Raw genomic sequence first — 115,343 nt, 5'->3', positions numbered from 1 at the left:
TCCAGAACACCAAGTTCGTGCTTGCCGAATGCTCCACCGAGGTCGAGGCGATCCGGCAGTTCGTCGACCGGGCCATGGAACTGCACAACGCCGGGGATCTCTCGGTGCCCGACGCGGCACGAGTGAAATTGTTCGCCACCGAGACCGCCGGCCGGGTCATCGACAAATGTCTGCAACTGCACGGCGGGTACGGCTACATCCTGGAATACCCGATCGCCCGCCTCTACGCCGACACCCGAGTGTCGCGAATCTACGGCGGCACCAACGAGGTGATGAAGACGATCATCGCCAAGGACCTGGGGCTGTAGCGGACTCGGTCATGGTGGCACCGCCGACGCGAGGACCGACGTGGGACCGGGCGGCCCTCGGATAGGCTCGCAGTGTGTCTGTCTATGACCACGGATTCGCCCGGGTGACCGGAGCGGTCCCACTCGTCGCCCTCGCCGACCCGGCCACCAATGCCAAACGCATCATCGAACAGGTGCGCGCATCCGCCGACGATGGCACGGCTCTCGTGGTGTTCCCGGAGTTGGGATTGTGCGGTTACAGCATCGACGACTTGTTTCACCAGGACGCGATCATCGACGCCTGTCTGGCAGGTCTGGCGACGATCGTCGAGGCGACGACGGGGCTGCGGCCGGTGGTGGCAGTGGGGTTGCCGCTGCAGGTCGGCGACGGCCTCTACAACTGCGCCGCAGTGATCCACGACGGCGAGGTGCTGGGCGTGGTGCCGAAGTCGTATCTGCCCAATTACCGGGAGTTCTACGAACAGCGCTTCTTCGCGGCCGCCCGCGACGCACCGGTCACCACCGTGACCGTGCTCGGCCGCGACGTGCCGTTCGGGGCGGATCTGATCTTCGAGGCGACCGACCTCGAGGGTTTTCGGGTTCACGTGGAGATCTGCGAGGACGGTTGGGTGCCCATCCCGCCGAGCACCTGGGCAGCGCTGGGCGGTGCGACAGTGCTGGCCAACCTCTCCGGCAGCCCGGTCACCGTGGGCAAAGAGGGCTATCGAAAGTCCTTGTGCACCAGCCACTCCGCTCGGTGCGTTGCCGCCCACATCTATGTGGCGGCCGGGTTCGGGGAATCGACCACCGATCTGGCGTGGGACGGCGACGCCTTGATCACCGAAAACGGCACCCTGCTGGCACGCTCCGAGCTGTTCGCGATGGAGGCACAGACCATCACCGCCGACATCGACCTGGATCGGCTGCGTCAGGAACGGATGCGGATGATCAGTCTGCGCGACCAGGTCGGCGATTTCGCCGACGGCCTCAAGCCGTTGCGCCGGATCCGATTCACCCTGGGCGAGACTGCCTCGGCAGACGACAGCCTGCGCCGCGCGGTCCCTCGATTCCCGTTCGTGCCCGCGGATTCCGCCGACCGCGATGCGCGTTGCCGCGAGGTCGGCAACATCCAGGTCCAAGGACTCGCCGCGCGGCTGCGCGCCACCGGCATGGACAAGATCGTCATCGGCGTGTCCGGCGGTCTCGACTCCACTCTGGCGCTGCTGGTCGCGGTGGACACCTTTGACCGACTCGGGCTGCCGCGCGAGAACATCCTCGCCTATACGATGCCCGGTTTCGCGACCGGATCGGCAACGCTGCGGCGGGCACACATCCTGATGGACAGCCTCGGTGTGAGCGGCACCGAGATCGACATCCGTCCGTCCTGCGAGCAGATGCTCGCCGACCTGGGCCATCCGTACGCGCGTGGCGAGCAACTCTACGACGTCACCTTCGAAAACGTACAGGCCGGCGAGCGGACCTCGCATCTGTTCCGGCTGGCCAACCACCACGGCGCGTTCGTGTTGGGCACCGGAGATCTCTCCGAGCTGGCACTGGGTTGGTGCACCTACGGGGTGGGCGACCAGATGTCGCACTACAACGTGAACTCGTCGGTGCCCAAAACGCTGATCCAACACCTGATCCGGTGGATGATCGCCACCGGCGCCTATTCCGACGAGACGGCCGACGTTCTGGCCGAGATCCTCGACGACGTCATCTCACCGGAGCTGGTGCCGGCCGACGACGACGGTCGCATCCAGAGCACCGAGGACACCGTCGGCCCCTACGAGCTGCACGACTTCTTCCTGTATCACCTCACCCGGTTCGGTTACCGTCCCGAGAAAATCGCCTACCTGGCGGGCCAGGCGTGGGGCGACCGGGACCGCGGCGCGTGGTCGGAGTTGCTGACCGCTGATCGGCGCAACGAATACGATGCGGCCACCATCGACAGTTGGCTCCGGGTGTTCTTGACGCGGTTCATGAACAGTCAATTCAAGCGCAGCGCGATGCCCAACGGACCGAAGGTCGGTTCCGGTGGTTCACTGTCCCCGCGCGGGGATTGGCGGGCCCCCAGCGACTCGGGTGCCCGCGCGTGGCTCGACAGCTTCTGACCGACCGCCCGCCGTGACCGGAGTCAGTCGCAGGCCTCGAGCAGCTGCTTGAGTTCCTCGTCGAAGGCGTGCGCGATCGACCAGACGTCGGGTGTCTGGTCGGTGCAGGCGACCACGCCGACGTTGATGTGACCGTCGGCGGAGAACACGGTGATGTTGAGCCCGAGGCCGTGAAAGATCGGCCCGAGCGGATACACCGACGTCACCCGCGCACCGAGGAAGTAGAGCGGGAAATCGGGGCCGGGGACATTGGATACCAGCACGTTGAAGATCGGCGGATGACTTGTCGCGAGGTGGCGATCGCCATAGAACTTCATCAGCGTCGACATCGTGGTTCCCGGCGCGAACTGGGCCCAGCCGCGCAACATGTTCGCGTCGATCTCTGCGTGATGCTCCTTGGAGGTCCGGGTGAGGTCGGCGGCGCGCTCCACCCGCGCGACCGAGTCGCCGAGATCCGACGGCAACCGCGTGAACATGCCGGTCACCTTGTTGGTGCCGGTGGTGACCAGTGAGCTCTCATCAGACCCGTGTACCGACACCGGCACCATCGCGATCAGCGGCTGTTCGGGTAGCTCGTCGTGTTCGAGCAGGTAGCTACGCAACGCTCCGCCGGTGATGGCGAGCACGACGTCGTTGATCGTGACGCCGAACCGGTTCTTGACCCTCTTCACGTCGTCAAGGGACAGCTGGGTGAGCGCGATCGACCGATGCGGGGTGATCGGCCCGTTGAAGCGGGTCCGCGGCGCCTGGAACGGCGCAGGCATGGCCGACTTGGAGCGGCTGCGGCGAAACCATCCGATCGGGACGCCGACAGTACCGGGCACCAACTTCGCCATCGCGATCGGTCGCTGCACGAAGAAATTGACCGCCCCACCGACGGCCATCGAGGTCCGCGACGACGGGCCGGCCGTCTCCTGCATCTTCGCGGTGTCGAGATCCGGGGATTCGGGTGTGAGCGTGCACAGTTGGGCGAGCATCTCGGCGCTGGTCACCCCGTCGGTGCCGGCGTGGTGCATCCGTAGCATCGCGGCGATCCGGCCGTCGGCCATCCCTTCGATGATCCACAACTCCCACAACGGCTTTCCACGGTCGAGGGTCTGCCCGGCAAGATGTCCGCACAGTTCGGCGACCTCGAGTTCGCCACCGGGTGCGGGCACCGCCACGCGATGCACGTGTCGCTCGATGTCGAACCGTTCGTCCTCGATCCACACCGGGTGATCGATGTTGAGCATCGAATTGTCCAGTTTGCGTCGAAAAGCCGGCATGGCCGCGATGCGGCGTTCGAGTTCGTCGCGCATCTTCTCGAAGCTGTAACCACCGGGCACGGTCGTCGGGTCGATCTCCATCAACCCGATCACCTGCATCAGCTGAGATCGGGTCTCCAAGTACAGGAATGACGCGTCGAGTCCGCTCAACCGTTGCATACGATCACCATCTGCTCCCACCGATCTCACTGCCGAGCCACCCCGGGTGATGCCCGCCGTTTGCGAACCGTCCTCATCATGCCTGAGGCCCGCGCCGCGACGGGCCGGTTCAGCTCAGGTGACCGGCTGCGGCGAAGCCACCCGAATGAGAACACGTTCAGGGTAGGGTCACCTCCCGATGAGCACATACAGCCACGCCGAGCTCGACGACGCCTTTCGCGTCTTCCAGAAGACGGTCGCCGAGATCGCGGTGACCCGTGACTGGGATCGTTTCGCCGAGATGTTCACCACCGACGCCCGCTACATCGAGCACGCGCTGGGCACCATGGCCGGGCGCGAGGAGATCCGCACCTGGATCTGGAAGACCATGACCACGTTCCCCGGCAGCCACATGACCGGCTTTCCAGCCCTGTGGCACGTGGTGGACGCACCGACGGGGCGGGTGATCTGCGAGGTCGACAACCCCATGCGCGACCCCGGCGACGGCACCCACATCACGGCCACCAACCTGACGATCCTCACCTACGCCGGGGACGGTCTGTGGTCGTGCGAAGAAGATGTGTACAACCCCTTGGAGTTCGGACAGGCCGCGGCGCGTTGGTGTGAGAAGGCCGAGCAACTCGGCACCCTTGACGCCGAGGCCCTCCGGTGGCGGGAGACCGTCGGTGCGATGTTCGCCCGGCGCCGGTAGCACCCGACGATCACGCGCCGGGCATTCGGCGCATGCCCGGCGATGTTGGATGTGATCCCCCGGCCGGTGGTGAATCCGCCTGTTTTGCTGTGAATTCACTGCGAGCGGTACCGATGATCGGCCGGTATCGGGCACCATCGACAGGCAACGAGCACGAGGTCGAGGCAGGTGACCGAGGACACGCGAGCCGCACGTAACGAAGCGGGGCCGCGGTTACGATTGCGTAGGTATGGACTTGGGTCGACCGGCCCGGTGACGTACCCTGGACGACTGATCACCGTGTCAGTCGGGCGCCGAGACCACCAGACACGACATGCGGACAACACCGTTCGGAGGAAAGTATGGCACGCGAGCTGACTCAGCTTGAACTGCTCAAGGAGCTGTCACCGGTCGCCGAGGACAACGTCAACCGGCACCTGAAGATCGCCAAGGACTGGAACCCGCACGACTACGTCCCGTGGGACGAGGGCCGCAACTTCGCCGCTCTCGGCGGCGTCGACTACGACCCCGAGCAGTCTCAGCTCGACGAAGTCGCCAAGGCCGCGATGGTCACCAACCTGCTCACCGAGGACAACCTCCCCTCCTACCACCGAGTGATCGCCGAGAACTTCTCGATGGACTCGGCCTGGGGCCACTGGGTAGGCCGCTGGACCGCCGAGGAGAACCGGCACGGCATCGTCATGCGCGACTACCTCGTGGTGACCCGCGGCGTCGACCCGGTCGCCCTCGAAGAGGCCCGGATGATCCACATGACCAACGGCTACGATCCGTTGCTGGCCGCAGCCGACCGTGCCGAGGAGATGAAGGAAAAGGGCGAGGAGGTCGGCCTGCTGCATTCGGTTGCCTACGTCACCTTCCAGGAGCTCGCCACTCGTGTCAGCCACCGCAACACGGGCAAGGCCTGCGCGGACCCCATCGCCGACAAGATGCTGCAGCGCATCGCCGCCGATGAGAACCTGCACATGATCTTCTACCGCAACATCTGCGGCGCCGGCATGGACATCTCGCCCGACCAGACGCTGCGCGCGGTCACCGACATCGTGACGAACTTCCAGATGCCCGGCGCGGGGATGCCGAACTTCCGCCGCAACGGCGTGCTGATGGCCAAGCACGGCATCTACGACCTGCGCCAGCACCTCGAAGAGGTCATCATGCCCGTTCTGCGAAAGTGGAAGGTCTTCGAACGCGAAGACTTCTCCGCGGAGGGCGAGAAGACCCGCGAGGAGCTCGGCAACTTCCTCGAACAACTCGAAAAGGACACCATCCGCTTCGAGGAGATGCGCGACCGCTCACTCGCCCGCGAGGCCAAGAAGCGGGAACGGGAGCAGCAGGCATCCTGACCACGACCATCAACCGCCCGGCGCCTTCGGACATCGAAGGCGCCGGTTCGGCGTCTCCAGAAGCCGGAGCCGCAGCTCTGCGGATCGGTTCCATCGAACTGGCCAGCCCCGTCGTGCTGGCCCCGATGGCCGGGGTCACCAACGTCGCCTTCCGCACCCTGTGCCGCGAACTCGAACTGGCCCGCACCGGCACGGTGTCGGGTCTGTATGTGTGTGAGATGGTCACCGCCCGCGCACTCGTTGAGCGACATCCGGTCACCATGCACATGACGACCTTCGGTCCGGACGAGAATCCGCGATCGATGCAGCTCTACACCGTAGACCCCGAGAACACCTACGCCGCGGCCAAGATGATCGTCGACGAGAACCTCGCCGACCACATCGACATGAACTTCGGTTGCCCGGTCCCCAAGGTGACCCGCAAGGGCGGCGGATCGGCAATTCCTTACAAGCGCAAGCTTTTCCAGCGAATCGTCGCAGCCGCGGTGAAGGCCACCGAAGGCACCTCGATCCCGGTGACCGTGAAGTTCCGGATCGGCATCGACGACGAGCACCACACGCACCTCGACGCGGGCCGCATCGCCGCCGGCGAAGGCGCACAGGCCGTGGCCCTGCACGCGCGCACCGCTTCTCAACGATATTCGGGCACCGCGGACTGGGACGAGATCGCCCGCCTCAAAGACCACGTCACCGAGGTGCCGGTCCTGGGCAACGGCGACATCTTCGAGCCCGCCGACGCGGTCGCGATGATGCGTCACACCGGGTGCGACGGGGTCGTGATCGGCCGCGGTTGCCTCGGCCGACCGTGGCTCTTCGCCGAACTCGCCGCCGAACTGAACGGGCTCGAGGCGCCTGCTGCGCCAAATCTCGGCGAGGTGTCGAAGATCATCGTGCGCCACGGTGAACTGCTCGCTGCCCACCACGGTGAGAACAAGGGCATGCGCGAGATCCGCAAACACGTCGCCTGGTACCTGCGCGGCTTTCCGGCCGGCTCGGACCTGCGTAACCGACTCGCTCTCGTCGGCACCCTCGAGGAGCTGCGCGAACTGGTCGCGACGCTGCCCGACGACGCACCGTTTCCCGACGACGGTCACGGACCCCGCGGTCGGCAGGGCTCCCCGGCCAAGGTGGCGTTGCCGGAGGGATGGCTAGACGACCCGTACGAGGACGTCGTGCCCGAAGGCGCCGAGGTGATGCACTCGGGTGGATGACCTGCCCATTGCGCTTGTCCGCATGGTGGCTGAGAGATCTTCTCAGGTGCAATCAGTACTATGACGCGGAGGTTCCGCGTGCGCGGAGCCATGTCATGGTGCGCCAGAGCTGGTGCGCGAGAGCCGACAACCCGGTGCGCCACTGCGTCGGGGTCGAGGGGAATCAGAGTTGAGTCGTAGGGGATCGGGACCGGACGAACCGGCCGACGAGGGCAGTACGCCCCGCCGGGGCCGGCGCGCGGGCCGCTCCGGAGCCGCCAACGACTTCTCCGAGATGTTCGGTCAGGCCCCCACCAACGATGCCCCGGCGCACGGGGCGCTCCATGAGCCGCGCGCCACCGACCGCTATGTGCGCGGCCGCACCCGACTCACGGTGCGCGAGCTCATGGAGCAGATGAACGCGGGCGGTGAGGCCGGCCCGGCCGAGCCCAGCAGAGTTCGCCGACAACCGCCGGCCGACGAGGCACCGACCGAGGTGCACCGGTTCGAAGACCTCGAACGGTTTCCCAACGAGAACGACGTCACCACGCAGATCCCGACGATCCGGCCGCCGGCGACCGTGCCCGACACCGACGTCGATCTCTCCGACGACGCCACCCGCGAGCGAGTCACCGCCGAGTCACGCGGTCAGGGCAGTCGCGTGCGACCGTTGCAGCCCACTCCGGATCTGTCCGACACCATTCCGCCGAGATCGCGACCTCGGCGTCATCCCGGCACCCGCGCAGACCGTCGCAACCTCGGTCACAACGTCACCGTCACCGGCCGCATCCTCGTCGCGGTCGCCTGCGTGATGGCGCTGGTGGGCACCGGTTTCGTCTGGGGTTATCTGCAGTCGTGGAATGGCAACTGGAAGACCATCAACGCGGTCAACCCCGAAGACGCCAACATCCGCAACAAGGATGCCCAGTACGGCGACGAGAACTACCTCATCGTCGGCACCGACACCCGGGCCGGCCAGAACGCGAAGGTGGGCGCGGGAACCACCGACGACGCAGCCGGCGCCCGCTCCGACACCATCATCCTGGTCAACATCCCGGCCAACCGCAGTCGCGTCGTCGCCGTATCGTTCCCGCGTGACCTGCAGGTGGACCGGCCCGCCTGCCAGCAGTGGGACAACGCCACCGGCACCTACGGCGAAGAACTGCCCGCCGCTTACGGCGTCAAGCTCAACGGGGTCTATGCCGACGGCGGTCCGAAGTGCCTGGTCAGCGTGATCACGCAGATGAGCGGCCTCAACATCAACCGGTTCATCGCCATGGACTTCTTCGGCTTCGAAAAGGTCGTGCGCGCGGTCGGCGGCGTCGAGGTGTGCTCCCCCACCCCGCTCTACGACTACGAACTCGGTCAGGTGCTGCGCAAGCCGGGTACCCAGAAGCTGACCGGCAGACGCGCGCTCAACTACGTGCGAGCCCGCAACATCGCGTCGGAGGGCAACGGCGACTACGGACGCATCAAACGCCAGCAACTGTTCATGTCGTCACTGCTGCGGGCGACCCTATCCGGCAATGTCCTGTCGAGTCCCAACAAGCTCAACAGCATCGTCAACACATTCATCGAATACAGCTTCGTCGACGGGGTCGACACCCAGTCGCTGCTGAACCTGGCCGAATCGATGCAAGGTATCGAGGCCGGGCGCGTGACCTTCCTGACCATCCCGACGTCGGGCACCACGACCGACGGGCTGAACAACGAGATCCCGCGCACCGACGACATCAACGCCATCTTCAACGCGATCATCGACGACGCCCCCCTGCCCGGCGAACAGGCCAAGCAGCAGGCGGCATCGTCGTCGAGCAGTTCGTCGACGTCGGCGACGTCACGCAGTACCACCTCCGAGTCGGCGCCGACGCAGGTGTCGGCGACCGCACAGAACCCCGGCAACGTTGGAGTCCGTGTACTCAACGGCAGTGGGCGCACCGGCGCCGCCGGCGACACCTCCGATCAACTGGTGTCGATGGGCTTCGACGTCCGCGGGGTGGCCGATGCCTCGGAGAACCGCGAGGACACCGTCATCCGGTACGGCGGCGGTGAAGAGGACTCTGCCGCCACCCTGGCCACTATGTTCCCGGGATCGTCGATCCAGCTCGACCGCACGGTGAAATCGGGCGTCGAGGTTATCCTCGGGTCGGAGTACGACGGTTCGATGGGCTCTCCGGCCGCCGTCGGGAGCACGATCTCGGTGTCGCAGCTGCCGCCGGCCTCCAACACGTCCAACCTGCCCAACGACCTCGCGGTGACCAACGCAGGCGACACTACCTGCAGCTGACCTGCGCGAACACGCCAAACGCGCAGTATGCACCGGGCGTTCACGGCTCGTTCATCCGCAGGGTCCACAAGCCCACCGGTGTGCCAAGTATTGTGGACTACATGCGTACCGCCTACCATGAGCAGCTCGACGCGCTCAACACCATCCTCGGCGAGATGTGCGAACTCGCCGGCTCGTCGATGGCCCGCGCCACCCAGGCCCTGCTCCAGGCCGATCTGGCCATCGCCGAAGAGGTCCTTTCCGAGACCGAGAGAATGAATCAGCTGTCGGCCCGCGCCGAGGAACAGGCGTTCGCGCTGCTCGCCCTGCAGGCGCCGGTGGCCGGTGATCTGCGTGGGATCGTCAGCGGTTTCCAGATCGTCGCCGACGTGGACCGGATGGGTGCGCTGGCGCTGCATGTGGCCAAGGTCGCGCGTCGCCGTCACCCCGCCAAGGCACTGCCCGAGGAGGTCAACGGCTACTTCGCCGAGATGGGCCGCCTCGCCGTGCAGCTGGCCACCACCGCCCGCGAGGTGCTCAACACGCAGAATCCGCAAGATGCCATCCGCCTGCAGGAGGATGACGACGCGATGGACGACCTGCATCGGCATCTGTTCACGGTCCTGATGGACCGGGAGTGGAGCCACGGCGTGGCCGCTGCCGTCGATGTCACGCTGCTGGGCCGATACTACGAGCGCTTCGCCGATCACGCGGTCCTCATCGGGCGCCGGGTGGTCTTCCAGGCGACCGGCCAGACACCCGAGCAATTCCTCGAGGTGTCCTGACCACCGGAGATCTCGATTCGTACCGCACCGCCGGACTCGCCCGCCGAGACCGGCGGTGCGCTCGTCTGCGGGTCGCGTCGCCCCTGCCGCCCGATGCGAGGCACATCCCGACCGCACACCAGGTGAGACTGCGCTCACCAAGTCGGACTTGGGATTTCGTCCTCGGACCGGCGGCACGCTATGGTGACCGACATGGATCGGCACCATCGTGTGGAACCCGACTTCAACGCCGTCGACGACGACGGGCACGCTGCGGCTGCCCACCGACGACAGATCCTCACCTACAGCGGATTCACGCTGTCGCTGATCGCGTTGTTGGTCATCCTGGTCGTCAGTATGTGACCCTCCCTCGGTCACACACTAAACCCTCCCCCCACCGAAACGACTCGCGCCGCAGACCTTGTCGGTCCGCGGCGCGAGTCGTCGATCGTGTGGCTGTCGGATTTCAGCCGAAGCGGCCGGAGATGTAGTCCTCGGTTTCCCGCTTGGTCGGCGCCGAGAACATCGTCTCGGTGTCGTTGATCTCGATCAGCTGACCGGGCTGGCCGACGCCTTCGAGGTTGAAGAACGCGGTCTGGTCACTCACACGGGCAGCCTGCTGCATGTTGTGGGTGACGATGACGATCGTGTAGTCCTTTTTCAGCTCACCCATCAGATCCTCGATGGCGAGCGTAGAGATCGGGTCGAGCGCCGAGCACGGCTCGTCCATCAGCAACACGTCCGGCGACACTGCGATCGCACGGGCGATGCACAGACGCTGCTGCTGTCCGCCCGACAGGCCGCCGCCCGGCTTGTCGAGGCGATCCTTGACCTCTTCCCACAGGTTGGCGCCGCGCAGGCTGCGCTCGCACACCTCGTTGAGCTGACTCTTGTTGCGGACGCCCTGCAGCTTCAGCCCGGCCACCACGTTGTCACGGATCGACATGGTGGGAAACGGGTTCGGCCGCTGGAACACCATGCCGATGGTGGTGCGCACCGCGGTCGGGTTGATGTCCTTGGCGTAGATGTCCTCACCGTCGAGCAGCACGCTGCCCACCGCGTAGGCGCCCGGAATCTCCTCGTGCATGCGATTGAGCGTGCGCAACACGGTGGACTTGCCACACCCCGACGGCCCGATGAAAGCCGTGATGCTGCGGGGCGGCACCGAGAGAGTCACGTCCTTGACGGCGTGGAACTTGCTGTAATAGACGTTGAGATCTTTGATGTCGAGGCGCTTGGCCATGATGATGCCTTTGCTGTGTGGCGGCGGTCGAGGACCGTTTTACTTGGTCTTGGGGGCGAGGAACTTGGCGGTCATGGCGGCGACGAGATTGAGCGCCGCGATGATGATGATCAGCGTGAGCGCCGCACCCCAGTAATAGAAGTCCGATGCCGGCTGCGCGGAGGCCCACATGTCCTTGATGAACAGCGGCAACGAATTCATCCCGCCCTCGAACGGGTTGGTCTGCACCTGCGAGCTCGCCGGGCCGGCCAGGATGAGCACCGGGGCGGTCTCCCCCATGATGCGGGCGATGGCGAGGAAGACGCCGGACAGCATGCCCGACAGGGCAGTGGGCAGCACGACCTTCATGATGGTCCGCCACTTGGAGATACCGAGAGCGTACGACGCCTCGCGCAGTTCGTCAGGGACCAGTTTCAGCATCTCTTCGGTGGACCGCACCACGATGGGGATCATCAGCAGGATCAGCGCCAGGCTCACCATCAGCGCGCTCTGGCCCATCCCGAGTCCGATCACGAAGACGGTGAAGATGAACAGGGTGGCGACGATCGACGGGACACCGGCCAGGATGTCGACCATGAAGCTCACCGGCTTGACCAAAGGGCTGGTCGGATACTCGACCAGCATGATGCCGGTCATCACCGCGATCGGCACCGAGATCACGGTGGCGATCAATGCCTGGATCAGGGTGCCGATGATCGCCTGAGAGATACCGGCGCCGTACTGCGTGGTGGTGTCCACGCCGTAGGCATTGCCGAACCACCAGTTCGGGTCGGCAAGCGCGGGCGCACCGTTGGAGATCACGGTCCACAGCAACCACACCAGTGGGATGACGCCCAACACGAAGCAGAGCGCGAACGTGCCGCGGGCGACCTCGTTGCGCATCTTGCGACTGGCCGACACCTCTCGGAAAGCGGTGGCCGAGGACTTGACCGGCCCACCGGGTGTCGTATCGACGGTCACGGTCATCCGTTCACCTTTCCACCGGCGATCACACGGGCGATCGCGTTGACGACGAATGTCAGGACGAAGAGGACGAGGCCGGCCGCGATGTAGGCACCGGCGGATGACTCACTGCCGACGAACTCGCCGACGTCGCGGGCGATCTTCGAGGCGAAGGTGTCACCGCCTTCGAACAGCGACCAGTTGAGTCGGCCGACGGCCGCACTCAGGATGATCATCAGCGCGATCGTCTCGCCGAGGGCGCGACCGAGCGCCAGCATCGACGCCGCGATCATCCCGGATCGGCTGTACGGGAAGGCGGTCATGCGGATGACTTCCCATTTGGTGGCACCGAGCGCCTGCGCGGCCTCTTTGTGTCCACTGGGCGTCTGCCGCAGCACCTCGCGGGTGATGGAGGTGATGATGGGCAGCATCATGATCGCGAGCACGATGCCGGCGGTGAAGATCGTGCCGCCGCCGGTGATCGACGTCTTCCCGCTCGAGAACAGGAAGAACCACCCGAAGGTGTCGTTGAGCCACACGGCGAACGGAGCGATCACCGGCGCGAGGACGTAGATACCCCACAGACCGAAGATGATCGACGGCACCGCCGCCAACAGGTCGATGACCGCGCCGAGCGGTCGCGAGACCTGCCTCGGAGCGTATTCGACCAGGAAGACGGCGATGCCGATGGCGATCGGGGTCGCCAGGAACAGCGCGAAGAACGAGGTCAAGACCGTGGCCCGGAACAGTTCCCAGACACCGAAGGATGCGGTCCCATCGGCGAAGGCAGCTCCGCTCGTGTTCCAGTCCGAGGAGAAGAGAAAATTCGCGTTGTTGTCGAGAAGCGCCGGAATGGCATCGATCAACAACGAGATCCCGATCCCGGCGATCAGGATGATGACCAGCAGACCGGTTCCCTGCGCCAGGTACGAGAAGACCCGGTCGCCCACCTGACCGCGACTGCTACGCAGACCCGGGTGTAGCTGTTCTTCTAGATCGTCGCCGGGGGTGAGGTTCGGATCCTGATCGGGCGTCTGGGTCGGCACCGAGCCGGACGAGTGCTTACCCGTCCGGCCTCGGCCGACACCGGTGGTGTCATCCACTGACATGATGGTGAATCGCTCTTCTCTCGGTTGAGTTCGAGCCGCAGTTACTGAATGGCCTCAATCGAACCCTGCAGCTTGGTCTGGAACTCCTGCGGCAGCGGGATGTAGCCCGCGTTCTGCAGATCCTGTCCCTGGTTCTGCGGTGCAGAGGCAACGCTCAGGAACGTCTTGACACCCTGTGCGGTGGCGTCGTCCGCGTAATCGGAGCACACCATCTCATAGGTTGCCAACACGATCGGGTAGGCACCCGACTCGGTCGGCTTGTAGAACGAGGAGGTGTCGATCACCATGTTGTGGCTCTCGTCGCCATTGGCCAGCGTGGCACCATCGATGGTCTTTCCACCGGACTCTGCGGTCAGGGCGACGCCCTCGGGGTCCTGGTCGGTGATGATCTTGGCCATCGACAGGTTGTTGGACTGTGCATAGGCCCACTCGACATAGCCGATCGATCCGGCGGTCGGGCCGATCGCCGAGCCGACGCCCGGGTTACCCTGCTTGCCCTCGCCGACACCGCCGTTAAAGGTCTTGCCGTCACCCTTGTCCCAGCCGCCGGCGGCAGTCAGGTACTTCTGGAAGTTGTCGGTGGTACCCGACTCCTCGGCGCGGTAGATCACGCTGATGGGCAGATCCGGCAACTCGACGCCCTCGTTCTCGGCGGCGATGGCCGGGTCGTTCCAGTTGGTGATCTCGCCGCCGAAGATCTTCGACAGCGTCGGGCCGGAGAGCGCGAGGTCATCGACGCCCTCGACGTTGTAGGCCACCGCGATCGGGCCGAAGACCAGCGGCAGGTTCCACGCCTCGGAGCTGCATCGCTGCTGGGCGGCGGCGGCGTCGTCGCCTTCCAGCGGCGAGTCGGAGCCGCCGAAGTCGGTCAGGTTCTGGGTGAAGTCAGAGACGCCCTGGCCGGAACCGCCACCCCCGTAGGCGAGTTCGAAGCCGGGGCAGGTCTGGGCGAACGACGTGGAGAAGATGGTCATCGCATTTGCCTGCGCGGTCGAGCCACTGGCCTGCAGATCCTGTTTGCCCTCGCACTGGATGTCCGCCACCGCCGACGCGGGTGCGGCGCTGCTGTCCCCCCTCTCCGAGTTGTCACTGCACGCACTCAGGATGAGCGCGGAGGTGGCCGCCAAGGAGGCCACCGCAACACCGGAACGACTCAATTTCACAGGATTCCTCCAGCATCAGAACATGGTGCACCGCAGTCACGGCATCACCCGGTCGCTGGAGACATTAGGATTCGCTGGTGGACACTCCGCGCCCCGAGGGTTAACGGAAGATGAATTACCATCGCTATACCTTCGCCGAATGTGATCCAACACTCAACGCGCCCGAGTGCGCATCCGGCAGAACAAACAGCCGATCCGCGATAGTCGCAAAACATCCTGTCCCAGAATAGCGCTCGGCCCCGAGCGGCTACGCAAAACACAGAGAACGGGTGAACACGAGGTGAACCGCAAGGACCGCCGCCCGCCGGTGTCCGGCGGCACCCGAGTGGCGCTGATCGACCTGCTGCACGCACAGCGCCGTTGCGCCTCGGTTTTCGGCCCGATGCCCGTGCCGACGGTCGACGAGGCCCGCGACCGCCTGTACGCGATGGCCGCCGCCGGCCCCGCGCTGCGACTCGGTTTACGTCCATCGGCGCACCACATCCACTGGCAGCCCGCGCCGACGGCCACCGCGGTGTCGATCGCCCCCCAGTGGATTTCCCCCGGGCGGATTCCCCCCGCGTGGATTCCCCCCGCGTGGATTTCCCCGGAATCGGTTGCCACGGAGTCGGATGCCCAATCGGCCTGCACGCAGTCGATCGCCGACAGGGGTCGGATCGAGCCCGAAGGAGATCCGCTGGCCCTGCTCGAATCGGTGCGGGCACTGCCCGACGCCGGTCTGCGCGTGGTGTGCGCGGGAGATCTGGTCGCCGTCGATTTCAACCACGGACTCGGCGATGTCGCGTTCACCCAGGCCGTGGTCGATGCGATGATCGGCGGGCTGACGATGTCCGATGCGCACTGGGACCGATACCGAGGCACCACCCGTCCGCTACTCGCGGCCGCCATCCACACCTTCGGCCGCCACCCCGGACGGCTGGCGAGCCTCGGGCACTCCCGTCGGCACCGACTCCCCACCGATGACGCCGACACACAACGCGCGGCTCCACCGGAGCCCGGACCGGGCGCACCTATTCCCGCCGGCGCCGGCAGACCCCCGAGCGCCGCCACCGTGCGCATCCCCGTCATCGAGATGCGCCTGCTGCGCGATGCGCGGGACCGCGATCTGCCCGGGGTGAGCATGTTCGCAGTGCTCACCTGCGCCCTGGTCCGGGCGCTACTCGACGCGGGCATCGACCTCGACCCCGCGGTCACCATCCCGTTCGACCTCCGCCCGTACCTCCCGGCCGGCACCGATACCCTCGCCCCGCTCTCGGCCGGCCTGACCTTCCCAGTCACGGCGGACACCGCGGCCCGGACACTGACGCAGATGCTGGACGTGGCAAGCCGCTCCGGTCGGCCGGTGGCGACCATGACGATCGGCACGATGGGGGAATGGACGAGTCGACTCGCCCGTCGACACCCGCCGGCGCCGGACTCGTCGTTGCCACGCGCCCAGCTGCTCCATTCATCGGTGGGTCGCCTGCCACAGACCGCGCATACCCGGTTCACCGATCCGGCGCGCGCGGTCAACTACACCGTCAGCGATCCCGCGACACCGACGGGCATAACCGTGACGTCGTCGACGGTCGGCGGCGCGCTGTGCGTGACCGCCGCGTTCTATCCTGAGTATTCCGACGCCACGGCCGTCAGAGCCGCCCTCGCGGCGCTCCCCGGCCATGTGGCGACCACCCTCCACCACAAGTGACATAGACCACAAAAGAAGCTGAGAATTAGGCAAGGGTTACCTAAACAAATAGGGTCTCATGCACCGACAGTTGCGTGGTGACGGGCGCTCGAAGCGGTTCCGCCACATGCGCGTACTCGATGACGAAGGGGCGCTGTGACCGGCACACGAGTAGACAAGACCACTCCGCGAGTAACCGTGGTGATCCCCATGCGCAATGAGGCCCTGAACCTTCCATACGTGGCCGAACGGATGCCCTACGTCGACGAGATCGTCGTGGTCGACGGCGCATCGGTCGACGACACCGTCGCGGTGGCTCGTCGGCTCTGGCCGGACGCCGTGATCGTGCAACAGACGCGCACCGGAAAAGGCAACGCACTGGCCTGCGGGTTCGCCGCGGCCACCGGCGACATCATCGTCATGATCGACGCCGACGGCTCGACAGACCCCGCCGAGATCCCGGCCTTTGTGCGCGCCCTGACCGAAGGTGCGGATCTCGCCAAGGGCAGTCGCTTCTCACTGGGCGGCCACAGCGACGACATCACCGCACTGCGCCGCCTCGGCAACAAGGGACTCAACGGCCTGGTGAACCGGATCTTCCACACCGGGTTCGCCGACCTCTGCTACGGATACAACGCGTTTTGGCGCCGGCATCTCCCCATCATCGACCTGCCCTCGACCGACACCACCGAGGCGCAGTGGGGAGACGGCTTCGAGGTGGAGACGATCATCAATGTGCGGATGGCCCGTGCGGGCCTGACGATCACCGAGGTCGGTAGCCACGAAAGTCGACGAATCCACGGACGCAGCAACCTCAACGCGGTGAGTGACGGACTGCGGGTGCTGCGCACGATCGATCGCGAGCGACGCTCGCGCAGGGCCGGGCAGCGGGGCGCGCACAGTGAATCGGACGCCGCCGAACCCAATGACGTCGCCGCCGATACCGCCGTCGCCGAAACCGGTGGCGCCGAAACCGGTGTCCCTGAAGCCGAAGTCGTCGAAGCCGACACCACCCCGGCCGCGGTTGCGCGCTGACGAGCACTACCGATCGAGAAGTATGACCCACGAGATCAGAACACAGGTCGCCATCATCGGCGCCGGCCCCGCCGGGCTCACCCTGGCGCAGATGCTTCACCTGCAGGGCATCGACACCGTCGTGATCGAGCGGCAGTCGCAGGCACATGTGCGCGCCCGGATCCGGGCCGGTGTCATCGAACAGACCACCGTCGACCTGCTCCATGAGATCGGCCTGGCCGACCGACTCCGACGTGAAGCTCTGGTGCACAACGGTTTCTATATCCGTTTCGATCGCACCACACATCACCTCGACTTCCACCGCCACCTCGATAGGCACGCATTCGTCTACGGGCAGAGCGAACTCGTCGCCGACCTGATCGATGCGCGCCACGCCACGGGTCGTCCGCTGCACTTCGAGGCGACCGACGTCAGCGTGCATGACATCGGCACCGACGCCCCGTTCGTCGAGTTCGTCGTCGACGGACGGGCCCACCGGATTCGCGCCGACTTCGTGGCGGGATGCGATGGCTTCCACGGCATCTGTCGACAGGCTCTCGATCCCGACCGGACCACCGTTGCGAACCGGACCTACCCGTTCGCCTGGCTCGGCATCCTCGCACGCACCACCCCGGTCACCGACGAGGGCATGTATTGCGCGCACCCCGATGGGTTGTCGGTGCACAGCATGCGCGGCCCGCACCTGACCCGCCAGTATCTGCAGGTGCCGGCACACACCGACCTCGGCACGTGGTCAGACGAGCAGATCTGGCGGGAACTGCGTCGACGCAGCGCAGCTGACGACCATCCCGAACTCGAGACCGGCGAGATCATCGAGCGATCCCTGGCGCCGCTGCGCAGTGTGGTCACCGACCCGATGCAGCAGGGTGCGCTGTTCTTGCTCGGGGACGCGGCCCACATCGTGCCGCCCACCGGAGCCAAGGGCCTCAACCTCGCGATCTCCGACGCCTGCGTCCTGTCCCACGGCCTCGGACATTATTACGCCACCGGGGACCACACCGCGCTGGACCGGTACAGCGAGACGGCGCTGCCGCGAGTCTGGCAGGCACAAGCGTTCTCGTGGAATCTGACCACCACGCTGCATCGCCTCGGCGACGATGGGTTCGACTGGCACCTACGCCATGCCCGGCTGACGAGATGGACGAGCTCGGTCCACGAGGAACGCGCGCTCGGCGAGGTCTACCTCGGCCTGCCCTTCCCGACACCGTGGCGCCCCCGCGATTGCCGCATGTTATAGGCGAGGCTAACCTTACTGAACGAGTGTCGTCGCTCCGCGCCTCGCGGAACGACGACAACCGCACGCTCACCGATCGGAGAACAGTGTGATCGACAATCCCGACGCCCGCAGGCACCTGCCATCGGGCAAGCAGATCCGGTTGTCCCGGATCTTCGGTGCCGTCAATCGCCGCGCCCTGGTGGTGCCGCTCGATCATTCGGTGACCATCGGCCCGCTCGGCGCCGCCGGACATGCCGATCACACCGCCGCGATCCTGGAACGTGCGGGCGCCGATGCCCTCATCGTGCACAAGGGCCGAGCACGCACCATCGCACCGACCCGATTCGGCGCCATGGGTCTGATCGTCCACCTGTCGGCCGGCACCAACCTCGCTGTGGACCAGACCCGCAAGGTGCTCGTCGGGTCCGTCGAGGAGTGCTTGGCTCTCGGCGCCGACGCGGTAAGCGTGCACGTGAACGTGGGGGCGCCCACCGAAGCGCAACAGTTGACCGACCTCGGAGTCGTGGCAGCGGAATGCGACCGCCTCGGTGTGCCTCTGCTGGCGATGATGTATGCGCGCGGCGGAGTCGCCGACACCGCGCCGACGTCGGTGTCGACACTCGCCCATCTCGGTGCCATCGCCACCGATCTGGGCGCGGACATCGTGAAACTCGACTATGCCGGTGCACCCCAGCAGATGGACGAGGTCGTCGACACCTGCCCGCTGCCCATCCTGGTCGCCGGTGGTCCGGCCACCGCCACCGACGACGACGCCATCGACTTCGGCATGCGGGTCGCCGAGTCCCGGGTGGCCGGCCTCAGTTTCGGCCGCCTCATCTTCGGCGCCGACCATCCCCACCGCGTGGCGAGGGCGTTGGCGGAGCGTCTGCACCGCGGATCGGACCCGAGTCGACCACTGGCCGCCGCCCTCGAACTCGCCTGATCGGTTTACCGACCCCGAGCCTCCATCCCCCGAGCCCAGCCCAGCCGAACAGAAAGACCACCGTGAACTCCTCCACCGATATCGTCACCGACGACATCACCCCACTGACCGCGGTCCCCGCTGCCGACAACGGCCCCGGGCCGGACGGCACGGCCCGTGCCCACTTCGCCTGGATCGACATCCGGGGCACCGTCGGCGACGTCCGCGCCGCACTGGTACAGGCGGCCATCCACCACCGCATCGACGGCATCGTGAGCGACGACGCCGACACGTTGTCCGATCTCCCCCCCACGATCCGCCGGGTCCTGGCTGTTGCTTCGCCGGAGGTCGACGTCGAGGCTGCCAGTCAGGCAGACATCGTGCTCGCCGCGCACACGGGCCGTGATGTCAACCCGATCGTGGACGCGGGCCCGTCCGCCGAGGCGGGGGTACACGTGGTGGTCTCCGATGCAGACACCCTGCGGCACGCCTGCGAGACGGTGCGCCGGGCGCCGTGGACACTGCTGACCTTCACCGATCCCACCAAGATCCCGCTGGAGATCGTGATAGCGGCGGCGGAGAACTCCGGCGGTCGAACGGTGACGGTGGTCAACGACATCGAGGACGCGGGGATCGTCAAGTTGGTTCTCGAGCACGGCTCGGACGGCTTGTTGCTGGCCCCGCGCAGCGCCGATGACGTCGCGACGCTCGCCGACGTGATCCGGCCCAGCGCCGATCGCATCGAACTCGGTGAACTCACCGTCACCAAGGTTGAACACATCGGCATGGGTGAGCGGGCCTGCATCGACACCTGCTCCTTGCTGGAGAAGGACGAAGGCTGCCTGATCGGTTCCTTCTCCACCGGTATGTTTCTGTCCTGCAGCGAAACCCACCCGCTGCCCTACATGCCGACCCGACCCTTCCGCTGGAACGCCGGTGCGGTGCACTCCTATGTCCTCGTGCCCGACAACCGGACCCGGTATGTCAGCGAACTGCAGGCGGGCCAGCCGATCCTGGCCATCCGCAGCACCGGCGAGGTCCGCGAGGTGCGGATCGGCCGGGTGAAGATCGAACGGCGACCGCTGATCTCGGTGACCGCGACCACCGATGACGGTCGGGTGGTCAACGTCATCGCACAGGACGACTGGCATGTGCGACTGCTGGGACCGGGCGGGTCGGTGAACAACGTGACCGACCTGACGCCCGGCGACAAGCTGCTCGGCTATGCCCCGCCGGAGTCCCGACACGTCGGCCTGCCCATCACGGAATTCTGCGACGAGCGCTAGGTCATGAGCATCGCCGAACTCGGGACCGGCGTCGGCATCAAACCGGGGGGCGCCGGGCCGCAAGTCCTCTGGTACATCAATCCGACCGACGGCGAGGTTCCGTGGGAACCGTCCGAACGGGTGGCACCCACGTTCGATGTGATCCGCCACCAGGCTCGGACGCTTGATCGGCTCGGCTACTACGGCGCGCTGACCACCGCGCGCGAGGCGATCTCGCTGGTGGCCGACACCGAACGACTACGCTTCCTGATCCCCGAATACCCGGGAGTCAAACCTCCGGTGCTGCTCGCCGAGGAAGCTCAGGTCTTCGATCAGTATTCCGGTGGTCGACTGATCTACAACCAGGTCAATGGCGCCGACCCCGTGCTGCACCGGTACGGCCGCTTCGGCTCCAAGGCCGAACGCTACCGCGTCTCGGCTGAGTTCTGGACGCAGGTCAAACGTCTCTACCTCGACGACGCTGAACCGTTCGAGGGTGAGTTCTTCTCCTACGGACCGCGGTACAAGCCCGCGATACCGGGTCCGCGCCAGCCTGGCGGCATCGAGGTGTGGGGCACGGGTGCATCGCCGGAGGGCATCGCACACGCCGCGGAGGTGCTCGACGTCTATCTGTCGTTCATGTCCGAACCCACTGCGCTGACGGGCCTGTTCGACCGGGTCCGCGCCGCCGCCGCCGAGCGCGGCCGACGTCTCCGGTTCGGGGTGCTGGCCAGTGTCATAGTGCGCGACACCGACGAACAGGCGTGGGAGCGCTTCGAATGGCAAGTGAACCGCACCCGCCCGGAGACCGTGCTGGCCACCGCCGATCGTAATCTCCGCAGCTTCGGCTACCCCGGCCTCGATGAACTCAGCAGTCGCGATCCGCAGGTACAGAATCGGATCGACGCGTTGCGCGCCGGCCGCCTGCCGGACCGCGCAGATCTGGAGTTCGCTCCGAACATGGCAGCGGGACTGACCACCTGGACCGCGGCCGAACCACCCTTCGATATCGCGGGCAAGGGCACCGGCACCTATTTCGTGGGCAGCCCGGAGAATGTCGCCGCCGCGATGTCGGCGGTGGCCGAGCAGGCCGGTGTCGACATCTGGATTCTGTCTGGCTGGCCGTTGGCGGCTGAAGCCGAGATCACCGCCGAACTTCTTCTACCGCTGTTGAATCCGTCTCACGCAAGCACACCGCCGCAGACCTGACGCCAGGTCGCCGACACGAGTCGGCAGATCACACGCGCACCGTGACGATCACCCCGTGATGATCCGACCCGGGAATATCAATGCGCCGCAACGATGTCGGGACGGGTCCATTGCGGGTGAGCACACGATCGAGCGCCAGGAGCGGCGGGTAGCGGCGATCGGCGGGATAGGTTGCCACGATCCCGGACCCGAGATGCTCGGCGGCATCGACGAGTTGGGGCGAGCCGTCGACGTCGGAACCGGTGAGCAAGTCGCGAAACGGCCGGTGATCATAGGTGGAGTTCACGTCGGCCCCGATGATCAGCGGCTGCGTGTCGGCGGCCAAGATCGCCTGCAGGCGTCGCAGCTCAGCATCCCAACGCCAAGACGCCTCCGGGTAGGGCGGCAACGGATGCAGCGCGTACACCGATACGCCGCCACGTCCCGGAACATCCAGCCGAGCATGGAGATTGGCGAGCCGGAATCCGTGCAGCGCGGCTCCACCGTCGAGCGGTGTTCGAGCATAGATCCCGGCGCCACCGCCGCCGTCGCGCGGGACCTCGAAGGCGTAGGGCAGTTCTCGCCGCAGACCTGCCGAGTCGAGCGCGGTGGCCGCCGCTCCGGTCAGTTCGATGACGGTCAGCACGTCCACCCGCGCATCGCGGACCTGCGCAACAAGGGCGGCCGGGTCCGCGGTGCCCAACTTGATGTTGGCCTGCATCACGGCCAGATCAGTGGTCGAGACCTGTTCGGTCACACCGCGATACAGCGGTGCCTGGGAAGCGACACCGGCGGCCGCGACCACCACGGCGATGCCGGCGAACACCCACGACCGGCAGATCAGCAACAGGACCGCCCCGAGGATTCCCACGGCGATGAGCACCGGCGCGAACGACGCGACCCGGGTGACGGTGTTGCTGACCAGTCCGGAGAAGTGGGCGCCGATCCCGCACGCAGCCAAGGCGACGCACAGGATTCCGATCACACGGACGACACGCAGCATGACATTGATCTTGTCATGTTCGCCCACAACGATTGTGATGCACCGGCACCGACCGACGCGCGCGGCCGTCGTCAGCCGTAGGCTACGTCGATGGCGTAGCGGGTGAATCCGAGACGTTCGTACGTGCGCAACGCGGCGGCGTTGTCGCCCTCCACGTACAGTTCGACCTCTGTCATGCCACGCTCGGCGAGATGATGCAGTCCGGCAAGCGTCAACAACCGCCCCAACCCGCGGCCCTGAGCCGCCGGATCGACCCCGACGATATAGACCTCACCAAGATCGGCGTCGTGCCGCTTGGTCCAGTGAAAACCCAACAACTGCGCGGGATTGGCGGCGTCGAAGGCCAAAAAGAGGCCGGCCGCATCGAACCAGGAGCTGTGCACCCGATCGGAGATCTGGTCGGCCGTCCACCCACCCTGCTCCGGATGCCAGTCGAACGACGCATTGTTGACCCGCAGGATCTCGGCGTCGTCGGCGGAGCCGGCATAGGTCCGCAACACGATGTCGTCGCCCACCTCGAGCGGGGGCAGCGCGTCGGCGGCGCCACCCACGGGGCGGCGCAGCTGCAGGAGCTCACGCCGCCGGGTCAGGCCCAACGCCGCCGCCGTGGCCACCGCAGCAGGCAGATCCCCGTGTGCCCACACACGCGGCGCCGGTTCGGCGACCATCTCGCGGGCGACGTCAAAAGCCTTCAGTAGCAACTCACGGCCGTGGCCGCGTCCGCGCGAACCGGGGTCCACCACCGCCTCGATCATCGCCGGCTCATCGTCGCGGCCGACGCTGACGTTGGCATAGCCGGTGTCGGAAAGAATGTGGCGCACACCCGGATCGTCGGCATCGCCGATAGCCTTTTCCGCTTGCTCCGACAGCGGCGCAACGCCGTCGACCGCCCGTGCCGCGGTGACCATCGCCCGTGCCCGAGCAGCCTGCTCCGGCGTCAGCCGATCCATCACCATCGGATCTGCGGCAGACCCCTCAGTTCCCTGCACTCGCACTGAACTCCTCGTACGGACCGCCCAGATCGTCCGTGTCGATGTCGTCTTCGCCGATGTCGTCACCGGCGGTGTCGTCGCCCATCACGTCGAGTGAGTCCGCCGCACCGCTGCCCCGACCGCGGTTGGGGCGCACCGCCTTGTAGCCGACGTTACGCACCGTACCGATCAGCGACTCGTGCTCGCTGCCCAGCTTGGCGCGCAACCGTCGAACGTGCACGTCCACGGTCCGGGTACCGCCGAAGAAGTCGTATCCCCAGACCTCTTGCAGCAGTTGCGCCCGGGTGAACACCCGGCCCGCGTTCTGCGCGAGGTACTTGAGTAGCTCGAACTCCTTGTAGGTGAGATCGAGCGGGCGCCCGCGCAACCGCGCGGTGTAGGTGCCCTCATCGATGACGAGCTCCCCCAGCGTGACCTTGCCGCTCGCCTCCTCGGTGGTCATGCCCCGAGTACGAACCACCAACAACCGCAGTCGCGCGTCGAGTTCGGCCGGCCCCGTACCCGGTAGCAGGAACTCATCGAGCCCCCAGTCCGCGTTGACCGCCACCAATCCACCTTCGGTGAGCACTGCGGCCACCGGCACCGACGACCCGGTGCTGCCGAGTAACCGACACAGACCGCGTGCAGCCGCCAGGTCGGAGCGCGCATCGACGATCGCGACGTCGGCATTGCCCGCCTCCATCAACGACGACACCTCGGTCGGCGCGGTCCGCACGGTATGTGCCAGCAGCGACAACGACGGCAACACTGCTTCCGGGTTCGGATCGGCTGTCAACAGCAAGAGATCCATGAACCACTCCGATCTCGTCGTTCCCCAAACCCTCGGTCACGCTCTCCCGAGCGCCCCTGTGAGCCCGGTGCGACGTCGGCATGGACCGCCGGCGATTGTTTACGCCGCCTTACCAACGTGTGCGCGATAGATGACAGAATAGCGCCAATGGGGCGTTTCGCTGTTAACAAGGCGACCGGGGAGGGTCGGCGACAGCGCGCAGAGCACCCGCGCCGCGCACTGCGGCGAGGCATCGGGATCGGCATCGTCGCGATCGTCGTACTCGGGGCCGCGGCGCTGCTCGCCGACACCCTCGTCGCGATGCGGGCCGAACACTCGCTGTCGAAGGCACTGCTCGATTCGCCACGCCTGAGCTACGACCCCGAGGTCACGATCAGCGGTTTTCCGTTCACGAGCCACGCGCGCGCCGGCGAGTTCGGCGGCGCGGTGATCACCGCGCGCGGCGTCTCGGTCGATTGTCCAGAACTCACGGACTGCCACGCGGAGATGGGCGCGACCCTGGGGGCGATCTCGGTGCCCGACGGCTTCGAATTTCAGCCAAGTGACTTGATACACACCTCGTCGGCGCAGGCCTACACGCGGCTCGATTCGGTCAATCTCGGGCGCATGCTCGGCATCATCGACCTGACCGTGAACACCCCGGCCCCCGCCGACCGAGCGGGTGGCGGCGGACCCGCGGACGGACTGTTGCGGCGGACGAGCGGTGTGCTGCTGACGGGCACCGTCGCGCTCCCCCCGGTCAATCGGGCCACCGATGTGCCGCCGTCGGCGTCGATGTATCCCGGCCCGACCGTACGGGTGAGTGTCGCGGCCGACCTGTCGGTCGACGACGGTCGGCTGCGAATCACCGCGACCGATTTCTATCGCGGACCCGAAGAACACGTCGAGTCCGATATCGCCGACGACCTGCACGCCTACGTTCTGTCCCGCTTCAGCACTCTCCTCGGCCCGGTACCGATGCCGTGGGCCATCACCCCCACCGAGGCCACCAGCGAAGGTAGCGATGTCCTGCTCATCGGCGACACCGGGGCCCGCGACCTCCGGCCCGACGAGTTCTGAGCACCCAGCCGTTTGGGAGGGCCGATGCGTCCCTGTATGGTGAGGCGCATGCAGCTGCGCCGTGAGTTCATGCTCACTCGCCGTCGTGCGATCGACTTCTGTCGTGTCGCCGACTGTTGCTGTCGTTAGACGGTGGACGTGGCGTCGGGAGATCGACGCGTTCACCTTCTCGATGGCGGCCGGGCAGTCTTGCACACCTCATCTATTGTGTCCGATCCGGACTCCTCCGTCGGTGACGACATCTGCCACGACGGTTCGGCCTTCATCACCCGCTCCACATCGCACACAACCTCCGATAGTTCGGGAAGGATCAACCATGGCACGCAGCGACGTCCTGGTCAGCGCCGATTGGGCTGAGCAGAACCTCAACGCCGACAAGACCGTCTTCGTCGAGGTCGACGAGGACACCAGCGCGTACGACGGTGGCCACATCGCCGGCGCCGTGAAGCTCGACTGGAAGACCGATCTGCAGGACCCGGTCCGTCGCGACTTCGTCGACGCCGACCAGTTCTCCAAGCTCCTGTCCGAGCGCGGCATCGCCAACGACGACACCGTCGTCCTCTACGGTGGCAACAACAACTGGTTCGCCGCCTACGCGTACTGGTACTTCAAGCTCTACGGCCACAACGATGTCAAGCTGCTCGACGGTGGCCGCAAGAAGTGGGAGCTCGACGGCCGTCCGCTGTCGACCGACGCAGTGAACCGCCCGGCCACCAGCTACAAGGCCGCCGAGCCGGACACCTCCATCCGCGCGTTCCGCGACGAGGTCGTCGACGCGATCGGCGCCAAGAACCTGGTCGACGTGCGCAGCCCCGACGAATTCACCGGCAAGATCCTCGCCCCGGCTCACCTGCCGCAGGAGCAGAGCCAGCGTCCCGGTCACATCCCGGGCGCGATCAACGTGCCGTGGAGCAAGGCCGCCAACGAGGACGGCACCTTCAAGAGCGACGAGGATCTCGCCGAGCTCTACTCCGAAGCGGGCCTCGACGGCGAGAAGGAGACCATCGCCTACTGCCGTATCGGCGAGCGGTCGAGCCACACCTGGTTCGTGCTCAAGGAGCTGCTCGGCCACCAGAACGTGAAGAACTACGACGGCAGCTGGACCGAGTACGGTTCGCTGGTCGGTGTCCCGGTCGAGCTGGGAGAAGGAAAGTAATCATGTGTGCTGCACCCAAACAGGGCCAGAAGCTTCCCGCCGGCGTGGACGTCGAGAAGGAGACCGTGCTGACCGGCGCCGTCAACGATGAGTCGGGCACCCCGGTGGCCGGCGCGTTCGTCCGGCTGCTCGACTCCACCGGCGAGTTCACCGCCGAGGTCGTGGCCAGCCCGACCGGCGACTTCCGATTCTTCGCCGCTCCCGGCAAGTGGACGTTGCGTGCGCTGTCGTCGTCGGGCAACGGCGACGTGACCGTGTCCCCGGAGGGACCCGGCGTGCACGAGCACGACATCGTCGTGAGCAAATAGGTCGTCAGCGAGTATGTGGTGAGCAAGTAGCACGCCACTGGACCACCGAGGCCCCCGGGTACCACCCGGGGGCCTCGCCGTGTTCGGGCCGCTCATGGTGACCGAGCAGCGACCGCCGCGCAGGACCCGAAAGCCGGGCGGTAGACTCCTCGCGTGGTCATCTTCTTCGAGATTCTGCTGATTCTGGCATCGATCCTGATCGCCTGGTTCGGTGTGTACGTCCTCTACCGTCTGATCACCGACGAGTCGTGACCTCCGCAGACGCGGACGGCGCCGACGACCAGCCGACCCCGGCCGGCCGCCGGTCCGGCGACGAAGCAATCACCCAGGCGGCCGAACGCGCGCGGGAGACCGCCGAACGGAACCTGCCCGAGTGGGGCGATCTGCCGCTGCCGCACGACACCGCCAACCTGCGCCACGGCGCGGATCTGCATTCCGGTCTGCTCGCCCTGCTACCGATGGTGGGGATCTGGCAGGGCGAGGGTGAGGCGAACGACCCCGAGACCGGCGAGGACTATCACTTCGCGCAACAGATCGTGGTGAGCCACGACGGCCAGAACTTCCTCAACTGGCAGGCACGCTCCTGGGTGATCGACGAGGATGCGCACTTCGTCCGTCCGGACCTGCGCGAGACGGGCTTCTGGCGGATCGGTGACGACGACAGCATCGAACTGCTTCTCGCCCATGCCGAGGGGTCGATCGAACTCTTCTACGGTGCACCGCTGACCCAAACGTCCTGGGAGCTCGCCACCGATGTGGTGATCAAGGCCGACTCCGGCCGCCGCACCGGTGGGGCCAAGCGGCTCTACGGACTTGTCGAGGACGGTGACCTGGCCTACGTCGAGGAACGCGTGGACGCCGACGGTGACCTCATCCCGCGTCTGTCGGCCAAACTGCGCCGCGTCGCCGGCTGACCGCCACCGTCGAGCACTCAGTGCTGCGACCGACGATGCCGACGGTGACGGCGATCTGACCAGGGACGATCTGACCAGGCGAGATACAGATTCTTCTTCGGGATGGCGCTGTAGACCACGGTCCCGAGCATGACCACCACCGACCCGTAGTTGGTGGGGGTGCCGGGCCGCCCGGATGCGCCCGGGACGAACCCACCCGCGGAATCCACACTCGCCGCACGCCCGGCGGTTCCACCCCGTCGCGTACCCACCACCGAGAACACCTGCCCGGTGTCGGCATCCGACCGCACCGGGAACACCCGTCTGCCGCGCGGCGCGATCTCGGCGACTGCCCGATCCGATCCGAGGTTGTAGATCACCGCGATCGACTCGTCGCCGGTATTGCGGATGGTCAACGTCTCGGCGCCCGTTCGATACTGGTAGGTCACCCCGTCGGCCTCGGCGTCGAGGTGGTCCTGCTGGTTGTAGCCACACTCCCAATCGGCACTCCACGGCGTCAGGAAGTTGCGGGCCAGGTGATCACGACGATCGGGGACGGGCAGCGCACTGGGCATCAGTACACCACCGGCCAACCACATCACGCCCAGAATCGTCGGGCTCCCGTCGGTCCGCGGCGCCTGCACGTAGCAGACCTGGTCGCCGGGTGGCACCGGCACCGACTCGCCCGGCTCGGCGACCAGGAGGTCCAGCGGCCCGTCGGCGCCCACGGTCAACACCGCGACGGGCCCGTCGGAACGGTTGTGAATGGTCACCTCGGAATCGATCCGGGTGTGATGAACCCCGTGCGTCAGCGGGTCGACGAAGACGAATGACGGCGACGTGGGGACCCCGAAATCGACGTCGCCGGGTCGCCAGAAGATGCCGTCGGGATCGCGCTGATCCCAATCGACCTCGCCGACTTCCGGGCCGTCGAGAATCATCTGCGGTTCACCGGTATGTGCGTCGCGGCCTTCGAGGATCTGCCCGACAAGCACCGGACGTCGGTCGATGCGCGCCGATTGCAGTACGTGGGAGTCGGCGGAAGGCAGAGCCACGGAGCTGCCGGCGGGCAGGTGGGTGAAGACATTGTCGGAGGTACCAGGCCGCTCGGGGACCGACAGCACGCCGAGCTCGGAATCGCCGCGATTGTGCAGGACCAGGTGGTCGGCGCCGGGTGCGTGCGAATACGCCAACCCGCTGACGTGACCGGCAACCCAGTTCGCGGCGCCGTCGTTGGTCCAGTCCGCATCATCGGGGGTGAGAAACCGCGCTCGGACGTGCTCGTCGACGCGGCCGTCGAGCTCTGCCGCCGACGCGCGCGGACCCTGCGCGATCGGCTCGTCCAGGACGGACACCACGTGTGCATGCGTCGTGGTCATGGCGGTCTCCCTTGCGAGTATTCGTTCATCTGTGGTTCGCGCCCCGGCCCGGTGCGGATGGGTCGGTGTGATCTGTGCTGATCGACGCCTGTGCCTAGTTCACGTCACGATCAGGTCGCGAACACGAGTAGTCGACTACTTGAATTACGCATCGACCCTGCGGTGATCTGCGTTACTTCCGGCGCATCGCGTCGAATGCCTGGTGCCGCGGACGCAGACGGCCCCCGTACCGCCCGTGAACGGGCCTGAGCCGATCGGACAAGGATCGGGGTACGGGGGCCGGGTGACCACCTGGGATTCGCCGACGCGGACCGGTGCGACGTCACCGATCCCTCTCGGCATCGGCCGCGCACTCCGCGGAGGTGAACACCTCGGTCCGCGCTAGCGGATGGTCACCTCACGTGTCCAACAGTCATACAACTTCGAACCACCTCCTTCCTCGTGTACCGACGAAGATACGCTCGGACCCGGCGCGCGGCAACAGGTTTTCAGCCGGTTGGCGACGGCAGCACCTCGAGCACCCGGCATCGCGGATTCTCCGACGAAATCTGTTGTGCTGCAGGATCATGCGTGATCACCACCACGATCCGCGCCGAATCGAACAGGCCGCGGGTACGCCCGAGAAGTCGGTGCAGCAGCACCGCCGAGTCGGCAGCGTCGAGGTGCTCGGTCGGCTCGTCGAGCACCACCACCGGCGCCGGGTGCACCACAGCCCGCGCGAGCAGCAGACGTCTGCGCTGCCCACCACTGACGGCCGCCGACCCCCCGACGAGCTCGGTGTCGAGTCCGTCGGCCAGACCCGCCAGCCAGGTCCGCAGACCCACGGACTCGAGGGCGGCGACCAGCTCGTCGTCGCTCGCGTCCCCGCGGGCGACCCGCAGATTCTCCCGCAGCGTGGTGGAGAACAGGTGGCCTTCCTCGGCGAAATAGCAGCTCGCCGAGCGGACGTCCACTGTCGCGCCGTGGTCGTCGCGGGTGTCGATGCGGCCCGCGTGCGGTGCCAACAGCCCGGTCACGGTGAGGCCGAGGGTGCTCTTGCCCGCGCCGCTCGGACCGACGATCACCAAGCGGTCGCCCGGTGACAAGTGCAGATCGAGTCCGTCGGCCGATCCCAGGCAATCGCCGGCAGGCCATCCCCACCGCAGGCCGGTGGTGTCCAGGGTGACCGGGCCGGAGTGAATGGCGCGATCGGGTCCGTCGCCCTCGGGTTCTCCTGCGGCGCCGTCCACACCGGCACCGTCCACCAGGGCCATCACCCGTCGGGCGCTCTGACGACTGCGCTCGAGTTGGATACCCGCCTCGGTGAGCGGACCCGTCGATTCGAACGCCGACAACGGCAACAGGATCAGGACTCCGAGCACCATCGGTGTCAGCCCCTCCCCCGATGCCACGTCGGCCAGCGATCCGGGGATCTGCGAGGCCAGGTGCACCCCGATGAGGCATGCCGCGAGCAGTGATGCCCCCATCGACAGCGGTGTGGCGGCACTCGCCGCCGCCTCGTAGCGCAGGCCGCGGTCGGCTGCGGCCAGGGCGTCGGCCTCGGTGCGCCGCGCGATGGCCAACACCTCGGAGCGTCGACGGGCCACGGTCAGTTCCGGCGCATGCCACAGCGCGGTGACCGCGGCATCGGCCGACCGGTCATGTGCGGCGGAGGAGTCCGCGATGGTCCGCGCCGCTCCCCGCGCGGCCAGCGCCGGTGCGAGCAGTCCGCTGACGATCATTGCGACCGCGAGCACCCCGGCGGCCCACCAGGAGACGGAAGCCATGATGGCGACGGCCGCCACGCTGGTCACCGCGCCCACGGCGATCGGGATGACGCCGCGGATCAGGGCGTTGCCGATCTCGTCGATGTCGTCACCGGTTCGGCCGAGCAAGTCCGAGCGCCGCAGGCTGACCGAGTAGGCGGGCGAGCCCGCGGCCAGAGTCCGGTACACCCGCTCGCGTGCAGTGGCCATCGCGCCGAGCGCCAGATCATGGGTGGCCAGACGCTCGAGATAGCGAAAGACACCGCGAGAGATGCCGAGGGCGCGCACCGCGGTGATCGCGACCGACAGGTAGAGCACGGGCGGCATCTGCCAGGCGCGGGTGATCAGCCAGGCCGACAGCGCGGCGAGTCCCAGTGCCGAGAGGGCTCCGCCGACACCGAGGAGGATCGACTTGACCAGCGGGCGCCCACGCAGCCCGAGGAAAGCGAAGGCCCGGCGCAGCGCGGCGTCCGATGACACCGGGGGCGCCGTGCCGATATCCCGGCCGGGTCGGGTCGTCATGCCGACTCCTGTCCGACTACGAGAACACGATCGGCGAACGCGCGTGCCACCGACTGATGGGCCACCACCACCACGGTGTCCCCCGCCGCCGCCCGGGCGGACAGGACCTCGAATACGGCACGCACCGATGCGTCGTCGAGATGCGCCGCCGGTTCGTCGAGCAAAAGCAGAGGCGCCGGGGACGCCAGTGTCCGGGTGAGCGCGAGACGCTGACGCTGGCCGGCCGACAGCCCCGAGCCGTCCGCACCGATCGGGGTGTCGACGCCGTCGGGCAGGGCCGCGAGCACCCTGTCGAACCCGGTGGCAGCCGCGGCACGGGCCGACGCAGCCGATTCGAGCCGGCCGAACAGCGCGAGGTTCTCGCTCACCGTGCCGGGCACCATCACGGGTTGCTGCGGCAGCCACGCGATCTGTTCGTGCAGGAGGCTCGGTTCGAGTTCGGCGACGGGAATCGAGCCGATCAGCACCGACCCGCTGTCGGGAGCCACCAGCCCCATCACCGCCAGCAGGGCGGTGGACTTCCCGGCCCCGTTCGCCCCGGTCACCATGGTGAGCCGGCCGGGTTCGAACACGGCGTCGAGGTGCTCGGGTGCCCAGCCGTCCCGGCCGTGCACACCGACATCGAGCAGTCGGACCGGCTGCCCGGCCACCGAACAGCCCCGGCGGCCCGGCGCGATCACCGCGTCGTCGGGTGCCGACTCGATCAGGTCGAGGACCTCGCCGGCGGCGGCGACGCCGTCGGCGGAGTTGTGGAACTGGGCGCCCACCTGCCGCAACGGGTGATAGGCCTCAGGAGCCAGGATGAGCGCCAGCACACCGGCATACAGGCTCATGTCGCCGTGGACCAGCCGTAGACCGATGCCGACCGCGACCACCGCCACACTCAAGGTGGCCAGCAGTTCCAGCACCGCCCCCGACAGGAAGGCCACCCGCAACGCCGACATCGTGCTGCGTCGCTGCGCCCGACCAAGTTCGGCCACCCTCGCCGCCGGACCACGAGCGCGGTTGAGCGCACGCAGAGTCGGTAGTCCGGCGATCAGGTCGAGCAGTTGCGCCGCCAGGCGACTGGTCGCCGCCAGTTTGCGATCGGTCCGTTCCCGGGTCATCAGACCGATGAGGATCATGAACAGCGGGATCAGCGGCAAAGTGATGAGGATGGCCACAGCCGACGGCCAATCGGTGAACCCGATCACCACCACGACCGTCGGCGTGACCGTCATCGTGACGATCAGTGCGGGAAGGTAACCCGACAGGTATGGTCCCAACGCGTCGAGTCCCCGCAACACCACCGTCGCGGCGTGTTCGCGACGGGCCACCAGGGCACGCACCGAGGTCTGCGTCGGGTCCGTGAGGACGTCGAGCGCCCGGCCGCGCAGCTGGGCGATGACCCGCGCGGCCCCACGGTGGGCGTAACGGTCGTGCAAGTAGGTCAGCATTCCGCGCGCGACGAGAGCCCCGGCCAACACCGCCAGATGCAGTTGTTGGGCACCCAACGATCGCCGGCTCGGGTCGACGATGAGTTCGGAGACGATCGAAGCCGCCATCGCCGCTGTCACGATGGTCATCGCCACACCGGCGAAGGCGAACATCGCCGTGGCGACAACGTAGCCGCGGGCAACCGTGGAGTGCCGCAGCAGTCGCGGATCGACCGGCCCTGACCGTCCCGCGGTGGCCGGCCCGGGATTCGGCGAACCGTCCTCGGTCGTGGCCTCGGCCGTGGCCGTGGTAACCGGGGCGCGGAGGGGTCGGGTCACTGCGAACGCATACGCAATGACGGCAACCCGGTGGGCGCCGGGATCTGCTCCACGGACAGCCGCTTGCGGAAGACCCAGTAGGTCCATGCCTGGTAGGCCATGACAACGGGGGTGATCAGCACCGCGGCCCACGTCATGATGGTCAGCGTGTAGTTGCTCGACGAGGTGTTGGCGATGGTGAGGTTGTAGGCCTCACTCGTGCTCGACGGCAGTACGTTCGGGTAGAGCACGGCGAACAATGTTGCCACCGTGCCGCCGATGGCGACGAAGGTCGCGGCGAAGGCGATGCCCTCTCGGCGGATCTGCGTGGCGACCACCATCACCACCGCGGCAACCGCGCCGATCAGCACCGGTATCCAGGTCCATCCGTTGCCGTAGGCGAACTGCGTCCAGAGCAGGAAGACCGCGGCCACCACGAGCGTCGGGATCGCGAGCCGTGCGGCGTAGGTCATTGCGTCCTGTTTCAGCACACCGGAGGTCTTGAGCGCGAGGAAGACCGCGCCGTGGGTCAAGAAGGCGAGCAGCGTGGTGAGTCCGCCGAGCAGGGCGTACGGGTTGAGCAGGTTGAAGAAGCCTGCGGTGTATTGATATTCGGCGTCGATGGGAATGCCACGGACCACATTCGCGAACGCCACTCCCCAGAGGATCGCCGGAATCCACGAGCCCAGGCCGATACCCACGTCGGCGGCCTTGCGCCACTTCGGATCGTCGATCTTGCCGCGCCATTCGATGGCGCAGACCCGGGTGATCAGCCCGATCAGGATGAGGAACAGCGGGAGATAGAAAGCGCTGAACATCGTTGCGTACCAGCCGCCGAACGCCGCGAACAGCGCGGCGCCGGCGGTGATCACCCATACCTCGTTGCCGTCCCACACCGGTCCGATGGTGTTGAGAATGGTTCGACGCCGAGCATCGGGATCGGCGAGCTCCTCGGTGGGTGACACCGATTCGTCACCGCCGGTGTGACTGCGGCCGAGGAACGGCATCAGCATGCCGACGCCGAAATCGAAGCCTTCCAACACGAAGTAGCCGACGAACAGAAACGCGATGATCAGGAACCAGAGTTCGGGCAGACCCATCGTCGACCTCCTCAGTACGCGAACGAGAGTTGTTTGGGCTCATCAGTATCCGACGGTTCGTCGGGCGGTACCGCGTCATAGGTGGCCGGACCCTCGATGATGTATCGGCGTTGCAGCATGAACCAGACCACGCCGAGCGCACCGTAGAGCAGGGTGAATCCGATCAGCGTGACCCACACTGTCGCCGCCACATGGTCGGACACACCGTCCTGCACCAGCATGTGGATGCGCAGTGGATCGAGGTCATCTTCCCAGTTCGGCACCACCACCCACGGCTGGCGGCCCATCTCGGTGAAGATCCAGCCGGAACTGTTGGCCAGGAACGGGGTCGGAATCATCCACAGCGCGAACAACCCGAATCTGCGGGATTCCACCACCCGCTTCTTGCGGGTGAGCCACAGCGCGCCCAGCGCGAGCAGGGCCGACCCGAGCGCCCAGGTGATCATGGCGCGGAAACCCCAGTAGGTGACGAACAGATTCGGCGCGAAGCTCTGGCCCGGCATGCCGAATTGTTCCTGATACTGCACCTGCAACTCGTTGACACCCTGCACAGTGCTGTTGATGTCCCGGTTGGCCAGGAAGGACAGCATGTTCGGGATCTCGATGACCTGGGTGATGTTGTCGCAGTTGTTCTGCCGTCCGATGGCGAGCACCGAGAACGGCGCGCCGGTGGTGGTTTCGCACAGCGACTCCGCCGAGGCCATCTTCATCGGCTGCTGTTTGAACATGATCTCGGCCTGGATGTCGCCGGTGATGAACAGCGCGACACCGGAGACCATCACGACCCACAGTGCCAATCTGGTCACCGGGCGCCAGAGACGACGGGCGTCGTGCTCCAGATCTTCCGGCGTGGCGTCGACCTGGCTCGGCGAGGTGGTGGGCGGCAGATCGGCGGTCTCGCCGGCTTCAGACGCCGCGCGCAGTTTCTTCGCCCGCCACATGTTGCGAGCCATCCACCAGCAACCGATCGCCGCGACAAAAGTGCCTGCGGTCAGGAAAGCGCCGGCGATCACATGGGGGAAGGCGGCCAACGTGGTGTTGTTGGTGAGCACCGCCCAGAAGTCATTCATCGCCGGTCGGTCACGTGAGTCGTCCCAGGCGACACCGACCGGATGCTGCATCCAGGAGTTGGCGGCGATGATGAAGTAGGCGGACGCATTGACCCCGATTGCGGCAAGCCAGATGCAGGCGAGGTGTACCCGACGCGGCAGCCGGCCCCAACCGAAGATCCACAGTCCGATGAACGTGGACTCCAGGAAGAATGCGACCAGACCCTCGAACGCCAGCGGCGCACCGAAGACGTCGGCGACGAACCGGCTGTACTCGCTCCAGTTCATGCCGAACTGGAATTCCTGCACGATGCCGGTGGCGACGCCGAGGGCGAAGTTGATCAGGAACAGCTTGCCGAAGAACTTGGTGGCGCGCAGCCACTGCTCGTTGCCGGTCACATGCCAGACCGTCTGCATCACCGCGATCATCGGCGCCAGGCCGATGGTCAGGGGGACGAGAATGAAGTGATAGACGGTGGTGATCCCGAATTGCCATCGGGAGACATCAAGAGCGTCCATGTCGCCTCAATCAGAGTCGGTGCATCGGGCTGCGATGCACGGGCCGGTCCGGCTGTGCGAACTCCTGACCACCGAACCACACCTACTACTACAAGACGTCGTAGTAGGTGTGTGGCCCACGCTACGCTGCGCAGAACGTCCGGCTCAAGCCCTTCGCAGTCAGATCGCACCCGGATTCAATTGTGGGATGCATCGCGTCGTTCGGCGCGCCAGAGCTCGGTCACCGCCGAAGGACCCCGATGACGACATCATTCTCGATCAACACAAATGGCACGGTCCACCAAATCGACGAAATCGTGGTGGTTCGGTGACACCGGCATGATGTAGCGATTGAGCGAGGTGACCCGCGCGGCCAGCGCGACACTGCTGATCAGCCAGACCGAGTCCGCCGCGATGAGGTCGGCGCGGCCGAGCGCGTCGGTGCGGGTGGTCCACCCTTCGGACGCCGCGGTTTCGAACACCGCTCGTTGAGTGGTGCCCGGCAGGATTCCGGCCTCCGACGGCGGGGTGGTCAGGGTGGTTCCGGTCACGGTGACGACTGTCGAGCGCGGCCCCTCGAGGACCGAGCCCTCACTACTCAGGTAAATCACGTCATCGAACCCGTTCGCAGCCGCGTAGCGCAGCGCAGCCATGTTGGTCGCATAGCTCAAGGTCTTGGCGCCCAACAGCTGCCACGGGGCGCGGTCGGCGAGGTCGGTGGAGAACCCGCGGTCCAGCGTCACCACCGAAACGCCCTCGGACCGGGCCGCGGCGACCCGGTCGGCAACCGGCCCGGCCATCAGGTAGGCCGTCGGTCCAGCGTCCGGGACACTCTCCCGGCCGCGCGAGTAGACCAGGCGCAGCCATGCCTCGGCATCAGGGTTTGCGCGGGACCACTGCTTCTCGACGACCTCGATGGCACCGCGCCACTGCGCACGGTCGGGCGCGGGCAGCTCCATCATCGCTGCACTGCGCTCGAGCCGATCGAGGTGCGCGCCCACCTTGCGGGTACGCCCGGAACGGATGAGCAGCGTCTCGAACACCCCGTCCCCGCGCAGCGCGGCGAGGTCGTCGGCGTGCAGGAACGGGACGTCGGGGTCATGCACCGTGCCGTCGAGGGTCACCAGGATCTGCGCAACAGCCATGGCACGAGGCTAGCTACCCACACCGAGGATTCGCGGGATCCCGTAGGCAGTGCGCCTTTCGGGCCGCCAAGATGCGAACGCGTCGACCCGTAGGATGGACGTTGTGGCCGCGTCACCAATTTTGACCAGGTACTCCGACCAGGGCGCCGTGCCCGGTCCCGATTCCGCCGACGACCTGCTCCATGTCGCCTGGCACTATGGAGATCCTCTCGGGGAGCAGCGGGCAGCGCAACGCACCGCGGTGATCGTCGACAGGTCCGATCGGGCCGTCATCGAGATCCCGGGCGCCGATCGTTTGTCCTGGCTGCACACCATCTCCAGCCAGCACGTCGCGTCGCTCGCCGACCGGCACAGCGCCGAGAACCTCTCTCTCGACCTGAACGGGCGTGTCGAGGAGCATTTCGTGCTCACCGACATCGACGGGATCACCTGGATCGACTGCGAGGGCAGCCGGGGCGCCCCGTTCACGGACTTCCTCACCAAGATGGTGTTCTGGGCCAAGGCCGAACCGGCCGCGCGCCCCGACATGGCGGTGTTGACGCTGATCGGTCCCGACATCGTCGGTGGACCCATCGCCGAGCTGCTCGAACTGACGCCCGATGCCGAGGTGTACACCGCCGGCAGCCTCCCCGAACTGCACCACGAGGACGAGCCGATCGGCTTCTGGCGGGTCATGCCCGGCCTCGGTGACGGCGGACGAGTGCCGGTGGTCGACCTCGTGGTGCCCGACCATGCGGTGCAGTCGTGGTGGGCGCAGCTCACCGAACTCGGCGTCCGGATGGCCGGCACCTGGGCTTACGACGCGATGCGCGTCGCGGCGCTGCGACCGCGGCTGGGTGTCGACACCGATGAACGCACCATCCCGCACGAGGTCGACTGGATCGGGGGTCCGGAGGTTCACGGTGCGGTCCACCTCGACAAGGGGTGCTACCGCGGCCAGGAGACGGTCGCTCGGGTACACAACCTCGGCAAGTCGCCGCGACGCCTCGTCCTGCTTCACCTCGACGGCAGTGGGGACGAGCGGCCGGCCACCGGCGACCCGGTGACTGCGGGCGGTCGGACCGTCGGCCGGGTCGGGACGGTGGTGGATCACTTCGAATGGGGCCCGATCGCCCTCGCGCTGGTGAAGCGGTCGGTGGGACCCGACGTCGACCTCCTCGTCAACGGCGAACATCCGGTGTCCGCCCGGATCGATCCCGATTCGGTGCGCTCCGACGACCACGTGCAGGCCGGACGCGCAGCGGTCGAGCGGCTCCGCCGCGGCGGACAGAACTCGTGAACGACGCGCCACCGAGCGGCACCGTGCTGACCGTCTGTGCCGCAGGCCACGATGTGATCCTGGACAACGTCGGCGCCAGCGGAATAGACAAACGCCCGCAAACAGGCCGGATTCAGGTCACCGAACTAGGCCTGGTGACCGACCACGTCGTCGATACCAAGCACCACGGCGGGATCGACCAGGCGCTGTACGCCTACAGCGAACGCGAGGCGCAGCGGTGGGCCGAGGAACTCGACCGCGACCTCCCGCACGGGTGGTTCGGGGAGAACCTTCGCATCGACGGGCTCGAGACCACCGACGCGGTGGTCGGTGAGCGGTGGGAGATCGGCGACGACGGTCTGGTGGTGGAGACGACGATCCCGCGCACCCCGTGCCGGACCTTCGCCTCCTGGGCTGGTGAACCGAAGTGGGTGAAGCGATTCATGGCACGTGCCGACACCGGCACCTACCTGCGCATCGTGCGGCCCGGCAGTGTCGCCGCAGGGGACGTCGTGCGGGTGACATACCGACCCTCGCACGGCGTTCTGGTGCGCCACCTACTCGCCGGCACCGAGGCCGATGCCGAGGCTCTGTCGGTGTTGCTCTCCCACGACAGTCTCGCACCCAAGGTGCACCGCGAGGCCTCCCGCAAGCTCGCCCGGACCTGAATTTTTGACGCTCTGCGCAGCACATTCTGCGTCGGCGTCGGCGTGTACGGCAGGGCGATCCGCATTATCGAGACGAGCGCGCTAAACTGGGTCCCACGACAGATTCATTACCTAGAGAACGGGGCCGCCAAGTGTTTGGCCGCCCCGTCATTGTGCGAGGGGGTCCCACATGGGCCGCGGCCGGGCAAAAGCAAAGCAGACGAAGGTTGCTCGTCAGCTGAAGTACTCCACTCCCCACACCGACTTCGACAGCTTGCAGCGCGAGCTGTCCGGGTCGGACGACTCGGCGGATCGCCGGGATCCAGTGGATGAGTGGGCCGATGAGGACGAGTGGCGTAGAGCCTGACTCTCGTTCGACGTCGGCATGACCCTCATGCCTCTGCATCGTTGTCGGTGCGCATCACACGAAACCACACCTGATCGGCAAACTCTGGGCATTGTTGCCCGTCTTCGCCCCGGGTGTGGTTTCGTGCTGGGTCTCTGACGTGCGACCGAACCATCGCCGGACCACCTGCGGGCGGTCGGTCACGTCGCGTCCGAATACCACCAACGCCCTGTGCGCGGGACCGGTCGGCCAGGTCGCCATTGCGGCGTCTCGTCGCGTGCCCGAAATCATGTGCCGACAGATGCTGCTGCGTTCGCTGACTGGCGCCATGCGCCACCACAGCGCGTGGACCTGATGTCCCGCGCCGTTCCCTTCACAGAACAGGCGGCGCCTCCGGTCGTTTTCCGGGCACCCCGCAGGTAGCGCCCCGCCATTCAGCTCAGAACCGGGGATGCTCCCCGGACAGCGCCACACGAGGAAGGTCGGGGTTCTTCGGTTCGGCGGCGCGCTTGATGGAGCCGAGAACCCAGTTGTCCACGTGCCGAGCCGTCAGCACCGCCTGAGCCCGCTCGGTGTCCTCTGGCGCGACCACGGCGACCATGCCCACACCCATGTTGAAGGTGCGTTCCATCTCTTCCCGCGCAACCCGTCCGCGTTGAGCGATGAGCGCGAACACCGGCGCCGGGGTCCAGGTCTCCCGTTCGATCTCCGCGACGAGGCCGGCTGGGATCACCCGGGCCAGATTCTCAGCGAGCCCACCACCGGTGACATGGGCGAATGTACGGACATCTGCCTCCGCGGCGACGGCCAGACAATCCCGGGCGTAGATCCTGGTCGGTTCCAGGAGTTCCTCGCCGAGCGAGCGGCCGAACTCCTCGACGTGGCCGGCGAGATCCATGTGCCCCCACTCCAGGAGCACCTTGCGGGCCAGCGAGTAACCGTTGGAATGCAGGCCCGACGACCCCATCGCGATCACGACGTCTCCAGGCCGCACACGCTCGGGCGAGAGGATCGAATCCGCCTCGACCACACCGACGGCGGTGGCCGACAGGTCGTAGTGATCCTCGTCCATCAGACCGGGATGCTCGGCCGTCTCGCCACCGAGCAGAGCGCAACCGGCATCGACGCAACCGTCGGCGATCCCGGCGACGATCTGCGCAACGGTCTCCGGTACGACCTTGCCCACAGCCACATAGTCCTGCAAGAACAACGGCTCGGCGCCGCACACGACGAGGTCGTCGACGCACATGGCGACGAGGTCGCGCCCGACGGTGTCGTGTTTGTTCATCGCCTGAGCGATGGCCAGTTTGGTGCCCACACCGTCGCTTGCGGCGGCCAGCACCGGCTCGCGGTAATTGCCCTTCAATGCGAAGAGACCGGAGAACCCGCCGAGACCGCCCATCACCTCCGGGCGAGAGGCCCGCTTGGCGTGCGGGGCAAAGAGTTCGACCGCGCGCTCACCGGCGTCGATGTCGACGCCCGCGGCGGCGTAGGAAAGACCATCACCACGGTCGTTGGCCGTTGCGTCGGCAGCCGAATCCCGATCGGTCATCTAGCTGAGCACCCCTTGTCGAAATCCAGGTGGTCGGATCTCCGGGCGTCGGAGCCTCCGTCGTCGTACGGTCGGCTCGCGCCTGAGGTCACCCACGAGTCCCGACGCCGAATACGCTACCCGACCCTGCGATGGCCGCGGGCAGGGTGTCGCGCCCTGATCCGAACCCGGTCAGGGCCGCATCACCGCGCTGACATTGTCGTTCGAAGCGGTCAACGGGTCGCGGCCATCGCCGGCCGCACTGGCCAGCATCTGTTCCAGAACGGCTTTGCCCATCGAGGTCTCCTCGGGCAGTTCGATCGGATAGTCACCGTCGAAACACGCGGCACACAGGTTCTCCGCCGGCTGTTCGGTGGCGGCGATCATCTCGTCGATACCGATATAGCCGAGCGAGTCGGCGCCGATCGCCTGCCGGACACCTTCGACCATGCCTTCTTCGGACTCCATGCCATTCGCAATGAGCTCTGCGGGCGAAGCGAAGTCGATCCCGTAGAAGCACGGCCAGCGCACTGGGCTCGAGGCGATACGGACGTGGATCTCGGCCGCACCGGCCTCGCGCAACATCCGGATCAGCGCTCGCTGGGTGTTACCGCGCACGATCGAGTCGTCGACGACGACGAGGCGCTTGCCCCGGATGACTTCCTTCAAAGGGTTGAGTTTGAGGCGGATACCGAGCTGGCGGATCGTCTGCGACGGCTGGATGAACGTGCGCCCGACGTAGGCGTTCTTCATCAGCCCCTGTCCGTAGGGGATACCAGATTCCTGGGCGTATCCGACTGCGGCGGGAGTGCCCGACTCCGGGACGGGGATCACCAGATCACCCTCGGCCGGGAACTCACGGGCGAGCCGCCGACCGATCTCCACCCGGGTGGAGTGCACCGAACGCCCATGGATGACGCTGTCCGGCCGGGCGAGGTAGACGTACTCGAAGACGCAGCCGCGCGGCGTCGGCTCGGCGAACCGCGAGCTGCGCACCCCGTCGGCGTCGATCGCGAGCAGTTCGCCGGGCTCGATGTCGCGCACGTAGGAGGCACCGACGATGTCGAGCGCCGCGGTCTCCGACGCGACCACCCAGCCGCGATCGAGGCGTCCCAGACACAGCGGTCGCACGCCGTGCGGATCACGCGCCGCATACAGCGTGTGCTCGTCCATGAAGGTGAGACAGAACGCACCCTTGAGATGCGGCAGCAGTTCCATCGCCGCCTGCTCCACACTGCTGTCGGCGGCACCATGCGCGAGCAGGGCGCCGACCAGGTCGGAGTCCGACGTCGCGTCCGTGCTCATCACGCCCAGCCCGCGGGCGCGGCTCGCCAGGTCGGCGGTGTTGACCAGGTTTCCGTTGTGTCCCAGCGCGACGCCGGTGCCGGCGGCGGTGGTGCGGAAGATCGGTTGCGAGTTCTCCCAGGTCGTGGAGCCGGTGGTGGAATATCGGCAATGCCCGATCGCCACGTGCCCCACCATCGCGCCGAGAGTCTGCTCGTCGAAGACCTGACTGACCAGCCCGAGGTCCTTGAAGACCAGCACCTGAGAGCCGTCGCCGACGGCGATTCCGGCGGCCTCCTGACCACGATGTTGCAACGCGTACAGGCCGTAATACGAGAGCTTGGCGACATCCTCACCCGGCGCCCACACCCCGAACACGCCACACTCTTCACGCGGCTCGTTCTCGGGCTCCTCGGAGATCTGGGGCGCACCGCAGGTACGCACCGGCGCGAGCAGGTTCTTGCTGGTGATCGACAAGTCGGTCATTCGAGGTGCGCTCCCTGGGGCTCTACAGATCACGGCGGTACAACACGTTGACGGGGCGAGACGTCGACGGATTGGGAGATACCGCGAGTTTACCGGTCGGTAGTCGGCCCGTGCGAATCAAGCAGCGGTGCGCCGCGGCGGGAAATTCCGCGGTGTGAGGCATCGCACTGTCTCCGGACACTAGACCTGACGGTCGAGCGGGACGATGGGCAACAGGTCCACGATGGCCGGCGCCCGGTGACCCGACGCGCTGAGCCGCCCCGCGCCGACGGCATCGTCGTAGCCGGCGAGCCCGGTCGCCAGCAACAGCCAGGTCCGGGCATCCGTCTCGACCACGTTGGGCGGTGTCCCCCGGGTGTGGCGGGGACCTTCGATGCATTGCACGGCGACAAACGGCGGCACCCGGACCTCGACGGAGTTGCCCGGAGCGAGCTGGGCCAGTGTACGGACGCTGAGGCGCACTGCAGCAGCCAGTTCGCTGCGTGTCGGTTCGGGGGCGGCGTCGTCGAGCAACCAGGGCGCCACGGCCAGCACCGCCGCACGCACGGCGACCGGATCGATCGGTTTGCGCGCTGCCACGCCGACCATCATGCACCATTGACCCATGGGCACCGATGTGGCCGAACGCGAGTTCACCGGCGACGACCGGGTGCGGTTCCGCAGGCAGGTCAGCCGCGGAACCGAGGCCATCGCCCGCATGCTCGCCGACGGCCTGTTCACCGATCAGGGCCGTCCGCCCGAGCCTCTGCTCGGCATGGAGGTGGAGCTCAACCTGGTCGATGAGGACATGAACCCGGCGATGGCCAATGCGACGGTGCTCGACGCGATCGCCGATCCCGACTATCAGACCGAGCTCGGCCAGTTCAACATCGAGATCAACGTCTCCCCCCGCCCATTCGTCACCGACGACACGATCTCGCTCGAGCAGGCGCTGCGCACGTCGCTCAACCGCGCCGAGGAGCGCGCGTCGCGCACCGACAACCACCTCGTCATGATCGGCATGCTGCCGACGCTGACGCACGAGCACTTCGCGCATCAGTGGATCTCGGCGAACCCGCGTTACGACCTGCTCAACCGGCAGATCTTCGCAGCCCGCGGTGAGGACATCGAGATCGACATCGCGGGCGTGCCGCTGAGTGAACGGCACGCAGGCGAACGGCTGCGCACCACCACCGACTCGATCCTGCCCGAGGCCGCGTGCACGTCACTGCAATTGCATCTGCGGGTGGCACCGGAGGACTTCGCCGCCTATTGGAACGCCGCACAATCGATCGCCGGTGTGCAGGTGGCGCTGGCGGGCAACGCCCCCTTCCTCGCCGGGACCGCGTTATGGCACGAGAGTCGTATCCCGGTTTTCGAACAGGCCACGGACACCCGTCCGCTGGAGTTGAAGAATCAGGGCGTGCGCCCACGAGTGTGGTTCGGTGAACGATGGATCAACACCATCTTCGATCTGTTCGAGGAGAACACTCGCTACTTCCCCGCCCTGCTGCCGGTGTGCAGCGACGTCGATCCCATCGATGAGATCGACGCCGGCCGCATCCCCGCACTCGACGAACTACGCTTGCACAACGGCACCGTGTACCGCTGGAACCGGCCCGTCTACGACGTCGTCGACGACCGCGCACACCTGCGCGTGGAGAACCGGGTGCTGCCCGCGGGCCCGACCGTCGTCGACACCATGGCCAATGCTGCGTTCTACTACGGACTCGTGCGTGGCCTCGTCGAATCGGACCGGCCACTGTGGTCACAGATGTCGTTCAACGCGGCTGCGGAGAACCTGCAGTTGGGTGCTCGCGGAGGTATGGAGGCACAACTGTATTGGCCGAACGTCGGGTGGGTTCGCCCCGACGAACTGACGCTGCGACGCTTGATCGACGTCGCCGACACCGGATTACGTGCCTACGGCGTATCGGGCAAGGCCCGTTCGCGGTACCTGTCGGTGATCGAGGGCCGCGCCATCACCCATCAGACCGGTTCGGCATGGCAACGCAGGGCGGTCCTGGCACGCGAGGATGCCGGCGAGGACCGAGCGCAAGCACTGCGGGGGATGTTGCGGGACTACGTCACCCAGATGCACGAAGGGGAACCGGTGCACACCTGGTCGGTGTAGGAGCGAGTGCACGCACAGTTCTACTCGGCGCTCACCTCCCCGCCACGAGCCCCCGACCACTCACCGGCGGAAGGTCCAGCGCGGTCACCAGCCCGGGCTTCGCATCCACAACCGCAGCAACCGAATTGACCAGCCGCATTGCCGTGACGATCATGCCGGACACGTTGTGGTCGCCGTTCTCGCCGTGGTGGGTGAACTCGACCTGCATCTGCGGTTCACCCGAGATCAGGATGCGGTAGCAGCCGTCGCCCTGAGCCGGGGTGGGCCAATCCGGACATTGCTCTGGATGGGTGCGCGTGAAATGTTCGAGAACCACCCGGTCGACGCCGTTCACCTGTCCGACGACCTCGAAATGCAGTGCCGCCATGGCCCCCTCGGGAATGTCGACCGACACCGTGGAGTAGTCGCGGTCGGCTGCGACCCGGTCGAATCGCTCCACGAGCGGTTCGTCGAGTGTCAGGTCGAGGCCGGCGGCGATCTGGCGCACCACGCTGCCCCACCCCATCGCGAGCACCCCCGGGTAGAGCAGCATCGGCGTCTCGTCCATCGACTGGCCGAACCCGAAGATGGTCTTCATGACCACGGGTTGGTAGTAGGTGGAGTAGTCGGCGATCTCCAGGCAGCGCACCTCGTCGATCCGCTGGGACAGGCTCGTCATCGACAGCGGCAGCATGTCGTTGGCGAAACCCGGGTCGATGCCGTTGACGTGCAGACTCGCGTTGCCACTGCGCCCGGCCGCCGCGATCCGATCGATCAGGTCCTGATCGAGGATGCCCTGCGGGAATTGCAGGAGAACCGGTCCGCTGGACACGACATTGATACCGGACTCGATGAAGAAGATGAGGTCGTCGATCGCCTCGAAGATGCGGTCGTCGGTCATCGCGGTGTGCACGATGCAGTCGGGCTTCAGCGCGATGAGCGCATCCCGATCGTTGGTCGCGGCGACGCCCAGCTCGCGTCCGAGGCCGGCGAGGTCCCCGGCGTCGCGACCGACCTTGGCCGGATCGGACACCCACACGCCGATCAGTTCCAGGTCCGGCCGGGCGTCGATCCCGGCGATGGCGTGCCTGCCCACGGTTCCGGTCGACCACTCGACCACGCGAAGAGTCATACACTCAAACTAGAACACGTTTCACTTTTCGGTGGCGGGTTCGGCGAAACGGCGGCCCGGCGGCGTAGCCACCAGCCGGTGATGGTCGCGACGATGAGCGCCATGCACATACCCGCCCCGGCGAAGGAAGTCACCAGAACTACTGTCGATGTGTCCTCGTCGACAAACGGGCCGGGCACGAAGGTCGCCACCAGGCCGACCGACCAGGCAGCCACATTCACCGGTATCCACCCCACCGCGTGCGGCATCACCTCGCGGAGCACCAGGAATTGCGCCGTCGGAATGCTCAGCAGGAGCAGGACCGCGCCCACCCCGAATGCGACCCACACGGCCGGATTCGACATGTCGGCGAGCACTCCCGCATCGTTCAGGATCGACGGCAACATCCCCAGCATCCACGCGAACGCCGCCGCAGCTGACGTCACCGCCACCCACTTCAACACCGGCACAGCCACTTCCGTGCCGTACAACGCTTCGGCCTGACCCAACCCGAGCAGGGCACCCTCGCCGGCTCCGAAGATCGCGACAGTCAGCCAGGTCGCCCAGGGCGACCACTCCGCCGCCGCACAGATCGCCATGCCCGCCACCGGAATCAGGAAGCCCACCGATTCCGCAACCGTCACGAAACCGATCCATCGTCCTAAACTGAACCGCATCGATGCCTTCCGTTCATCCGGGCGGCGTAGCGTCTCGCCGATGCACACCGACCCGGTCTTCACGCCTTCCACGCTGCCACCGGTGGAAGTGATCCACGAGGGCCATAGGACCTGCATCAAGTGGCATCGTGCGCGCCGACGTCCCACCGATCCGCCATTCACCGCGCGTCGGATCGTCGAGGGTATGACGGCGGGGGCGAGCGTCGAGATCGATCTGGTGATCCACGGCGAACGCGGTTTCGCCGTCCTGCACGACCTGGAACTCGGGCACACCACCACCGGGCGTGGCCGGGTGACCGCGGCCTCGGTCGCGCAGTTGCGCACCGTGCACCTCCGGGACAACGACGGGGTGCCCGTCGATCAACCGGTCCTGCTGCTGGAAGATCTTCCGGACCTGTTCGCGCATAGTCGGATTCATCCGGCCGCGAGGTTGCAGCTGGACTTCAAACAGGACGCTTCGGCACTCGACGACACCGTGATCGGCCACTTCGCGGACGCGACCGCCGACATGGCACCCAACATGATCCTGTCCTGCGGTGACGCCGAGGCCGTCCGACTCCTGACCGACGCCGTGCCCGGTATCCGGATCGGCTACGACCCTTGTCATCACGGCGCCCTGCGGCGCGTCCTGCGTTCCGAGGATTTCCACGGCTTCGTCCGACGAGCGATCGCCGCATCACCGCACGCCGAGATGGTCTATCTGGAACGCCGCCTGGTTCTGGAGGCCGACCGGCGTGGCTTCGACATGGTCGGCGCTTTCCACAGCCAAGGGCGCACCGTCGATGCGTACACAATCACCGGGGTCGACGATGACTCGGTGCGGCAAGCGCGGCGCCTGATCGAACTGCGCGTCGATCAGATCACCACCGACGATGCCGAGGGGCTCGTCGCCGCGGTGTGAACGGTAGTGAGCGTGCTCCTCAGCGCGGGCTCCTCAGCGCGCCGCGTTTTTGATGAACTCCTCAACACCCGCAGCAGGTTTGGTGCCCCCGAAGTAGCCACCACGCACATGTCTGCGCCGCGAGTCGTCGTCGGTCGCGCGGGCAGCGGAGTGCCACAGGTAGCAGTCATGCAGCAGGATGTCGCCGCGCTCGGCGTACACGGCGACCTCGCCGGGCACCTTCTCGAACCGCAATGGCATGTCGAAGGGCGGCGGCCGATCCGTGCGGCCGCCGGCCGGGCGCGCCGTCGCGGGCACCTCGACGCCGTTGACGTTCCGGTAGGGTGCCGGCGTCGCCCACAGGTGCGAGCCGGGGACGACGCGCAGGAAACCGTTGGCAGGGCTGGTCCCGTCGATGTGGATGGTGAACGCCGTCGACGGCCAGACGTCGAGGCTCGGGCCCGCCTGCCAGTCCGAATGCCAGCCGATCCGGGTGTAGCCGGACTCCCGGCCGGGTCGGGCATCCTGGTAGACCACGCCGAACTGTTCATGCGCACGCAGCCAGGCGCGTTCTCCGAGCAGCCGAGCCATTGCGTCGGCGAGTACCGGGTGGGTGACGGCCGCTCGCACCGCCGGCGAGATCTCGCTGACGTACTCGACGTAGTTGGCGAACCGCTGGGCCTTGGCCTCCTCGTCGAGGAACACCGTCGAGCCGTGGCGGATGTCGAGTTCACCGGCGATCACCGCCTGCTGCGCCGCGGTGCATTCACGTTCGACCGCCGCGACATCGGATTCGGTCAGCAGTCCACGCAGCGTCGCGTAGCCGTGCATGTCGTAGAACCACACCAGCGCGCCGAGCTCGTGTGGTCCGAACACGCCCGGCTCGGAGGACATCAGCCGAACAGCTTCGGCAGAGTTCCCTCGTGGGTCGCGCGGAGGTCGGCGAGGGTGACCTCGAACTGGTCCTGCACGGTCACCGAGTCGCTACCCTGGTCCACCACCCCGATCCGCGTCCACGGCATGCCGCGCGCGTCGAGCATCGAGCACAACCGCGACTCCTCGGTGCGCGGCACCGCGACCACGGCGCGGCCGGCGGACTCGGAGAACAGCCATACGAAGGGGTCTGCACCGTCGGGAAGCAGGATGCGGCAACCGGTCTCGCCGGCCAGCGCCGATTCGACGACCGCCTGGAACAGGCCGCCCTCGGACAGGTCGTGGGCCGCCGAGACCAGCCCGTCGCGCGACGCGGCGACCATGATCTCGGCGAGCAGCCGTTCGTGCGCGAGGTCGACCCGCGGCGGCACCCCACCGAGGTGATCGTGAGCAACCTGCGACCAGATGGAGCCGTCGAACTCGTCGCGGGTCTCGCCGAGCAGGATCAAGGTCTCCCCCGGCTCGGTGCCGAACCCGGTCGGCACCCGCCGATGTACGTCGTCGATGATGCCGAGCACGCCGACCACTGGCGTCGGCAGAATCGCGGTCGACCCGGTCTGGTTGTAGAAGCTGACGTTGCCGCCGGTCACCGGGATACCGAGTTCGGCGCAACCGTCGGCGAGGCCGCGCACGGCCTGCTGGAATTGCCACATCACCGCCGGGTCCTCGGGCGATCCGAAGTTGAGGCAGTTGGTGACAGCCTTCGGCGACGCACCCGACACCGCCACGTTGCGGTAGGCCTCGGCCAGCGCGAGCTGCGCACCCCGATACGGATCGAGGTAGGTGTAGCGACCCGATGCGTCGGTGGCCAACGCGATGCCTCGGCCGGATGCCTCGTCGATGCGGACCATGCCGGAGTCGGCGGCCTCGGCGAGCACGGTGTTGCCACGTACGTAGCGGTCGTACTGCTCGGTGATGAACTTACGGCTGCACAGGGCCGGCGAGGCGAGCAGCTCGAGTGCCGTGGCCCGCAGCTCGTCGGACGTCTCGGGCCGTTTCAGTGACGCGGTGGTCGACGAGGTGACGCCGTCCTGCCAGTCCGGCCGGGCGACCGGGCGCTCGTAGACGGGGCCCTCGTGGGCGACGGTGCGCGGTGGGACGTCGACGACGGTCTCGCCGTCCCAAGTGATGACGAGATGATCGCCGTCGGTGACCTCACCGATCACGGTCGCCAGCACATCCCACTTCTTGCACACGGCCAGGAACGCGTCGACATTGTCCGGCGTCACCACCGCGCACATGCGTTCCTGCGACTCGCTGGAGAGCACCTCGGCCGGGGTCATGCCCTCGGCGCGCATCGGCACCTTTTCCAGGTCGATGTGCATGCCGCCGTCTCCGGCGGCGGCGAGCTCCGAGGTGGCGCAGGAGAGCCCGGCGCCGCCGAGATCCTGGATACCGACGACGAGGCCCGCGTGATAGAGCTCGAGGCAGCACTCGATGAGCACCTTCTCGGTGAACGGGTCACCGACCTGCACACTCGGTAGCTTCTTACGGTTCGGCCCGGAGTTCCCGTCGGAGTCGTCGAACGTCTCCGACGCCAGCACCGACACGCCGCCGATGCCGTCCAGACCGGTCCGCGCGCCGAACAGGATGATCTTGTTGCCGGCTCCCGACGCGAAGGCCAGGTGCAGGTCCTCGGTGCGCAGCACACCCGCGCACAGCGCGTTGACCAGAGGATTACCCGCATAGCTGGCGTCGAAGACGGTCTCACCACCGACGTTGGGCAGGCCGAGGGAGTTGCCGTAGCCGCCGACGCCGCGGACCACACCGTCGACGACCCGGCGGGTGTCGGAAGCATCTGCCGGACCGAAGCGCAGCTGATCCATCACCGCGATCGGTCGTGCTCCCATTGCCATGATGTCGCGGACGATGCCGCCGACGCCGGTGGCCGCCCCCTGGTAGGGCTCGACGTAGCTGGGGTGATTGTGCGACTCCACCTTGAAGGTGACCGCCCACCCGTCGCCGATGTCGACAACACCGGCGTTCTCGCCGATGCCGGCGAGCATGCTCGCGCGCATCTCGTCGGTGGTGGTCTCACCGAAGTAGCGCAGATGCACCTTCGACGACTTGTAACTGCAATGCTCCGACCACATGACCGAGTACATCGCGAGTTCCGCGTCGGTCGGACGGCGGCCGAGGATCTCCTTGATCCGGGCGTACTCGTCGTCCTTGAGTCCGAGCTCACGGAAAGGCTGCGGTTGGTCGGGGCTGCCTGCTGCGGCTGAAACGGTATCCACCTGCGCACTCACTCTGACGAGTCTATGTCAGGCTCGGCCGCGGCCGCGTGTGGGAGTGGACAGGCGCCCCGCTACGCTGGGCACCTGACACGGACAGGTCACCACACCGTGGGTGACCTGCACGAGCACGGACTGGGGGACCCGATGGCTGACGTCCGCAAAGCGAGGCAATTGTTCGAACTCGGAGTGCTCTCGCTCGGCATCGCCGTCGAGGGCCAGGAACCGATCAACAATGCCGCCCAGGCCGCCAAGGCGTTCACGCGGGCCAGTGAATGGGACCCGTCGATGGCCGACGCGTGGCTGGGACGACTCGTCTGCGGCGAGGACACCGACGAGGTGTTGCTCGCCCTGTACCGAACCCGCAGCACAATCGGCCACGAGCAACGGCGACTCGGATTGCCGCAGCGAACGCTGGTCGGCCGGTGGACGGTGGGTCACATCACCTATCCGATGACCGATGCCACCGAGGCGGCGGCCGCCTATGCCGGTTCACTGACGCGTGGTCAGGATTTCGCCGGAGCCCAGGACGTCCTCGACGACGTACCCGCAGCCCATCGGACGCCGATCGTGGAGTTCGTGCAGGCGTTTCTGTACCTGTCGGCGAAACGCTGGCCCGACGTACTCACCGCCCTACGACGCTCGGAGCGGTGGAACGACAGCTTCCTGCAAGCGGCCGCTGACAACATGGTCGGCGCGGCGTGCGTGCAGATGGGCATGTTCGGGGAGGGCATCCGAAGGCTGCAGAACGTCGTCGACGGTCCGATTCCGGCCCTCGCCACCGAGGCGATGTACCTCCACGGCCTCGCGCTGCGTGAACAGGGCCATGAGGACAAGGCGCGGGCGATGTTCGAGCAGGCCTACGCCCGGGACCCGAACTCACCGGCCGGGCAGGCGCTGAAGTCGCCGAATTTCCGATTGGTCATCACCTCCCCCGACGCCATCGCCGAGCGGAGCGACCCGTGGGACCCCGACTCGGTGCCCGATCTCGCCGACTCGCTGGTCTCCGACACCGCCGAACGTCCCGAGATGGCGGACATGGTGACCGAGGCCCAACGTGAATTGTCCGACCAGATCGGCCTCGACTCGGTCAAGGAGCAGGTCGCCAAACTCCAGTCGGCCGCCACGCTGGCCAAGGTCCGCGCCGACCGTGGCCTCAACACCGCCGCGCGCAGTCTGCACCTCGCCTTCACCGGTCCGCCCGGTACCGGCAAGACGACCGTGGCCCGGATCGTCGCGAAAATCTACTGCGGCCTCGGGTTCATCAAGACCGACAAGGTGATCGAGGCGACCCGCCGCGACCTCGTCGGCGAACACCTCGGCTCCACGGCGCCCAAGACGTCGGCCGTCATCGATTCGGCCATGGACGGTGTGCTGTTCATCGACGAGGCCTACACCCTCATCCAAGAGGGGCTCTCCGGTGGGGATGCGTTCGGTAAAGAGGCCGTCGACACACTCCTGGCCCGGATGGAGGACGACCGGGACCGTCTGGTTGTGATCATCGCCGGATACGACTCCGAGATCGACCGCCTGTTGTCGTCCAACGACGGCCTCGCGTCCCGGTTCGCCCGTCGCGTGCGGTTCGAGTCCTACACACCCGATGAACTCGCCCGGATCGGCGACTTCATCGCTCGTCGGCGCGATTCACTGCTCACCCACGAATCCGTCATCGAACTCGAACAAGCCTGCACACCTCTGTATCACGATGTGCGGCAGAGCCCCTCGGGGATACGGCGAGCCAGCGACGTGGCCGGCAATGGGCGTTTCATCCGCAACATCGTCGAGGCCGCGGAGGAGGAGCGCGAATACCGGCTCTCGGCGTCCGACGATCTCGCATCGCTGTCCCAGGACGACCTGATGCGCATCGAGGTGGGCGACATCCGCACCGCCCTCCGCAATGTCCTTGCCGGACTCCAGCGCTGACCCTGATCGTTCCTCCGCTGATCGAGTAGCCCGAAGCGCCAGCGGAGAGCGCACCGCGATCATCTTCCGCTGATCGAGTAGCCCGGAGCGCCAGCGGAGGGCGTATCGAGATCCACCACACCAGGTTTCGATACACGCTGCGCTCGCAAGCTCACGCACCGCTACTCAACCAGCATGACCCACTCAACGAGACCACCCGACAGCTGATCGAGTAGCCCGGAGCGCCAGCGGAGGGCGTATCGAGATCCAGTACGGCCCACTACGACGACGCGGTCACCGCGAGAATCGCGTCGCGCAACTCGGGACGACAGATGACCAGGTCGGGCAGGTAGGTGTCGTCCTGGTTGTAGACGAGGGCACTTCCGTCGATGCGGCCACACCACAGCCCCTTGGCCTGCGCGACCGCGACCGGAGCCGCCGAATCCCACTCGTACTGGCCACCGGCGTGCACGTAGGCATCGGCCTCCCCGCGCACCACGGCCATCGCTTTCGCACCCGCGGAGCCCATCGGTAGCAACTCGCCGCCGATCGCCTCGACCACCGCCCGCGAGAAGGCCGGTGCGCGCGAAGCACTCACCACCACCCGCGGTCGCTCGCCAAGCGCAGACGATGCCAAGCCCGTTGTCGCCGCGACCGGTTCGCCACTGTCGACGTAGGTGACATCCAATGCGGGTAGCGCCACAGCACCGGCGATCAGGCCACTCTCGGCCGACCACAACGCCACGTGCACCGCCCAGTCGGTATGCCCGTCAGTACCGTATTCCCGTGTGCCGTCGACAGGGTCGACGATCCACACCCGCTCCGCATGCAGTCGACTCTTGTCGTCGGCCGATTCCTCCGACAACACCTTGTCATCGGGACGTGCGGCCGCCAACCGCTCCAGCAAGAGATCATTCGACCGCCGATCCCCTTCGGCACCGAGTTCCTTTCCGCGCAGATCACTCTCGGCGCGGATCTGCAGGAGCAACTGTCCGGCGGCGGTGGCGAGCTCGCCGGCGAGAACACGATCCTCTGACACGCTGTCTCCTACAGTCCCAGGTTGCGGATGATCGATTCGGCCACCTCGGCGGGCGAGCCATCCGATGGTGTCACGAGGACGTCGGGATCGGCGGGACGTTCGTACGGCGAGTCGATGCCGGTGAATTGGCTGATCTCGCCGCGACGGGCCTTGGCATAGAGCCCCTTGGGATCCCGCTGCTCACAGACCTCGAGCGGGGTGTCGACAAAGATCTCGTAGAACGGCAGGCGCCGCTCGGCGTGGATCTCCCGCGCACGCCGGCGTTCATCGGCGAACGGGCTGATCAGCGACACGATGGAAATTGCGCCCGCATCGGCGAACAACGCGGCCACCTCACTGGTCCGGCGGATGTTCTCACGCCGGTCGTCGTCGGAGAAGCCGAGGTCGGCGTTCAGGCCGTGCCGGAGGTTGTCGCCGTCCATGAGGTAGGCGAATCGACTTTCGGCCACCATCCGCCGCTCTAGTTCCACCGCGAGCGAGGACTTCCCCGACCCCGACAACCCGGTCAGCCAGATGGTCGCCCCCTGGTGGGTGCGCTGCTCGCGGGTGACCTTCGTGGTCTGCCACACGACGTGGCTGTCCTTGCTGACCGGCGCGGTGATCATGCCCGCTCCGACAGTCTTGTTGGTCGCCTCGTCGATCAGGATGAAGCTGCCCGTTTCCCGGTTCTTGCGGTATGCGTCGAACAACAGGGGTTGCTGGGCGTGCACCGAGATGCGTGCGATCTCGTTGAGCTGTAACGTCTTGGCTTCTTCATCTCGGTGCAGGGTGTTGACATCGAGCCGGTAGTTCAGCCCGCTGATCTGCGCGCGCGTGGTACGGGTCCCGCACATCATCACGTACCGGTTGCCCGGCCGCAGTTCGGTGTCGTCGGAGAACCAGCACACCATCGCGTCGATGTCGCGGCCCACGTAGGGACGATTGTTCGGCCGTGCCAGCATGTCACCGCGGACGATGTCGATCTCGTCGGCGAGTTCCATCGACACCGCCATCGACGCGAACGCTTCGTCGACCCGCTCGCCGCCGGGTCCCCAGATGCCGGTGATGGTGGTGCTGAATCCGCTGGGCAGCACCACCACTTCGTCGCCCCGCGAGAAGACACCACCGGCAACGGTTCCCGCGTACGCGCGGTGATCGGCGCCGTCGCTGCGCTGCGGGCGGATCACGTACTGGACCGGCATGCGTGCATCGATCAGGTTGCGATCCGACGCGATGTAGACGTTCTCGAGGTGGTTGAGCAGCGGCCGCCCCTCGTACCAGGGCATGTTGACCGATTGGTCCACCACATTGTCGCCCTGGAGCGCCGACAGCGGGATGAAGGTGAGGTCGGTGACATTCAGTTTTGCCGCGAAAGCGATGAAGTCGTCGCAGATCTCGTCGAACCGCTCCTGCGACCAGTCGACGAGATCCATTTTGTTCACACAGATCGTGAGGTGCGGAATCCCCAGCAGCGATGACAGGAACGCGTGCCGCCGCGTCTGTTCGAGAATGCCTTTGCGGGCGTCGACGAGAATGATCGCGAGATCGGCGGTCGACGCCCCGGTCACCATGTTCCGGGTGTACTGCACGTGCCCGGGTGTGTCGGCGATGATGAACTTCCGCTTGGGCGTGGAGAAATAGCGGTAGGCGACGTCAATGGTGATGCCCTGCTCGCGCTCGGCGCGCAGTCCGTCGGTGAGCAGCGCCAGATTCGCGTACTCGTCGCCGCGTTCGGCGCTGGTGCGTTCGATCGATTCGAGTTGGTCGGTGAAGATCGTCTTCGAATCGAAGAGGAGTCGACCGATCAAGGTCGATTTTCCGTCGTCGACCGAACCCGCAGTCGCCAACCGCAACAGTTCCTTGGGCATCAGAAGTAGCCCTCCTTCTTGCGATCCTCCATGCCGGCTTCCGAGATGCGGTCGTCGGCGCGTGTCGCACCACGCTCGGTGACGCGGGTGATGGCGATCTCGTCGATCACCTTCTCGACGGTGTCGGCGGTGCTGAGCACACAACCGGTGCAGGTGGCGTCGCCGACGGTGCGGAATCGCACGGTCTCGATCTGGGTCTGCTCACCCGGATACGGCTGCAGGAAGCGGGTTTTCGCCAGATACATGCCGTCGCGCGGTATCACCTCGCGCTGGTGGGCGTAGTAGATGGGCGGCAGTTCGATGTTCTCGGCCGCGATGTACTGCCAGATGTCGAGTTCGGTCCAGTTGCTCAGCGGGAACACCCGGATGTGCTCACCCTTGTGATGGCGGCCGTTGTAGAGCTGCCACAGTTCGGGTCGCTGAGCCCGCGGGTCCCATGCCCCGAATTCGTCGCGGAAGCTGAACACTCGTTCCTTCGCACGCGCCTTCTCCTCATCGCGCCGCGCACCACCGAACACTGCGTCGAACCGGTTCTCCTGGATGCCGCGCAGCAACGCCGTGGTTTGCAGCCGGTTGCGACTCGCCCCCGGGCCCGTGTCCTCGACGACCCGACCCGCGTCGATGTCGTCTTGTACCGAACTCACCACCAGGCGCACGCCCGTGTCCGCGACCACCCGGTCGCGATACTCGATGACCTCATCGAAGTTGTGGCCCGTGTCGACATGCATCAGCGGGAACGGGACGGGCGCCGGCCAGAACGCCTTCTGCGCGAGGTGAAACATCACCACGGAGTCCTTGCCACCCGAAAAGAGCAACCCGGGGCGTTCGAAGGTCGCCGCCACCTCGCGCATGATGTGCACCGACTCGGCTTCGAGCGCGGCGAGATGGGTCAACTCGTAGCCGTGATGCGCGTGTCCGACTTTCGCATCCGCTGCGCTCGCAACCATTCGCTCTCCTTGACATGTCGAATACTCGACACTAAGCATTGACTATGTGACACAGACGGTAGGTGAGGCGGCCGATGCGCGTCAACAAGTGACGCGCGCTTCGGGCCCGCCACAGGACCGGTCCTCACATTCTCCCCCGACGAACCGCGTCATCCGCATCATCGAACTCCTGGCGAGCCCCCAGCAACCACCCCTGTCCCTTGCCGAGATCGTCCGGCGCACGGGCCTGTCCCGGGCCACCGCCCACGCGATCGTCGGTGAACTGATCGAGCACGGCTGGGTGCTGCGCGACTCGAAGACCGGCGCTTTCACCGTCGGACCGGCGTTCGCGGCGCTGGCGCGTGCGACCGGTTCGGCCGACAACGTCGCGCGATGGGCGAGCACATGTGCCCATGAGTTGAGCGACCGGTTCGATCTGGCCGCGTTCGTCGCACAACGGATCGCGCCCGATCTGATCACGGTGACCGACCACGTCGTCCCGGCACGATCCCGCGATCGGGAGGAATCTCCGTGGTTTCGGCACGGGCGCCAGGTCCGTCTCCGGCCGCCCATTTGCCGGGAGTTCATCGCCTATGAGTCCGCCGAGTCCCAGGCCGCGTGGATCGCGCAAGCCCCGGACTCGATCCGCTCTCGACTGCGGCAGGTGCTGCAGACCGTTGCCGAACGCGGGTACTCCATCGAGCGGATGACCGATGACCACGTCGCGATGATCGAGGCACTCGGCACGCTCGACAGCGTTTCGGATCGACTCCGCGCACGGGTGGGCGACCTGCTGACGGAGTTGTCGGCGATCGATTACCTGCCTGCCGAGCTCGATGGCGAGGTGGCGGCCGTGACCGTCGGCGCCCCGATCATCGACTCGTCGGGGCTGGTCGTCGCATCGATCGTGGTATGCCCGAACACCACATTGCCGGCCGCAGACCTGCGGACGTTGGCCGAGGCGGTGCACGCGGCCGCGAGTTCGATCTCGGCGCGACTGCGGTGACACGCGGCTGACCCGGGCCCCCAGACCGGCCGTACACACGACCACCCGTCTACCAACCAAGCACTTGCTAGGTTAAGCTCGGGTCATGAGTGATGCCGTCATCCCGCCCGCACTCGGCCCAGACGATCTGGGTCCGGATTCGTCGCCGGTCGCCTACGAGGTGGGTGGTCCCGAGAGCGCCGTCGCCTACGTGACGCTCAACCGTCCCGAGTACCGCAACGCCCAGAACTCGGTGATGACGTACTCGCTTGACGCCGCGTTCCGCAAGGCGGTCGACGACGCAGCGGTCAAGGTGATCGTGCTACGCGCCAACGGCAAACACTTCTCGGCCGGGCACGACATCGGCACTCCCGAACGTGACTTCGACACCTACTACGACAACGTCGCCACCCTGCACTGGGACCACTCCGACAAGTCCGGCGCCGACCAGCGTCTGGCCCGCGAGATGGAGGTGTACATGGGAATGTGTCGCCGCTGGCGGGAGATCCCCAAGCCGGTCATCGCGCAGGTTCACGGCGCCTGCATCGCGGGTGGGCTCATGCTGGCCTGGATCTGCGACTTCATCGTCGCCTCCGACGACGCCTTCTTCTCCGACCCGGTTGCCCGGATGGGCATACCGGGCGTCGAGTATTTCGCGCACGCCTATGCCCTCGGCACCCGCCGCGCCAAGGAGATCCTGTTCACCGGCGAACGGTTCACCGCAACCCAGGCGGCGGAATGGGGCATGGTCAACCATGTTGTGACCCGCGACGAACTCGTCACGAAGGTCGACACCATCGCAGAGAAGATGACCGCGATGCCGATGCAGGGGCTGTTCCTGTCCAAGAAGGCCGTCAACATCTGCGAGGACCAGATGGGACTGCGCAACTCGATGGACTCGGTCTTCGGGTGGCATCACTACGCCCACGCCGCCAACGCCGAATCCGGCGGCGACTCACTTGGGGGGATGGATGCCAAGTCGATGAAGGCGTCGTCCGGCGCCGGGAGCGGGTCGAATGTGAACGGCAGCGGCAGCTGACATGGACCTCTTCTTCGACGACGACGCCGAGCAGTTCCGCGCCGAGGTGCGTAGCTGGCTCACCGACCACGTTCCTGCCCAACCCCTTCCATCCATGGACACCGCTGAGGGGTTCGAGGCGCACCGCGAGTGGGAACGCACCATGGCCGCCGACCGGATGTCGGTGGTGAGCTGGCCCGAGGAGTACGGCGGTCGCGATGTCGGCCTGTTGCACTGGGTGATCTTCGAGGAGGAGTACTACCGTGCCGGCGCGCCCGGCCGGGTCAGTCAGAACGGCATCTTCCTGCTCGCGCCGACGTTGTTCGAACATGCGCACCCCGATCAGCTCGCGCGCATCATGCCTCGGATGGCGCGCGCCGACGACATCTGGGGGCAGGCCTGGAGCGAACCGGAGGCCGGCAGCGACCTCGCGTCACTCCGCTCCACGGCCACCCGCACCGACGGCGGGTGGTTGTTGAACGGTCAGAAAACCTGGAGTTCACGCTCGAGTTTCGCGGACTGGGCCTTCGGCCTGTTCCGCACGGACAAAGAGGCGCAGCGCCACCGCGGTCTGACCTACTTCATGTTCGACCTACGCAGCCCGGGTGTCACGGTGCGCCCCATCGCGCAGCTCGACGGCGAGCCCGGTTTCGCCGAGTTGTTCCTCGAGGATGTCTTCGTCCCCGACGACCCGGCCGATCCAGGTGGCAGTGGCGTCATCGGCGCCGTCGACAACGGCTGGAAGGTTGCGATGAGTACCGCGGCCAACGAACGCGGGCTGTCGTTGCGTTCTCCGGGGCGATTCCTGGCCACCACCGACAGGCTGGTCGACCTCTGGAAGCGCAATCACGACGCGGTGTACGCGACCGCCAACGTCGATGCGCGCGTGGCGGATGCGTGGATCGGGGCGCGCGCGTACGAGTTGTCGACGTATCAGACGGTCAGTCGCCTCGCCGCGGGTGGACAACTCGGCATGGAGTCGTCGATCAACAAGGTCTTCTGGTCGCAGTGGGACATCGTCGCCCACGAGACGGCGCTGGACCTGCAGGGCGTGGATGCCGAGCTCGACGACGCGTGGATGGACGGCTATCTGTTCTCGTTGTCGGGGCCGATCTACGCCGGCACCAACGAGATCCAGCGCAACGTGATCGCGGAACGGCTCCTGGGCCTGCCGCGTGGGGACCGGTGAACCATGGATTTTCTTCTCTCTGATGTGCACGATGACCTCGCGTCGACCGTCGACGCGCTGCTCACCAAGGCCGATATCCCGGCGCGGGCACGGGCGTGGACCCATGGTGATCACCACCCGGTCGTAGAGGTGGTGACCGCCCTGGCCGAGACCGGGATCACCGGACTGCTCATCGACGAGAGCAGTGGCGGGTCATCGGCCGGTGCCACCGAGATGGTGGTCGCGATGGAACAGGTCGGTCGACATGCCCTGCCCGGGCCGATCGTGGAGACCGTCGCCGTACTACCGGTACTCCTGCGCAGCGCCGGCGTATCGGGCTCGCACCTCAGCGCATTGGCCGAGGGCGCACTGGCCACGTGTGCCATCCCACCCATCGCACCGCTGGCCCCCATCGCCGAAACCTCCTATGTGGTGATCGATGGCGTGCTGAGCACCGCCACCACAACCGACCGGGTAGCAACCGTCGATCCCACCCGAATCCTGGCCGAACTCGGCCCCGACGAAGTCCTCGCCGAGAATGTCGATGTTCACGACGCCGCCGACATCGGCACACTGGCCACCGCCGCCCAACTACTGGGGATGGCGAGCGCCATGCTCGCCTCGGCTGCCGACTATGCGCAGGCCCGCAAGCAGTTCGGGCGGGCGATCGGTTCGTTCCAGGCGGTCAAGCACCACCTCGCCGATGTGGCGATCGCGGTCGAGATGGCCCGCCCGCTCGTCTATGCCGCCGCCTTGGGCGTCGACGGTCTGGTGCCCGAAGGCACCGATGTCCGCCGGGATGTGGCAGCGGCGAAGGTCGCTGCCGGTGACGCCGCCTATCTCGCATCGCGACGCGCACTGCAGGTGCTCGGCGCGATCGGGTACACCACCGAGCACGATCTGTCGCTATATCTCACCAAGACGCGGGCCCTGCTGACCGCGTGGGGTACGCCCGCAGATCTGCGCCGACGAGTCCTGGAGTCACTGTGACCGCAACGACCGAATCGACGGCCATCTCCGCCGAGGATCGCGCCGCCCTCGCCGAGGCGATCAGCGAACTCGTCACCCGCCGAGGCGATTCGGCCAGCGCACGGGCCGCCATGCGACACACCCCGCGGATCGACCGCGCACTGTGGGACACCCTATGCGCCGAGATCGGGGTGGCCTCGTTGCCCATCCCGGAGGCCTACGGCGGGGGCGGTGCGTCGTTCACCGAGACCGGTGCGGTGTTGGAGGAGTTGGGTCGCTCGCTGTGCCCGGTCCCGGTGTTGACCTCTGCACTGGCGACCGCCGCCATCCTGCTCGCCGACGACGACGCGACCAATCGTGAACTCCTGCCCGCGTTGGCCGCCGGCGAACAGATCGCGACCCTGTGCTGGGCGGACCCGCGCGGTTGGTCGTCGCCGGGCGTCAACGCCGACGCCGGATTGCTCTCCGGCGCTGCCGAATACGTTATCGACGCAGAATCTGCCGATCTGTTCATCGTGTTGGCGGGCGGGCGTGAGACCACGACGCTGCACGCCGTCGGAGCCGACGCTGACGGGGTGCGGATCACGCCACTACCGGTCGTCGACGCGAGTCGCCCGCTCGCCCGGGTCGAATTCGACGAGACACCGGCGACGACGATCCCGTCCGGCCCCGATCTCCCGGTTCGCCTGCGCATCCTGGCGTGGGCGTTACTGGCTGTCGAGCAGGTGGGCGGTGCCGCCGCGGCGCTCGACCTGACAGTCGACTACACCAAGTCGCGCAAGCAGTTCGGTCGCACGATCGGTTCGTTTCAGGCTCTCAAGCATCGGATGGCCGACATGTACGCGGCCGTGGAGGCCGCGCGGTCAGTTGCGCGGGCCGCGGTGGCCGCGGCGGTGGCCGGCGCACCCGACGCCGAGGATCTCGCGGCGGCCGCTCACGTGCAGTGTTCGGAGGCGTTCTGTCTCGTCGCCGGCGAGGGCATCCAGCTTCACGGCGGTATCGGGATCACCGCCGAGCACGACATCGCGCTGTTCTTCAAACGCGCTCACGGTAGTGCTCAACTGTTCGGGCAACCGCACGAGGTGATCGACGAGTTGAGTCGCCGCCTACTGGCCTGAGCCTGGCGGACCCGCCGCTCTCCACTCCAGGTCGCCCACGACCATCGCCACCGTCGGAAGCACTCCGACAATGATCCGAGCTCGCCGAACCCGCACTTGACTACTTCACTCCGATGCGCTTAGTGTTGCCGGTATCACAAATTGAAACGTTTCAAAGACCTGTTGTTTCGAAGACCGCCACGTCGGCGTCCTGCTACCGGGCCGTCGCGATCAGCCGAACAGGAGTGACATGCCGCAACGTCAGCGCGTGTGCTTCGTGATGTACCTCAAGCCCGACCGCGTGCAGGACTACCTCGATGCCCACACCACCGTGTGGCCCGCGATGCTCGACGCCCTACGGGAGGCCGGCTGGCACAACTACTCGCTGTTCCTGCGCCCCGACGACGGCATGATCGTCGGCTACCTCGAAACGGACGACTTCGCCGCGGCCACTGCCGCCATGGAGGCCACCGACGTCAACACACGGTGGCAGCGGCAGATGTCGGAGTATTTCCTCCCGGCGAGCACCGCCGACCAGACGGCAGGCGCCAACCCCGACACCGTCCGTAGCGAGCTGATCGAGTACTTCCACCTCGACTGATCGGAGCCTTCCCATCCCCGACCCGGCTTGACCTCATCGACCCCACCCTCTCTACTGAGATCGACGCAAGGAAGCACCATGAAAGTAGGAGCGCGCTCCACCACCGGCTGGCGGGCGACCATCTCGGTCGCCATGTCGAACTACATCGAGGCCGGCTCTATCATCGCCATCGCCACCAGCCTGGCGTTCTGGCAGGACGAGTTCGGCATCAGCAACTTCGCCGTCGGCCTGCTCGCCGCCCTGAGCGCGAACGCCTTCGGCGCCGCCATCGGCGCGGCGATCGGCGGGCCGCTGTGCGACCGGTTCGGCCGCAAGAAGATCTACACCTACGATCTGCTCGTCTACATGGCCGGCGTGCTCCTCGCGGCCTTCGCGGTCAACTACTCCATGCTGCTGGCAGCGTTCATCATCACCGGCATTGCAGTCGGGGCCGGAGTTCCGGCCTCATGGACCTATATCGCCGAAGACGCCCCATCGGTGGAGCGCGCCAAACACGTGGGGACCGCCCAGCTCGCCTGGTCGGTCGGGCCCCTGATCGGTTTCGCGCTCGCGGCCGCGCTGGCGCCGCTCGGACTCCTCGGTTCACGATTGATCTTCCTGCACCTGTTCGTCGTCGCCGCCGTGGTGTGGTGGATTCGTCAGGGACTCGCCGAGTCGAAGATCTGGAAGGACGAGGCGGCGCGCGAGCCACGGGCGATCGAGTCCGCAGTCGGCGCTCGCGGCGTCAAGGGCCTGTTCTCCAAGAAGGTCAACATCACCGCGCTACTTCTTCTCGGCGGCATCTATCTCTTCTGGAACACCGTGGCCGGCCAGGCAGGCATCTTCATGCCGCGGGTGTACGAGACCGCCGGCCTGCACAGCGAGGTCCAGCAGAACCTGTTGCAGGTGCTCGTCTGGGGCTGCACGGTATTGGCCACCTATTTCGGCTTCATGCGCTACGCCGACCGGGTCTCGCAACGTGGCCTGTATGTATTCGGCGCCGCGCTGGGCATCGTCGGCTGGCTGGTGCTGGTCCTGTTCACCGACAGCGGTATCGCGACCATGCTGGTTTTCGCCGTGCTCTGGGGCATCTCGTCGGGCATCGGCGCCCAGGCCTTCTACAGCCTGTGGGCCAGTGAGCTCTTCGCCACGCCGTACCGGGCCAGCGCGCAGGGCATCATGTTCTTCGCCGTCCGTGCCGCGACAGGCCTGCTCAGTTACTTCTTCCCGACGATGCTCGCGGCCACCGGCCTGCCGGCGGTGGGCGCTTTACTCGTCGGCCTGCTGACCGTCGCCCTGGTGATCGGCGCGATCTGGGCGCCCAAGACGCAGGGTAAGACGCTGCAGGAGATCGAGGTCGAACGCTACGGCACGCCACTCTCGCCGGAACTGGGTGGCACCCCCTCGGGCACTGATCTCGCGGCCCCCCGGCCGGTCACGCACACTCCAGCCTGATCGCCGCCTACACCCCCTCATTGAAACGTTCCAACACTTCCGCCGCCGGTGCTTCCTCCCGACGCCGGCGGCGGGGGCTCCACCGAAGGACCCCTCATGACCACCATTGACGAGACGATCCTCGACAACCTCCAAATCGAGCTCCCCTCCTGGGCGTTCGGCAACTCCGGCACCCGGTTCAAGGTGTTCGGCACCCCGGGCACCCCGCGCACCGTGCACGAGAAGATCGCCGACGCCGCCAAGGTCAACGAACTGACGGGCCTGGCGCCCTCGGTCGCTCTGCACATCCCGTGGGACACCGTCGACGACTACCGCGCGCTCGGCCGGTACGCCGAGGATCTCGGGGTTGCGCTGGGCACCATCAACTCCAACACCTTTCAGGACGACGACTACAAGTTCGGCAGTCTCACCCACACCGACAAGACGGTCCGGCAGAAGGCCATCGACCACCACCTCGCCTGCATCGACGTGATGGGTCAGACAGGTTCGCGCGATCTGAAGATCTGGCTGGCCGACGGCACCAACTACCCCGGACAGGGCGACATCCGCGGCCGCCAGGACCGTCTCGCCGAGTCACTGGCCACGATCTACCAACACATCGGCGACGACCAGCGACTTGTTCTGGAGTACAAGTTCTTCGAGCCCGCCATGTACGTGACCGATGTGCCCGACTGGGGCACTTCCTACGCGCACGTCAGCGCGCTCGGCGAACGGGCGATGGTCTGCCTCGACACCGGACACCACGCCCCGGGCACCAACATCGAGTTCATCGTCGCCCAGCTGCTCCGCCTCGGGAAGCTCGGCTCGTTCGACTTCAACTCCCGCTTCTACGCCGACGACGACCTCATCGTCGGCGCCGCGGACCCGTTCCAGCTGTTCCGCCTCCTGTTCGAGGTGGTGCGCGGCGGCGGCCTGGACACCGGCTCACCGGTGGCGCTGATGCTCGACCAGTGCCACAACGTAGAGGACAAGATCCCCGGCCAGATCCGATCGGTGCTCAACGTGCAGGAGATGACCGCACGTGCGCTGCTCGTGGACACCGACGCCCTGACCGCCGCCCAGGAGGCCGGCGATGTGCTGGGCGCCAACGCCATCATGATGGGCGCCTTCTACACCGACGTCCGCCCGATGCTCGCGCAGCGCCGCGAATCCCGCGGCCTACCGGCCGATCCGATGGCCGCCTTCGCCGCCTCCGGGTACGCCGAGCGCATCGCCGACGAGCGCGTGGGGGGCACCCAGTCCTCCTGGGGCGCCTGACCTACCGAACCCATCCCGAGGAGAACCGAACTCATGACCAACCCCACCGTCACCGAACTCATCGCGCGGTCCAACCGCCTCGGCGCCGATCCGAAGAACACCAATTACGCCGGCGGCAACACCTCGGCCAAGGGCACCGACACCGACCCGGTCACCGGCGAGGACGTCGACCTCCTGTGGGTCAAGGGCTCCGGCGGAGATCTGGGCACGCTCACCGACAAAGGGCTGGCTGTGTTGCGGCTAGACCGGATGCGCGCGCTCGTCGACGTCTACCCCGGCCTCGAGCGTGAGGACGAGATGGTCGCCGCCTTCGACTACTGCCTGCACGGCAAGGGCGGCGCCGCCCCGTCCATCGACACCGCCATGCACGGCCTGGTCGACGCCGCACACGTCGACCACCTGCACCCCGATTCCGGCATCGCGATCGCCACCGCCGCCGACGGGGAGGCGTTGACCCGCAAGATCTTCGACGACCGCGTCGTGTGGGTGCCGTGGCGCCGACCGGGCTTCCAGCTCGGCCTCGACATCGCCGCGATCAAGCAGGCAAACCCGCAGGCCATCGGATGCATCCTCGGCGGTCACGGCATCACCGCGTGGGGAGACACCTCCGCAGAAGCCGAGGCGAACTCGCTGGAGATCATCGAGTCCGCCGAGCGCTACATCAGCGCCAACGGTCGCCCGCAGCCGTTCGGCTCGCAGCTCGACGGTTACGGCGCATTGCCCGCCGACGAGCGTCGCGTCAAGGCTGCTGCGCTGGCGCCTTTCATCCGTGGCCTCGCCTCAGTGGACCGTCCGCAGGTCGGTCACTTCACCGACGTCGACCCAGTGCTGGAATTCCTGGCGGCCTCCGAACATCCGCGCTTGGCCGAGCTCGGCACCAGCTGCCCGGACCACTTCCTGCGCACCAAGGTCAAGCCGCTGGTGTTGGACCTGCCCGCATCGGCGACGATCGAGGAGAGCAAGCAGCGTCTGGCCGAACTGCACGAGAGCTACCGCGCCGACTACCGCGCCTACTACGATCGGCACGCCACCGCCGACAGCCCCGCGATGCGCGGTGCCGACCCGGCGATCGTGCTCATCCCGGGCGTCGGCATGTTCAGCTTCGGCAAGGACAAGCAGACCGCACGCGTGGCCGGTGAGTTCTACCTCAACGCGATCAACGTGATGCGCGGGGCCGAAGCCGTCTCCACCTACGCACCCATCGACGAATCGGAGAAGTTCCGCATCGAGTACTGGGCACTCGAGGAGGCCAAACTCGCCCGCATGCCCAAGCCCAAACCCCTGGCCACCCGCATCGCGCTGGTGACCGGTGCGGCATCGGGTATCGGCAAGGCAATCGCTGCGCGTCTCGCCGCCGAAGGTGCCTGCGTCGTCATCGCCGACCTCGACGCCGCGAAGGCCCAGGCCGCGGCCGAGGAAATCGGGTCGACAGACGTGGCGATCGGTGTAGCCGCCGACGTCACCGACGAAGCTGCCGTGCAGGAGGCGATTGATGCCACGGTGCTCGCCTTCGGTGGCATCGACCTCGTGGTCAACAATGCCGGGCTGTCGTTGTCGAAATCGTTGCTCGACACCACCGCCGCCGACTGGGATCTCCAACACAGCGTGATGGCGCGCGGTTCGTTCCTGGTGAGCAAGGCCGCTGCCCGCGCTTTGATCGACCAGAAACTCGGCGGCGACATCCTCTACATCTCGTCGAAGAACTCGGTTTTCGCCGGCCCCAACAACATCGCCTACTCGGCCACCAAGGCCGACCAGGCCCACCAGGTGCGGCTGCTCGCGGCCGAGCTCGGCGAGCACGGCGTCAAGGTCAACGGCATCAATCCCGATGGTGTGGTGCGTGGTTCGGGGATCTTCGCCGGCGGGTGGGGCGCCCAGCGCGCCGCGGTGTACGGCGTCGAGGAGAAGGACTTGGGCAAGTTCTATGCGCAGCGCACCCTGCTCAAGCGCGAGGTGCTACCGGAGAACATCGCCAACGCCGCGTTCGCGCTGTGCACCTCGGACTTCTCGCACACCACCGGTCTGCACGTGCCGGTGGACGCGGGCGTCGCGGCCGCATTCCTGCGATGAGGCGCTCTGACCGGTCGGCCCAGGTCGCCGCGATCGACCTGGGCGCGACCAGCGGACGTGTCATGCTCGCCGACATCTCGCCGGGCCGGCTCGAACTCGAGCAGGTCGCCCGGTTCGGCAACGACCCGGTCCACCTCTTCGACGGCCGACGGACGGCACTGCACTGGGATGTGCCCGGCCTGTTCCGCGAGGCCTGCGCCGGACTGGCCGAAGCCGGCCGCCGATCCGACGACCTCGTCGGGATCGGAATCGACTCCTGGGCCGTCGACTACGCACTACTGCGCGACGGACGCATGCTGGGGCTGCCGCATCACTATCGTGACGACCGGACCGCCGCCGGTGTGAAGGCGGTGCACGCAGAACTCGACCCGGCGGATCTGTATGTGCGTAACGGGCTGCAGTTCTTGCCATTCACCACCGTGTATCAGTTGGCCGCCGAGAAGCGCGATGGCCTGCTCGACCACGCCGACAGCGCGCTGCTCATCCCCGACCTGCTCGCCTACTGGCTCACCGGACGCCGCGGCACCGAACGCACGAACGCCTCGACCACCGGGCTGCTCGGTATCAACGGCCAGTGGGATACCGCGATGATGGAGCGCCTGAATCTGCCGGTCGGGCTGTTTCCCGAGATCGTGGAAACCGGATCCGATCTGGGATCGCTGCTTCCCGAGGTCACCGACCGGTTGGGGCTGGCCGACGCGCCACACGTGACCGCGGTCGCCTCACACGACACCGCCTCCGCAGTTGCGGCGATCCCCATGGACCCATCGTCGGCGGCCTATATCTCGTGCGGCACCTGGGGTCTCGTGGGTGTGGAACTCGAGTCACCAAACGTCTCGCGTGCCGGATGGAAGGCCAACTTCACCAACGAGGTCGGCGCCGACGGCCGGATTCGCTATCTGCACAACGTGATGGGCCTGTGGCTGCTCAGTGAGACGGTGCGGCACTATCAGCGCGACGGCTACCGGGCAGATCTGTCCGAACTGCTCGCCCAGGCCGCCGATGTCACACCGGCGTTCGACGTCTTCGACACCGACGACGCGCGATTCCTACCGCCCGGCGACATGCCCGGGCGTATCCGGGATTGGTACGCCGAACGCGGCATGCGGCCGCCGATGACGTTTCCGGAGATGGTGCGGGCCATCATCGAAAGCCTCGCCGCGGCGTTCGCCGAGACCGTGCAGCGGGCCGCCACACTGTCCGGGAAAACGGTGCAGACAGTACATCTCGTCGGAGGCGGATCGCAGAACCGGTTGTTGTGTCAGCTGACCGCCGACCGTCTGGGTCTACCCGTGCTGGCCGGGCCGGTCGAGGCGACCGCGCTGGGCAACGTGTTGATCACCGCGCGCGCCCATGACCTCATCGACGGTGACCTGGAGGCGATGCGCCACATCGTCGCCGACCGCTTCCCGCCGCAACACTACGTTCCCCGCCGCACGCACGTGCCCCCGCGCCGCGACGCGGTCGGGGCAGGAAAGGCATGATCATGAAACGTCGAGTTCCCAAGGTGGCAGATCTCGCGCCGTTGATGCAGTTCAAGAAGCCGCAGTTCGACGCCAAGAAGCGGCGTCTGGACGCCGCGCTGACCATCGACGATCTGCGCACGATCGCCAAACGCCGCACCCCGAAGGCCGCGTTCGACTACACCGACGGCTCAGCCGAAGCCGAACTGTCCATCGCCCGGGCCCGCCAAGCGTTCGCCGACATCGAATTCCACCCGGCGATCCTGCGTGACGTGTCCAAGGTCGACACCTCGTGCACCATCCTGGGCGGACGTTCGGAACTACCCTTCGGAATCGCACCGACCGGCTTCACCCGCATGATGCAGACCGAAGGCGAATACGCCGGCGCCCGCGCCGCCGGCCACGCCGGCATCCCCTTCTCACTGTCGACGATGGGCACCGCCTCCATCGAGGACGTCAAAAACGCGAACCCGTCGGGCCGCAACTGGTTCCAGCTGTACATGTGGAAAGACCGCGAACGCTCGATGGCACTGGTCGAACGCGCCGCCAACGCCGGCTACGACACCCTGCTGGTCACCGTCGACGTACCGGTCGCCGGTGCCCGCCTGCGCGACAAACGCAACGGCATGTCCATCCCACCGGCATTGACCGCGAAAACCGTACTCAACGCCCTGCCCCGGCCACAGTGGTGGATCGACTTCCTCACCACCGAACCCCTCGCGTTCGCCTCGCTGGACCGCTGGTCGGGCACCGTCGCCGAACTGCTCGACACCATGTTCGACCCCACCGTCACCTTCGACGATCTGGCCTGGATCACACGCCAGTGGCCAGGCAAACTGGTCGTCAAGGGCATCCAGACCATCGACGACGCCAAAGCCGTCACCGACCTCGGCGTCGACGGCATCGTGCTGTCCAACCACGGTGGACGCCAACTCGACCGCGCACCCATCCCGTTCCACCTGTTGCCCGAGGCGGCCCGCGAGGTCGGCAACGACACCGAGATCATCCTCGACACCGGCATCACCTCCGGCGCCGACATCGTCGCGTCGGTCGCCCTGGGTGCCCGCTTCACCCTCATCGGCCGCGCCTACCTCTACGGCCTGATGGCCGGCGGCGAAGCCGGCGTGAACCGAACGATCGAGATCCTCGCCGAGCAGATCACCCGCACCATGCGCCTACTCGGAGTCGCCTCGCTCGACGAACTGACACCGGCGCACGTCACCCAACTCCAACGGTTGGCGCCACGCGATCGTCACGTGCAGTCCCAGCCACCTGCCATGTAGCACTCGGCCGCGAGCCGAGCGTCGGCCCAACGCCGGTCGCGCAGCGACGAACGGAGTGAGGGGCGTATCGAGACCCCCGCCGGCGCCTCGATACGCCCCTACACCGCCGCGTCGACCTTCCGCCGCTCCGCGAACTGATCGCTCAGCCCGACGACCAAAGCGATCAACACCAGCCCGGCCGCGGTCATCAGGCCGAAGCGGAACGCGTGCGCCCAATCTCCATGCGTGGCCACCACCTGGCCAAAGAACACCGCGCCGACCAGTGCGATGCCGGCCGCCGAACCGATACGCTGCCCGGTCTGCAGCACGCCGCCGGCGATACCGGCCTTGGTCACCGGGATCTTGTCGAGACTCAAGGTCAGGTTGGGTGAGATCACCAGTCCGGACCCGACACCGGCAACCAGCAGCGGGAACGCCGCAGCGTAGCCGACGTTGTGACCCGGCACGAGGTAGGCGGCCAGCACCGTGGTGAGCATGCCGACGAACACGAGCGCAAGTCCGACGATCACCAGTGGCCTGCCAGTCTTCTCGACCAGCTCACCGCCGACACGCGCCGACACCGCGGAGCCGAGCGCAAACGGAGTCACCGCCAGGCCGGCCATCAGGGCCGAATATCCCAGCCCCTGTTGGACATACAGCGTATAGATGAAGAACACCGTGGTGAAACCGGCGAAGTACACCAGGGCGATCATGCATCCCAGACTGTACGAGCGAATGGTGAACAACGACAGATCGACAAGCTGTTGACGCCCTTGTCGACCCTGATGTCGTTCCCACATCACGAAAGCCGCGATGGACACCGCGGCGATGATCAGCAGCAGCCATTTCGCATCTCCGGTCCACTGCTGGGCCTGCACCATCGGCAGCATCAGACTGAGCACACCCACGCCGAGAAGAACCACGCCGACCGGGTCGAACGACGACAACCGCAGGGCCTGTTTGGTTTCGGCCGGCCGAGCCGGGATCAGTCGAAGTGCCGCAACGAATGCGACCACGCCGATCGGGACGTTGACGAAGAACACCCACCGCCAGCCGTGCTCGGCGCCGCCGAGTTGGATGAGGGCACCGCCCAACAGTGGCCCGACCGCGGTGGAGATGCCGATCGTGGCCGCGAACATGCCGAAGGCACGGCCACGTTCGGCTCCGCGGAACAACAACTGGATCAGTCCGGACACCTGTGGGGACAGGATGCCGCCGGCCACGCCTTGGACCAACCGGGCGATCACCAGCGTCATCGGTCCCTGTGCGAGCCCACACGCCGCCGATGCGACGACGAACAGTGTGAGCCCCACGAGGAAGGTCGTCTTGCGGCCGCGCGCATCGCCTACCCGGCCGGCGGGGACAAGTACCAACCCGAACGCGAGCGCGTACCCGGAGACGATCCACGACAGGTCGGCCGACGATGCGCCGATCCCCTGTTCGATCGAGGGCAGAGCGACGTTGACGATCGATACGTCGAGGAGTGTCATGAATCCGACGACCAGACAGACGGCGAGTGCCTTCCAGCGTCGGGGGTCCGGCTGGTACTGGTCGGAGAACGGGTCGCCGGGTGTGGCCATGTCTGTAGTCAACCATCGCCGACCGTGTCGGGTCGGTTCCCCGAGCCCTATCTGGTGAGATGAACTCATGGGTGTGAGCATGCGCGACGTCGCCACCGCGGCGTCGGTGTCGGTCGGCACGGTCTCCAACGTGCTCAATTCCCCCGACAAGGTGTCCCCGTCGACGGTTGCGCGGGTCCAGGCAGCAATCGACAGTCTCGGTTTCGTGCGCAACGACGCCGCCCGCCAACTCCGCGCCGGACGGTCGCGATGTGTGGGGCTGGTGGTGCTCGACGTCGGCAACCCGTTCTTCACCGACATCGCGCGCGCGGCCGAACGCGAGGCCGGTGACCACGACCTGACGGTGCTGCTGGGTACCTCGGATGAGGATGCGTCCCGCGAGTCCGCCTACGTCGACACCTTCGATGAGCAGCGGGTGTTCGGCCTGATGGTCTCGCCGGTGGGGGACGATCTCGGACGACTCGACGCGTTACGTCGCCGTGGAACGCCGGTGGTGTTGGTCGACCGTGACGCGACCGGTTCCCCATTCGACTCGGTCGCCGTCGACGACATAGCAGGTGGGCGGATGGCGGTGGACCATCTGTGCGGGCTCGGCCGTCGCCGGATTGCCTATGTGGGCGGCCCGTTGACCCTGCGGCAGGTGGCCGACCGCCGCCGCGGGGCCGAGGCCGCGATCGCGGCGGTGCCCGGGGCGAGCTTGGAGGTCATCGAGACACCGACCCTGAGCGTGCTCGCGGGACGCGGCGTCGGCGACGAACTGCAGCGCCGGCGCCCGGCCGAACGACCCGACGCGGTGTTCTGCGCGAACGACCTCGTCGCCATGGGTGTGCTGCAGTCGTTCACGATGATGGGCGGCTCGGTGCGGGTACCCGAGGACATCTCGCTGATCGGGTACGACGACATCGACTTCGCCCGTTCGGCGGTCGTGCCGCTGTCGTCGATCCGACAGCCAACCGCACGGATCGGCGCCACGGCCGTGGAGTTGCTCCTCGCGGCGGCCTCGGATTCACCACATCGCCACACCCCGTCGAATCCCGTGTTCCAGCCCCAACTGGTCGCCCGGGCATCGACACTCGGTGCAGGGCACCAGTGAGGGTGCGAGTCACCGAAAGCGGCGTAACAGGTTCTCCAGCGGGCCGGACAGCAACAGGAGCAGTAGCGGCCACACATCAGCGTCCGGCACGACGATGGCGATGATCAACGCGACCATCAGCAACAGCAACGTACCCACCCCGGACCGGTGGGCCAGCCAATCCTCGGTGTCCTCCCCGGCGATCAGCAGTTCCCGATGTCGCCGACCCCACGCCGTCATCGCCACCAGCGACATGATGGAGACCGCCAGCACGCCGATGTACGCGGCGTTGGCACGATCGACATGACGGTTGTCCATCATCGCAGTCACGAATGGCAAGATCACGATGGTCAGCAGCCACACGAAGTGAAGCTCGAACAGCACCTTGTCGTAGGCCCGGAAGTTCTCCATCATCCGGTGGTGGTTGCGCCAGAGCACCCAGATCACGATGAAGCTGACGGCGAAACTGACGATGTCAGATAGGTGATCGGACAGAACCGTGCCGACCGAGGTCTCGTCTGCGATCTCGTCGGGGATGTCGGCGAGCGGAAGCACCAGCAGTGTCAACGCGATCGCCACCACCGCGTCGGAGAAGGCGATCAGCCGCCGGAACCCCTCCTCGGTGCGCCGGGACTGGTATTCGGACATGGGCGCAACCATACGGTGAGTCCTGCGGGTCCGCCTCCGAAAATTCCGGTCAGGGCGCGAACGCCGCCGCGACCGCGTCGTCGGTGAGCCCGTAGTCGGCAAGGCTGTACCGGTGCTGCGGTTTGCGATCCCCCGACCGACTCTCGTCGTCGAGGGCGACCATCGCCGCTCGGGCGTCGTCGGTGAAGTCGGCGCCGAGCGCTGCATAGACCCGCTCGACGGTGCCGAAGGGATCGGCACGAAGATCGGCGAAGTCGACGTCGACGAATTGTGCCGGATCGTACTTGCGTCGCGCGGCCTCGAACTCACGGAGCCCACGCGACCACAACTCCAACTGCGTGCGACCGATCGTGTCGCCGACAAAAGTGTTCGACCATCCCGGTGTCGCGTTCTCCGCGAGACTGCACATCGACGCGATGATGGTCTCGGGTGGGCGATGGGTCTGGATGACCAACGCATCGGGGTAGGCCGCCATCAGCGCATCGAGGGCGAACATGTGACTGGGATTCTTGAGCACCCAGCGCTTGTCCGGGTCGTTGAGACCGATCATCTGCAGGTTGCGACGGTGTCGCGCATAGGCCGGGCTCCAATCCTGCTCGGCCAGCCACCGCGAGTAGGTCGGCAGGTAGGCCAACGACTCATAGGAGATCGACATGACGTTCTGGCGCAACAGCTGCCAGCATTCCTCGACCTCGGCCGCGCTCATGTAGTGCAAGCCCATGAACTCGGGGTTGTCGACGTGATGCTGTTCGAGTCCGGCGTCGATCTGTTGGTAGATCGGGTTCGACGCCCAACTGTCCCGGGGCGGACGCGGCTGCGGGAACTCCGCCAGCCACATCTGTAAACCCTGGTGCGCGGGGTCTGCGGTCAGCAGGCGGTGCAGCGCGGTGGTTCCGGTGCGCGGCAGCCCGGTGACGAAGATCGGACGGGTCAGGGAAACCTCCGCATACGCGGGATTGTTCTTCCACGACGACTCCGACAGCAGGCGTGCGATGAGCGCGCCTTTGAGGAAGAAGCGGAACATCTTGCTGCCTATCTCCGTGAGATCGGCATCGCGTGCATACGATTCCAGCAAGACTTCCAGGGCCGGCAGGTAGTCCTGATCGCCGAAGTCGTCGAGACCTGTTGCCCGGGTGGCCGCTTCGTGCAGATCGTCGACAGTTCCGACGTCGCGCCGAGGTGCGACACTAGTCATGGTATTCCCCGCAGTTCACGTCGAGGGTGTGTCCGGTGATGGCGCTGGCCATCGGTGAGGCAAGAAACACCACGGCCTCGGCGATCTCGTCGGGCTCGGGCAACCGTTTCAGGTCAGACTTGCTCGCGGTCTGCTCGTAAACCTGCTCGGGCGTGATGTCGTACTTCTTCGCGATCTCGCCGAAGTACCACTTCAGCTGGTCGTCCCAGATGTATCCCGGCGCCACGGTGTTGATGCGAATACCCTTGTCGCCCAGCTCGGTCGCCAGCGTCTGCGACATCGCCAGCAGGGCCGACTTCGCCAACTTGTAGCTGCCGTATCGGGGTTCGGAATGGCGGATCACCATCGAGTTGATGTTGACGATGGCGCCGTCGACGTCGGCCAGCCGGTCGGTGAACGCCTTGATGACCCGCAGCGTGCCCAGCACGGTCAACTCCAGGCTCGCGGTGATGTGGTCGAAGTCGGTACGCGCGAGCGGCTTCATCGACGGCAGCGCGAACGCGTTGTTCACCAGCACATCCGCGCGGCCGAACTCGTCGATCGTCGATGACACCAGGGCGTCGACCGCGTCGTCGTCGGAGATGTCGGTCGGCACCACGAAGGACCGCCCGCCCCTGCCGAGCGCATCGATCTCGGCGGCAACCTCTTTGAGCCGGGACTCGGTGCGTGCGGCGAGCACCACATGTGCGCCCGCCGCCGCAGCGCGCAGGCAGATCGACCGACCCAGACCAGGTCCGACCCCGGACACGACGACGACCTTGTCGGCGAGCAATCCGCTACCGCTCACAGCAGCATCCTCTCCGCGAACGCGCGCTGACGCGCCGCAATACGCTCGGCCCAGCCGGCCGCGTCGACCGTGTTGTGGGACAGGTAGGGCAGATGCTGCGCCACATCGCCGATGTCGATCACCTGAGCTCTCGGGCCGTCGTCGGTCGTGATCGGCTGATCGGTCCGCTGCCACCGGAACTGCATGATGCCGCTGGTGCGGCCGGTGGTCTCGATCCAGTTCGCGATGCCGGGGTTACGGCGCGACACCACCATCCGGATCATGCCGTCGGGGTCCACCTGTGCCTGTGCCGAGTTGAGGCTGGTCTGGTGGTTGACGTAGTCCAGCGAGATGTACCACATGCTGCCCAGCTGGAAGCCTTGATATGGGGCCGACGATTTCGGAACGGTGATGACCATTGCCTCGTTGTCGGCGAGTCGGAAGTGCCCGACCGACGAATATTGGGTCGCCAATCCGCCTGGCGTAAGCCGTGGCGTGGTGAAGGTGTTGACCGGTTCGTCGAGGTAAAACCACTTGGGGAAGTTGAACCAGGTGTTGATCCGCGATGTGAGCATCTTGCCTGCGGTGGCGTAACGTCTCGTCACCCGCGCGAGGTCGGGTTCGGTCGGTGCCGTGCCCGCGGTGTCGAGTCGTTCGATCCAGATGGCGCCCTTGTGCTGCGTCCAGTCGCTGTACACCTCTCGAACCGACAGCATCGAGGCGCCGTCGGCGAGTACGAAGTAGTCCGGTCGCTCGCCCTCGATGGGCGGGCCGAAGGTGATCTCGAAGTCGCCATTGGCGTCGATCGGGATGCGCCGGTCGTCGAAGGCGTCGTCGCCGCCGGGGACCGACGACGGCGTGTAGTCCCCGGTGAGCACCTGAAAGCTGAGATCCGCTGTGCTGCCACGATGTCCGCGGACGACGTAGGTACCACCGTCTTCCAGGTCGGCGTGATAGTAGAGGGTGTCCGGGTTGTCGAGCCCCATCTTGGTGGTCGGGCCCGTCGACGTGATGAAGTTCGGGTGGCTCTTCTGTCGCGACCGGACGAGCTGCACGATGGCTGCGATGCTGCCGGCGAGGTAGTCGTACCCTTCGGCAAGGTCTTGTTCGCTGTTCACGAAGTCCGCCGACGCTATCATTTGCTCGGCCTCGGCGATGGCGTCGGTGAGCGGCGCGGTGACGCCGACCGGCGGGGTAATCGAATGGGACACAACTTCGGATTGATCGGTCACTCGTACCCCAACCCGATGATCGAGTAGGCGACGAACGGAGTGAGGAGCCGTATCGAGATCATAGCCAGGTATCGCCTCCGGTCCAGGTGAGGAAGTTCTCCAGTTCGGCTTGCGCCGGTGTCACGCGCGGGTGTTCGGTCGACAGGTAGCCGCCGCGATAGAACAGCAACGGCTTGTCCTGCAACACTTCACCGAGGGTCAGCGCGCGACCGATGACGATGTGATGGTCGCCGCCGTCGGTCACCCGTTCCACGTCGCACTCGACCCAGGTCAGGGCGTGCCGAATGACCGGCAGCCCGGCCGGCGACGGGTCCCAGGTGACATGGCGGAACTTGTCGTCGCCGGGAGCTCCGAAGGCCGCGCTCACGTCCTGCTGCCGGTTGGACAGCACGTTGACACAGAACTTTCCGTTCTCCTCGATGACCTTCCAGCTCCGCGACGACTTCTTGGGGCAGAACAGCACCAACGGCGGGTCGAGCGACAACGCGGCGAACGACTGACAGGCGAAGCCCACCGGGCCACCGTCTGCGTCGGTCGTGGTGATCACGGTGACACCGGTACAGAACTGACCCATCGCGGTGCGGAACTGGCGACTGTCGAAGTCGGCCGAACCGTACGGCGTGCGGGTCATGTCGGTGCTGGTCATCTCACTTGAACCCGACTGTGAAGTCGTGACCCCAGAGGCTGACCGCGGTGCTCTCCCGGGCGATCCATTCGTTGTCGTCGACTGTTCTTCCCTCGCAACCGAATTCGATGTCGAACCCACCGGGCGTCTTCATATAGAAGGACAGCATCAGATCGTTGACATGGCGACCCAGAGTCGCCGACATCTTCACCTTCTTGCGCAACGCGCGATCCAGGCAGAGGCCGACGTCGTCGGAGTTCTCCACCTCCACCATCAGGTGCACGATGCCGGTGCTGTTGGGGATCGGCAGGAATGCCAGCGAATGATGACGCGGGTTACAGCCCAGGAATCGCAGCCATGGCGACTCCTCCCCCTCCTCGCGTCCGACGGCCTGCGGCGGCAGGCGCATCGAGTCACGCAGTGCGAAGCCGAGCACGTCGTGATAGAAGGCCAGCGCAGCCTTGTCGTCGTCGCAGGTCAGCACGACATGCCCCAACCCCTGCTCGCCGGTGACGAACTTGTGGCCATACGGGCTCACCACCCGCCGATGTTCCAGTGCGACGCCGTGGAACACCTCCAGGGTGTTGCCGGCGGGATCGTCGAACACGATCATCTCGACCACCCGACGGTCCGCGAGCTCGAAATCCTTGGCCTCGCGGAACACCACCCCGGCCGTCGACAGGCGATCTCGAACATCTTGCAGCGCTGCGGCGTTCGCACACTCCCAGCCGGACACATCGAGACGGTCGTGTTCGCCCGGAACGATCACCAGCCGCGCTGGGAAGTCGTCCATCCGCAGGTAGAGCCCACCCTCGGTGAGCCCCTTGCCCTCCACCATGCCGAGCACTTTCAGGCCGTATTCGCGCCAGGCATCGACGTCGGTCGCCTCGATCCGCATGTATCCCAGGGATCGGATCGGACTGTCACTCATCTGTTGACTCCTCTAGATTGTCACGCACCAGCGGGACGTGTTCCTCCACCTCACGAGGAGTCACACCATCGTGTCGCCGATGGGAATCCCGAACTCGCCGTTGCCGAATGCCACGTACGCCCGCTCCGGATCGTTGGCGGCATGTACCCGGCCGGCGTGCGCGTCGCGCCAGAATCGCTGGATGGGGGTGCCGTTCTCCAACGCGTGCGCCCCGGAGTTCTCGAAGAGGCGGTCGATTGCCGAGATCGCCCGGCCCGAGGCCCGCACCTGATCCCGGCGCGCAGCCAACCGCAATTCCATCGGGATCTCTTCACCGGCAAGGATCAGATCGTACTCCGCTTGCAGGTTGCCCGACAATTGCCGCCATGCGGCGTCGATGTCGCTGGCCGCCTCAGCGATCCGCACCTTGGCGAACGGATCCTCCTTGGCCTTCTCACCGGCGTAGGCGGCACGCACCCGCTTTCCCTGATGTTCGACGTGGGCGTGGTAGGCGCCGTAGGCCATGCCGACGATGGGAGTGGCGATGGTGCTCGGATGAATTGTGCCCCAGGGCATCTTGTAGACCGGTGCGGTGTTCTGCTCGAGTCCGGGGCTCTGCCCCATGCTCATGGTCCGCATGCTGAGCATCCGGTGACGCGGCACGAACACATCCTTGACCTCGATGGTGTTCGATCCGGTGCCCCGCAAGCCCACCACGTTCCACACGTCCTTGATCGTGTAGTCGCTGCGCGGGATCAGGAAGCTGACGAAGTCGACCGGCTTGCCGTTCTTGATGACCGGGCCACCCACGAACACCCAATCGGCGGTCTCACAGCCCGACGACCACGCCCACGAGCCGTTGACCTTGTACCCACCATCGACCACTTCGCCCATCCCCATCGGCGCGTACGACGACGAGATACGGACGTTGGTGTCGGCACCCCACACATCTTCCTGCGCCTGCTGGTCGAACAGGGCCAGATGCCAGTTGTGGATGCCGATGATCCCGGAGACCCAGCCCGTGGAACCGCATGCGGACGCGATCCGACGCACCGCCTCGTAGAAAGTCACCGGGTCGACCTGATGGCCGCCCCACTGCTCGGGCTGCATCAGCTTGAAGAAGCCGGCACCCTCGAGGCTCGACACCGTCTCGTCCGGGATGCGCCGCAGATCCTCGGTCTGCTGCGCGCGCTGCTCGATCTCGGGGAGGAGAGCATTGATCTTCTCCAGGACCTGTTCGGCCGCTTCGCTACGTTGATGTGCTGGCATCTCGCCCGCTCCTACTCGTTGCTCGACGACCTCGGCGGCCGCCCCTGGTTCCCATCTGCTGATGAGATTAGAACACGTTCTCATTTATGTCGAGCACTGGGACTTTGGGCCCATTTGCTGGTCCTAATCACCGCCACATGCAGCGATCGACTCGTCATTTTTGTAACATGTTCTAGTATTGAGACCGTACCGATTCGAGCGGAACGAGCGAATCACACGCCAGAACAGGAGTAACGGATGTCAGCGACCCCCGAGGCGACCGCAGGCGTCACCGCCCACGGCGACGACGTCGCCGTTCGCGAGATCGACACCGGCACGCCCCCGACCCGGTTCGCGCGCGGCTGGCACTGCCTTGGCCTCATCGACGACTTCACCGACGGCAAGCCGCACTCCGTGCACATCTTCGGCACCAAGTTGGTCGTGTGGGCCGATTCGAAGGGCGAGATCAACGTCCTCGACGCCTACTGCCGACACATGGGCGGAGACCTCTCGCAGGGCAGTGTCAAGGGCGACAACGTGGCATGCCCATTCCACGGCTGGTTGTGGAAGGGCAACGGCCGCTGCGCCGGCGTTCCTTACGCCAAGCGCAACCCGAAGCTCGCCAAGACCCGAGCGTGGCCGACGATGACCCGCAACGGTCAGGTGTTCGTCTACAACGATCCCGAGGGCAACCCGCCGCCCGAGGAGTGCATCATCCCCGAGCTCGACGAGGTCGGCTCCGACGAGTGGACTCCGTGGACGTGGAATCGCATCGTCATCGAGGGTTCCAACTGCCGCGAGATCATCGACAATGTCGTCGACATGGCGCACTTCTACTATGTGCACTTCGCCCTGCCCGACTACTTCAAGAACGTGTTCGAGGGCGAGGTCGCCGCGCAGTACATGAACTCGCACGGGCGACCGGACGTCACACTCGGCACCAATTACGGTGACAGCCGGCTGGAGTCGATCGCCGCGTATTACGGCCCGTCGTACATGCTCAACCCGATGGTGCAGTACTACGGCGGTTTCGCGATCGAGACGATCCTGACCAACTGCCACTACCCCATCGACGAGAACTCGTTCGTGCTGATGTACGGCGTGATGGCCAAGGTTCCCGAGGGCCTGACCGCCGAACAGGCCGCGAAGATGGCGTCGAAGATCACCGCCGGCGTCGAAGTCGGATTCTTGCAGGACGTCGAGATCTGGAAGAACAAGACGCGCATCGACAATCCACTCCTCGTCGAGGAGGACGGACCTGTCTATCAGCTGCGCCGCTGGTACGAGCAGTTCTACGTCGACAAGGCCGATGTCGACGAGGAGATGACGCAGCGCTTCGAATACGAGATCGACACGTCGAAGGCCCTGGAGAGCTGGGGCGTGGAGATCGAGGAGAACCTGCGGCGCCAGGAGGAAGAGGCTGCCGAAGAGTCCGGGGCGCCGGCGGCCGAGCCCACAGAGAAGGCGCAGGTGTGAGGCGATGACACGGGCGGCCGCGCGCCAGGTGGCGTCGGGAGGTCGTGGCTGGGCCAAGGCCCCCGACTTCGACGACGATCCCGAGCGCCTGGCTGCCGTGCACGCCGCCACCGAACGCGATCGCGCACACTATCTACGTGGCGGGATGCGCGAAATCGAGTGCCGGTCGTGTCATGCGTGCGTGCTGGTCAAGAAGACCAGCACGTTCCACACCAGCGTGCAGTGGACCGCCGACGCCCGCGAGCGCTGCAACGAACTCGAGCAAGCCGACGACGGGGGCAAGGCCTTGTTGCCGGGCGCGATGATGCCGACGTGCCCGCGGCTGTCGGCCAGTATCGACCACGGCGTGGCCGAGGGTATCATCCCGCCCGAGTCGCCGGAGAGCGACCCCGACGGGTACTGGTGAGTCCACGCCGCCCGTCTCCGCGCGCTCTGCGATCTCGGGCGCCCAGCGTGATCCCCGCCCTCGGGAAAGCGCCCCACAGATGCGCCCCCGCCAGAGCCGCCGCGAACATTATGTCGACGGAAGGGCTCACCCGGGCGTTTCTATGGGGCGCTTTTCGGGACCCGCGACCACAGTTGGGACGGCACCGAGCACATGTGGTCACAAATTTCTTCACCACTCTCAATCGAAACTTGAGACAAGCGCAGCACCGTCCGTCACTCTGATGTCATGCACAACATCCGACGCCGCCTTGTCGCTGCGCTGTGCGCGGCCGGCATCGTGGTGGGCGTCGGCTTCGGAGTAGGCACTCCGGCGATGGCCGACACCGGCTCATCGGGCTCCTCCGGCTCCGTCGAGATCTACCTCCCCATCCCGACACCGGCAGGTATGCAGGCGCTCTCTGCTGCCATGACCCAGGTCGGGCGACCCTACAAATGGGGTGGGACGGGCCCGTGGTCATGGGATTGTTCCGGTCTGATGCAGTGGGCGTTCTCCACCGCCGGCATCCGACTACCGCGAACCAGTCAGGAGCAGGCGCGGGTCGGCCATGCGATCCCATTGTCAGCGCTGGCCCCGGGCGACATCATCATCTTCTATCGCGACGCCAGCCACGTCGGCATCTACGCCGGCTTCGGTCAGGTGTTCAACGCCTATGGGCCCAACGGGGCACCGATCGGGTTCACCCCGCTGAATCACTGGTCGTACATCAAGACGATCCGTCGGCTGGGGTGAGGGCGGCCGCCACCACCAGTCCGATGAGCGCTATCGCGACGATCAGGATGCCGAGCAGGCCGTAACCCACGTCCACCAACGGTGACTCCACCCGAATCGCATCCTGCACCTGCTGGTCGAACAGATGCCCCCCGGGATCGGCCAGTGCCGGGATCGTCACCGCCAACGTCGCGACGGCACCGAGCCCGACGACCGCCACCGCCGGCCACCGCAGTCGCGGGCGCCACCACGCAAGGAGTGACACGACCGTGATGATCGCCCCGAACGTCACCGTCCACAGCCCGGGACGCAGGGTGTGCTCCTCGAGAAATGCGACATCCTCGGCGGTGGCGCCGGGCACCCGAACCCGGCCGAGTCCGGTGATCGACGGCTGCACTCCTTCGTCGGAGATCCCCCACGGGACGAGACTGAAGCCGATCAACAGCAATCCACCGAGTGCAGCGATCGGCCAGGTGAATCGACGGATCGTGGCTCGTGCCCGGTCGGCTCCGTCGCTCATTCCTCCAGGGTGCCATGCGGCCAGAATGGATCGCGGCCGGTCAGACCGGCCAGTCGGTCGATGAGACGGGCGTCGTCGGGGACAGCGACGACGGGCCCGAACATTCCGTCCCGCTCGCTCTGCGGGCCCGGCGGATGGTGGAAGTCGAACACAACCTGGAGGATTTCCTCGGGCAACGCATAGTCGATGCCGATCGCGCGTGCCACATCCCAGCCGTGCAGCACCAGCTCCGACAGGGCAATGGTGCCCATGACCTCGGCCGGGGCCTCGACACCGCCGGCCTGTGTCATACCGTCCCGGCCCCGGGAGTGTTCCATGCGTCGGCGAGATCCCGCACATGACGACGCAGCGCATCGGGCCAGTCCGGTGCCAGCTCGCTGTGCGCCGGGTCCGGCGGCGTCGATGTCAGCGGGCCGAAGTCCTTTCTTGCGGCCGCGGCGAACGCCTGCGACAACCCGTCGACGTGGCCCAGCAACGCGGCCAGGTCCATCTCGGCGCAGGGACTCGGGCGGCGCAGCATCGCATCGGTGATCGGGTCCGTCATCGCGATCATCTCGTCGGCGGCCACCGAGATCTGCCGGGCGTGGGTGGTGTCGTTGGGCATGTCGGTACTCCTCACGTCGGTTCCACTCATCGGTGTCGACCGATCGGCGGGCCGTTTTTCATCGGTCTGCCGGTTCGCGGCGTGCCTGCGATGACTTTCGGTCACGCTTGAGGTCAGCAGTGGTGTTCTATCCCGAATCCTCGAAAGGATGCATGATGAGCGACTACTCGGCACCGATCGGCGCACCGATCTGGTTCGATCTGATGAGCAGTGACCCCGACAAGGCCGCCGAGTTCTACGGCGCGATCTTCGGGTGGGAAGCGGAGGCGGCCAATCCCGACTTCGCCGGCTATCGCAACTTCCTCAAGAACGGCAAACGGGTCGCCGGATGTGGACCTGTGATGGACCCGTCCGGTCCGTCCGACATCTGGTCGGTGTACTTGCACAGCGCCGATCCGGCCGCCACCGTCGCGGCCGTGGAGAAGGCGGGCGGTTCGATGATGGTGCCGCCGATGGATGTCGGCGACATGGGCACCATGATGGTCGCCACCGACAGCGCGGGTGCGGTGATCGGCTGGTGGAAGCCCAACACCCATCCCGGCTTCCTGGAATGGGGCACCCACGGGACACCGTACTGGTTCGAGTGCCAGAGCAAGGACTACAAGAAATCCATCGAGTTCTACACCGACGTCATCGGCGCGAGGATCGAAGAGGTCGGCACCGGCGGCGACCCGGACGCGGTGGGCCCTGACTTCTACGGACAGGTGTTCGTCGGCGAGAGCTCCTACTCCGGGATCATGGACGCCGCCAAGCTGTTCCCTGCCGAGGTGCCATCGTTCTGGCAGGTCTACATCACCGTCGACGACGTGGCCGCGACGGTGAAGCAGGTCGAGTCGCTCGGCGGTGGGGTGATGATGGCCGGCGAGGAAACCCCCTACGGCACTCTTGCAGCAGTGACCGACCCGTTCGGGGCGGTGTTCTGTCTGGGGCACCCGCCGGCCGGTTGGGAGGGGTAGCCGTCGGGCTATCGATCGGCGCAGGCTTTGCGCGGGTCAGCTCCGAGGGCGCGAGTCGTCGACGGCCTGCGCGGACCGCGCCGACCTGCGCCATCAAGGTCCACCCGCGTTGTGAATACGATGGCACCGATCCGTGCTGTGCTGCGTCCAACTTCTATGGCACCCTTCCCCACCGATCGCCACGGCCTGATTCACCGCGCCGCCGTCCTCGCCGCCCAGTTCTCCGACGACGACTACCGACACTCACTGCGACAGAAGGAGACGGTGTCGATAGCACGGGGCGTCTGTGTGCCCGCAGCCACGCGTACACCGAGCGAGTGGCACAGACTCAAGGCCATCGCGGCGGCCGTCACGAGCGAGGTCACGCCCGTATTGAGCCATCAGTCGGCGGCCACCGTCCACGGTTTGGAGATACTGAAACCCAACCTACGACGCGTGCACATGACCACCGGCAACCCGGACGGCGGCTACCGCACCGCCACCCAGCATCGACACGTCGGCACACTCAACGACGACCACATCGTCGAGGTCGACGGCATCCGTGTGACGTCGATCGACCGCACCGCGGTCGACGTGGCGTGCACGAGTTCCATGGGTTTCGCCGGTGCGCTCGCCATTTTCGACTCCGCGATACGCAACGGAGCCGATGGTGAGGTGATGGCTGGGATGCTCCGCGGAAAGCGCCGTGGAGCACAGCACGCACGACGTGCTCTGCACCATGCGGACGGATTGTCGGAGAACCCCGGTGAATCGTGGGGACGCGTCCAGATGATCGAGGCCGGGCTCCCGATTCCGCGGCTTCAGCACGAGGTCGTCGACGAGGACGGCACTCTCATCGCACGCACCGACTACGACTGGGCGGGCCTGCTGGTCGGCTCGGATGGCGCAAGCCGTCGACGGCCCGCGCGGACCGAACCGACCCGCGCGACCAAGACGGCCCGCGCAAGGCCGCCGAAGCGTCAGACCCCCGCGTTCGCGTCCTGCTTCTTCTTGAGCTCCAGCGCGATGTCGATCAGCTGGTCCTCTTGCCCACCAACGAGTTTGCGGTTGCCGGCCTCGAGCAGGATCTCGGCGGCCGAGACGTTGTAGCGTTCGGCGTGCCCCTCGGCGTGCTTGAGGAAGCTCGAGTAGCAGCCGGCGTAGCCCATCATCATCGCCGAGCGATCCACGAGGCATTCCGACGGCATGGCCGGTCGCACCACATCCTGGGCGGCGTCGGCGATCTTCATGAAGTCCACCCCGGTGGTGATACCCAACTTGTCGCACACCCCGACGAATGCCTCGGTCGGCGTGTTTCCGGCGCCGGCACCGAAGCGGCGGATCGACCCGTCGATCTGCTGCGCGCCGGCTCGAATGGCGTTGATGGAGTTGGCGACCGCGATGTCGAGGTTCTCGTGCCCGTGGAAACCGATCTGCGCATCATCACCGAGTTCGGCTCGTAGCGCCTGCACACGGTAGGTGACGTCCTCGAGGACCAGTGCGCCTGCGGAGTCGACCACGTACACACACTGGCAGCCCGCGTCGGCCATGATGCGGGCTTGTTCGGCCAGCTTCTCGGGCGGCTGCGAATGGCTCATCATCAGGAATCCGACGGTCTCCAATCCAAGATCGCGGGCGAGCCCGAAGTGCTGGATCGACACGTCGGCCTCGGTGCAGTGGGTGGCGATGCGGCAGATCTGTCCACCGTTGTCCTGCGCAGCCCGGATGTCGTCCTTGGTGCCGAGTCCGGGCAGCATCAGGAACGCGATCTTGGCCTGCTTCGCTGTCTCTGCGGCGGCCTTGATCAGTTGCTGTTCCGGGGTTTTGGAGAAGCCATAGTTGAACGAGGATCCACCGAGTCCGTCGCCGTGGGTCACCTCGATCACCGGCACTCCCGACGCGTCGAGCGCGCCGACGATGTCACGTACCTCCTGCTCGGTGAACTGGTGACGCTTGTGGTGGCTGCCGTCGCGCAATGACGAGTCGGTGATCCGGATGTGGAGGGTGTCGGAGTACTTGCGGGCGTTGGCCATCAGGTCCACTGTGCTCATGCCGAGACTCCCAACTTGGTCTTCGCGATTTCCTCGCCGACCTTGGTGGCGGCGGCGGTCATGATGTCGAGGTTGCCCGAGTACGGCGGCAGGAAATCGCCGGCGCCTTCGACCTCGACGAAGATCGAAACCCGGGCGTGGCCGCCGTTGATGGCCGAGGGCGGATCGAACTGCGGGTCCTGCAGCAGCCGATAGCCCGGGACATACGACTGGATCTCTTTCTCACGCTTGTGGATCGACTCGGCGATCGCGTCGGTGTCGGCGTCCTCGGGAATCGCACAGAAGATGGTGTCGCGCATGATCATCGGCGGATCGGCCGGATTCAGTATGATGATCGCCTTGCCGCGCACGGCGCCGCCGATGGTCTCGATACCCTTCGACGTGGTCTTGGTGAACTCGTCGATGTTGGCGCGGGTACCCGGCCCGGCCGAGACCGATGCGACCGACGCGACGATCTCCGCATACGGCACCGGCACGACCGAGGACACCGCATGCACCATCGGAATCGTCGCCTGCCCACCACAAGTGATCATGTTGGTGTTGGGCGCATCGAGGTGTTCACGCAGATTGGCCGGAGGGACCACTGCGGGCCCGACCGCCGCGGGAGTGAGGTCGACAGCGGTGATCCCGGCTGCCTCGTACTTCGGCGCGTACTCACGATGCACGTAGGCCGAGGTCGCCTCGAAGATCAGATCGGGCTTGTCCGAGGAGCCGAGCAACTCGTCGGCACCGCCACTCATGGTGATCAGTCCGTGGTCGGCGGCTCGCTTCATGCCCTCCGAGTCGGCGTCGATGCCGACCATCCAGCGGGGTTCGATGACCTCGGATCGTTGCAGCTTGTACATCAGGTCGGTGCCGATGTTGCCCGACCCGATGATCGCTGCGGTCAGCTTGGCTGCCACGTGCGCCTCCTGTTTCTTGACATGTCGAAAGTCGTTGATGGTCAGTCGAAATCGAGAGTGACCGACCCGAGGCCGGCGAACTCGGCCACGAAATGGTCACCCGAGCTGATATCGATCGCACGGGTCGCGGTACCAGGCAGAATCACATCTCCCTTGCGCAGCCGCACCCCGAAGCTCTCCACCTTGCGCGCCAACCACGACACAGCATTGAGCGGGTGGCCGAGCACCGCCGACGAATTGCCCTTCGCCACGATCTCCCCATTACGGTGCAACACCGCGTCGATGTCGCCGGTGTCGATCTCGCTGATCGGGACACGCTGCTCCCCCAGGATCCAACCGCACGACGACGCGTTGTCGGCGATCGTGTCGCACAGCGTGATCTTCCAATCAGTGATCCGCGAGTCGATCAGTTCGATCGACGGCACCACCCACTCCACGGCGTCGATCACGTCGTCGTTGGTACATCCCGCACCGGGTAGGTCCTTGCCGAGGATGAACCCGACCTCGACCTCCACCCGCGGAAAGCACAGTTTCGCGGCGTCGATCGGGGTCTTCTCGAAGTACTGCATCTCGTCGAGCAGATGCCCGTAGTCCGGCTCGTCGACGTTCATCATCTTCTGCATGGCCTCCGACGCGAGGCCCACCTTGTGCCCGGCGACCTTCGCGCCGGCGTCCAGGCGTTTGCGGATGTTGATCAGCTGGATCTCGTAGGCGTCGACGACGTCGAGGCCCGCGTGGGAGTCCGTAGGCCGATCGATCGCCACCGCCGACTGCTCCGCGTTCCACAGATCGGCCGCGATCTGCTCGCGTATTGCCTGGTCGACCGCCACGTGGTCTCCTTCTCGGTAGAAAGAACGTGTTCTAGTTTAGAACATGTTGCAGTTGTGCGACATGCCCCCGCCATCAACCCCACCAGACAACGGGCACCCTTCGCCCGTCCCCGATCACTCAGTGGGAGCCAACACCGTTCTGACCACGCGGCAGATGTAGCGGGAATCGGCTCCCGGCGACGATTCCCGCTACACCTGCGTGGAGGCAGCGGCCGAGAGCGCAGCCACGACCCTGGCGATCACGTCGTCGGGGTGGTTGACGAGGTCGTTCCAGGTGAAGTTGAGTACCGTCCAGCCGGCGGCGATGAGGTCATTGCGGCGAGTGCGGTCGTTCTGGAATGCATCGGCGTCACGGTGATAGGCCATTCCGTCGATCTCGACAGCGACACGCTCGGCGACGAACGCGAAATCGATGATGTACCGCCCGCTCGAATAGTTGGCGATCCAACCGGTGATGCCGGCCGATTCGAACAAACCGACCGTCAACCGCTCGGCCGAGGAGCGCGCGCCCGAGCCGACGCCCTCGAGCAGGCGTCCCATCGCCGTCGCCCCGACGGTCCCGCGCCTCCTGTCGTACACGGCCCGAAGTTGCCGCTCGGACACACGGCGCAGGAGCAGTGCCCGATCTAGAACGGATACGTCGCCTTCGACTGCGCCCTCGAGAACGGACAACGGCAATCCCGTCACCATGAGGTGGGAACGTTCGACCGCATCACGACCATCGAGACGACGACGAACAGCCCGGACGCCGGGTACACGCTTCACGTGGCCACCGGGAGTGGCGGTGACCGTGACGGTCGCCGGCGGCGAGTTGGCGACGCCATGCCAGTAGGCGGCACCCAGTCCGGACAGAATCGCGGTGCCACCCATTCTGAGAACCGCGATACGGATCGTGCTGCGCGGGGTGACCGGGTGATCGGCGAGACGGTAGATGCCGTAGGCCTCCCGCACCCAATCGCCCGACCCAACCAGCCTGCGCAGCGCCGAGTTGTCGAGACCGTGTACATCGGCCTCTGCCGCGGTCACCACCCCATCACGTTCGAGCGCGAACTGGCGGAGTTGCTTGCTCAACTTCACCCGATTTTGACGCACCAGCCCACCGACCGGTTCCCCGCCCCGGCACGCTGTGCAGACGTAGCCAGAATCGGCACCCACCGACGATTCCCGCTACGTCTGCGGCGGGTGCCGGCCGCGGCCTCTGGCGCCACATTTCTGCAACGTGTTCTAATTCTAGGTGAGAACACGTTCCACCCGTGGCGCATGAAGGGACTTCCATGGCCGGCGCGACCGAACCGACAGAGACCACCACCTCCCCGCAGACCAACACCGAGGCCTACGACGTGATCGTCGTGGGCGCCGGAGCGGCCGGACTCAGCGCGGCCATCACCGCGGCTGCGAGCGGCCTGAAAACCGTGATCATCGAGAAGTCCCCGTACTGGGGTGGCTCGACGTCACGGTCGGGTGGCGGCGTGTGGATTCCGAACAACTCGGTACTGAAGCGCGACGGCGTCGACGACACCGTCGACCGGGCCCGCGAGTACGTGCACGCGATCATCGGCGAACACGCGCCCTCGGAGAAGATCGACGCCTACATCGATCGCGGCCCCGAGGCGCTCGATTTCTTGATGAAGCACGCGCCACTGGAACTCGAATGGGTCAAGAACTACTCCGACTATTACCCGGAGGCGCCGGGTGGCAGGCTCGGCGGACGATCGGTGGAGCCTCGTCCCTTCGACGCCCGGGCGTTGGGCGATGATCTGCAGACACTGCATCCGCAATACACCAAGGCGCCACTGAACATGGTGGTGCTGCAGTCGGACTACCGCTGGCTCAACACCGGGCTGCGGCATTGGCGTGGCCCGTTGCGGATGGCGAAGGTCGGTAGCCGATTCTTCTGGGCCCGTTCCCGCGGTAAGAAGCTGATCGCGATGGGTGCCGCTCTGGCAGCAGAATTGCTGCTCGGGGTACGGAAGCTCGGTGTGCCGCTGAAGCTCAACACCGGCCTGACCGATCTGCTCACCGAGGACGGCCGGGTGGTCGGGGTGCTGGCCGAATCCGAGGGCACCCAATTCGCCATCCACGCTCGTCACGGCGTGATCCTCGCCTGCGGCGGTTTCGAGCACAATGCCGAGATGCGGCAGAAGTATCAGCGCGAGCCGATCGGCTCGGACTGGACCACCGGCGCCCCGTCCAACACCGGCGACGGCATCACCGCGGGGCTCAAGGTCGGTGCGGCGGTGTCATTGATGGACGACTCGTGGTGGGGCCCGACGATCCCGCTGCCGCGCGGACCGTGGTTCGCGTTGTCCGAACGAGCCGTGCCGGGCACGTTCATGGTCAACGAACGCGGCGAGCGGTTCATGAACGAATCACTGCCCTATGTGGAGGCCGTGCACCAAATGTACGGCGGCGACTTCGGACAGGGCGACGGCCCGGGTGAGAACGTGCCGTCGTGGCTGATCATGGATCAGACCTGCCGTAATCGGTACCTGTTCGCGGGCGTCAATGCGCGCCAGCCGCTCCCGAAGAAATGGTTCGAGGCCGGGGTGGTGGTCAAAGCCGGGTCGATCCGTGAGCTCGCCGACAAGATCGGCGTGCCGGCCGACGCCCTGGCGAACACCACCGAGCGGTTCAACGGTTTCGCCCGCTCCGGGGTCGACGCCGACTTCGGACGCGGTAAGAGCGGCTACGACCATTACTACGGCGACATCACCAACAAGCCGAACCCAAGCCTGGGCGCGTTGACCAAGGCACCGTTCTACGCGGTCAAGATGGTGCCCGGCGACCTGGGCACCAAGGGCGGCATCGACACCGACGCGTCCGGCCGCGCACTGCGGGCCGACGGTTCGGTGATCGAGGGTTTGTATGCCGCCGGCAACACCAGCGCACCGGTGATGGGCCACACCTATGCCGGACCGGGCGCCACAATCGGGCCCGCGCTGGTCTTCGGCTATCTCGCCGCGCTCGACGCGGCGTCGAAGTCCACCGCCACCAGCAACCCTGCGACCAGCACAGGAGCCTGACGCCATGCCCATCGATCCCACGGTCGCCGTCGGTGCCGAACTCCCCGAGATCAGCTTCCAATGGTCGGCCTCAGATGTCGCGCTCTATCACCTCGCGGTCGGTGCAGCCGCCGATCCGATGGACACCGCCGGACTGGCCTACGTCGACGACAAGGGTCCGAAGGTGTTGCCGTCGTTCGCCACTGTTGCCGCGTCCTTCCACGCGACCGAGGCTCCCAGGGTCTCGTTTCCCGGCATCGACATAGACCTGGCCAAGGTGGTGCACGGCAGCCAACAGGTGACCGCGCATCGACCGTTGCCGGCCAGCGGCAAGGCCACCACCCGCACCACCATCGCCGAGGTGCAGGACAAAGGTTCTGCGGCAGTGATTATTCAGGAGTCGGTGACCACCGACGACTCGGGCGAGCCACTATGGACTGCACGCTCATCGATCTTCGCCAAGGGCGAGGGCGGCTTCGGCGGCGAACGTGGATCGTCGAACAAGGTCGCGTATCCGGATCGCGAACCGGACCATCGTCTTTCGGTGCCGACACTCCCGCAACAGGCGCTGCTATATCGCCTCTGCGGTGACCGAAATCCGTTGCACAGCGATCCGGCATTCGCTGCCGCCGCAGGATTTCCACGACCGATCCTGCACGGCCTGTGCACCTATGGCACGGTCTGCCGCGCGGTCACCGACGCCGTACTCGACGGCGACGTGGCGGCGGTACGTGACTACTCATCGACCTTCGCCGGTGTCGTGTTCCCCGGCGAGACATTGAATGTCAATGTCTGGGATGAGAACGGAAAGTTGCTGATCACCGCGACCGTCGCCGACCGCGACGACGCGCCTGCACTCGGGAATGTGTTGTTGGCGCTATGAGCGTGAGGCCGCTGGTCGAGTGGTAACGGGTTGACCAACCGCCGGGCGAGTAGTGACAACCCAAGTGACCCACCGCCGGTCGAGTAGCGACGAACGGAGTGACCAACCGCCGGTCGAGTAGCGACGAACGAGTGACCAACCGCTGGTCGAGTAGCGACGAACGGAGTGAGGAGCGTATCGAGACCAGGTGACGTGGTCTCGATACGCCCTCGGCTAGCGCCTCGGACTACTCGACCACCGGGAAAGCCCGGCGCCCCGCACAAATCGAGCCCCGGGAACGCCCGCCCTCCCGAACAAATCGATCACCGAGAACGCCCAGCCCTCCCGAACAAATCGACCACCGGGAAAGCCCGCCCTCCCACATAAACCGACCATCGGGAAAGCCCGCCCCTCCGAACAATCGACCACCGAGATAGGCTCCCACACAAGGAGATCAGGCACCTCAACCGCTGATCGAGTAGGCTCCGAGCCGCCAGGCGAGGAACCGTATCGAGATCAGTCACCTCGCGGCAGCATATCGACCAACTCCCCCAATTCGCCGTCGCCGGGCACCTGCCGCCCGAAGACAATGCGGTACAGCAGAAATCCGGCCCACCCGTCGACCACGACGTCCACCGGCAACGACTCCGGCAGCAACCCGGCAGCAACCCAGCGCTGCAGCATGCGCAGGCCCGGGCCACGTCGGGCCCGCAGGATGTCCCGCAGGCCGGCTTCTCCCTCCTGCCCACGTTCAGCCAGTGCACTGGCCACCACCGACGGATCGCCGAGCAGGGTGAGTGTCTCGACGATCTCCCGGAGGTAGGCCAGCACGTCGGTGCGCAACTCACCGGTGTCCGGCGTCGGCGGCTCGGCCAGTTCGTCGGCGAAGGCATCGGTGATGACCGATGCCCGATTGGGCCAACGCCGATACAGCGTCGCCTTGCCCACCCGCGCACGCCGCGCGATCGATTCCATTGTCACCTGGTGATAGCCGAGCTCACCCACCAGTTCACGCGCTGCGGCCAGTACCCGGTTGTCGACGTGCGGGTCGCGCGGGCGCCCGCGTCCGCGCTGGGCCCCGACGGCGTCACCGCCGATGCAGTCTGCAGACTCGCTGCTCGTTCCGGACGTCACCCTCGTATTCAACACCCGGAAATATCGGAACGCTACGTCTCGTTATTGTGGGTGTAGGCGGCCCGCCACCGCGACGGACCGATTTCGCGAAGGAAGGGACTTTCCATGACCACACGTTTCACCGACAAGGTCGTTCTCATCACCGGCGCCGGTTCGGGCCTCGGCCGCGCCGCGGCCCTCCAACTCGCCTCCGAAGGCGCGTCACTGTCACTGATCGACGTCAGCGAGGCCGGACTCGCCGACACGGCTGCGCAGGTGACCGAGATCGCCTCGGGCACCAAAGTGCTGCAGCTAGTCGCGGACGTCAGCAACGAGTCCGATGTCGAGTCCTACGTGCAGAAGACGGTCGAGGCGTTCGGTCGTATCGACGGCTTCTTCAACAACGCCGGCATCGAGGGCAAGCAGAACCTGACCGAGGATTTCGGGTCCGAGGAATTCGACAAGGTGGTGTCGATCAATCTGCGGGGCGTATTCCTGGGCCTCAAGTATGTGCTGGCAGTGATGAAGGATCAGGGGGCGGGACATGTCGTCAACACGGCGTCCGTCGGAGGCATCCGCGGTGTGGGGAACCAGTCCGGCTACGCGGCCGCCAAGCACGGCGTGGTGGGCCTGACCCGCAATTCCGGGATCGAGTACGGCCAGTACGGCATCACAGTCACCGCCATCGCTCCCGGCGCGATCATGACCCCCATGGTCGAGGGGTCACTCAAGCAGATCGACCAGGACAACTGGGAAGAGGCTGGCCGTCAGTTCGTCAGCGCGAATCCGATGCAGCGGTTCGGACGCCCAGAGGAGGTCGGCCACCTCGTCGCGTTCCTGCTGTCCGACGACGCCTCGTTCATCAACGCCACCACCATTCCGATCGACGGCGGACAGTCCGAGAAGTATTGATCCCCGATACCTCCCGTGGTTCTCACCACACCGTGGTGGGCGTCGTCCCGAGACGACGAATCGGACAGTAGTCTCGACGCGGACCATCCGCAGTCAAACCCCGCCCGCACCGGGCGATCCCGCGAGGAGACCTGATGAGTGATTCGCTGCAGTCCTTACTCGACACCAACCGCCCGGCCGTGGTGGCCGACCTCGTCGACGTCATCGACGCCGAGGTCGCGGATCAGAAGGGACTCGGCGGCGCTGCAGTCAAGACCGCCTACGCCGCCGCGCAGAAGGTGAAGCCGGGTGTGGTCACCTCGGCGACCAACCTGTTGCTACCCGATTTCCTGACCGCGCTGCAGCCGTTCTGGGATAACAAGCCGGCCGACGTATCGTTCGCCGACCATCTGGCCGCCAACAGCGATGCGGCCGCCGAGGCGCTGTTGACCGTCACCGACGATCAAACGGCCACGGCCCGCCCTGCACTCGCCAAGGCCTACGGCTCGCTACGCGGAAAGGCCAAGGGGTATGTCGCGGCGTCACTTCCGCGGGTAGGCGCGGCGATCGAGAAGCACGCCGGCTAGCACGTCACGAATCCGACCCACGCGTCCATCGACCAGCCGTCACAGTTGATCGGTGGGCGCTGTCGTATGCGCTTGCGCCCAGCGGCGGCTGGTCAGGCGGCCGAGGTGACGATGAGCAGCAGGCCGACGACCACGGCGATCAACGCGCCGAGCATCGACAACACCCGCCACACATGCACCCGCGCCGGTGTGTAGTCGGAACGTTGCGAAGAGGCGACTTGTGGTGACGCCATGACTTCTCACTTTCAGTAGTCCGGGTCAACGCTGACCAACTGGACGGCGATCACCGGTCTTGGTACTGCAGTGATAAATGTGTCACATGTTTTCTCGTGATCGCGCTCACCGACGACGCGTGTCATGATCACGAAAAGGCAACAGGTCGGAGGACAGATGGTGCAGACGGCAACCACCAGCACGCGTGGCTTCGACCTTCGCTCGGTATGGTTGATCGCCATCGCGTGTGCGGCCGTGAGCATGGTGGTGGCCGCGATGGCCGCGCTGAACACCGCCCTACCGGAGATCGCCGTCGACACCGGCGCCGATTCCGGTCAGATGACCTGGATTGTCGACGGATACACCCTCGCGTTGGCGGCGTTGCTGTTGCCGGCCGGAGCGATCGGTGATCGGTTCGGCCGACGAGGTGTACTCATCGTCGGACTCTTCGCCTTCGCGGTCGCGTCGATGCTGCCGATCTGGATCAACGATCCGGTGCAATTGGTCGTAACGCGCGTCCTGGCCGGTGCGGCCGCCGCGCTGATCATGCCCGCGACGCTCTCGCTGATCACCTCCGGCGTGCCCGAGCATCGCCGCGCCATCGGCGTCAGCATCTGGGCAGCCGTCGCCGGTGGCGGCGCCATCGCCGGTTTCCTGGTCACCGGTGTCCTGCTCGAGTTCTTCAGTTGGCATTCGATCTTCATCACCTTCGCATCGTCGGCACTGCTCACCGCGTTGCTCAGCCTCACCATCGGCACCTCGCGCGACAGCAACCCGGGACGCTTCGACATCGCCGGGTCGGTGACGTCGATCCTGGCCGTCACCGGTGTCGTCCTCGGCCTGCTGGAGGCCCCGCATCGGGGATGGGCGGACCCGCTCGTACTCATCAGCCTGGTCGGCGGCATCGCACTGGCGGTCGCCTTCGTCGTCCTCGAATTACGGCGCTCCTCTCCACTTCTGGATGTCCGGCTGTTCACCAACCGCGCTTTCGGTTCCGGTTCGCTGTCGATCGCAATGCAGTTCTTCGCGTCGTTCGGCGTGTTCTACCTGATGCTGCAGCAACTCCAGTTGGTGTTCGGCTACACACCGTTGCAGTCGGCGTTCGCGCTGATGCCGATGGTGGCGGGCGTCGGTGTGTTCGCGTTGATCGGCAACTGGATCGCGGTACGGTTCCACGCCCTGCGGTTCGTACTGGCCGGCGGCATCATGCTGAGCGGGATCGGCATCGTGCTGCTGGGCACGATCGAATACGACACCTACTGGGCTGCACTATGGATCATTGTGTTGTGCGCCATCGGTATCGGCTTGGCGACCGCGTCGTCGACGACGGCAATCATGTCCAACACCCCGACCGACAATCAGGGGGTGGGTTCGGCGGTCAACGACACCGCACGCGAACTCGGCGCCGCCATCGGCATCGCGGTGGCCGGGAGCATCATGGCCGCCGGATATGCGTCGCGGATCGGGCCGGTCGCCGACAACGCGCAGGCTCAGCTCACCGCAGCTGGTGAACAACGCATCGCCGCCGGCGACCCGATCGTCGGTCAGATGCTGGTGCAGCAGGCCGGCGAAGCCGCCGAATACATCCGGCGATCGCTGGCCGAGGCGACCGCCGTCGTCGAACGACTCAGCGAACAGGCCGCGCCGCTGGCGATGCAGATCGCCGCCGACGCCCAGAACGCGTTCCTGGAACCGATGCGGCAGGGCTACATCGTGCTCGGGTCGGTGCTGATGGCGAGCGCGGTGGCGCTACTGTGGCTCGCGCCGCGTCGCGTGGTCCCAGAGCCGGACGGTGTCGATGCCACCCGTTCGACCGATGAGATCTCCGTCGGCGCAGCCATCGACACCGAGACCTCGGCGCGCCCTGAGACCAACCGCCCGGACTGAGGGTGCTGTCGTCTGACGGCGTCGTCGGCACCGTCCTCGCCGTCGCCGTTCTGGCGCTCGTTGTCGTCACAACGGTCACCGTGCGGCGCGGTGTCGCGACTGTCATCGCTGTGGCCTCGGCTGTGGCGGTGGTGGCGCTGGGTTTGACCGACGTGCCCGTTGCAGCCGATGAGATCCGTTTCATCGCACCGACGATCGCCTTTCTCGCTGCCATGCTCGTGGTGGCCGACGTCTGCGCCCGGACGGGCGTGTTCACCTGGGTCGGGTGGGTGGTGGAAGGCTGGAGCCACGGGTCACCGAATCGACTGCTGCGCATCGTCTTCGTGGTCGCCGCCGTCACCACCGCGGTGTTGTCGATCGATACCACGATCGTGCTGCTGACGCCGGTCGCCGTGATCACTGCCCGCCGACTCGGTGCGCGTATCACGCCGGTCTCATACGCCGGAAATCATCTTGCCAACACCGCCTCCACCCTGTTTCCGGTCTCGAACCTGACGAATCTATTGGCGTTCAGTGCAACCGGCTTGAGTTTCCTGGGGTTTGCGGGTGTGATGGCGGCGCCGTGGATAGCGGCGATCGTGGTGGAGTATCTGATCTTCCGGTGGTTCTTCGCCGACGACCTGACGGTCAGATCACCACGTCGTAACAGGGATCCCGCAACGCCACCGCACACACCGCGCTGGGTGTTGACGTGTCTGGCACTTCTGTTCGTTGCTTTCGTGGTGTCCGAACCGTTGGGCGTGCCGCTGGCCGCGACGGCGGCGGTGGGCGCAGCGGTCATGTTGGCCCCGATGGCGTTTCGCGACCCAACAGTGACCGCGCGGCATACAGCCCGCGCGCTCAACGTCGGTTTCCTGGCATTCGTGGCAGCTCTCGGAGTGATCATCCTGCCGGTCCGCGAGGGCGCGATCGGGGACGCGGTGAGTCATCTGATCCCTACAGGCTCCGGCTTCCTCGCCATGGTCGCGGTGGCCGTGCTCGCCGCGATTTCGGCCAATGTGGTCAACAACCTGCCCGCCACCCTCCTGCTCGTCCCACTCACCGCCCATCAGCCGGCGCTGGTGCTCGCGGTGGTGCTCGGCGTGAACATCGGTCCCAACCTCGCCTACTTCGGATCGCTCGCGAACCTGCTGTGGCGGGACATCATGCGCCGCGACTCGACGGCGGCCCCGAGATCCCGGGACTACCTGCGGCTCGGCGCGCTGACCGTGCCGCCGACGCTGCTGGTCGCGGTGGTGGCGTTGTGGATATCTGTGCGCCTCGGCGGGTTGTGATCTCGCCAGGGTCTCGATACGCCACTCACTCCGTTCGCGGCTACTCGACCAGCGAAATGGCGCGCGGCCACCGGGCGACCGCTAATCCCACCCCCCCGCTGATCGAGTAGCGCGCGAGCCCCCAGGCGAGCGAGCGTATCGAGATCCACACACGCACCAGGGTCTCGATACGCCACTCACTCCGTTCGCGGCTACTCGACCAGCGAAATGGCGCGAGCTACGTCAGTTCGCGGCGGCCGCGGGCTCGGTGGCTTCGGCGGCGGCATTCTTGGCCCACTTGTAGTCGGCCTTGCCGGCCGGGGTGCGCTTCACCTCCTCGACGAACACCACGGTGCGCGGAACCTTGTACCCGGCGAGCGATTCCCGGCAGTGGGCGCCGATGTCATCGATGGACGGTTCCACTGCATCCTCGGCCACTGCCACCACCGCTGCCACCCGTTGGCCGTACTTGGCGTCGGGCACCGGCACGACGAGCGCGTCGGCCACGGCGGGGTGGGCGTGCAGAACCGCCTCGACCTCTTCGGCGTACACCTTTTCGCCACCGGTGTTGATGCACTGTGAACCTCGGCCGAGGAAGACGATGGTTCCGTCGGCCTCGACGGTGCCCATGTCGCCGAGGATCGAGATCCGTGTTCCGTCCGGCAGGATCGGGAAGGTCTTCGCCGTTTTGGCCTCGTCCTTGTAGTAACCCAGCGGCACGTTCCCGATCCGTGCGATGTAGCCGACGTCGCCCGAGCCGGGCTCGATCTTGTTGAGCCGCTCGTCGACCACCATCATCTTGTCGGTCGGCGGTACCCGCAGGTTGCCGTTCTCATCCATCATGATCTCGCCGTCGTTTCCCGATTCCGAGGCACCGAAGTTGTCGCGCAGCACCAGATCCGGCTTCACCGCGAGGAACCGGTCCCGCACGTGTTGGGACCAGATCGCCCCACCGGAGGTGACCGAGAACAACGACGACAGGTCGACCTCGCCCTGGCGTCGCTCGAACTCCTCCACGAGCGGCATGCCCATCGCGTCGCCGACGATCAGGATGATCTGCACCTTCTCCCGCTCGACTTCGGACACGATGGCCGAGGGTTTGAAGTCACGTTGGATGACCAGCCGACCACCGAGGGTGAAGAAGGTGAACAACGAGTACGACGCCGCGCCGTGCATCAGCGGTGCAGCGAGCAGAAACGCCATCGAGGGGAAATCCTTGACCGCGGTAGCGATCTCCGCGAGGTCCTTGCGTGCCTCACCGTACGGGTTACCCCCGGACAGAGGTTTGCGGAAGAAGTCGTCGTGCTGCCACATGACCCCCTTGGGGTACCCGGTGGTGCCTCCGGTGTAGAGAAGGTACAGCTCTTCGCCGGTGCGCGGTTCGAAGTCACGCTGCGTGGGCGTCGTCGCCGCGTCGGAGAAAGACACGATCTCCACCGACCGGTCGCCGGGCAGGTCCACCGCCGCGTCGGACAACTCCGGAGCCAGCTCGCCGATGACGAAGACCACCCGCACATTGGGCAGCTCCGGCAGGAGTTGCGCCACACTGCGCTGGTGTTCTTCCAGCTCGACGATGATCGCCCGCGAGTCGGAGTTGTCGAAGATGTAGTGCAGTTCGGAGTTGGTGTACCGGTAGTTGATGTTGACCGGAACGGCGCGGATCTTGAGCAGGCCCAGCAGGCTGGTGACATGCTCGACGCTGTTCTTCAGGAACAGCGACACGTTGTCGTGCGCGCCGATTCCCGACTCCGACAACAGGTGCGCGACCTGATTGGCCAGCTGGTCGAGTTCGGCATAGCTGATCTGGCGGCCCTCGTAGCTCAACGCGATCCGGTCAGGTACCGCATCGGCGACCGTCTCGAACACGTCGGCCAGATTGAACTTCATGTCGTCTCCTTGCTGAGCGCGGTGTTAGGTGGTTCGGGTGAGGACCAGGCCGCTGGTCGGAACTCCGGTGCCGGCGGTGACCACGACCTGCGCGGCACCGTCGACCTGGTTGACCGAGGTTCCGCGTACTTGCCGGACGGCCTCGGCGATGCCGTTCATACCGTGGATATAGGCCTCACCGAGTTGACCGCCGTGGGTGTTCAGCGGCAGTTGCCCACCGACCTCGAGCGCACCCGGCTCTCGCACCAGATCTTTCGCCTCGCCCCGTGCGCAGAACCCGAGTTCTTCCAGTTGCATGAGGGTGTAGGGGGTGAAGTGGTCGTAGAGAATGGCGAGGTCCATGTCGGAGGGGCCGAGACCTGACTGTTTCCACAGTTGACGGCCGACCAGGCCCATCTCGGGCAGGCCGGCGAGGTCGTCGCGGTAGTAGCTGGACATGATGAACTGGTCGTCGGCGCTGCCGGCAGCGGCCGCCGCGATCACCGCGGGGGTGTGCGGCAGGTCCTTGGCCCGCTCCGCGGAGACCACCACGATGGCGACACCGCCGTCGGACTCCTGACAGCAGTCGAGCAGGTGCAGCGGTTCGGCGATGTAGCGCGACTGTTGGTGGTCGTCGAGGGTGATCGGTTTGCCGTGGAAGAACGCGTTTGGGTTCACTGCGGCGTGTTTGCGGTCCACCACCGCGATCTGTCCGAAATCCTCACTGGTGACACCGTATTCGTGCATATAGCGCTGGGCGACCATCGCAACGAAAGCCGCCGGCGTGGACAGGCCGTGTGGATATGAGAACGCGTTGTCGGTGCCCGACGAGTTCTCTTGATTGGCCACCGCGCTGTTGACCTGGCCGAATCTCAAGCCCGATCGTTCGTTGAACGCACGGTAGGCGACGACGACATCGGCAACACCGGTGGCCACCGCCATCGCCGCCTGCTGAACCGTCGCGCAGGCCGCACCGCCGCCATAGTGGATGCGGGAGAAGTAGGTCATCTCCTTGATACCGACCGAACGGGCGACGGCGATCTCGGCGTTGGTGTCCATCGTGAATGACACCAGTCCGTCGACATCGGCCGGTGTGAGTCCGGCATCGGCGATCGCGGACTGGACCGCTTCGGCCGCCAGCCGCAGTTCGCTGCGTCCGGAGTTCTTGGAGAACTCGGTGGCACCGATGCCGGCGATGGCTGCTCTGCCCGACAAACCGCCCATCATGCACCACCCCCGATCGTCAGGGTGACCGTCGAGATCACGTGCTTGCCCAGTGAATTGGTTCCGGTCACCGACACCGTGAGGACGTCGTCGGCAATGTCGGACACCTCACCGGTGAAGGTGACCGAGTCGTAGGCGTACCACGGCACACCGAGTTTCAGATTGATCGAGCGGATGCGTGCCGATGGTCCGGCCCAGTCGGTGACGAACCGCTCCACCAGCCCGGTGTCGGTGAGGATGTTGACGAAAATGTCTTTGGACCCTTTGGCCTGTGCCAGGTCCCGGTCGTGGTGCACGTCCTGGAAGTCGCGAGTGGCCAGCGCCGTCGCCACCACGAATGTCGGCGATGCGTCGATGGTCAGCGGTGGCAACGTGTCCGCGATCCGGACCGGTTGCGGGGCAAGACTGGTCACGGCTGTCCCTTCGTTGTCGCAGGGGTCCAGGCATACAGGGTCCATGGGTCGGTTCCTGTCTCGGTGTCGGCCGGGAAGTCCAGAAACGTGACCTCCACCGCCATCCCGATCGTGACAACCGCCGGGTCGACGTCGCGGAGCTCACCCAGCATCCGGACACCTTCCTCGAGTTCCACCAGCGCCACCACGAACGGCAACTGCCGACCGGGCACCTTCGGGGCGTGGTGTACGACGTAGCTGAACACCGTGCCCCGGCCGGAGGCGACGAGGTAGTCGGTGGTGGGTACGGTTCCGTCTGCCTGGCGCGGTTTCCACATCGCCGGAATCGGCGGGTGGCGCAACGTGCCGTCGTCGAGCTGCTGGATGCGCAGTTCATGGGACGCGACACCGTCCCAGAAGAACGCGGTGTCGCGTGATGCGCTCGGCTTGAGCATCCGGGTCGGATCGAGATCATCCGGTACTTGCGGTTCCGCCGGTTCCGCCGGTTGGGTTTTCGCCGACGGCCGGAATTTCAGGATGCGGAAAGACATCTCGGCGACCACCTCGTCACCGACCGACCACACGTTGCGGGTGGTGAAGAACCAACCTTCGCCAAGAGCCGTCTGCTTGGGGCCCACGACGTCGGTGAGATCAGACGAGATGGTGACCTGTTCGCCGGGCCGGGTGTAGCGGTGATAGACGGTGTCGCAGTTGGTCGCGACCACCGAGGTGTAACCGGCCTGATCGAACAGTTCGGTGGCACGTCCCAGCGGATCGTCGGCGGCCCGCTGTGCGTGCAGTCCGCGCATCGTCCACACCTGCGCCATCGCCGGCGGCGCGACGACCCCAGGGTGTCCGGCAGCGCGAGCGGCGTCGTCGTCGACGTAGACGGGATTGCGGTCCCCCATCGCCTCCACCCAGTTGTGGATCATCGGCTGGTTGATGGGATCTCGGCCCGCTCTGGGGGCGCTGGGTCCGTCGGCCTTGATGGCCTCCGCTGCGGAGAGGATGTCGGTGGGTGTGCTCATCGTCGCTCTCGCAATCGAAGGTCGGCGGGGCTGGTCTCGATACGCCGCTCGCCTAGCGGCTCGCAGCTACTCGACCACCAGAGGGAAGCACCCGTCCCCACCGGTCGAAACACCGACCACCAGGGGGAAGCACCCGTCCGCACCGGTCGAGACGCCGACCACCCGAGGGCAGCCCCCGTCCCCACCGGACGAGACACCGACCACCCGAGGACAGCCCCCGTCCCCACCGGACGAGACACCGACCACCCGAGGGCAGCCCTCCGGCGGGACGAGTCCTTTCCCGCCGGTCGAGTAGCCGACGAGCGGCAGCGAGGAGGCGTATCGAGACCTTGTGACACCCCCGCCCTCATCGCTTGGCCCTCGGCAATCCCAATCCGGCGGTGGCGATCATGTCGCGCATCACCTCGTTGACGCCACCGCCGAAGGTGATCACGACGTTTCGCTTCTGCTGCACGTCGAGCCAGTCGACCAACGCTGCAGTCTCGGGATCGGTGAAATCGCCGTAACGCCCGACGATGTCGTTGATCAGTCGGCAGACGTGTTGCAGCCGCTCGGTGGCGAACACCTTGGTGGCCGCGGCGTCGGCCATGGAGATCGCCTCCCCGGTCGAGGCGACCTGCCAGTTGAGGAGTTCGTTGATGCGGGCGTAGGCATCGATCTCGGCCAGGGCCCGCCGGACGTCGGAGTGCTTGGCGATGACGGTGCCGTCCGCGCCGGACTGCTGAGCCCAGGCTCGTACCCGCGCGGCGAGTCCGTCGATCCGGCCCGCGGGCCCGAGCATCACCCGCTCGTGATTGAGCTGGGTGGTGATCAGCTTCCACCCGTCGCCCTCATTGCCGACCCGCATCGACACCGGCACCTGCACGTCGTTGTAGTAGGTGGCATTCACGTGGTGCGCACCGTCGGCGGTGATGATCGGGGTCCAGCTGAACCCCGGGTCGCGGGTGTCGACGATGAGGATCGAGATGCCCTTGTGCTTCGGTGCGTCCTTGTCGGTCCGGACGGCCAGCCAGATGTAGTCGGCGTCATGGCCGCCGGTGGTGAAGATCTTCTGCCCGTTGACCACATAATGGTCGCCTTCGAGCACCGCGCTGGTGGTCAGCGAGGCCAGGTCGGTCCCCGCTTCGGGTTCGGTGTACCCGATCGCGAAGTGCACCTCACCGGCGAGGACGTCGGGTAAGAACTTTCGCTTGAGCTCGTCGGTGCCGTGTTCCTGCAACGTGGGTCCGACGGTCTGCAGGGTCACCGAGGGCAACGGGACGTCGGCGCGGACGGCCTCGTTGGTGAAGATCTGCTGTTCGATCTGACCAAAACCTTTGCCGCCGTATTCTTTCGGCCACCCGACACCGAGCCACCCGTCCTTGCCCATCTGTCGGATCACCGCGCGGTAGGTCTCGCCGTGACGTTCGGTGAGCATCACCCGCGCGTCCTCGGCGCTCACGAGATTCGTGAAGTATTCGCGCAGTTCGACCCGCAGCGCCTTCTGCTCGGGGGTGAGATCAATGAACATCTGTTGCCTGCCCTTTCGGGTCGAGACGGGCGTCGGAATCGTCGGCGATCTCGTCGAGACGGGCGTCGGGCCCGCCGACGAGCCGGGCGAGGTCCTTGGCGATCGAGAAGTACCGGTGCAACGGATAGGTCACGTCCACACCGATCCCGCCGTGCAGGTGGGTCATGGTCCGCAGGGTTGCCGGTATCTCGGTAGCCACCCAGTAGGCGGCGATTCCCAGATCCTGTGTAGCGTCGAGTCCTTCACTCATTCGCCAGGCAGCCGCGGTCGTCGATAGATCCAGTGACCGGGCGACCACATAGATGTCGGCGAGTTGTTGTCCGACGGCCTGGAACATCGCGATCGGCTTGCCGAACTGCTCACGATGGGTGACGTGGTCGGCGGTGAGTCGAGCGGCACCGGCGACGAGTCCCTGCGCATACGTTGCCAGCAGCAGGCGATACCGATCGCGAACGGCTCCGGCTTCGGTGGCGACGAGGTCGTCGGTGCCGACCGCGACGCCGTCGAAGCGCACGGTGTACTCGCCCCACCCGCTCGAGGTCGGTGTGCGCGTCATGCTCACCCCGTCCGCGTCGGAGGCCACCAGCACCGCGCCATCGTCGGTGGTCACCAGCAGCGCCGACGATCCCTCCGCATGCAGGACTCCCGTCTTGATGCCGGTGAGCCGGCCGTCGCGCACGGTGGTGCGCGGCGTCTCGGTGAGGGCATCGCCGAGCTCGCCGATGGCGATGGCATGCCAGGCGCCGTTCGCCACCGTAGGCGACCACGTCCCGCGGACTGACCGCTCGGCGGCACCGAGCGCCAGGGCCGACACGAGTGATCCCACGGCTGGCGTCACAGCCGCCGACTCCCCCATGCGTCGGAGCAGGGGCAGTAGGTCGATCACGGAGACGTCGTCGCCTCCGACATCGCCAGGTAATGCGAGCGCGGCGAGTCCGGCGTCGACAACCGACCGCCACAACGCGGTGTCGAATCCGCCGGGCGCGTTGCTCTGCCGATCGCGCCGACCGAACGTGGATTCCCAGTCCGGTTGGTGCCGCGCGAATACCTCTGCGGCGGCATCACGAACTGCTACCGCCGTGTCGTCGAGGGCGAAGTCCACCCCGGTGCCTCCTTGCCACAAATTAGAACTTGTTCTAGTTGTATCAGATGGCGTGTCCGGTGTGGGAGTTATGGCCTCTCAACTGCAGATTTCCCGCGCTCTCCGGGCGTCGTCACAGGTCAGCCGCGGGGCAGACCGAGAATCCGTTCCGCGGCTGCGGTCCGTAGGATCTGCGTGGTGCCCCCGGCGATGGACAGGCACCGGTTCTGCAGCAATGCGTCCGACGCGTCGGAGGCGGCCACCCCGTCGACGCCCAGCAGATCGAAAGCGAATTCCGGAACCGACTGACGATGCTGGACGCCGATCAGTTTGCGCACGCTCGACAACGCCCCCGGGTCGTGACCTTCCAGACGCCGGGTGACCGCACGGGCGTCGATGACGCGACCGGTGTGGGCTTCGGCCACCAGGCGCCCGAGGCCGGCCAACTCGTCGGGAGTCAGCTCGCGGGCCATCGCCTCGACCTGACGCAGCAGGGAATCCATCTCCTTGCCCAGGCCCGAACCGCCCATCGCCACGCGTTCGTTGGCCAGGGTCGTACGGGCCAGCCGCCAGCCGCCGTTGACCGGACCGACGACGCACTCGTCCGGGACGAACACGTCGTCGAGAAACACCTCGTTGAAGTTCGCGCGGCCGGTGAGTTCGCGCAGCGGCCGGATGTCGATACCGGAGGTGTTCATGTCGATCAAGAAATAGGTGATGCCCTTGTGTTTCGGCGCGTCGGCGTCGGTGCGCGCCAGGCACACCCCCCAGGATGCGTTGTGCGCCTGGGAGGTCCAGATCTTCTGCCCTTGCAGCCGCCAGCCGCCGTCGGCGCGAGTGGCCTTGGTACGCAACGCCGCGAGGTCCGAGCCCGCCTCGGGCTCGCTGAACAGCTGGCACCACACGATGTCGCCGGTCAGGGTCGGCGACACAAATCGTTGCCGCTGTTCGTCTGTGCCGTGTTCGAGGATCGTCGGGATCGCCCACGCACCGATCACCAGGTCGGGCCGCTCGATCCGCGCGCGCTCGAACTCGTCGTCGATGAGCAGTTGTAGGGCCGCGCCGGCACCCAACCCATAGGGCGCGGGCCAATGCGGCATCAGATAGCCGGAATCGGCCAGTCGCGCCCGACGCCGCGACGGATCGAGGGCGGCGATGTCGTCCACTGCTGCCCGGACCTCCGCGCGCCGGTCCTCGACTGCGGACAGATCGATCCGAAAGTTCCTTCGGTGCCCCGCCATTCCGAGCCGGGCCAGTTCCCGAGCCGACGACATACCCTGGCCGATGGCGGCGCGAGCGGTCAGCGCTGCCCGCAAATAGAGATGAGCGTCGTGTTCGTAGGTGAAGCCGATGCCACCGAGTATCTGCACGCAGTCCTTGGCATTGGTCGTGGCGGCCTCGGCCGCGATGACGTCCGCCGCGCACCTGCTGACGGCGAGCTGGGCAATGACCTCCTCGTCGTCGGTCGCGAGACGTTCGTCCACCGCGCGCGCCAGATCCCATGCGACCGCGGTGAGCTCTTCGCTGCGGCAGAGCATGTCGGCACAGATGTGTTTGATCGCCTGAAACGAGCCGATGGGTGCACCGAACTGGGTGCGCACCGTGGCGTAGTCGACGGCGGTGTCCAGCGACCACCGAGCGATGCCGCTCAGGTAGGCGGCGGTCGCGGCCGACAGACTCGCGGTGACCAGATCACCGTCCGGCAGGTCGATGAGGTCCCCACCCTGCACGCCGGTGACCTGCACCCGCGACACCGACACGGTGCCGCTGATGACGCCGTGTGCCTCGTCGGTGGTGGTACCAATGCCCGGGGGCAGGATTCGCCAGGAGACCCCGTCGCCTCCGTCTTCGAACGGGATCACCACCGCGCAGCCGTCGACGTAACCGGGCACCAGGCCCAGGTCGAGCGCACCGTCGTGCGGAGGATTTGCCGCCATCCCGGCGTACGCAGCTGCCGGAGCGACCACGGCCACTTCCCCGGAGGCGACCCGCGCAAGCAAGTCACCGGCGCGCGCGTCGTCGGACCGCGAGAGCCCGAGCGCGGCAGCGACCATCGGACCGATAGGGCCCGGCACCAGGCTGATACCGCACTGCTCGATCATGGCGGCGACATCGATGAAGGTCGCACCGAAGCCGCCGGAGTCCTCGGGCAGTGCGCCCGCGAAGACACCGAACTCGGCGAGTTGCGCCAACAGACCGGTCCACTGGTCGCCAGGCTTGTCGATGTCGGAACGGACCAGTTCGGTGGTCGAGACGCTGCGCGCCCAGGTAGCGATCGCGTCGCAGACGGCGATCTGTTCGCTTGACGTGGCGATTGTCACGTGAATCCTCTGTATGTCAGGTTGTGACGGGCAAATAGAACCTGTTCTAATATGCCATGAGTGTTTGCCAACCGGTAGGCACCGTTCGAACCGACCACGTGAGGATGTCTTCGAGCACATGGCACGATCTGCAGCGGCCAAGGCGCCCGTCGAGCCCGCGGCCCCCACCGCCTCGGCAGCTGGTTCAGCGTCGAGCGGCACCGAGACCGGTTCGGCGGCGCAGCGCGAACGGCGTCGTCGCATCCTGGATGCGACGCTGGCGCTGGCATCCAAAGGTGGTTACGACGCGGTCCAGATGCGCACCGTCGCCGACAAGGCCGACGTCGCCGTGGGTACGCTCTACCGATATTTCCCCTCCAAGGTGCATCTGCTGGTCACCGCCCTCGCGCGCGAGTTCGAACGCGTCGAATCGCGAGTGGATCGCTCACAGCTGCGCGGCGACAACGCAATCGAGCGGCTGCGTCATGTGCTGGACATGATCACCTATGCGATGCAACGCGATCCGCTGCTCACTGAGGCGATGACGCGTGCATTCATGTTCGCCGACGCCTCAGCGACTGCCGAGGTCGATCAGGTCGCCGGCATCATCGATCGGCTACTCGCCGGTGCGATGGTCGACGACGGTGAGCCCGGCGAAGAGGATCTGGCGATCGCCCGCGTCATCTCCGACGTGTGGATGTCGAATCTGGTGCAATGGCTGACCCGCCGCGCCTCGGCCACCGACGTCACCAACCGCCTCGAGCTGACGGTGCGGTTGTTGCTGAAGGATCGGATTCAATAGGTCTGCGGAGTCATCCGGTCTATTCGCGAGAGCCCCAACCCAACTGCTGATCGAGTAGTTCGAGCCGCTAGGCGAGAACGTATCGAGAGCAGCCGCTTCCTACCGCCGCAGATCCGCCGCGATCATCGGCCACGTGCGCTTGAGGTCGGATTCCCAGTACTGCCAGGAATGCGTCCCGTTGGGTCGCGCGATCAGTTTCATCGGCACGCGCAGCGACCGAAGCCGCGCCGCCATGTCCTGGGTGCACTGGTTGACCGCCGCCTCGATCGCGCCGCCGAGCACCACCTGATTCGCCAGCACGAGCGGATTTCCCTGCACCAGTTCGGCATTCATCTGGTCGTACTTACCCGGCAGACCTGTACCGCTGGTCATGTACACCTTGGTGCTGCGCAGCTTCGCCGCCCGGAGGTAGGGATCGTTGGCCCGCCAACCCGGTCCACCGACCGGCCCCCACATGTTGGTGAGGTTGCCCTGCCCGCGGTCAGCCACCACCATCCGGATGTAGGCCTGCCCCAACGGATCGCTGGTGCGCGCGCAACCACTGTAGGCGGCCACCGACCGGTACAGCTTGGGGGCGGCGATCGCGAGATTGAGCACCGACGTCCCGGCCATGGAGATACCCGCGATGGCATTGACCTTGGTGGTATCGAATTCCTTGTCGATGAGCGGCGGGAGTTCTTTGGTCAGGAACGTCTGCCACTTGTTGCGGCCCAGGACCGGGTCGTCGCGCCGCCAGTCGGTGTAATAGGAAAACGCGCCACCGATCGGGGTGACCACATTGACGTTCTTGTCGGCAAAGTACTTCACATAGTCGGTCCTGGCCGTCCAGGTGGCTGAGTCCTCACCACCGCCGGCACCGTTGAGCAGATACAACGTCGGCCGGGGTTTGCTGATGTTGCGCGGACGCAGCACGGTGATCGGGATCATCTTCTGCATCGACGCCGACCACACGATCAGCGTCGTGTGCTGCGGGTTGTCGTGGATCACGGTGTCGACGCGGGAGATCTTGGGGTCGGGGGTCGGTGTCGCCTGCGCAGCTGCCGCGCCGAGGGTGAGCCCCACGGTCGCCGTCATCGCCGCAGCCACCCACACGCGCCATCGACGTCCCCCGAGTGCGTTCACCAACACCTTCCCTCCAACCTCACAAGTCACAGTTGTCACAACCTTAACGGTTGAGCAGCTCAACCAACAGCCGGGACGGTGCTCGTTAGGCACTTGTGACGTGCGGGCGCCGGCCTCTCGGCAGCCACCCCGAATCGCCAACGCCACCTTGCTTGGAAGCAAGGTGGCGTTGGCGATTGGGGGTATATGTCAGGAGTGGGTGAACTTCGGCTCACGCTTATCGACGAACGCGGCCATGCCCTCGGCCTGGTCATCGGTGGCGAATGTCGAGTAGAACAGTGCCCGCTCGGCGCGGATCCCCTCGCCGAGGCCGGACTCGAAGGCGCGGTTGACCGCGTCCTTGGCCAGCGAGGCCGCGATGAATGATTTCGATGCGATGGTCTCGGCCACTTCCTTGGCCGTGGTCAGGCAGTTCTCCTTCGGTACCACCCGCGACACCAGCCCGAGCTTGTCGGCCTCGTCGACCTTCATGTTCCGGCCGGTGAGGATCAGATCCATCGCCTTGGCCTTGCCGACCGCGCGGGTCAGGCGCTGCGATCCGCCGATGCCGGGGATCACGCCGAGATTGATCTCGGGCTGACCGAATACCGCGTTGTCACCGGCGATCAGGATGTCGCAGAGCATCGCCAGCTCGCAGCCACCGCCGAGGGCGTACCCGGTCACCGACGCGATGATCGGGGTGCGCAGGCGGGCCAGATCGTCCCAGGCGGCGAAGAACTGCTCGCCGACGACGTCGCTGTAGGACTTCGACGACATCTCCTTGATGTCAGCGCCGGCGGCGAAGGCTTTTTCCGACCCGGTGATCACGATTGCGCCGATGTCCGGGTCCTTGTCGAATGCGGTTGCCGCGCCGACGACCTCGGTCATGAGCGTGGTGTTGAGCGCGTTGAGCGCCTTCGGCCGGTTCAAGGTGATGACGCCGACGCGCCCGTCACGCTCGACGATGATGGTCTCGTGCTCAGACACTCGAATCCTCCTGCGGTGCGGGGTTGATGACAAGTTCCAGGCCGTCGGGCAGCGGCGCGAAGAAGGCGTCCACGTCGGCGGGGGTGACGGCGGTGTGATCGGTGTGGCGCCACGCCGGGTTGCGATCCTTGTCGATCACCTGCGCGCGGATACCCTCGGCCATATCGGGATTGAGCAGGCTGCGCAGCGACACCCGGAATTCACGCTTGAGTGTCTCGGGCAGGGTGGGTTCGGCCTGCCGCAGCGACCGCAGGGTCACGGCCAGCGCGAGCGGGCTCTTGCCGGCGATGGTGGCGGCGGTCTTCTTGGCATCGTCGGTGCCGGCGGCACTGCAGCGGTCGATGATCTCGGCGATGGAGTCGGCGGCGAAAGCCTGACTGATCCACTCCCGTTGCCCGGCGATCTTCGACTCGGGCGGTTCCTGTGCATACTTGGCGAGCGCGTCATCGAGCGAGGTCTCGCCGATCGCCCGACGGAATGCGCCGAGGTCGGCGGCCGGGATGTAGTGGTCGGCGAGACCGAGCTCGATGGCATCCGCACCGGACAACTGGCCGGCGGTGAGCCCGGCGTAGACGCCGAGGTTGTCCGGCACCCGGGCCAGCAGGTGTGTGCCACCGACGTCGGGCACGAATCCGATCCCGACCTCGGGCATGGCGAGGCGCGTGCGGTCGGTGACGACCCGGGTGTTGGCGTGGGCGGAGACACCGACACCACCACCCATCACAATGCCGTCCATGATGGCGACATAAGGCTTGGGGTAGCGCGCGATGTCGGCGTTGAGCCGGTATTCGTCGGCCCAGAACAGAGCGGACGGGCACGCCGCCGCCTCGGCGTCACCGGCGCCGGAGCTGCTCAGCGCCGAGGCATCACGGTGAATGGCCACGATGTCGCCGCCGGCACACAGACCGCGCTCGCCGGCACCGACCAGCACCACCGCGCTGACCTGCGGATCGGCCGCCCAGCCGTGCAGGAGCTCGTCCATGGCGGTCACCATCGGATGGTCGAGCGCGTTGATCGACTTCGGCCGGTTCAACGTCAGGGTCGCGACCCCGGCGTCGATCGTGGACAGCACGGACGGTTCGTCCACCATGCTCAGATCTCCCTCGCGCAGATTCGTCCGATTACCCCTCAGATACTTGCATATCCTAGTAAAGGAGTACAGCGCAGGTCCCGAGTACCTCAGTCCCGGGCGCGCACGAACACTTCCATCGTCGTCGAAAGGACCTCGCGGTCGTCGCCGTTCACCAGGCGTCCGGCGCAGGTCACCAGCGCACGACCGGGCTTGTCGAAGGTGACGGTGTCGATGGTCATCGACCCGGTGAGGGTGTCGTCCGGCCGGACCGGACGCAGAAAGGCGACATCGACCAGACGGCGTCCGGCGATCACCTGCCAGTGATCGAAGACCGCACGCACGGCCAACCGCTGGAACACCGCCAAGGTGTGGATGCCGCTGGCGATGAGTCCACCGAAGGCACCCGACTCAGCGGCGTCGGCGTCGACGTGAAAGCTCTGCGGGTCCCACTGGGAGGCGAAGTCCACCAGGTCGCCTTCGCTGATGGTGAAGGTCTCGAACTCGTGATGACGGCCCACTTCGAGGTCGTCGGCAAAGGCGCGGGATTCCGTGGTCACCGCGGTCACGCTATCGGGCGTTGCCGGATGAGATGCGAGCGGCCGGGCGGACCGCACGCAGGTGGCCTCGTTCGCACCGACGTGGCCGCCGATGCGCTTGCCGCCGATCTCTTCCGACGATCCGTGCCCTCTCACTCAGTCCGCCCACCTACGGTGAGCTCACCGGGACATGCCACTAGGTCCCACAGTCCAGAAGGAGTAACCACATGACCATCCGCGTCGCCGTCTGCTACGGGCATCCCAACGATCCCGCCGCCTTTGACGAGTACTACGAGCAGGTCCACATCCCCCTCGCGTCGAAGGTCCCTGGATTGACCGACTACACCTGGGGCAAGGCCGCTACCCTCGACGGTTCGGAGCCGCCGTACTACGCCGTTGCGAACCTCTACTTCGCCGACCAAGAGGCCTTGATGGCGGCTGCGGGTTCCGAGGAGATGGCGGCGGCCGGCGCTGACGTCGCAAACTTCGCCACCGGTGGTGTCACGATGTTCACCCAGGAGGAAGCCTCGGTTCTGCGGTAACCGCTCGGCGCGTTCGACGCCACGTCGATGGTGGTCCGTCGTTTCCACCGGTGTGCGGACCCGACGCCAACCACACGGGGAACTGACATCCACGGCGGTTACAACCCTGTGTGGATGTCAGTTCTCCATGTGGTAGATCGCTACTGCGCGGGAGGCGGGTTGGCCGTGCCAGCCTTGGCGACCTATTCGTCGCAATCGCCGGGGAGCGACAACCTACAGTGGACCGATGAGCACCGACCTCCCACCTACCGACCGCCGCACCGTCGACCCGCGCCGTCACCAGCTCGCCGAGGTCATGCAGTTACCTGCCGATCAGCCGGTCACGATGCTCAATCTGCTGCGGTATCGCGATGTGGCCGACTACTCGGCCGCCGATGATCTCGCCCCCGAGCAGCCGATCTCGGGCGAGCAGGCCTATCGCCGCTACGGCGCGGCAGCGACCCCACACATCGAGAAGGCGGGCGCCGAGGTGGTGTACCACGGCGAATGTGGTCCCACCGTGATCGGCCCGGCCGACGAAACGTGGGATTCGATACTGCTGGTGCGTTACCCGAACCCGAAAGCGTTCCTGGACATGGTCACCGATCCCGAGTACCAGTCGATGTCGCGCCATCGCACTGCAGCACTGGCCGATTCCCGGCTCATCGCGACGACCACGTCGTAGCCGGAGCCGCCCGCCGCCGACGGCGCAACCGTTCTGGCCGCAGCTCCGGCTCCAAGCCGGAACCGGGAACTGCGGTCGGAAGTTTCGACAGGCCAAGCTCAGGTCTCGGTCGGGTGGAAATCGACTGCCAGCTCTGGTCCGTCATTTTCTCGATAGGCGGCGAGGTTCGCCGGATCGTAGGCGGCGACGGTGTCCATCCGGCGGGCCGCGCTCGATGCGACGAACTCATGCCCGGAGTCGACGACCCCCATAGGGCGTGAAAGTCCAGCGATCAAGCGGTAGAAGCCTTTCCGTGACTCCTGGAGCGGGACTGCGAACGCGTCGGTGTCGATGAGGAATTGGCTGATCGCGCTGATTACGCTGACGGTCGCCGGTCCCGATGCCGGTGCTTCCTTGTCATCGTTGAACGCGAGTCCGTGACGCCGCGCCCGATCCATCATCCACACCAGTGGGATGTTGCTGATCTTGCTGTCGGCATAGCCACCGCCGACGTTGCAGTGCACTCCGGAAAACCAGACCTGCTCGATGATCTGGCTGTCCGGGGCATCCGGCTGCGCACGCCACAGCGTCGGCTTGAACGGTCCGCGCTTCTCGTCGATGGCCAACGCATGATAAGCGGCCGCGACGGTGGAACTGAGCTGAGTGTCGTGAAATGCCCACCGTCGGTTGATCCATTCGAAGAGCTTGCCGCTAAGTGGAATTCCCAACGAGCCGACGGTGTCCCACACCCCGATGAAGCGGATCGGCACCTCATGTGAATACTGCTCACGGAACTCGACGGCGCGTTCGCCGCTCGGCGCCGACGACCGGTCCCGATCGCGGTACAGCGCGAAGGCCTCGTCGAGACGGCCGCGGTGCTCTCGCGACAGCAGGCCCGCGTTGCGGATGAAACCGGCGATGCTACGCGCGGTATATGCGCCGCGACTGAACCCGAACAAGAAGATCTCGTCGCCGGGTTCGTACATATCGACGAGTTCGAGATACCCCTTCTTCACATTCTTGGACAGCCCCAGTCCCAGTGCTCCTCCGCGAACCTTGTGCCACGGCTTGGTCCCGACCCCGGCCACATAAACGGAGTCCTGGATGACGCCGGCATCGTCGGTGCCGGCGATCGCCTGATACAGCTTGACCACGTTCGTCGGGTGTTTCTGCCCGAACACATTCCAGGTGCCGTCGCAACACACGATCAGCCGTCTCGGCATGATGAGTTGATCTCCTTCTCAGGTGGAACAGGTGCTTTAGATCCTATGCGGCGTCGAATGGTTCATGCGTCGCGTGATTGATCGACAGCTGCCGCCGGGCTCGTCGGCGGGTCACGGCGTCCGCAGCACATCGCGCGCCCGCGCATTGATGGCGTCGTGTATCCAGTCGGGCTCGACGACGTCGAAGGAGTGCTCGAGCAGCAGAGCCCACACCATCCTCAGTGCTCGTGTCCGGTCGGCGTACCGTAGCCGGGCTCGCACGGTCGCTGCGTTGGGCGTCGCGGTGTCGTGAATCGCGACGGCACGCCCGAGTCGATCCAGATCCTCGGCAGCACAGTCGATCACCACCTCGACCGGTTCGAACGATGCCCGAAACGCGCTTCGATGTCGTTGCCAGATCTCGTCGAGGTCGACCTGAGGATCCCGCTGCGCCGGCTCGTCGAGGACCTCGACGTCGGACATCCGCGACACCCGATACATGCGTTCGTCACCGTTCACTGCCGCGACGAAGTACCAGGTCTCGCCAGCCACGATGAGACCGATGGGATCGAGAATCCGTTCGCGTACTTCGTCATCGCCGCGTCTGCGATAACCGACCCGCAGTCGTCGACCATCGAACACCGCCTGCTGCACGGCCCCCAACGCGCTCACCTTTTCTGGTTCACGCACGAAACCCTCGGGCCGGACGAGGACACGTTGAGCGGCGTCGACCGCCCGGCCACGATGAGCCTCGGGCAGCGCGGCGGCCACCTTGCGCATCGCGCTGGCGAATGCCGGTGAATCCAGTCGCCCGGTGCCGGCCAACAACGATGTCGCCTCATCGACGGTCAGCCCCGTCAGATCCGTGCGATAGCCGGGCAGCAACGCGAAACCACCGTGTCGACCGCGCTCGGCATACACCGGCACGCCCGACAACGACAGCGCATCGATGTCGCGCAGCACCGTACGCTCCGAGACACCGAGTTCCTCGGCGATGGCAGCAGCGGTCAGCCGCTCATGCTTCTTCAACAGCATCAGCACCGCGATGAGACGTTCGGCTCGCACATCCCCGATTCTGTCGCACAATCACGACAGAAGATGTCGTGATTAGGAGATTGACTGAGATCACCAGCCAGGAAACTCAAAGGAATCACGATGACGAACTCCCAGACCGCCGATCCCCGCCCCTCCTACGCCGCCGCCACCGCGTGGGTCACCGAATTGCTCAACGGCGTGTCCGAAGATCAATGGTCGGCCCCCACACCCTGCGACGAGTTCGACGTCCGCACGCTCGCCGCACACCTGATCGCCACGGCCAACCGCGCGGTCGCGCTCGCCGAGGGTGCCGACGCCCTCGCACTGCCCCGCCTCGCCGACACCTATGACGCACACTCATACGCCGTCACCGTCGGCAAAGCCATCGAGCTGTGGTCCGACGACGCCACCCTGACCGCGCCGGTCACCGTCCCGTGGGGTGAGGTCCCGGGAGCAGGCGCACTGTGGGGCTACGTCAGCGAGACCCTGGTGCACGGTTGGGACCTGGCTGTCGCCACCGGTCAGTCCGCCGAAACCGATCCGGCCGTGGTCGACCCGGTACTGGCGGTCGCGCGCCAGTTCATCCCGGCCGAGATCCGCGCCAACCCCGACGTGCCGTTCGGACCGGTCGTCGAGCCTCGCCCCGAGGCCGGTCCGACCGAACGGTTGGCGAACTGGACCGGACGTTCATCGTCGCCCTGGGTGGGTGCGGCCGCACAGTGACCGCGCTCATCCGCAGATCGGGTGACCGGA

General features: G+C 66.3%; 104 protein-coding genes (1 of these 104 only partly in view). 50 read left to right on the top strand and 54 right to left on the bottom strand.

Going from position 1 to position 115,343, the window contains the following annotated elements; all coding sequences use genetic code 11:
• On the top strand, positions 1-308 hold the final stretch of the coding sequence (locus OSB52_RS05240) for an acyl-CoA dehydrogenase family protein (protein WP_266060533.1). 850 nt of this gene lie to the left of the window's left edge; the window shows 308 of its 1,158 coding nt (coding positions 851-1,158); the start codon falls outside the window, past its left edge; the stop codon is at positions 306-308.
• Between the two features lie 74 nt (positions 309-382).
• Entirely contained in the window at positions 383-2,398 is a 2,016-nt protein-coding gene (locus OSB52_RS05235) for an NAD(+) synthase (protein WP_266060532.1), read from the top strand.
• A gap of 23 nt (positions 2,399-2,421) precedes the next feature.
• On the opposite strand, the gene OSB52_RS05230 is transcribed toward OSB52_RS05235, so the two are convergent.
• Positions 2,422-3,822: a WS/DGAT/MGAT family O-acyltransferase gene (locus tag OSB52_RS05230; RefSeq protein ID WP_266060531.1), complete on the bottom strand. Its 1,401-nt coding sequence runs from the start codon at positions 3,820-3,822 to the stop codon at positions 2,422-2,424.
• Positions 3,823-4,000: 178 nt separating this feature from the next.
• Here OSB52_RS05230 and OSB52_RS05225 point away from each other — a divergent pair, with 178 nt between their 5' ends.
• From OSB52_RS05225 to OSB52_RS05200, 6 genes are all read left to right on the top strand, one after another.
• Positions 4,001-4,513: a nuclear transport factor 2 family protein gene (locus tag OSB52_RS05225; RefSeq protein WP_235725910.1), complete on the top strand. Its 513-nt coding sequence runs from the start codon at positions 4,001-4,003 to the stop codon at positions 4,511-4,513.
• A 341-nt stretch (positions 4,514-4,854) separates the two neighbouring features.
• A complete protein-coding gene (locus OSB52_RS05220; protein ID WP_266060528.1) occupies positions 4,855-5,853 on the top strand; it encodes an acyl-ACP desaturase in 999 nt (332 codons plus the stop codon).
• A gap of 32 nt (positions 5,854-5,885) precedes the next feature.
• Positions 5,886-7,064, top strand: a complete 1,179-nt coding sequence (gene dusB / locus OSB52_RS05215) for a tRNA dihydrouridine synthase DusB (RefSeq protein WP_266060565.1) — start codon at positions 5,886-5,888, stop codon at positions 7,062-7,064.
• 169 nt (positions 7,065-7,233) lie between these two features.
• Positions 7,234-9,330: an LCP family protein gene (locus OSB52_RS05210; RefSeq protein WP_266060527.1), complete on the top strand. Its 2,097-nt coding sequence runs from the start codon at positions 7,234-7,236 to the stop codon at positions 9,328-9,330.
• A 101-nt stretch (positions 9,331-9,431) separates the two neighbouring features.
• Positions 9,432-10,094 carry a phosphate signaling complex protein PhoU gene (phoU, locus tag OSB52_RS05205; RefSeq protein WP_235725914.1) on the top strand — a complete coding sequence of 221 codons (663 nt, stop codon included), beginning with the start codon at positions 9,432-9,434 and terminating at the stop codon, positions 10,092-10,094.
• A 192-nt stretch (positions 10,095-10,286) separates the two neighbouring features.
• The gene (locus tag OSB52_RS05200; RefSeq protein WP_235725915.1) at positions 10,287-10,436 is read left to right on the top strand and encodes a hypothetical protein; all 150 of its coding nucleotides are present in this window, start codon (positions 10,287-10,289) and stop codon (positions 10,434-10,436) included.
• A 103-nt stretch (positions 10,437-10,539) separates the two neighbouring features.
• Here OSB52_RS05200 and pstB read toward each other — a convergent pair whose 3' ends face one another.
• From pstB to pstS, 4 genes are read right to left on the bottom strand one after another with little or no spacing between them, the layout of a single operon-like run.
• On the bottom strand, positions 10,540-11,316 hold the full coding sequence (pstB, locus tag OSB52_RS05195) for a phosphate ABC transporter ATP-binding protein PstB (protein ID WP_235725916.1): 777 nt from the start codon (positions 11,314-11,316) through the stop codon (positions 10,540-10,542).
• Positions 11,317-11,355: 39 nt separating this feature from the next.
• Positions 11,356-12,282, bottom strand: a complete 927-nt coding sequence (gene pstA / locus OSB52_RS05190) for a phosphate ABC transporter permease PstA (protein WP_235725917.1) — start codon at positions 12,280-12,282, stop codon at positions 11,356-11,358.
• Positions 12,279-13,367, bottom strand: coding sequence for a phosphate ABC transporter permease subunit PstC (pstC, locus tag OSB52_RS05185; RefSeq protein ID WP_235725918.1), 1,089 nt, complete (start codon positions 13,365-13,367; stop codon positions 12,279-12,281). The genes pstA and pstC overlap by 4 nt, the downstream gene beginning before the upstream one ends.
• A 41-nt stretch (positions 13,368-13,408) precedes the next feature.
• A complete protein-coding gene (gene pstS / locus OSB52_RS05180; protein ID WP_235725919.1) occupies positions 13,409-14,530 on the bottom strand; it encodes a phosphate ABC transporter substrate-binding protein PstS in 1,122 nt (373 codons plus the stop codon).
• A gap of 280 nt (positions 14,531-14,810) precedes the next feature.
• Here pstS and OSB52_RS05175 point away from each other — a divergent pair, with 280 nt between their 5' ends.
• The 6 genes from OSB52_RS05175 (at position 14,811) to OSB52_RS05150 (ending at position 21,843) form a co-directional block, all read left to right on the top strand.
• Complete coding sequence (locus tag OSB52_RS05175; RefSeq protein WP_266060526.1) at positions 14,811-16,217, top strand: hypothetical protein; 1,407 nt, start codon at positions 14,811-14,813, stop codon at positions 16,215-16,217.
• Positions 16,218-16,352: 135 nt separating this feature from the next.
• Positions 16,353-17,231: a glycosyltransferase family 2 protein gene (locus OSB52_RS05170; RefSeq protein WP_266060525.1), complete on the top strand. Its 879-nt coding sequence runs from the start codon at positions 16,353-16,355 to the stop codon at positions 17,229-17,231.
• Between the two features lie 22 nt (positions 17,232-17,253).
• Positions 17,254-18,468 carry a 4-hydroxybenzoate 3-monooxygenase gene (locus OSB52_RS05165; RefSeq protein ID WP_266060524.1) on the top strand — a complete coding sequence of 405 codons (1,215 nt, stop codon included), beginning with the start codon at positions 17,254-17,256 and terminating at the stop codon, positions 18,466-18,468.
• Positions 18,469-18,553: 85 nt separating this feature from the next.
• The gene (locus tag OSB52_RS05160) at positions 18,554-19,390 is read left to right on the top strand and encodes a 2-amino-3,7-dideoxy-D-threo-hept-6-ulosonate synthase (protein ID WP_266060523.1); all 837 of its coding nucleotides are present in this window, start codon (positions 18,554-18,556) and stop codon (positions 19,388-19,390) included.
• Between the two features lie 62 nt (positions 19,391-19,452).
• Positions 19,453-20,655 carry a 3-dehydroquinate synthase II family protein gene (locus tag OSB52_RS05155; protein ID WP_266060522.1) on the top strand — a complete coding sequence of 401 codons (1,203 nt, stop codon included), beginning with the start codon at positions 19,453-19,455 and terminating at the stop codon, positions 20,653-20,655.
• A gap of 3 nt (positions 20,656-20,658) precedes the next feature.
• Positions 20,659-21,843: an LLM class flavin-dependent oxidoreductase gene (locus OSB52_RS05150; RefSeq protein ID WP_266060521.1), complete on the top strand. Its 1,185-nt coding sequence runs from the start codon at positions 20,659-20,661 to the stop codon at positions 21,841-21,843.
• 28 nt (positions 21,844-21,871) lie between these two features.
• Here OSB52_RS05150 and OSB52_RS05145 read toward each other — a convergent pair whose 3' ends face one another.
• From OSB52_RS05145 to OSB52_RS05135, 3 genes are all read right to left on the bottom strand, one after another.
• Positions 21,872-22,825, bottom strand: coding sequence for an endonuclease/exonuclease/phosphatase family protein (locus tag OSB52_RS05145; RefSeq protein WP_266060520.1), 954 nt, complete (start codon positions 22,823-22,825; stop codon positions 21,872-21,874).
• 71 nt (positions 22,826-22,896) lie between these two features.
• Positions 22,897-23,781, bottom strand: coding sequence for a mycothiol synthase (gene mshD, locus OSB52_RS05140; RefSeq protein WP_266060564.1), 885 nt, complete (start codon positions 23,779-23,781; stop codon positions 22,897-22,899).
• A gap of 19 nt (positions 23,782-23,800) precedes the next feature.
• On the bottom strand, positions 23,801-24,607 hold the full coding sequence (locus tag OSB52_RS05135) for a winged helix-turn-helix transcriptional regulator (RefSeq protein WP_266060519.1): 807 nt from the start codon (positions 24,605-24,607) through the stop codon (positions 23,801-23,803).
• Positions 24,608-24,754: 147 nt separating this feature from the next.
• On the opposite strand from OSB52_RS05135, the gene OSB52_RS05130 reads away from it, so the two are divergent.
• From OSB52_RS05130 to OSB52_RS05115, 4 genes are all read left to right on the top strand, one after another.
• Positions 24,755-25,666 (top strand): LmeA family phospholipid-binding protein, encoded by a 912-nt coding sequence (locus OSB52_RS05130; protein WP_266060518.1) that lies wholly within the window; start codon positions 24,755-24,757, stop codon positions 25,664-25,666.
• Between the two features lie 316 nt (positions 25,667-25,982).
• A complete protein-coding gene (locus OSB52_RS05125; RefSeq protein WP_235725928.1) occupies positions 25,983-26,822 on the top strand; it encodes a sulfurtransferase in 840 nt (279 codons plus the stop codon).
• 2 nt (positions 26,823-26,824) lie between these two features.
• Entirely contained in the window at positions 26,825-27,130 is a 306-nt protein-coding gene (locus OSB52_RS05120; protein ID WP_235725929.1) for a DUF1416 domain-containing protein, read from the top strand.
• A 248-nt stretch (positions 27,131-27,378) separates the two neighbouring features.
• Positions 27,379-28,044, top strand: coding sequence for a heme-binding beta-barrel domain-containing protein (locus tag OSB52_RS05115; protein WP_235725930.1), 666 nt, complete (start codon positions 27,379-27,381; stop codon positions 28,042-28,044).
• A 17-nt stretch (positions 28,045-28,061) separates the two neighbouring features.
• On the opposite strand, the gene OSB52_RS05110 is transcribed toward OSB52_RS05115, so the two are convergent.
• From OSB52_RS05110 to OSB52_RS05085, 6 genes are all read right to left on the bottom strand, one after another.
• Positions 28,062-29,402: a hypothetical protein gene (locus tag OSB52_RS05110; RefSeq protein ID WP_266060516.1), complete on the bottom strand. Its 1,341-nt coding sequence runs from the start codon at positions 29,400-29,402 to the stop codon at positions 28,062-28,064.
• Between the two features lie 488 nt (positions 29,403-29,890).
• Positions 29,891-31,669 (bottom strand): thiol reductant ABC exporter subunit CydC, encoded by a 1,779-nt coding sequence (gene cydC / locus OSB52_RS05105; RefSeq protein WP_266060514.1) that lies wholly within the window; start codon positions 31,667-31,669, stop codon positions 29,891-29,893.
• Positions 31,666-33,423, bottom strand: a complete 1,758-nt coding sequence (gene cydD, locus OSB52_RS05100; RefSeq protein WP_372512326.1) for a thiol reductant ABC exporter subunit CydD — start codon at positions 33,421-33,423, stop codon at positions 31,666-31,668. Before cydD ends, cydC begins: the two co-directional genes overlap by 4 nt.
• Positions 33,420-34,502: a cytochrome d ubiquinol oxidase subunit II gene (cydB, locus tag OSB52_RS05095; protein WP_266060513.1), complete on the bottom strand. Its 1,083-nt coding sequence runs from the start codon at positions 34,500-34,502 to the stop codon at positions 33,420-33,422. Before cydB ends, cydD begins: the two co-directional genes overlap by 4 nt.
• Before the next feature lie 11 nt (positions 34,503-34,513).
• Positions 34,514-36,070, bottom strand: coding sequence for a cytochrome ubiquinol oxidase subunit I (locus tag OSB52_RS05090; RefSeq protein ID WP_266060512.1), 1,557 nt, complete (start codon positions 36,068-36,070; stop codon positions 34,514-34,516).
• A 248-nt stretch (positions 36,071-36,318) separates the two neighbouring features.
• Positions 36,319-37,194, bottom strand: coding sequence for an aminodeoxychorismate lyase (locus OSB52_RS05085; protein ID WP_266060511.1), 876 nt, complete (start codon positions 37,192-37,194; stop codon positions 36,319-36,321).
• A gap of 103 nt (positions 37,195-37,297) precedes the next feature.
• On the opposite strand from OSB52_RS05085, the gene ygfZ reads away from it, so the two are divergent.
• The 3 genes from ygfZ to OSB52_RS05070 all read left to right on the top strand — a co-directional run bounded on the left by ygfZ (position 37,298) and on the right by OSB52_RS05070 (position 39,466).
• Positions 37,298-38,473: a CAF17-like 4Fe-4S cluster assembly/insertion protein YgfZ gene (ygfZ, locus tag OSB52_RS05080; protein ID WP_266060509.1), complete on the top strand. Its 1,176-nt coding sequence runs from the start codon at positions 37,298-37,300 to the stop codon at positions 38,471-38,473.
• Positions 38,470-39,120 (top strand): MOSC domain-containing protein, encoded by a 651-nt coding sequence (locus tag OSB52_RS05075; protein WP_266060508.1) that lies wholly within the window; start codon positions 38,470-38,472, stop codon positions 39,118-39,120. Before ygfZ ends, OSB52_RS05075 begins: the two co-directional genes overlap by 4 nt.
• Positions 39,121-39,289: 169 nt before the next feature.
• Positions 39,290-39,466: a DUF3073 domain-containing protein gene (locus OSB52_RS05070; RefSeq protein WP_235725938.1), complete on the top strand. Its 177-nt coding sequence runs from the start codon at positions 39,290-39,292 to the stop codon at positions 39,464-39,466.
• 418 nt (positions 39,467-39,884) lie between these two features.
• Here the strand turns inward: OSB52_RS05070 and purM are convergent, their stop codons facing one another.
• The 3 genes from purM to OSB52_RS05055 all read right to left on the bottom strand — a co-directional run bounded on the left by purM (position 39,885) and on the right by OSB52_RS05055 (position 43,334).
• Positions 39,885-40,997: a phosphoribosylformylglycinamidine cyclo-ligase gene (gene purM, locus OSB52_RS05065; RefSeq protein ID WP_266060507.1), complete on the bottom strand. Its 1,113-nt coding sequence runs from the start codon at positions 40,995-40,997 to the stop codon at positions 39,885-39,887.
• A gap of 171 nt (positions 40,998-41,168) precedes the next feature.
• Positions 41,169-42,746, bottom strand: a complete 1,578-nt coding sequence (gene purF / locus OSB52_RS05060) for an amidophosphoribosyltransferase (RefSeq protein ID WP_266060505.1) — start codon at positions 42,744-42,746, stop codon at positions 41,169-41,171.
• Positions 42,747-42,926: 180 nt separating this feature from the next.
• Entirely contained in the window at positions 42,927-43,334 is a 408-nt protein-coding gene (locus tag OSB52_RS05055; protein WP_235725948.1) for a sterol carrier family protein, read from the bottom strand.
• Positions 43,335-43,350: 16 nt separating this feature from the next.
• Here OSB52_RS05055 and OSB52_RS05050 point away from each other — a divergent pair, with 16 nt between their 5' ends.
• Positions 43,351-44,859, top strand: coding sequence for a glutamate-cysteine ligase family protein (locus OSB52_RS05050; RefSeq protein WP_266060504.1), 1,509 nt, complete (start codon positions 43,351-43,353; stop codon positions 44,857-44,859).
• A gap of 31 nt (positions 44,860-44,890) precedes the next feature.
• On the opposite strand, the gene OSB52_RS05045 is transcribed toward OSB52_RS05050, so the two are convergent.
• Positions 44,891-45,970 carry an NAD(P)H-dependent amine dehydrogenase family protein gene (locus OSB52_RS05045; protein ID WP_266060503.1) on the bottom strand — a complete coding sequence of 360 codons (1,080 nt, stop codon included), beginning with the start codon at positions 45,968-45,970 and terminating at the stop codon, positions 44,891-44,893.
• Positions 45,967-46,593: a hypothetical protein gene (locus OSB52_RS05040; protein ID WP_266060502.1), complete on the bottom strand. Its 627-nt coding sequence runs from the start codon at positions 46,591-46,593 to the stop codon at positions 45,967-45,969. Before OSB52_RS05040 ends, OSB52_RS05045 begins: the two co-directional genes overlap by 4 nt.
• 73 nt (positions 46,594-46,666) lie before the next feature.
• On the opposite strand from OSB52_RS05040, the gene OSB52_RS05035 reads away from it, so the two are divergent.
• Positions 46,667-47,527 carry a glycerophosphodiester phosphodiesterase gene (locus tag OSB52_RS05035; protein ID WP_266060501.1) on the top strand — a complete coding sequence of 287 codons (861 nt, stop codon included), beginning with the start codon at positions 46,667-46,669 and terminating at the stop codon, positions 47,525-47,527.
• 33 nt (positions 47,528-47,560) lie between these two features.
• Here OSB52_RS05035 and OSB52_RS05030 read toward each other — a convergent pair whose 3' ends face one another.
• A complete protein-coding gene (locus OSB52_RS05030) occupies positions 47,561-48,400 on the bottom strand; it encodes a phytanoyl-CoA dioxygenase family protein (RefSeq protein WP_235725280.1) in 840 nt (279 codons plus the stop codon).
• On the bottom strand, positions 48,400-50,688 hold the full coding sequence (purL, locus tag OSB52_RS05025) for a phosphoribosylformylglycinamidine synthase subunit PurL (RefSeq protein WP_266060499.1): 2,289 nt from the start codon (positions 50,686-50,688) through the stop codon (positions 48,400-48,402). The genes OSB52_RS05030 and purL overlap by 1 nt, the downstream gene beginning before the upstream one ends.
• Before the next feature lie 132 nt (positions 50,689-50,820).
• Here purL and eccA point away from each other — a divergent pair, with 132 nt between their 5' ends.
• Entirely contained in the window at positions 50,821-52,596 is a 1,776-nt protein-coding gene (eccA, locus tag OSB52_RS05020; RefSeq protein ID WP_266060561.1) for a type VII secretion AAA-ATPase EccA, read from the top strand.
• A 259-nt stretch (positions 52,597-52,855) separates the two neighbouring features.
• Here eccA and OSB52_RS05015 read toward each other — a convergent pair whose 3' ends face one another.
• The 3 genes from OSB52_RS05015 to cysD are packed head-to-tail and all read right to left on the bottom strand — an operon-like array spanning position 52,856 to position 56,408.
• Positions 52,856-53,614, bottom strand: coding sequence for a 3'(2'),5'-bisphosphate nucleotidase CysQ (locus tag OSB52_RS05015; RefSeq protein ID WP_266060498.1), 759 nt, complete (start codon positions 53,612-53,614; stop codon positions 52,856-52,858).
• A gap of 8 nt (positions 53,615-53,622) precedes the next feature.
• A complete protein-coding gene (gene cysC / locus OSB52_RS05010) occupies positions 53,623-55,461 on the bottom strand; it encodes an adenylyl-sulfate kinase (protein ID WP_235725276.1) in 1,839 nt (612 codons plus the stop codon).
• Positions 55,461-56,408: a sulfate adenylyltransferase subunit CysD gene (cysD, locus tag OSB52_RS05005; RefSeq protein WP_266060496.1), complete on the bottom strand. Its 948-nt coding sequence runs from the start codon at positions 56,406-56,408 to the stop codon at positions 55,461-55,463. The genes cysC and cysD overlap by 1 nt, the downstream gene beginning before the upstream one ends.
• Positions 56,409-56,454: 46 nt before the next feature.
• On the opposite strand from cysD, the gene OSB52_RS05000 reads away from it, so the two are divergent.
• From OSB52_RS05000 to OSB52_RS04950, 11 genes are all read left to right on the top strand, one after another.
• A complete protein-coding gene (locus tag OSB52_RS05000) occupies positions 56,455-57,393 on the top strand; it encodes an IclR family transcriptional regulator (RefSeq protein ID WP_266060494.1) in 939 nt (312 codons plus the stop codon).
• Between the two features lie 85 nt (positions 57,394-57,478).
• On the top strand, positions 57,479-58,411 hold the full coding sequence (locus tag OSB52_RS04995; RefSeq protein ID WP_266060493.1) for an enoyl-CoA hydratase: 933 nt from the start codon (positions 57,479-57,481) through the stop codon (positions 58,409-58,411).
• Between the two features lies 1 nt (position 58,412).
• Entirely contained in the window at positions 58,413-59,579 is a 1,167-nt protein-coding gene (locus OSB52_RS04990; RefSeq protein ID WP_266060492.1) for an acyl-CoA dehydrogenase family protein, read from the top strand.
• 3 nt (positions 59,580-59,582) lie between these two features.
• Complete coding sequence (locus OSB52_RS04985) at positions 59,583-60,548, top strand: acyl-CoA dehydrogenase family protein (RefSeq protein ID WP_266060491.1); 966 nt, start codon at positions 59,583-59,585, stop codon at positions 60,546-60,548.
• On the top strand, positions 60,545-61,645 hold the full coding sequence (locus tag OSB52_RS04980) for an acyl-CoA dehydrogenase family protein (protein ID WP_235725264.1): 1,101 nt from the start codon (positions 60,545-60,547) through the stop codon (positions 61,643-61,645). The genes OSB52_RS04985 and OSB52_RS04980 overlap by 4 nt, the downstream gene beginning before the upstream one ends.
• Positions 61,646-61,874: 229 nt before the next feature.
• Positions 61,875-62,225, top strand: coding sequence for an L-rhamnose mutarotase (locus OSB52_RS04975; RefSeq protein WP_266060488.1), 351 nt, complete (start codon positions 61,875-61,877; stop codon positions 62,223-62,225).
• Between the two features lie 78 nt (positions 62,226-62,303).
• Entirely contained in the window at positions 62,304-63,659 is a 1,356-nt protein-coding gene (locus OSB52_RS04970) for an MFS transporter (protein WP_266060487.1), read from the top strand.
• Between the two features lie 96 nt (positions 63,660-63,755).
• The gene (rhaI, locus tag OSB52_RS04965; protein WP_266060485.1) at positions 63,756-64,916 is read left to right on the top strand and encodes an L-rhamnose isomerase; all 1,161 of its coding nucleotides are present in this window, start codon (positions 63,756-63,758) and stop codon (positions 64,914-64,916) included.
• Positions 64,917-64,949: 33 nt separating this feature from the next.
• Positions 64,950-66,986 carry a bifunctional aldolase/short-chain dehydrogenase gene (locus OSB52_RS04960; RefSeq protein WP_266060483.1) on the top strand — a complete coding sequence of 679 codons (2,037 nt, stop codon included), beginning with the start codon at positions 64,950-64,952 and terminating at the stop codon, positions 66,984-66,986.
• The gene (locus tag OSB52_RS04955) at positions 66,983-68,470 is read left to right on the top strand and encodes a rhamnulokinase (protein WP_266060481.1); all 1,488 of its coding nucleotides are present in this window, start codon (positions 66,983-66,985) and stop codon (positions 68,468-68,470) included. The genes OSB52_RS04960 and OSB52_RS04955 overlap by 4 nt, the downstream gene beginning before the upstream one ends.
• A 2-nt stretch (positions 68,471-68,472) precedes the next feature.
• A complete protein-coding gene (locus OSB52_RS04950; RefSeq protein WP_277614889.1) occupies positions 68,473-69,732 on the top strand; it encodes an alpha-hydroxy acid oxidase in 1,260 nt (419 codons plus the stop codon).
• Between the two features lie 98 nt (positions 69,733-69,830).
• On the opposite strand, the gene OSB52_RS04945 is transcribed toward OSB52_RS04950, so the two are convergent.
• A complete protein-coding gene (locus OSB52_RS04945; RefSeq protein WP_266060479.1) occupies positions 69,831-71,291 on the bottom strand; it encodes an MFS transporter in 1,461 nt (486 codons plus the stop codon).
• A 67-nt stretch (positions 71,292-71,358) separates the two neighbouring features.
• On the opposite strand from OSB52_RS04945, the gene OSB52_RS04940 reads away from it, so the two are divergent.
• On the top strand, positions 71,359-72,384 hold the full coding sequence (locus OSB52_RS04940) for a LacI family DNA-binding transcriptional regulator (protein ID WP_235725257.1): 1,026 nt from the start codon (positions 71,359-71,361) through the stop codon (positions 72,382-72,384).
• 9 nt (positions 72,385-72,393) lie between these two features.
• On the opposite strand, the gene OSB52_RS04935 is transcribed toward OSB52_RS04940, so the two are convergent.
• The 7 genes from OSB52_RS04935 to hsaA all read right to left on the bottom strand — a co-directional run bounded on the left by OSB52_RS04935 (position 72,394) and on the right by hsaA (position 79,008).
• Complete coding sequence (locus tag OSB52_RS04935) at positions 72,394-73,011, bottom strand: TMEM175 family protein (RefSeq protein ID WP_266060478.1); 618 nt, start codon at positions 73,009-73,011, stop codon at positions 72,394-72,396.
• 49 nt (positions 73,012-73,060) lie between these two features.
• Positions 73,061-74,206 (bottom strand): sulfotransferase family protein, encoded by a 1,146-nt coding sequence (locus OSB52_RS04930; RefSeq protein ID WP_266060477.1) that lies wholly within the window; start codon positions 74,204-74,206, stop codon positions 73,061-73,063.
• Entirely contained in the window at positions 74,199-74,993 is a 795-nt protein-coding gene (locus OSB52_RS04925; protein ID WP_266060475.1) for an SDR family oxidoreductase, read from the bottom strand. The genes OSB52_RS04930 and OSB52_RS04925 overlap by 8 nt, the downstream gene beginning before the upstream one ends.
• Positions 74,990-76,183, bottom strand: coding sequence for a hypothetical protein (locus OSB52_RS04920; RefSeq protein ID WP_266060474.1), 1,194 nt, complete (start codon positions 76,181-76,183; stop codon positions 74,990-74,992). Before OSB52_RS04920 ends, OSB52_RS04925 begins: the two co-directional genes overlap by 4 nt.
• Before the next feature lie 79 nt (positions 76,184-76,262).
• Positions 76,263-76,835: a 3-hydroxy-9,10-secoandrosta-1,3,5(10)-triene-9,17-dione monooxygenase reductase subunit gene (hsaB, locus tag OSB52_RS04915; RefSeq protein ID WP_266060560.1), complete on the bottom strand. Its 573-nt coding sequence runs from the start codon at positions 76,833-76,835 to the stop codon at positions 76,263-76,265.
• A 16-nt stretch (positions 76,836-76,851) separates the two neighbouring features.
• The gene (gene hsaC / locus OSB52_RS04910) at positions 76,852-77,760 is read right to left on the bottom strand and encodes an iron-dependent extradiol dioxygenase HsaC (protein ID WP_266060473.1); all 909 of its coding nucleotides are present in this window, start codon (positions 77,758-77,760) and stop codon (positions 76,852-76,854) included.
• Between the two features lie 60 nt (positions 77,761-77,820).
• Positions 77,821-79,008: a 3-hydroxy-9,10-secoandrosta-1,3,5(10)-triene-9,17-dione monooxygenase oxygenase subunit gene (gene hsaA, locus OSB52_RS04905; RefSeq protein ID WP_266060471.1), complete on the bottom strand. Its 1,188-nt coding sequence runs from the start codon at positions 79,006-79,008 to the stop codon at positions 77,821-77,823.
• Between the two features lie 237 nt (positions 79,009-79,245).
• Between hsaA and OSB52_RS04900 the strand changes: the two genes are divergently transcribed.
• The 3 genes from OSB52_RS04900 (at position 79,246) to OSB52_RS04890 (ending at position 81,640) form a co-directional block, all read left to right on the top strand.
• On the top strand, positions 79,246-80,463 hold the full coding sequence (locus tag OSB52_RS04900) for a 3-ketosteroid-9-alpha-monooxygenase, oxygenase component (RefSeq protein ID WP_266060470.1): 1,218 nt from the start codon (positions 79,246-79,248) through the stop codon (positions 80,461-80,463).
• 4 nt (positions 80,464-80,467) lie between these two features.
• Positions 80,468-80,869 (top strand): hypothetical protein, encoded by a 402-nt coding sequence (locus OSB52_RS04895; RefSeq protein WP_266060468.1) that lies wholly within the window; start codon positions 80,468-80,470, stop codon positions 80,867-80,869.
• 267 nt (positions 80,870-81,136) lie between these two features.
• Positions 81,137-81,640, top strand: coding sequence for a C40 family peptidase (locus OSB52_RS04890; RefSeq protein ID WP_372512323.1), 504 nt, complete (start codon positions 81,137-81,139; stop codon positions 81,638-81,640).
• Here OSB52_RS04890 and OSB52_RS04885 read toward each other — a convergent pair.
• Genes OSB52_RS04885 through OSB52_RS24955 form a run of 3 tightly spaced genes read right to left on the bottom strand, consistent with a single transcriptional unit; the run spans position 81,615 to position 82,743 of the window.
• Positions 81,615-82,139, bottom strand: coding sequence for a hypothetical protein (locus OSB52_RS04885; RefSeq protein ID WP_266060467.1), 525 nt, complete (start codon positions 82,137-82,139; stop codon positions 81,615-81,617). The two genes, OSB52_RS04890 and OSB52_RS04885, sit on opposite strands and share 26 nt — an antisense overlap.
• The gene (locus tag OSB52_RS04880; RefSeq protein WP_266060557.1) at positions 82,136-82,543 is read right to left on the bottom strand and encodes a TIGR03086 family metal-binding protein; all 408 of its coding nucleotides are present in this window, start codon (positions 82,541-82,543) and stop codon (positions 82,136-82,138) included. The genes OSB52_RS04885 and OSB52_RS04880 overlap by 4 nt, the downstream gene beginning before the upstream one ends.
• Positions 82,426-82,743 (bottom strand): maleylpyruvate isomerase N-terminal domain-containing protein, encoded by a 318-nt coding sequence (locus tag OSB52_RS24955; protein WP_266060466.1) that lies wholly within the window; start codon positions 82,741-82,743, stop codon positions 82,426-82,428. The genes OSB52_RS04880 and OSB52_RS24955 overlap by 118 nt, the downstream gene beginning before the upstream one ends.
• A 155-nt stretch (positions 82,744-82,898) precedes the next feature.
• Between OSB52_RS24955 and OSB52_RS04870 the strand changes: the two genes are divergently transcribed.
• A complete protein-coding gene (locus tag OSB52_RS04870; protein ID WP_266060465.1) occupies positions 82,899-83,699 on the top strand; it encodes a VOC family protein in 801 nt (266 codons plus the stop codon).
• A gap of 959 nt (positions 83,700-84,658) precedes the next feature.
• On the opposite strand, the gene dmpG is transcribed toward OSB52_RS04870, so the two are convergent.
• From dmpG to OSB52_RS04850, 4 genes are all read right to left on the bottom strand, one after another.
• Positions 84,659-85,729, bottom strand: coding sequence for a 4-hydroxy-2-oxovalerate aldolase (gene dmpG, locus OSB52_RS04865; RefSeq protein ID WP_266060464.1), 1,071 nt, complete (start codon positions 85,727-85,729; stop codon positions 84,659-84,661).
• Complete coding sequence (locus OSB52_RS04860; protein WP_266060462.1) at positions 85,726-86,631, bottom strand: acetaldehyde dehydrogenase (acetylating); 906 nt, start codon at positions 86,629-86,631, stop codon at positions 85,726-85,728. Before OSB52_RS04860 ends, dmpG begins: the two co-directional genes overlap by 4 nt.
• Positions 86,632-86,672: 41 nt before the next feature.
• Positions 86,673-87,461 carry a 2-keto-4-pentenoate hydratase gene (locus OSB52_RS04855; protein ID WP_235725243.1) on the bottom strand — a complete coding sequence of 263 codons (789 nt, stop codon included), beginning with the start codon at positions 87,459-87,461 and terminating at the stop codon, positions 86,673-86,675.
• A gap of 189 nt (positions 87,462-87,650) precedes the next feature.
• The gene (locus tag OSB52_RS04850) at positions 87,651-88,538 is read right to left on the bottom strand and encodes a type IV toxin-antitoxin system AbiEi family antitoxin domain-containing protein (protein ID WP_235725289.1); all 888 of its coding nucleotides are present in this window, start codon (positions 88,536-88,538) and stop codon (positions 87,651-87,653) included.
• A gap of 197 nt (positions 88,539-88,735) precedes the next feature.
• Between OSB52_RS04850 and kstD the strand changes: the two genes are divergently transcribed.
• Together kstD and chsH3 are read left to right on the top strand one after the other, a co-directional pair.
• Positions 88,736-90,484, top strand: a complete 1,749-nt coding sequence (gene kstD, locus OSB52_RS04845; protein ID WP_266060460.1) for a 3-oxosteroid 1-dehydrogenase — start codon at positions 88,736-88,738, stop codon at positions 90,482-90,484.
• 4 nt (positions 90,485-90,488) lie between these two features.
• Positions 90,489-91,346: an enoyl-CoA hydratase ChsH3 gene (gene chsH3, locus OSB52_RS04840; protein ID WP_266060458.1), complete on the top strand. Its 858-nt coding sequence runs from the start codon at positions 90,489-90,491 to the stop codon at positions 91,344-91,346.
• A gap of 495 nt (positions 91,347-91,841) precedes the next feature.
• Here chsH3 and OSB52_RS04835 read toward each other — a convergent pair whose 3' ends face one another.
• Positions 91,842-92,459: a TetR/AcrR family transcriptional regulator gene (locus OSB52_RS04835; RefSeq protein ID WP_266060456.1), complete on the bottom strand. Its 618-nt coding sequence runs from the start codon at positions 92,457-92,459 to the stop codon at positions 91,842-91,844.
• A 105-nt stretch (positions 92,460-92,564) separates the two neighbouring features.
• Here OSB52_RS04835 and OSB52_RS04830 point away from each other — a divergent pair, with 105 nt between their 5' ends.
• Both OSB52_RS04830 and OSB52_RS04825 read left to right on the top strand, forming a co-directional pair.
• The gene (locus OSB52_RS04830; protein ID WP_266060455.1) at positions 92,565-93,350 is read left to right on the top strand and encodes an SDR family oxidoreductase; all 786 of its coding nucleotides are present in this window, start codon (positions 92,565-92,567) and stop codon (positions 93,348-93,350) included.
• Between the two features lie 134 nt (positions 93,351-93,484).
• Entirely contained in the window at positions 93,485-93,916 is a 432-nt protein-coding gene (locus OSB52_RS04825; RefSeq protein ID WP_235725239.1) for a DUF6918 family protein, read from the top strand.
• 92 nt (positions 93,917-94,008) lie between these two features.
• Here the strand turns inward: OSB52_RS04825 and OSB52_RS04820 are convergent, their stop codons facing one another.
• A complete protein-coding gene (locus OSB52_RS04820; protein WP_235725238.1) occupies positions 94,009-94,149 on the bottom strand; it encodes a hypothetical protein in 141 nt (46 codons plus the stop codon).
• Between the two features lie 157 nt (positions 94,150-94,306).
• On the opposite strand from OSB52_RS04820, the gene OSB52_RS04815 reads away from it, so the two are divergent.
• Both OSB52_RS04815 and OSB52_RS04810 read left to right on the top strand, forming a co-directional pair.
• Positions 94,307-96,016 carry an MFS transporter gene (locus tag OSB52_RS04815; RefSeq protein WP_266060454.1) on the top strand — a complete coding sequence of 570 codons (1,710 nt, stop codon included), beginning with the start codon at positions 94,307-94,309 and terminating at the stop codon, positions 96,014-96,016.
• A gap of 2 nt (positions 96,017-96,018) precedes the next feature.
• Positions 96,019-97,290, top strand: coding sequence for an SLC13 family permease (locus OSB52_RS04810; RefSeq protein WP_235725236.1), 1,272 nt, complete (start codon positions 96,019-96,021; stop codon positions 97,288-97,290).
• A gap of 222 nt (positions 97,291-97,512) precedes the next feature.
• Here the strand turns inward: OSB52_RS04810 and OSB52_RS04805 are convergent, their stop codons facing one another.
• From OSB52_RS04805 to OSB52_RS04775, 7 genes are all read right to left on the bottom strand, one after another.
• Positions 97,513-99,156 carry an AMP-binding protein gene (locus OSB52_RS04805; protein ID WP_266060452.1) on the bottom strand — a complete coding sequence of 548 codons (1,644 nt, stop codon included), beginning with the start codon at positions 99,154-99,156 and terminating at the stop codon, positions 97,513-97,515.
• A 24-nt stretch (positions 99,157-99,180) separates the two neighbouring features.
• A complete protein-coding gene (locus tag OSB52_RS04800; protein WP_266060555.1) occupies positions 99,181-100,359 on the bottom strand; it encodes a lipid-transfer protein in 1,179 nt (392 codons plus the stop codon).
• Positions 100,359-100,772 carry a MaoC family dehydratase gene (locus tag OSB52_RS04795; RefSeq protein ID WP_308191726.1) on the bottom strand — a complete coding sequence of 138 codons (414 nt, stop codon included), beginning with the start codon at positions 100,770-100,772 and terminating at the stop codon, positions 100,359-100,361. The genes OSB52_RS04800 and OSB52_RS04795 overlap by 1 nt, the downstream gene beginning before the upstream one ends.
• A complete protein-coding gene (locus OSB52_RS04790) occupies positions 100,769-101,779 on the bottom strand; it encodes a bifunctional MaoC family dehydratase N-terminal/OB-fold nucleic acid binding domain-containing protein (protein WP_266060450.1) in 1,011 nt (336 codons plus the stop codon). The genes OSB52_RS04795 and OSB52_RS04790 overlap by 4 nt, the downstream gene beginning before the upstream one ends.
• A 346-nt stretch (positions 101,780-102,125) precedes the next feature.
• The gene (locus tag OSB52_RS04785; protein ID WP_266060449.1) at positions 102,126-103,289 is read right to left on the bottom strand and encodes an acyl-CoA dehydrogenase family protein; all 1,164 of its coding nucleotides are present in this window, start codon (positions 103,287-103,289) and stop codon (positions 102,126-102,128) included.
• Entirely contained in the window at positions 103,279-104,391 is a 1,113-nt protein-coding gene (locus OSB52_RS04780) for an acyl-CoA dehydrogenase family protein (RefSeq protein ID WP_266060447.1), read from the bottom strand. Before OSB52_RS04780 ends, OSB52_RS04785 begins: the two co-directional genes overlap by 11 nt.
• A gap of 119 nt (positions 104,392-104,510) precedes the next feature.
• Positions 104,511-106,691 carry an acyl-CoA dehydrogenase family protein gene (locus tag OSB52_RS04775; RefSeq protein ID WP_266060446.1) on the bottom strand — a complete coding sequence of 727 codons (2,181 nt, stop codon included), beginning with the start codon at positions 106,689-106,691 and terminating at the stop codon, positions 104,511-104,513.
• A 118-nt stretch (positions 106,692-106,809) separates the two neighbouring features.
• Here OSB52_RS04775 and kstR point away from each other — a divergent pair, with 118 nt between their 5' ends.
• On the top strand, positions 106,810-107,472 hold the full coding sequence (gene kstR / locus OSB52_RS04770; RefSeq protein ID WP_235725230.1) for a cholesterol catabolism transcriptional regulator KstR: 663 nt from the start codon (positions 106,810-106,812) through the stop codon (positions 107,470-107,472).
• Between the two features lie 99 nt (positions 107,473-107,571).
• On the opposite strand, the gene OSB52_RS04765 is transcribed toward kstR, so the two are convergent.
• From OSB52_RS04765 to OSB52_RS04750, 4 genes are all read right to left on the bottom strand, one after another.
• Positions 107,572-108,546: an alpha/beta hydrolase gene (locus tag OSB52_RS04765; RefSeq protein ID WP_266060554.1), complete on the bottom strand. Its 975-nt coding sequence runs from the start codon at positions 108,544-108,546 to the stop codon at positions 107,572-107,574.
• A 237-nt stretch (positions 108,547-108,783) separates the two neighbouring features.
• Entirely contained in the window at positions 108,784-109,560 is a 777-nt protein-coding gene (locus tag OSB52_RS04760; RefSeq protein ID WP_266060443.1) for an enoyl-CoA hydratase, read from the bottom strand.
• Positions 109,553-110,650, bottom strand: coding sequence for an enoyl-CoA hydratase/isomerase family protein (locus OSB52_RS04755; protein ID WP_266060442.1), 1,098 nt, complete (start codon positions 110,648-110,650; stop codon positions 109,553-109,555). Before OSB52_RS04755 ends, OSB52_RS04760 begins: the two co-directional genes overlap by 8 nt.
• Before the next feature lie 89 nt (positions 110,651-110,739).
• The gene (locus tag OSB52_RS04750) at positions 110,740-111,189 is read right to left on the bottom strand and encodes a MaoC/PaaZ C-terminal domain-containing protein (protein WP_266060440.1); all 450 of its coding nucleotides are present in this window, start codon (positions 111,187-111,189) and stop codon (positions 110,740-110,742) included.
• A 206-nt stretch (positions 111,190-111,395) separates the two neighbouring features.
• Here OSB52_RS04750 and OSB52_RS04745 point away from each other — a divergent pair, with 206 nt between their 5' ends.
• Positions 111,396-111,710: an EthD family reductase gene (locus tag OSB52_RS04745; RefSeq protein ID WP_266060439.1), complete on the top strand. Its 315-nt coding sequence runs from the start codon at positions 111,396-111,398 to the stop codon at positions 111,708-111,710.
• Between the two features lie 226 nt (positions 111,711-111,936).
• The gene (locus OSB52_RS04740; RefSeq protein WP_266060438.1) at positions 111,937-112,374 is read left to right on the top strand and encodes a DUF1330 domain-containing protein; all 438 of its coding nucleotides are present in this window, start codon (positions 111,937-111,939) and stop codon (positions 112,372-112,374) included.
• Between the two features lie 98 nt (positions 112,375-112,472).
• Here the strand turns inward: OSB52_RS04740 and OSB52_RS04735 are convergent, their stop codons facing one another.
• Together OSB52_RS04735 and OSB52_RS04730 are read right to left on the bottom strand one after the other, a co-directional pair.
• Positions 112,473-113,576 carry a T6SS phospholipase effector Tle1-like catalytic domain-containing protein gene (locus OSB52_RS04735; RefSeq protein ID WP_266060436.1) on the bottom strand — a complete coding sequence of 368 codons (1,104 nt, stop codon included), beginning with the start codon at positions 113,574-113,576 and terminating at the stop codon, positions 112,473-112,475.
• Positions 113,577-113,687: 111 nt separating this feature from the next.
• Complete coding sequence (locus OSB52_RS04730) at positions 113,688-114,620, bottom strand: helix-turn-helix transcriptional regulator (protein WP_266060435.1); 933 nt, start codon at positions 114,618-114,620, stop codon at positions 113,688-113,690.
• Between the two features lie 90 nt (positions 114,621-114,710).
• Between OSB52_RS04730 and OSB52_RS04725 the strand changes: the two genes are divergently transcribed.
• Positions 114,711-115,313 (top strand): TIGR03086 family metal-binding protein, encoded by a 603-nt coding sequence (locus OSB52_RS04725; RefSeq protein ID WP_266060434.1) that lies wholly within the window; start codon positions 114,711-114,713, stop codon positions 115,311-115,313.
• Positions 115,314-115,343 lie beyond the last annotated feature (30 nt).

Source organism: Gordonia aquimaris, assembly GCF_026262595.1.
GTDB lineage: Bacteria > Actinomycetota > Actinomycetes > Mycobacteriales > Mycobacteriaceae > Gordonia > Gordonia tangerina.
The sequence above is the reverse complement of the archived record's forward strand: the minus strand, read 5'-3'. Positions and strand labels throughout refer to the sequence as shown.

Excerpts from the sequence above, each read along its gene's own strand:
- OSB52_RS05090 (WP_266060512.1), bottom strand. The coding sequence starts at position 36,070 with ATGGACGCTCTTGATGTCTCCCGATGGCAATTCGGGATCACCACCGTC.
- OSB52_RS05035 (WP_266060501.1), top strand. The coding sequence starts at position 46,667 with ATGCACACCGACCCGGTCTTCACGCCTTCCACGCTGCCACCGGTGGAA.
- kstD (WP_266060460.1), top strand. The coding sequence starts at position 88,736 with ATGGCCGGCGCGACCGAACCGACAGAGACCACCACCTCCCCGCAGACC.
- OSB52_RS04800 (WP_266060555.1), bottom strand. The coding sequence starts at position 100,359 with ATGGGCGGTTTGTCGGGCAGAGCAGCCATCGCCGGCATCGGTGCCACC.
- OSB52_RS05200 (WP_235725915.1), top strand. The coding sequence starts at position 10,287 with ATGGATCGGCACCATCGTGTGGAACCCGACTTCAACGCCGTCGACGAC.
- OSB52_RS04940 (WP_235725257.1), top strand. The coding sequence starts at position 71,359 with ATGGGTGTGAGCATGCGCGACGTCGCCACCGCGGCGTCGGTGTCGGTC.
- OSB52_RS05110 (WP_266060516.1), bottom strand. The coding sequence starts at position 29,402 with ATGACCACGACGCATGCACACGTGGTGTCCGTCCTGGACGAGCCGATC.
- kstR (WP_235725230.1), top strand. The coding sequence starts at position 106,810 with ATGGCACGATCTGCAGCGGCCAAGGCGCCCGTCGAGCCCGCGGCCCCC.
- OSB52_RS05230 (WP_266060531.1), bottom strand. The coding sequence starts at position 3,822 with ATGCAACGGTTGAGCGGACTCGACGCGTCATTCCTGTACTTGGAGACC.
- OSB52_RS04755 (WP_266060442.1), bottom strand. The coding sequence starts at position 110,650 with ATGGTGGACGAACCGTCCGTGCTGTCCACGATCGACGCCGGGGTCGCG.
- OSB52_RS05135 (WP_266060519.1), bottom strand. The coding sequence starts at position 24,607 with ATGGATCTCTTGCTGTTGACAGCCGATCCGAACCCGGAAGCAGTGTTG.
- OSB52_RS05165 (WP_266060524.1), top strand. The coding sequence starts at position 17,254 with ATGACCCACGAGATCAGAACACAGGTCGCCATCATCGGCGCCGGCCCC.
- OSB52_RS04935 (WP_266060478.1), bottom strand. The coding sequence starts at position 73,011 with ATGTCCGAATACCAGTCCCGGCGCACCGAGGAGGGGTTCCGGCGGCTG.
- OSB52_RS24955 (WP_266060466.1), bottom strand. The coding sequence starts at position 82,743 with ATGCCCAACGACACCACCCACGCCCGGCAGATCTCGGTGGCCGCCGAC.
- rhaI (WP_266060485.1), top strand. The coding sequence starts at position 63,756 with ATGACCACCATTGACGAGACGATCCTCGACAACCTCCAAATCGAGCTC.
- pstB (WP_235725916.1), bottom strand. The coding sequence starts at position 11,316 with ATGGCCAAGCGCCTCGACATCAAAGATCTCAACGTCTATTACAGCAAG.
- OSB52_RS04820 (WP_235725238.1), bottom strand. The coding sequence starts at position 94,149 with ATGGCGTCACCACAAGTCGCCTCTTCGCAACGTTCCGACTACACACCG.
- OSB52_RS04950 (WP_277614889.1), top strand. The coding sequence starts at position 68,473 with ATGAAACGTCGAGTTCCCAAGGTGGCAGATCTCGCGCCGTTGATGCAG.
- OSB52_RS05145 (WP_266060520.1), bottom strand. The coding sequence starts at position 22,825 with ATGCTGCGTGTCGTCCGTGTGATCGGAATCCTGTGCGTCGCCTTGGCT.
- pstA (WP_235725917.1), bottom strand. The coding sequence starts at position 12,282 with ATGACCGTGACCGTCGATACGACACCCGGTGGGCCGGTCAAGTCCTCG.
- purM (WP_266060507.1), bottom strand. The coding sequence starts at position 40,997 with ATGACCGATCGGGATTCGGCTGCCGACGCAACGGCCAACGACCGTGGT.
- OSB52_RS04995 (WP_266060493.1), top strand. The coding sequence starts at position 57,479 with ATGAGTGATGCCGTCATCCCGCCCGCACTCGGCCCAGACGATCTGGGT.
- OSB52_RS04830 (WP_266060455.1), top strand. The coding sequence starts at position 92,565 with ATGACCACACGTTTCACCGACAAGGTCGTTCTCATCACCGGCGCCGGT.
- OSB52_RS05125 (WP_235725928.1), top strand. The coding sequence starts at position 25,983 with ATGGCACGCAGCGACGTCCTGGTCAGCGCCGATTGGGCTGAGCAGAAC.
- OSB52_RS04900 (WP_266060470.1), top strand. The coding sequence starts at position 79,246 with ATGTCAGCGACCCCCGAGGCGACCGCAGGCGTCACCGCCCACGGCGAC.
- OSB52_RS04890 (WP_372512323.1), top strand. The coding sequence starts at position 81,137 with ATGCACAACATCCGACGCCGCCTTGTCGCTGCGCTGTGCGCGGCCGGC.
- OSB52_RS04825 (WP_235725239.1), top strand. The coding sequence starts at position 93,485 with ATGAGTGATTCGCTGCAGTCCTTACTCGACACCAACCGCCCGGCCGTG.
- OSB52_RS04990 (WP_266060492.1), top strand. The coding sequence starts at position 58,413 with ATGGACCTCTTCTTCGACGACGACGCCGAGCAGTTCCGCGCCGAGGTG.
- OSB52_RS04885 (WP_266060467.1), bottom strand. The coding sequence starts at position 82,139 with ATGAGCGACGGAGCCGACCGGGCACGAGCCACGATCCGTCGATTCACC.
- hsaA (WP_266060471.1), bottom strand. The coding sequence starts at position 79,008 with ATGCCAGCACATCAACGTAGCGAAGCGGCCGAACAGGTCCTGGAGAAG.
- cysC (WP_235725276.1), bottom strand. The coding sequence starts at position 55,461 with ATGCCCAAGGAACTGTTGCGGTTGGCGACTGCGGGTTCGGTCGACGAC.
- OSB52_RS05220 (WP_266060528.1), top strand. The coding sequence starts at position 4,855 with ATGGCACGCGAGCTGACTCAGCTTGAACTGCTCAAGGAGCTGTCACCG.
- OSB52_RS05050 (WP_266060504.1), top strand. The coding sequence starts at position 43,351 with ATGGGCACCGATGTGGCCGAACGCGAGTTCACCGGCGACGACCGGGTG.
- OSB52_RS05030 (WP_235725280.1), bottom strand. The coding sequence starts at position 48,400 with ATGTCCTCCGAGCCGGGCGTGTTCGGACCACACGAGCTCGGCGCGCTG.
- OSB52_RS04945 (WP_266060479.1), bottom strand. The coding sequence starts at position 71,291 with ATGGCCACACCCGGCGACCCGTTCTCCGACCAGTACCAGCCGGACCCC.
- mshD (WP_266060564.1), bottom strand. The coding sequence starts at position 23,781 with ATGGTGATGGATCGGCTGACGCCGGAGCAGGCTGCTCGGGCACGGGCG.
- OSB52_RS04970 (WP_266060487.1), top strand. The coding sequence starts at position 62,304 with ATGAAAGTAGGAGCGCGCTCCACCACCGGCTGGCGGGCGACCATCTCG.
- OSB52_RS05085 (WP_266060511.1), bottom strand. The coding sequence starts at position 37,194 with ATGGCTGTTGCGCAGATCCTGGTGACCCTCGACGGCACGGTGCATGAC.
- OSB52_RS04955 (WP_266060481.1), top strand. The coding sequence starts at position 66,983 with ATGAGGCGCTCTGACCGGTCGGCCCAGGTCGCCGCGATCGACCTGGGC.
- OSB52_RS04985 (WP_266060491.1), top strand. The coding sequence starts at position 59,583 with ATGGATTTTCTTCTCTCTGATGTGCACGATGACCTCGCGTCGACCGTC.
- OSB52_RS04740 (WP_266060438.1), top strand. The coding sequence starts at position 111,937 with ATGAGCACCGACCTCCCACCTACCGACCGCCGCACCGTCGACCCGCGC.
- OSB52_RS05070 (WP_235725938.1), top strand. The coding sequence starts at position 39,290 with ATGGGCCGCGGCCGGGCAAAAGCAAAGCAGACGAAGGTTGCTCGTCAG.
- phoU (WP_235725914.1), top strand. The coding sequence starts at position 9,432 with ATGCGTACCGCCTACCATGAGCAGCTCGACGCGCTCAACACCATCCTC.
- hsaB (WP_266060560.1), bottom strand. The coding sequence starts at position 76,835 with ATGACCCGCACGCCGTACGGTTCGGCCGACTTCGACAGTCGCCAGTTC.
- OSB52_RS04975 (WP_266060488.1), top strand. The coding sequence starts at position 61,875 with ATGCCGCAACGTCAGCGCGTGTGCTTCGTGATGTACCTCAAGCCCGAC.
- OSB52_RS04870 (WP_266060465.1), top strand. The coding sequence starts at position 82,899 with ATGAGCGACTACTCGGCACCGATCGGCGCACCGATCTGGTTCGATCTG.
- cydC (WP_266060514.1), bottom strand. The coding sequence starts at position 31,669 with ATGACGACCCGACCCGGCCGGGATATCGGCACGGCGCCCCCGGTGTCA.
- eccA (WP_266060561.1), top strand. The coding sequence starts at position 50,821 with ATGGCTGACGTCCGCAAAGCGAGGCAATTGTTCGAACTCGGAGTGCTC.
- OSB52_RS04815 (WP_266060454.1), top strand. The coding sequence starts at position 94,307 with ATGGTGCAGACGGCAACCACCAGCACGCGTGGCTTCGACCTTCGCTCG.
- OSB52_RS04790 (WP_266060450.1), bottom strand. The coding sequence starts at position 101,779 with ATGAGCACACCCACCGACATCCTCTCCGCAGCGGAGGCCATCAAGGCC.
- dmpG (WP_266060464.1), bottom strand. The coding sequence starts at position 85,729 with ATGAGCACAGTGGACCTGATGGCCAACGCCCGCAAGTACTCCGACACC.
- hsaC (WP_266060473.1), bottom strand. The coding sequence starts at position 77,760 with ATGAGTGACAGTCCGATCCGATCCCTGGGATACATGCGGATCGAGGCG.
- OSB52_RS05120 (WP_235725929.1), top strand. The coding sequence starts at position 26,825 with ATGTGTGCTGCACCCAAACAGGGCCAGAAGCTTCCCGCCGGCGTGGAC.
- cysD (WP_266060496.1), bottom strand. The coding sequence starts at position 56,408 with ATGGTTGCGAGCGCAGCGGATGCGAAAGTCGGACACGCGCATCACGGC.
- cydB (WP_266060513.1), bottom strand. The coding sequence starts at position 34,502 with ATGGGTCTGCCCGAACTCTGGTTCCTGATCATCGCGTTTCTGTTCGTC.
- OSB52_RS04765 (WP_266060554.1), bottom strand. The coding sequence starts at position 108,546 with ATGACGGCGACCGTGGGGCTCACCCTCGGCGCGGCAGCTGCGCAGGCG.
- OSB52_RS04930 (WP_266060477.1), bottom strand. The coding sequence starts at position 74,206 with ATGACTAGTGTCGCACCTCGGCGCGACGTCGGAACTGTCGACGATCTG.
- OSB52_RS04785 (WP_266060449.1), bottom strand. The coding sequence starts at position 103,289 with ATGTTCATTGATCTCACCCCCGAGCAGAAGGCGCTGCGGGTCGAACTG.
- pstC (WP_235725918.1), bottom strand. The coding sequence starts at position 13,367 with ATGTCAGTGGATGACACCACCGGTGTCGGCCGAGGCCGGACGGGTAAG.
- OSB52_RS05150 (WP_266060521.1), top strand. The coding sequence starts at position 20,659 with ATGAGCATCGCCGAACTCGGGACCGGCGTCGGCATCAAACCGGGGGGC.
- OSB52_RS05045 (WP_266060503.1), bottom strand. The coding sequence starts at position 45,970 with ATGACTCTTCGCGTGGTCGAGTGGTCGACCGGAACCGTGGGCAGGCAC.
- OSB52_RS04725 (WP_266060434.1), top strand. The coding sequence starts at position 114,711 with ATGACGAACTCCCAGACCGCCGATCCCCGCCCCTCCTACGCCGCCGCC.
- OSB52_RS04895 (WP_266060468.1), top strand. The coding sequence starts at position 80,468 with ATGACACGGGCGGCCGCGCGCCAGGTGGCGTCGGGAGGTCGTGGCTGG.
- OSB52_RS05130 (WP_266060518.1), top strand. The coding sequence starts at position 24,755 with ATGGGGCGTTTCGCTGTTAACAAGGCGACCGGGGAGGGTCGGCGACAG.
- OSB52_RS04735 (WP_266060436.1), bottom strand. The coding sequence starts at position 113,576 with ATGCCGAGACGGCTGATCGTGTGTTGCGACGGCACCTGGAATGTGTTC.
- OSB52_RS04960 (WP_266060483.1), top strand. The coding sequence starts at position 64,950 with ATGACCAACCCCACCGTCACCGAACTCATCGCGCGGTCCAACCGCCTC.
- chsH3 (WP_266060458.1), top strand. The coding sequence starts at position 90,489 with ATGCCCATCGATCCCACGGTCGCCGTCGGTGCCGAACTCCCCGAGATC.
- OSB52_RS05055 (WP_235725948.1), bottom strand. The coding sequence starts at position 43,334 with ATGGTCGGCGTGGCAGCGCGCAAACCGATCGATCCGGTCGCCGTGCGT.
- OSB52_RS05225 (WP_235725910.1), top strand. The coding sequence starts at position 4,001 with ATGAGCACATACAGCCACGCCGAGCTCGACGACGCCTTTCGCGTCTTC.
- purF (WP_266060505.1), bottom strand. The coding sequence starts at position 42,746 with ATGACCGACTTGTCGATCACCAGCAAGAACCTGCTCGCGCCGGTGCGT.
- OSB52_RS04745 (WP_266060439.1), top strand. The coding sequence starts at position 111,396 with ATGACCATCCGCGTCGCCGTCTGCTACGGGCATCCCAACGATCCCGCC.
- OSB52_RS04805 (WP_266060452.1), bottom strand. The coding sequence starts at position 99,156 with ATGAAGTTCAATCTGGCCGACGTGTTCGAGACGGTCGCCGATGCGGTA.